Source organism: Allotamlana fucoidanivorans, assembly GCF_006265225.1.
GTDB lineage: Bacteria > Bacteroidota > Bacteroidia > Flavobacteriales > Flavobacteriaceae > Allotamlana > Allotamlana fucoidanivorans.
The window spans coordinates 173,015-288,357 of sequence record NZ_VDCS01000004.1 but is presented as its reverse complement, the minus strand read 5'-3'; the positions used below and the strand labels follow the sequence as shown (position 1 = coordinate 288,357).

Annotated in this window: 92 protein-coding genes and 1 pseudogene (2 of these 93 running past the window's edge); 65 read left to right on the top strand and 28 right to left on the bottom strand. The window is 34.0% G+C overall.

From position 1 onward, the window contains the following. On the bottom strand, window positions 1–3,328 hold the 5' portion of the coding sequence (locus FGF67_RS05580) for a hybrid sensor histidine kinase/response regulator transcription factor (protein WP_139695544.1). It extends 761 nt beyond the left edge of the window; the window shows 3,328 of its 4,089 coding nt (coding positions 1–3,328); it begins with the start codon at window positions 3,326–3,328; its stop codon lies off the left edge, out of view. Window positions 3,329–3,712: 384 nt separating this feature from the next. Here FGF67_RS05580 and FGF67_RS05575 point away from each other — a divergent pair, with 384 nt between their 5' ends. From FGF67_RS05575 to FGF67_RS05560, 4 genes are all read left to right on the top strand, one after another. Then, window positions 3,713–6,169: a glycoside hydrolase family 3 N-terminal domain-containing protein gene (locus FGF67_RS05575; protein ID WP_139695543.1), complete on the top strand. Its 2,457-nt coding sequence runs from the start codon at window positions 3,713–3,715 to the stop codon at window positions 6,167–6,169. Between the two features lie 138 nt (window positions 6,170–6,307). Then, the gene (locus FGF67_RS05570) at window positions 6,308–7,780 is read left to right on the top strand and encodes an alpha-L-fucosidase (protein WP_139695540.1); all 1,473 of its coding nucleotides are present in this window, start codon (window positions 6,308–6,310) and stop codon (window positions 7,778–7,780) included. Window positions 7,781–7,798: 18 nt separating this feature from the next. Beyond that, window positions 7,799–8,893, top strand: a complete 1,095-nt coding sequence (locus FGF67_RS05565; protein ID WP_139695538.1) for a glycoside hydrolase family 88/105 protein — start codon at window positions 7,799–7,801, stop codon at window positions 8,891–8,893. Window positions 8,894–8,905: 12 nt separating this feature from the next. After that, the gene (locus FGF67_RS05560) at window positions 8,906–10,927 is read left to right on the top strand and encodes a DUF2264 domain-containing protein (RefSeq protein WP_139695536.1); all 2,022 of its coding nucleotides are present in this window, start codon (window positions 8,906–8,908) and stop codon (window positions 10,925–10,927) included. Window positions 10,928–10,945: 18 nt separating this feature from the next. Here FGF67_RS05560 and FGF67_RS05555 read toward each other — a convergent pair whose 3' ends face one another. Continuing rightward, window positions 10,946–11,842: an AraC family transcriptional regulator gene (locus FGF67_RS05555; protein WP_139695534.1), complete on the bottom strand. Its 897-nt coding sequence runs from the start codon at window positions 11,840–11,842 to the stop codon at window positions 10,946–10,948. 944 nt (window positions 11,843–12,786) lie between these two features. On the opposite strand from FGF67_RS05555, the gene FGF67_RS05550 reads away from it, so the two are divergent. The 6 genes from FGF67_RS05550 (at window position 12,787) to FGF67_RS17215 (ending at window position 26,423) form a co-directional block, all read left to right on the top strand. After that, window positions 12,787–15,903: a T9SS type A sorting domain-containing protein gene (locus tag FGF67_RS05550; protein ID WP_139695532.1), complete on the top strand. Its 3,117-nt coding sequence runs from the start codon at window positions 12,787–12,789 to the stop codon at window positions 15,901–15,903. 401 nt (window positions 15,904–16,304) lie between these two features. After that, window positions 16,305–19,601 carry a DUF5107 domain-containing protein gene (locus FGF67_RS05545; protein ID WP_139695530.1) on the top strand — a complete coding sequence of 1,099 codons (3,297 nt, stop codon included), beginning with the start codon at window positions 16,305–16,307 and terminating at the stop codon, window positions 19,599–19,601. Window positions 19,602–19,612: 11 nt separating this feature from the next. Continuing rightward, on the top strand, window positions 19,613–21,001 hold the full coding sequence (locus FGF67_RS05540) for a sugar porter family MFS transporter (RefSeq protein WP_139695528.1): 1,389 nt from the start codon (window positions 19,613–19,615) through the stop codon (window positions 20,999–21,001). A 523-nt stretch (window positions 21,002–21,524) separates the two neighbouring features. Continuing rightward, entirely contained in the window at window positions 21,525–22,973 is a 1,449-nt protein-coding gene (locus FGF67_RS05535; RefSeq protein ID WP_139695526.1) for a sulfatase, read from the top strand. Window positions 22,974–23,295: 322 nt separating this feature from the next. Beyond that, window positions 23,296–25,971: a glycoside hydrolase family 2 protein gene (locus FGF67_RS05530; protein WP_139695524.1), complete on the top strand. Its 2,676-nt coding sequence runs from the start codon at window positions 23,296–23,298 to the stop codon at window positions 25,969–25,971. A 281-nt stretch (window positions 25,972–26,252) separates the two neighbouring features. After that, the gene (locus tag FGF67_RS17215) at window positions 26,253–26,423 is read left to right on the top strand and encodes a hypothetical protein (protein ID WP_158293178.1); all 171 of its coding nucleotides are present in this window, start codon (window positions 26,253–26,255) and stop codon (window positions 26,421–26,423) included. A gap of 79 nt (window positions 26,424–26,502) precedes the next feature. Here FGF67_RS17215 and FGF67_RS05525 read toward each other — a convergent pair whose 3' ends face one another. Further along, window positions 26,503–27,534 (bottom strand): LacI family DNA-binding transcriptional regulator, encoded by a 1,032-nt coding sequence (locus FGF67_RS05525; protein WP_139695522.1) that lies wholly within the window; start codon window positions 27,532–27,534, stop codon window positions 26,503–26,505. 163 nt (window positions 27,535–27,697) lie between these two features. Between FGF67_RS05525 and FGF67_RS05520 the strand changes: the two genes are divergently transcribed. From FGF67_RS05520 to FGF67_RS05490, 7 genes are all read left to right on the top strand, one after another. Then, window positions 27,698–28,744: a sugar kinase gene (locus tag FGF67_RS05520; protein ID WP_139695520.1), complete on the top strand. Its 1,047-nt coding sequence runs from the start codon at window positions 27,698–27,700 to the stop codon at window positions 28,742–28,744. 88 nt (window positions 28,745–28,832) lie between these two features. Further along, window positions 28,833–29,498 carry a bifunctional 4-hydroxy-2-oxoglutarate aldolase/2-dehydro-3-deoxy-phosphogluconate aldolase gene (locus FGF67_RS05515; RefSeq protein WP_139695518.1) on the top strand — a complete coding sequence of 222 codons (666 nt, stop codon included), beginning with the start codon at window positions 28,833–28,835 and terminating at the stop codon, window positions 29,496–29,498. Window positions 29,499–29,765: 267 nt separating this feature from the next. Further along, entirely contained in the window at window positions 29,766–33,836 is a 4,071-nt protein-coding gene (locus FGF67_RS05510; RefSeq protein ID WP_139695516.1) for a hybrid sensor histidine kinase/response regulator transcription factor, read from the top strand. Between the two features lie 212 nt (window positions 33,837–34,048). After that, complete coding sequence (locus FGF67_RS05505; protein ID WP_139695515.1) at window positions 34,049–37,060, top strand: SusC/RagA family TonB-linked outer membrane protein; 3,012 nt, start codon at window positions 34,049–34,051, stop codon at window positions 37,058–37,060. A 42-nt stretch (window positions 37,061–37,102) separates the two neighbouring features. Next, window positions 37,103–38,623: a RagB/SusD family nutrient uptake outer membrane protein gene (locus FGF67_RS05500; protein WP_139695513.1), complete on the top strand. Its 1,521-nt coding sequence runs from the start codon at window positions 37,103–37,105 to the stop codon at window positions 38,621–38,623. Between the two features lie 9 nt (window positions 38,624–38,632). After that, on the top strand, window positions 38,633–39,829 hold the full coding sequence (locus FGF67_RS05495; RefSeq protein ID WP_139695511.1) for a glycoside hydrolase family 88 protein: 1,197 nt from the start codon (window positions 38,633–38,635) through the stop codon (window positions 39,827–39,829). Between the two features lie 105 nt (window positions 39,830–39,934). Then, on the top strand, window positions 39,935–42,346 hold the full coding sequence (locus FGF67_RS05490) for a glycoside hydrolase family 2 protein (protein ID WP_139695509.1): 2,412 nt from the start codon (window positions 39,935–39,937) through the stop codon (window positions 42,344–42,346). Between the two features lie 108 nt (window positions 42,347–42,454). On the opposite strand, the gene FGF67_RS05485 is transcribed toward FGF67_RS05490, so the two are convergent. From FGF67_RS05485 to FGF67_RS05465, 5 genes are all read right to left on the bottom strand, one after another. Further along, entirely contained in the window at window positions 42,455–43,291 is an 837-nt protein-coding gene (locus FGF67_RS05485) for a GIN domain-containing protein (RefSeq protein WP_233244014.1), read from the bottom strand. 104 nt (window positions 43,292–43,395) lie between these two features. Continuing rightward, window positions 43,396–44,124 carry a head GIN domain-containing protein gene (locus FGF67_RS05480; RefSeq protein ID WP_139695507.1) on the bottom strand — a complete coding sequence of 243 codons (729 nt, stop codon included), beginning with the start codon at window positions 44,122–44,124 and terminating at the stop codon, window positions 43,396–43,398. Window positions 44,125–44,224: 100 nt separating this feature from the next. Beyond that, the gene (locus tag FGF67_RS05475) at window positions 44,225–46,012 is read right to left on the bottom strand and encodes a PspC domain-containing protein (protein WP_139695505.1); all 1,788 of its coding nucleotides are present in this window, start codon (window positions 46,010–46,012) and stop codon (window positions 44,225–44,227) included. Next, the gene (locus tag FGF67_RS05470; protein WP_139695503.1) at window positions 46,005–46,349 is read right to left on the bottom strand and encodes a PadR family transcriptional regulator; all 345 of its coding nucleotides are present in this window, start codon (window positions 46,347–46,349) and stop codon (window positions 46,005–46,007) included. The genes FGF67_RS05475 and FGF67_RS05470 overlap by 8 nt, the downstream gene beginning before the upstream one ends. A 120-nt stretch (window positions 46,350–46,469) precedes the next feature. Further along, a complete protein-coding gene (locus tag FGF67_RS05465) occupies window positions 46,470–46,916 on the bottom strand; it encodes a DUF4870 domain-containing protein (protein ID WP_139695501.1) in 447 nt (148 codons plus the stop codon). Between the two features lie 160 nt (window positions 46,917–47,076). Here FGF67_RS05465 and FGF67_RS05460 point away from each other — a divergent pair, with 160 nt between their 5' ends. From FGF67_RS05460 to FGF67_RS05450, 3 genes are all read left to right on the top strand, one after another. Continuing rightward, entirely contained in the window at window positions 47,077–47,535 is a 459-nt protein-coding gene (locus tag FGF67_RS05460; protein WP_139695499.1) for a DUF4442 domain-containing protein, read from the top strand. Between the two features lie 67 nt (window positions 47,536–47,602). Continuing rightward, a complete protein-coding gene (locus tag FGF67_RS05455) occupies window positions 47,603–48,403 on the top strand; it encodes a TIGR00266 family protein (RefSeq protein ID WP_139695498.1) in 801 nt (266 codons plus the stop codon). 125 nt (window positions 48,404–48,528) lie between these two features. Further along, window positions 48,529–48,726, top strand: coding sequence for a hypothetical protein (locus tag FGF67_RS05450; protein WP_139695496.1), 198 nt, complete (start codon window positions 48,529–48,531; stop codon window positions 48,724–48,726). Window positions 48,727–48,760: 34 nt separating this feature from the next. Here FGF67_RS05450 and FGF67_RS05445 read toward each other — a convergent pair whose 3' ends face one another. The 6 genes from FGF67_RS05445 to FGF67_RS05420 all read right to left on the bottom strand — a co-directional run bounded on the left by FGF67_RS05445 (window position 48,761) and on the right by FGF67_RS05420 (window position 55,283). After that, window positions 48,761–49,699 (bottom strand): hydrogen peroxide-inducible genes activator, encoded by a 939-nt coding sequence (locus FGF67_RS05445; RefSeq protein WP_139695494.1) that lies wholly within the window; start codon window positions 49,697–49,699, stop codon window positions 48,761–48,763. A 233-nt stretch (window positions 49,700–49,932) separates the two neighbouring features. Further along, the gene (locus FGF67_RS05440) at window positions 49,933–51,264 is read right to left on the bottom strand and encodes a DUF58 domain-containing protein (protein WP_139695492.1); all 1,332 of its coding nucleotides are present in this window, start codon (window positions 51,262–51,264) and stop codon (window positions 49,933–49,935) included. Window positions 51,265–51,293: 29 nt separating this feature from the next. Beyond that, complete coding sequence (locus FGF67_RS05435; protein ID WP_139695580.1) at window positions 51,294–52,325, bottom strand: AAA family ATPase; 1,032 nt, start codon at window positions 52,323–52,325, stop codon at window positions 51,294–51,296. A gap of 41 nt (window positions 52,326–52,366) precedes the next feature. Beyond that, complete coding sequence (locus tag FGF67_RS05430) at window positions 52,367–53,572, bottom strand: DUF4350 domain-containing protein (protein WP_139695490.1); 1,206 nt, start codon at window positions 53,570–53,572, stop codon at window positions 52,367–52,369. Then, window positions 53,569–54,297, bottom strand: coding sequence for a hypothetical protein (locus FGF67_RS05425; protein ID WP_139695487.1), 729 nt, complete (start codon window positions 54,295–54,297; stop codon window positions 53,569–53,571). Before FGF67_RS05425 ends, FGF67_RS05430 begins: the two co-directional genes overlap by 4 nt. Next, window positions 54,294–55,283, bottom strand: a complete 990-nt coding sequence (locus FGF67_RS05420) for a stage II sporulation protein M (RefSeq protein WP_139695485.1) — start codon at window positions 55,281–55,283, stop codon at window positions 54,294–54,296. Before FGF67_RS05420 ends, FGF67_RS05425 begins: the two co-directional genes overlap by 4 nt. 24 nt (window positions 55,284–55,307) lie before the next feature. Here FGF67_RS05420 and FGF67_RS05415 point away from each other — a divergent pair, with 24 nt between their 5' ends. Both FGF67_RS05415 and FGF67_RS05410 read left to right on the top strand, forming a co-directional pair. Continuing rightward, the gene (locus FGF67_RS05415; protein WP_139695482.1) at window positions 55,308–56,027 is read left to right on the top strand and encodes an RDD family protein; all 720 of its coding nucleotides are present in this window, start codon (window positions 55,308–55,310) and stop codon (window positions 56,025–56,027) included. Window positions 56,028–56,054: 27 nt separating this feature from the next. Continuing rightward, a complete protein-coding gene (locus FGF67_RS05410) occupies window positions 56,055–56,657 on the top strand; it encodes a trimeric intracellular cation channel family protein (protein ID WP_139695480.1) in 603 nt (200 codons plus the stop codon). Here the strand turns inward: FGF67_RS05410 and FGF67_RS05405 are convergent, their stop codons facing one another. Next, entirely contained in the window at window positions 56,658–57,365 is a 708-nt protein-coding gene (locus FGF67_RS05405; protein ID WP_139695478.1) for a peptidylprolyl isomerase, read from the bottom strand. A gap of 80 nt (window positions 57,366–57,445) precedes the next feature. Between FGF67_RS05405 and FGF67_RS05400 the strand changes: the two genes are divergently transcribed. The 4 genes from FGF67_RS05400 to FGF67_RS05385 all read left to right on the top strand — a co-directional run bounded on the left by FGF67_RS05400 (window position 57,446) and on the right by FGF67_RS05385 (window position 61,817). Beyond that, window positions 57,446–58,009 (top strand): NUDIX hydrolase, encoded by a 564-nt coding sequence (locus FGF67_RS05400; protein WP_317128502.1) that lies wholly within the window; start codon window positions 57,446–57,448, stop codon window positions 58,007–58,009. A 50-nt stretch (window positions 58,010–58,059) separates the two neighbouring features. Beyond that, window positions 58,060–58,857: a lysophospholipid acyltransferase family protein gene (locus FGF67_RS05395; protein WP_139695475.1), complete on the top strand. Its 798-nt coding sequence runs from the start codon at window positions 58,060–58,062 to the stop codon at window positions 58,855–58,857. Window positions 58,858–58,939: 82 nt separating this feature from the next. After that, entirely contained in the window at window positions 58,940–61,234 is a 2,295-nt protein-coding gene (locus FGF67_RS05390; protein ID WP_139695473.1) for a type IA DNA topoisomerase, read from the top strand. After that, window positions 61,227–61,817 (top strand): pseudouridine synthase, encoded by a 591-nt coding sequence (locus FGF67_RS05385; RefSeq protein WP_139695471.1) that lies wholly within the window; start codon window positions 61,227–61,229, stop codon window positions 61,815–61,817. The genes FGF67_RS05390 and FGF67_RS05385 overlap by 8 nt, the downstream gene beginning before the upstream one ends. Before the next feature lie 99 nt (window positions 61,818–61,916). On the opposite strand, the gene FGF67_RS05380 is transcribed toward FGF67_RS05385, so the two are convergent. The 4 genes from FGF67_RS05380 to htpG all read right to left on the bottom strand — a co-directional run bounded on the left by FGF67_RS05380 (window position 61,917) and on the right by htpG (window position 65,850). Further along, window positions 61,917–62,549 carry a hypothetical protein gene (locus FGF67_RS05380; RefSeq protein ID WP_139695469.1) on the bottom strand — a complete coding sequence of 211 codons (633 nt, stop codon included), beginning with the start codon at window positions 62,547–62,549 and terminating at the stop codon, window positions 61,917–61,919. 4 nt (window positions 62,550–62,553) lie between these two features. Continuing rightward, window positions 62,554–63,048: an RNA polymerase sigma factor gene (locus tag FGF67_RS05375; protein ID WP_139695467.1), complete on the bottom strand. Its 495-nt coding sequence runs from the start codon at window positions 63,046–63,048 to the stop codon at window positions 62,554–62,556. Between the two features lie 285 nt (window positions 63,049–63,333). Further along, the gene (locus tag FGF67_RS05370; protein ID WP_139695577.1) at window positions 63,334–63,798 is read right to left on the bottom strand and encodes an FKBP-type peptidyl-prolyl cis-trans isomerase; all 465 of its coding nucleotides are present in this window, start codon (window positions 63,796–63,798) and stop codon (window positions 63,334–63,336) included. Window positions 63,799–63,939: 141 nt separating this feature from the next. Then, window positions 63,940–65,850, bottom strand: coding sequence for a molecular chaperone HtpG (gene htpG, locus FGF67_RS05365; RefSeq protein ID WP_139695465.1), 1,911 nt, complete (start codon window positions 65,848–65,850; stop codon window positions 63,940–63,942). A gap of 159 nt (window positions 65,851–66,009) precedes the next feature. Here htpG and FGF67_RS05360 point away from each other — a divergent pair, with 159 nt between their 5' ends. Further along, window positions 66,010–67,017: a 3-oxoacyl-ACP synthase III family protein gene (locus tag FGF67_RS05360; protein WP_139695463.1), complete on the top strand. Its 1,008-nt coding sequence runs from the start codon at window positions 66,010–66,012 to the stop codon at window positions 67,015–67,017. Window positions 67,018–67,487: 470 nt separating this feature from the next. On the opposite strand, the gene FGF67_RS05355 is transcribed toward FGF67_RS05360, so the two are convergent. Then, window positions 67,488–69,968: an outer membrane beta-barrel family protein gene (locus FGF67_RS05355; protein WP_139695461.1), complete on the bottom strand. Its 2,481-nt coding sequence runs from the start codon at window positions 69,966–69,968 to the stop codon at window positions 67,488–67,490. A 100-nt stretch (window positions 69,969–70,068) separates the two neighbouring features. Here FGF67_RS05355 and FGF67_RS05350 point away from each other — a divergent pair, with 100 nt between their 5' ends. Then, the gene (locus FGF67_RS05350) at window positions 70,069–70,431 is read left to right on the top strand and encodes a CoA-binding protein (RefSeq protein WP_139695459.1); all 363 of its coding nucleotides are present in this window, start codon (window positions 70,069–70,071) and stop codon (window positions 70,429–70,431) included. Here the strand turns inward: FGF67_RS05350 and FGF67_RS05345 are convergent. Then, complete coding sequence (locus FGF67_RS05345; protein WP_139695457.1) at window positions 70,402–71,850, bottom strand: sodium:solute symporter; 1,449 nt, start codon at window positions 71,848–71,850, stop codon at window positions 70,402–70,404. The genes FGF67_RS05350 and FGF67_RS05345 overlap by 30 nt on opposite strands. A 125-nt stretch (window positions 71,851–71,975) precedes the next feature. Here FGF67_RS05345 and recR point away from each other — a divergent pair, with 125 nt between their 5' ends. From recR to FGF67_RS05280, 13 genes are all read left to right on the top strand, one after another. After that, complete coding sequence (recR, locus tag FGF67_RS05340; RefSeq protein ID WP_139695455.1) at window positions 71,976–72,593, top strand: recombination mediator RecR; 618 nt, start codon at window positions 71,976–71,978, stop codon at window positions 72,591–72,593. 14 nt (window positions 72,594–72,607) lie between these two features. Continuing rightward, window positions 72,608–73,711 (top strand): glycosyltransferase family 2 protein, encoded by a 1,104-nt coding sequence (locus FGF67_RS05335; protein WP_139695453.1) that lies wholly within the window; start codon window positions 72,608–72,610, stop codon window positions 73,709–73,711. 81 nt (window positions 73,712–73,792) lie between these two features. Further along, window positions 73,793–75,118: a dihydrolipoamide acetyltransferase family protein gene (locus FGF67_RS05330; RefSeq protein WP_139695451.1), complete on the top strand. Its 1,326-nt coding sequence runs from the start codon at window positions 73,793–73,795 to the stop codon at window positions 75,116–75,118. A gap of 92 nt (window positions 75,119–75,210) precedes the next feature. Continuing rightward, window positions 75,211–75,987, top strand: coding sequence for a 3'-5' exonuclease (locus tag FGF67_RS05325; RefSeq protein WP_139695449.1), 777 nt, complete (start codon window positions 75,211–75,213; stop codon window positions 75,985–75,987). A 73-nt stretch (window positions 75,988–76,060) separates the two neighbouring features. Further along, window positions 76,061–76,672 (top strand): fumarylacetoacetate hydrolase family protein, encoded by a 612-nt coding sequence (locus FGF67_RS05320; RefSeq protein WP_139695447.1) that lies wholly within the window; start codon window positions 76,061–76,063, stop codon window positions 76,670–76,672. 1 nt (window position 76,673) lies between these two features. Further along, the gene (locus FGF67_RS05315; protein WP_139695445.1) at window positions 76,674–77,015 is read left to right on the top strand and encodes an Hpt domain-containing protein; all 342 of its coding nucleotides are present in this window, start codon (window positions 76,674–76,676) and stop codon (window positions 77,013–77,015) included. Between the two features lie 2 nt (window positions 77,016–77,017). Further along, window positions 77,018–78,268, top strand: coding sequence for a competence/damage-inducible protein A (locus tag FGF67_RS05310; RefSeq protein WP_139695443.1), 1,251 nt, complete (start codon window positions 77,018–77,020; stop codon window positions 78,266–78,268). An 82-nt stretch (window positions 78,269–78,350) separates the two neighbouring features. Continuing rightward, window positions 78,351–78,587, top strand: coding sequence for a 50S ribosomal protein L28 (rpmB, locus tag FGF67_RS05305; RefSeq protein ID WP_072402996.1), 237 nt, complete (start codon window positions 78,351–78,353; stop codon window positions 78,585–78,587). A gap of 25 nt (window positions 78,588–78,612) precedes the next feature. Next, window positions 78,613–78,795 (top strand): 50S ribosomal protein L33, encoded by a 183-nt coding sequence (rpmG, locus tag FGF67_RS05300; protein WP_139695441.1) that lies wholly within the window; start codon window positions 78,613–78,615, stop codon window positions 78,793–78,795. Window positions 78,796–78,805: 10 nt separating this feature from the next. Continuing rightward, the gene (locus FGF67_RS05295; RefSeq protein ID WP_139695439.1) at window positions 78,806–78,955 is read left to right on the top strand and encodes a DUF4295 domain-containing protein; all 150 of its coding nucleotides are present in this window, start codon (window positions 78,806–78,808) and stop codon (window positions 78,953–78,955) included. Window positions 78,956–79,198: 243 nt separating this feature from the next. Then, window positions 79,199–80,173, top strand: a complete 975-nt coding sequence (gene ftsY / locus FGF67_RS05290) for a signal recognition particle-docking protein FtsY (protein ID WP_139695438.1) — start codon at window positions 79,199–79,201, stop codon at window positions 80,171–80,173. A gap of 118 nt (window positions 80,174–80,291) precedes the next feature. Further along, complete coding sequence (gene rimO, locus FGF67_RS05285; protein WP_139695437.1) at window positions 80,292–81,596, top strand: 30S ribosomal protein S12 methylthiotransferase RimO; 1,305 nt, start codon at window positions 80,292–80,294, stop codon at window positions 81,594–81,596. Window positions 81,597–81,656: 60 nt separating this feature from the next. Beyond that, complete coding sequence (locus FGF67_RS05280; protein WP_139695436.1) at window positions 81,657–82,349, top strand: peptidoglycan DD-metalloendopeptidase family protein; 693 nt, start codon at window positions 81,657–81,659, stop codon at window positions 82,347–82,349. A gap of 1 nt (window position 82,350) precedes the next feature. Here the strand turns inward: FGF67_RS05280 and FGF67_RS05275 are convergent, their stop codons facing one another. From FGF67_RS05275 to FGF67_RS05255, 5 genes are all read right to left on the bottom strand, one after another. Next, window positions 82,351–83,469: a BamA/TamA family outer membrane protein gene (locus FGF67_RS05275; RefSeq protein WP_139695435.1), complete on the bottom strand. Its 1,119-nt coding sequence runs from the start codon at window positions 83,467–83,469 to the stop codon at window positions 82,351–82,353. A 136-nt stretch (window positions 83,470–83,605) separates the two neighbouring features. Beyond that, window positions 83,606–86,959, bottom strand: coding sequence for a preprotein translocase subunit SecA (gene secA / locus FGF67_RS05270; protein WP_139695434.1), 3,354 nt, complete (start codon window positions 86,957–86,959; stop codon window positions 83,606–83,608). A gap of 162 nt (window positions 86,960–87,121) precedes the next feature. Further along, window positions 87,122–87,343, bottom strand: a complete 222-nt coding sequence (locus FGF67_RS05265) for a DUF2795 domain-containing protein (protein WP_019387375.1) — start codon at window positions 87,341–87,343, stop codon at window positions 87,122–87,124. Window positions 87,344–87,575: 232 nt separating this feature from the next. Continuing rightward, window positions 87,576–88,148, bottom strand: a complete 573-nt coding sequence (locus tag FGF67_RS05260) for a cob(I)yrinic acid a,c-diamide adenosyltransferase (protein ID WP_139695433.1) — start codon at window positions 88,146–88,148, stop codon at window positions 87,576–87,578. A gap of 112 nt (window positions 88,149–88,260) precedes the next feature. Further along, window positions 88,261–90,159 (bottom strand): hypothetical protein, encoded by a 1,899-nt coding sequence (locus tag FGF67_RS05255; RefSeq protein ID WP_139695432.1) that lies wholly within the window; start codon window positions 90,157–90,159, stop codon window positions 88,261–88,263. A 164-nt stretch (window positions 90,160–90,323) separates the two neighbouring features. On the opposite strand from FGF67_RS05255, the gene FGF67_RS05250 reads away from it, so the two are divergent. The 3 genes and pseudogenes from FGF67_RS05250 (at window position 90,324) to FGF67_RS17510 (ending at window position 92,290) form a co-directional block, all read left to right on the top strand. Beyond that, window positions 90,324–90,533 carry a hypothetical protein gene (locus FGF67_RS05250; RefSeq protein ID WP_139695431.1) on the top strand — a complete coding sequence of 70 codons (210 nt, stop codon included), beginning with the start codon at window positions 90,324–90,326 and terminating at the stop codon, window positions 90,531–90,533. A 26-nt stretch (window positions 90,534–90,559) separates the two neighbouring features. After that, window positions 90,560–91,510, top strand: a pseudogene (locus FGF67_RS17515) (DUF5723 family protein); the annotation flags it as partial. Between the two features lie 396 nt (window positions 91,511–91,906). After that, entirely contained in the window at window positions 91,907–92,290 is a 384-nt protein-coding gene (locus tag FGF67_RS17510; RefSeq protein ID WP_233244016.1) for an OmpA family protein, read from the top strand. A gap of 21 nt (window positions 92,291–92,311) precedes the next feature. Here FGF67_RS17510 and FGF67_RS05235 read toward each other — a convergent pair whose 3' ends face one another. After that, on the bottom strand, window positions 92,312–93,085 hold the full coding sequence (locus FGF67_RS05235) for an O-methyltransferase (protein ID WP_139695428.1): 774 nt from the start codon (window positions 93,083–93,085) through the stop codon (window positions 92,312–92,314). 9 nt (window positions 93,086–93,094) lie between these two features. After that, the gene (locus tag FGF67_RS05230) at window positions 93,095–94,957 is read right to left on the bottom strand and encodes an ABC-F family ATP-binding cassette domain-containing protein (RefSeq protein ID WP_139695427.1); all 1,863 of its coding nucleotides are present in this window, start codon (window positions 94,955–94,957) and stop codon (window positions 93,095–93,097) included. Between the two features lie 106 nt (window positions 94,958–95,063). Between FGF67_RS05230 and FGF67_RS05225 the strand changes: the two genes are divergently transcribed. The 21 genes from FGF67_RS05225 to FGF67_RS05130 form a co-directional block, all read left to right on the top strand. After that, window positions 95,064–95,864 carry a polysaccharide biosynthesis/export family protein gene (locus tag FGF67_RS05225; protein ID WP_139695426.1) on the top strand — a complete coding sequence of 267 codons (801 nt, stop codon included), beginning with the start codon at window positions 95,064–95,066 and terminating at the stop codon, window positions 95,862–95,864. Between the two features lie 11 nt (window positions 95,865–95,875). Further along, window positions 95,876–98,335: an exopolysaccharide transport family protein gene (locus FGF67_RS05220; protein ID WP_139695425.1), complete on the top strand. Its 2,460-nt coding sequence runs from the start codon at window positions 95,876–95,878 to the stop codon at window positions 98,333–98,335. 19 nt (window positions 98,336–98,354) lie between these two features. After that, window positions 98,355–99,149, top strand: coding sequence for a 3'(2'),5'-bisphosphate nucleotidase CysQ (gene cysQ, locus FGF67_RS05215; RefSeq protein ID WP_139695424.1), 795 nt, complete (start codon window positions 98,355–98,357; stop codon window positions 99,147–99,149). A gap of 7 nt (window positions 99,150–99,156) precedes the next feature. Next, entirely contained in the window at window positions 99,157–99,741 is a 585-nt protein-coding gene (gene cysC, locus FGF67_RS05210; protein WP_139695423.1) for an adenylyl-sulfate kinase, read from the top strand. Window positions 99,742–99,884: 143 nt separating this feature from the next. Beyond that, the gene (locus FGF67_RS05205; RefSeq protein WP_139695422.1) at window positions 99,885–100,724 is read left to right on the top strand and encodes an ABC transporter permease; all 840 of its coding nucleotides are present in this window, start codon (window positions 99,885–99,887) and stop codon (window positions 100,722–100,724) included. 75 nt (window positions 100,725–100,799) lie between these two features. Next, window positions 100,800–100,955 (top strand): four helix bundle protein, encoded by a 156-nt coding sequence (locus tag FGF67_RS17505; protein ID WP_233244013.1) that lies wholly within the window; start codon window positions 100,800–100,802, stop codon window positions 100,953–100,955. Beyond that, on the top strand, window positions 100,918–101,178 hold the full coding sequence (locus FGF67_RS05200) for a four helix bundle protein (RefSeq protein WP_233244012.1): 261 nt from the start codon (window positions 100,918–100,920) through the stop codon (window positions 101,176–101,178). Before FGF67_RS17505 ends, FGF67_RS05200 begins: the two co-directional genes overlap by 38 nt. Window positions 101,179–101,239: 61 nt before the next feature. Beyond that, a complete protein-coding gene (locus FGF67_RS05195) occupies window positions 101,240–102,502 on the top strand; it encodes an ABC transporter ATP-binding protein (RefSeq protein ID WP_233244011.1) in 1,263 nt (420 codons plus the stop codon). Continuing rightward, entirely contained in the window at window positions 102,492–103,184 is a 693-nt protein-coding gene (locus FGF67_RS05190; protein ID WP_139695421.1) for a sulfotransferase domain-containing protein, read from the top strand. The genes FGF67_RS05195 and FGF67_RS05190 overlap by 11 nt, the downstream gene beginning before the upstream one ends. Next, window positions 103,174–105,309 (top strand): methyltransferase domain-containing protein, encoded by a 2,136-nt coding sequence (locus FGF67_RS05185; protein WP_139695420.1) that lies wholly within the window; start codon window positions 103,174–103,176, stop codon window positions 105,307–105,309. The genes FGF67_RS05190 and FGF67_RS05185 overlap by 11 nt, the downstream gene beginning before the upstream one ends. Next, a complete protein-coding gene (locus FGF67_RS05180) occupies window positions 105,306–105,986 on the top strand; it encodes a sulfotransferase family 2 domain-containing protein (protein WP_139695419.1) in 681 nt (226 codons plus the stop codon). Before FGF67_RS05185 ends, FGF67_RS05180 begins: the two co-directional genes overlap by 4 nt. 3 nt (window positions 105,987–105,989) lie before the next feature. Beyond that, the gene (locus FGF67_RS05175; RefSeq protein ID WP_139695418.1) at window positions 105,990–106,790 is read left to right on the top strand and encodes a class I SAM-dependent methyltransferase; all 801 of its coding nucleotides are present in this window, start codon (window positions 105,990–105,992) and stop codon (window positions 106,788–106,790) included. Then, on the top strand, window positions 106,769–107,854 hold the full coding sequence (locus FGF67_RS05170) for a glycosyltransferase WbsX family protein (RefSeq protein WP_139695417.1): 1,086 nt from the start codon (window positions 106,769–106,771) through the stop codon (window positions 107,852–107,854). The genes FGF67_RS05175 and FGF67_RS05170 overlap by 22 nt, the downstream gene beginning before the upstream one ends. After that, window positions 107,844–108,722, top strand: a complete 879-nt coding sequence (locus FGF67_RS05165) for a glycosyltransferase family 2 protein (RefSeq protein ID WP_139695416.1) — start codon at window positions 107,844–107,846, stop codon at window positions 108,720–108,722. The genes FGF67_RS05170 and FGF67_RS05165 overlap by 11 nt, the downstream gene beginning before the upstream one ends. Continuing rightward, on the top strand, window positions 108,723–109,691 hold the full coding sequence (locus tag FGF67_RS05160) for a hypothetical protein (RefSeq protein WP_139695415.1): 969 nt from the start codon (window positions 108,723–108,725) through the stop codon (window positions 109,689–109,691). It abuts the gene before it with no gap. Beyond that, entirely contained in the window at window positions 109,688–110,788 is a 1,101-nt protein-coding gene (locus tag FGF67_RS05155) for a glycosyltransferase (RefSeq protein WP_139695414.1), read from the top strand. Before FGF67_RS05160 ends, FGF67_RS05155 begins: the two co-directional genes overlap by 4 nt. A gap of 22 nt (window positions 110,789–110,810) precedes the next feature. After that, window positions 110,811–111,788, top strand: coding sequence for a glycosyltransferase family 2 protein (locus tag FGF67_RS05150; RefSeq protein WP_139695413.1), 978 nt, complete (start codon window positions 110,811–110,813; stop codon window positions 111,786–111,788). Between the two features lie 11 nt (window positions 111,789–111,799). Next, entirely contained in the window at window positions 111,800–112,831 is a 1,032-nt protein-coding gene (locus tag FGF67_RS05145; RefSeq protein WP_139695412.1) for a glycosyltransferase family 2 protein, read from the top strand. Continuing rightward, window positions 112,828–113,844 (top strand): acyltransferase, encoded by a 1,017-nt coding sequence (locus tag FGF67_RS05140; RefSeq protein ID WP_139695411.1) that lies wholly within the window; start codon window positions 112,828–112,830, stop codon window positions 113,842–113,844. The genes FGF67_RS05145 and FGF67_RS05140 overlap by 4 nt, the downstream gene beginning before the upstream one ends. A gap of 8 nt (window positions 113,845–113,852) precedes the next feature. Beyond that, entirely contained in the window at window positions 113,853–115,022 is a 1,170-nt protein-coding gene (locus tag FGF67_RS05135; RefSeq protein WP_139695410.1) for a glycosyltransferase family 4 protein, read from the top strand. Continuing rightward, window positions 115,023–115,343, top strand: the 5' portion of a protein-coding gene (locus FGF67_RS05130) for a glycosyltransferase family 2 protein (RefSeq protein WP_139695409.1). The gene runs 699 nt beyond the window's last position; only the first 321 of its 1,020 coding nucleotides appear in the window; its start codon is at window positions 115,023–115,025; its stop codon lies beyond the right edge, outside the window. It abuts the gene before it with no gap.

The following is a 115,343-nucleotide window of genomic DNA, read 5'->3' as shown; positions in this document are numbered from 1 at the left end:
AATCATCTTCTACTATTAAAACTCTTGGGGTGTCTTTGGTGTGTTTTGATTTTATCTGTATTTTGGGTTCTTCATCTTTGTTAAGATTTGTTGGTTTTAGTGGCGCTCTTTTTGGCACCATATTTTTTATGTTCTCGATATTATAAAATTCTTCTTTGATAGGAAGAGTGAAAGTGAATGTTGATCCAATATCTATTTCGCTTTTTACCGAAATTTCACCTAGGTGAAGTTTAACTAATCTATTCACATAGTCTAAGCCTATACCTGCACCATTAGGGTTTAATTGTTTTGCAGATCTCACTTGATAAAAACCTTCAAATATTTTGGATAATTTATCTTCGGGTATGCCAATACCATTATCTTTAACACTAATCACTATATAATTTTTTGTGTTATCAGAATAATTAAGGTGTATTGAAATAGTACCTTTTTTAGGTGTGAATTTAAAGGCATTAGAAAGCAAATTATAAATTATTTTTTCTACTTTGTCTTCATCAATATATCCGTTTATGATATCATGTTCCCTTACGAATTTAAATGTAATTTCATTTTGAATTGCAAATTCTTGAAAGGCACTTGCAGTATCCTCAATGCATGTAACAATGTTTTGGTCTGCTACTTGTAAACTTAGGGTGTCACCTTCAAGTTTGCTGATGTCTAATATTTGATCTACCAAACGTAATAATCTAAATACATTTTTGTTGATCAGTTTAAGAAAGTGATAATCTTTGTCTGTTTTGTCTTTTTTGTTTTTAATGAGCTGAGATATAGGATCTGAGATTAACGTTAGTGGTGTACGTAATTCATGTGATATGTAAGTAAAAAAACGAAATCGCATTTGATTAAAATCTTCTTCACTCTTAAGTTTTAGTCTTTGAAGTTCATTTTCATTTTTTTGTTTAGTACTTATAATAGTATATTTATTATAATAATAGACGAGAGTAACAAGAGTACACAGTATAAAAAATTTAAACCACCAAGTTGCATAAAAAGGAGGGGCTATAGAGATGTTTAATATTTTCTCACTAGCCTCAGAGGAAGTATTAATAACTTTAAGTTTGAGTGTGTAGTCTCCATGATTTAAGTTGGTAAATCCAACAGATTTAGAGGTTCCTATATTGACCCATTCGCCCATGTAGCCTTCAAGAATATACGCATATTTGTTTCCTCCTAACTTATTGAAATCTAATGCAGCAAATTCTAAGGAAAAGTCATTTTGATTAGATTTTAGAACTAAATTTTCAGTATTAGCTATACTTTTTTTTAGAGGTGATCCTTTAGTTCCCACACTTGCATCTTTATTATCTATTTTTAAAGATGATAGTACTATTCGGGGGTTTCTATGTTTTTTAAAAATACTATCGGGATGGAATATAATCAAACCTTTAGAGCCACCAAAACCAATACGGTTATCAGGTAATATGACCGATGCCTTTGGTTGAAATTGCTTGGTTGGAAGGTTGTGCCAATCTCCAAAGTTTTCAAAAGTTTCATCTTTTTTATTAAATTTCACTAAACCATTAAATGTACTCACCCAAAAGGAATTCATGTCGGTTGATACAATGCTAGAAACAAAATTACTTGATAAACCATTTTCTTCGGTATAAAAGGTAAATTGATTAGTATTCATGTTTAAATAGCCCATGCCAGCACCTTGGGAACCAAACCAGATACGATTATCATTTTCTTCTAAATGTACCTCACTTATTGGAAAGGAAATTAATTTTTCAGAATAAAAACTATCAAACTCTTCAGTTTTTGGGTTGAATATTGATATACCACCTATAGAGCCTAGAATCAAACGACCATCATTTGATAATTTTATATCTCTAATACCAATATTACCAAATCTTTTAAAATCGTTCGTTTTAGGATTATAAAGATTGAGTCCAGTTTGAGTGCCTATCCATAGATTATCAAGTTTGTCCTGAGCAAAGCAATAAATTTTATTATCACTAATACTGTTTTCATGTTTTGAACTATACTTGTAATGAATAAAACCGTTCTTCTGTTTGTTTAACACATTTAAACCACCCGAATAGGTGCCAAACCACATATTACCCTTACTGTCTTCAAATATAGAGGTAACGGTATTAAAGCTAAGCGACTCTGATTTTTTAGGATCATGTGAATAGGATGTATATTGTTTTGTTGTTTTATCATAGTAACTAATACCTCCCCAAGTGCCAAACCAGAGGTTCTCCTTAGAGTCAATAAATAAACTTCTAATTTTACTTTCAACGATACTATTCTTATCATGTACTTGATGACGAATGAGTTTGAATATATTGTTTTTAGAAGCGTTAAAACAAACACCTTCAGCATATGTGCCTACCCATAATATACCGTCTCTATCTTCATAAGCTGAATATATAGAATTGGTTGTCAAACTTTGTGGATGATTTGAATTGTGTTTTATGTTATCAAATGTGAAGTCTTTAGTTTTTAGTTTACTTAAACCACCTCCATTTGTAGCAATCCATAAATCTCCTTCAACGGTTTGATTTATATCAAATATTTCATCATGAGGAAGGTCGCTATTCTTTGTGTTGAATATACGGAATGAATTGTCAGTTTTGTTATATAGAGATATACCACCATCTAATGTTCCAATCCAAAGATTTCCATTTTTCGTCAAGGATAACGCCTTAACATAATTACCTGAGATAGAGTTAGGATTTGTGTCATCATGTTTGAAACTTGTAAAGTGTTCATTATTTTTATTAAGTACGTTTAATCCTCCAGTTGACCCTACAAATAAATAATCTTCACTGTTTGCTAGGGATAAAATATCAGAATTTGTCAATGAATTAATTCTCTTTGGGTTAGATCTATAGTGTTTTTTTATATCACCTTTTGAACTATACAACACTAATCCTTCCGATGTGCCTAGCCAAAATAAGGAGTCATTTTCTTTTTCAATTGAATTAACTCTAATCGGTACATTAAAGTTTTTAAACAAATCATAGCTAGTTACTTGATTTTTTATGGGGTTATACATTTTTAGACCATTATTTGTACCTATCCATAAATTATTATTATCGTCTTCATAGAGCGCTAGTATTTTTTTGCCTGTTAATACTTTTCTTTTCTCTACATTAAGATCTATGTATTTAATGTCGTAGCTATTGTACTTATTTAATCCATTGTCTGTTCCAAACCAAACATAGCCTGTTTTATCTTTTAAAATTGTATTTACTGTGTTTTGAGAAAGACCATCTGATGTAGTAATTGTATAAAAATCTTCAGAGGATGAATCATTGATATATTGAGCATGAAAGTTTAATATACAGAAAAAAGTAAAAAATGTTATAACTCTCTTTAGCATGATGGTTTAGTTTACAATCTAATTTAACAATAATAAGTTCTAAGTATGAATTAATACCAACTAAACAAAACTAACTTAGGGTGTTGTAAAATGAATAGTATAAGGAGTTGTGCCTTTAAGTATTAAATCGGGGTGAAAATTTACAAATTTTTGTTTTTCTGAACATTCTTTCTACTCATATTTATAGAGTTTGAACAATTTATATACCATTTATAGCATTGAGTCTACCTGTCATCCTTATTAAATCCTGTACTTTGATATTTATTTTTATTTGACTATCCGAATAGATGTAAATGTATGTGTGCAACATCTTAAAGTTAGTTAAAGAAATATATCGATAATGGAGTAATAATTAACTGAATTTTGATTTATCAAATGCTTAATATGAGGTTACGTTTATTTTATTTTATTTTAATAGGATTGTGTTGTTCTAATTCTGTTGAAGCTCAAAAAAGTTCTAGAAGGATTACTTCGGCTACATCAAGCACTAGCAGTATATATCACCAAACGTGGGTAGATTTTAATAAAAATGGAAAAAAGGATATATATGAAGATGCTTCACAGCATGTCGACAAGCGAATTGAAGATTTGTTGTCTCAAATGACATTGGAAGAAAAAAGTTGTCAGATGGCAACACTATATGGTTTTGGTAGAGTGTTGAAAGATGAGTTACCAACCCCTCTTTGGGAAAAAGAAATATGGAAAGATGGCATTGGTAATATAGATGAACAGTTAAATAATTTGGCCTATCATCCTAGATCTGTCACAGATAAAGCGTGGCCACCATCTAATCATTTAAAAGCTGTAAATGAAATTCAGCGTTTTTTTGTTGAAAAAACTCGACTTGGAATTCCTGTAGATTTCACAAACGAAGGCATTAGAGGCTTGTGTCATGAGAAGTCAACAAGCTTCCCATCACAAATTGGTGTTGGGTCAACATGGAATAAGGATTTAGTCAGTCAGATAGGTAGAATAACAGGCCAGGAGGCAAAATTGTTAGGATATAACAACGTATATTCTCCTATTTTAGATATAGCAAGAGACCCCCGGTGGGGTAGAACAGTAGAGTGTTATGGTGAAGACCCTTATCTAGTTGGAGAATTGGGTTATAATATGGTTAAGGCCATTCAAAAAGAAGGGGTAGTAGCAACCCCAAAGCATTTTGCAATTTATAGTGCACCAAAAGGTGGTCGTGATGGTCATGCTAGAACAGATGCTCATATTACGGAGCGAGAGTTATTTGCGTTATATCTTCACCCATTTAAACGAGCCATAAAAGATGCTGGAGCTTTGGGTGTTATGAGTTCCTATAATGATTATAATGGTGTTCCAGTGACCTCTTCAAGTTATTTTTTACAAGATATTCTTAGAGATGCTTGGGGGTTTAAAGGATATGTGGTGTCTGATAGTAGGGCAGTTGAGTTTATTGCGGATAAACACCACACTGCCAAGAATAGAAAAGAGGCTGTTCTGCAAGCTGTAAACGCAGGATTAAATATAAGAACAGACTTTACCATGCCAGAAGATTATATTTTACCTATTAGGGAATTGGTAAAAGAAGGTAAACTTTCCATGCAAACTGTTGATGATCGTGTTCGTGATATTTTAAGAGTGAAATTTTGGCAAGGTCTTTTTGATAAACCTTATGGGGATGAATTTGATAAAGCGGATAAGGTTGTATCTAATGATGAGTTTCAAAAGATAGCCTATCAATCGTCTTTAGAATCTATTGTTTTATTAAAAAATTCAGAGAATATGTTGCCTCTGGATTTTAATAAATACAAGTCAGTATTAGTTACGGGGCCAAATGCTAAGGCAATAAATCATTCTGTTAGCAGATACGGGCCATCAAATATCGAAGTGGTTTCTGTTTATGAAGGTATCAAACAAAAATTCCCAAAGCATGTTGAGGTTAAATATACCAAAGGATGTGATTTTTTTGATGCAAATTGGCCAGATAGTGAAATTTTAAAAACAGAGCCAAGTGATTCAGATCAAGAAGAAATAGATAAAGCTGTTGAAATGGCTAAAACGGTTGGCCTTGCCATTGTTGTGGTTGGTGATGATGAGGAAACTGTGGGAGAATCTAGATCTAGAACATCCTTAGAATTACCAGGTAATCAACAGCGGTTAGTTGAAGCAATTTATAGTACAGGTACGCCGGTGGTCATTGTTTTAATAAATGGAAGGCCCTTAACAATAAATTGGATTAATAAGTATGTTCCTGCGGTTGTAGAAGGTTGGTTTCAAGGAAAATTTGGAGGATCGGCAATTGCAGATGTATTAGTAGGTAATTATAATCCTGGAGGGAAATTGCCAATATCGTTCCCTAAAACAGTTGGTCAAATTCCTATGAATTTTCCGTCAAAACCAGGAGCACAGGCAGATCAACCAGCTAATGGGCCTAATGGGTCTGGAAAAACACGTGTCGGTGGGTTTTTGTATCCATTTGGTTATGGACTTAGTTATACAACATTTAAGTATTCAAACTTAAAGGTGAAGTCTCATATTAAAGACAGAAAAGGAGAGATTTTTGTTTCAGTAGATATTACAAATTCAGGTAAAGTTAAGGGAGATGAAATTGTGCAATTATACTTTTCAGATGAAACATCAAGTGTTACCGTATATGAGAAACAGTTACGTGGTTTTGAGCGAGTTTCATTAGGGCCTAGTGAAACAAAAACTGTAAACTTTGTAATAAATCAAGATGATTTATCACTTTACAATAAAAATATGGATTTTGTACTTGAGCCAGGTATATTCGAAATAATGGTTGGCGCGTCGTCTGAAGATATTCGCTTAAGAGAAAGCATTGAAATTAAAGGTTGTTCAGAAAGATAAATAAGGGTAAACGCTTAAGTTTTTTCATCTATATAAAACCCTAAGGCAAACAGTCATGTTAATACTTAAGCATAATTCCTTTTATATGTTGATAATAAAATTGATATAGCGAAGTAAATATTTAAATGATTAAAAAAAATGAAAAAAGTAATATTAATATTTGCAATAATTGTAAGTTTTGGTTCTAAAAGTTTCTCGCAAGAGCAAAAGTATGAGCCTACTTGGAAATCTATTGATAGCCGGCCAATACCTTCTTGGTATACCGATGCTAAATTTGGAATATTTATCCATTGGGGGCCATATTCGGTACCAGCCTTTTCAAAAGTTGGTGCATATTCAGAATGGTATTGGATGAATTTAGTCAATCCAGATAGGGTTAGTAATGGATATAACGAGACTAATGAATTTCATAATCGTGTGTATGGAGAAAACTTCACTTATCCCGATTTTGTGCCGTTGTTTACAGCAGATATGTATGATCCTGAACAATGGGCAGATATTTTTGAAAAGTCAGGAGCAAAATATGTGGTTTTAACCTCTAAGCATCACGATGGTTATACCTTATGGCCAAGTAAAGAGGCAGACAAATCGTGGGGAAGGCCATGGAGTTCAACTAATTCGGGGCCAGGTAGGGATTTGTTAGGAGAATTGACTACAGCAGTGAGAAAAACAAATGTTAAGATGGGAATTTACTATTCCTTATATGAATGGTTTAATCCCCTTTATACAAATGATGTAAACTTGTTTGTAGATAATCATATGATTCCACAGTTCAAGGACGTGGTTGAAAAATATGCACCATCACTTATTTTTACTGACGGAGAATGGGATTATCCTTATACTACCTGGAAGGCAACAGAATTATTGTCATGGTTATATAATGATTCAGCTAGTAAAAATGATGTCGTAATAAACGACCGTTGGGGAAAAGAAACTAGACATAAGCATGGTGGGTATTACACAACTGAATATGGTTCTGGGTTACCTAACGCTGATGTGCCTTGGGAAGAAAATCGCGGTATGGCACACTCATTTGGGTTTAGTAAAACGGAAAACTTTGAGGACTATAATTCAACACAGCAACTCCTTTATATGTTGGTTGATATTGTGAGTAGAGGCGGGAATTTTCTTTTAGATATTGGACCAACAGCCGATGGAAGAATACCTGTTATCATGCAAGAGCGTTTATTAGAAATGGGTGATTGGTTGGCTGTAAACGGAGAGGCAATCTATGGAACTACACTTTGGGAAAATACGTGCCAGTGGACCAAAGGTAAAGTTCAAGATGCTAAACGTGGACGTTATAAAGTAAAATATGACGTCATGAAATTAACTGTTAATCCTGACAAAGGTTTTGCAACAAAAGAAATTTTCTTTACAAAAAAGGATGATGCACTTTACGGCATCTGTCCAGTGTACCCTAAAGGACAATTGGTAGTAAAGGATGTGAGACTAAAATCTGGAGCTAAGGTAGAATTATTGGGTTATGATAAAAAATTAAGCTGGAAGCAAAGAGGAAAAAATATTGTTATTGAGGTGCCTGCGCTAACAGCTTCTGAGGTTCCATGTAATTACGCATGGACGTTTAAAATGTCTGGGTTAGCAAAATAAGTTTAAATAGTAGAATTCATGTATAGCAAAATCTTTGTAATACTATCTTTTTTGGCCTTTCTTATTGGCCAGAACAAAGATGAGCAGCCAGATGCCAAAAACGTTATGTCGGTTATGGAGAAAGTCGCTGATTGGCAGCTAGAAAATCCTACCGATAAAGCCCTTTGGGTTTGGGATTACGGTGCATTTTATTCAGGGCTATCAAGCTTTTATAAAGTAAATAAAGATCCTAAATATCTTAAAGCGATGTTTGAGGTTGGGGAAACTTACAAATGGGGTATTAGACCTCGCCCCTGGGATGCCAATGTTCTAGCTATTGGGCACATGTATCTCGATATGTATGAAATATCAGGTGACAAGGCTATACTTCACGATATTGAGTTTTGCTTAAATGCACATTTTGACAGGCATCCTAAACAACCCGATGTTACTTTTATGAATAATAAATACTGGTGGAGTTGGTGGAGTTGGTGTGATGCCTTGTTTATGGCGCCACCAACTTTCGCGAAATATGCTGAGGTAACAGGAGAAACCAAATACTTAGATAAAATGGACGAATTATGGGAGATAACTCATAATTATTTATTTGACACTACAGAGAATTTATATTATAGAGATGACCGTTTTTTTGAAAAAGAATCAAAAAATAGGAAAAAGGTGTTTTGGTCTCGTGGTAACGGTTGGGTTTTAGGTGGTTTGGTTAAAGTGATGGAAGCAATGCCCAAAGATTATAAAAATAGAGATTTTTACGAAGAAACGTTTAAAAAGATGTGTGCTGCGGTAAAGAATAGTCAGCATAAGAAAGGCTACTGGACAGCAAGTATGTTAGATCAAAAGGATTTTGAAGGTATTGAATCTAGTGGAACCGCTTTTTTTTGTTATGCTATAGCTTGGGGTATTAATAAGGGATACTTAGATGAAAAGGCGTATAAGTTGACTGCCTTAAAAGCTTGGGATGTATTAGTTAAATGTGTGCACCCTACAGGTAAAGTGGGTTATGTACAGCGTGTTGGCTACGGACCAGATTCGGTTTCCTATGATGATAGTGAAGAGTATGGTGCAGGAGCTTTTCTTCTAGCTGGTAGTGAAATCTACAAAATGGTTGCTAAATAGATAATAGATTTCATGAAAAGAAGACATTTTGTTAAAAATTCGCTATTGGCCATAGGAGCTACAGGGCTAGTGCCTTATGAAAGTTTGTTTGCACAAATTCAGAATGGAAATTTTAGGTTTAAAGAATTAACTTCCCAATCAATTTCAGAGTTTTGGTTTTTACTATTGCAATATTATCAGAGAAATTTATCGTCATCTAAAGCTTGGTTTACTGGTGAAGGTCCTCAAAAAAACTGGGGAGGGCAAGAAGATCCAGAAGGACCATTAAGAATGATGTTTGCTTTTGGGGGTTGGTTGTCAAATCCTGAAAGAAAATCTAAAGTTCGATATAACGGTGTTGAGATCGATATTCAAGACCTCTTTTTAGAAGCCGTAATTAATGGTACAGATCCGGGGTTAAAACAAGGTTGGAACCTTGAGGATAAATCAGCATGGATTTACCCCGTTGATGCTCCTAATGTTGGTTGGGCCTTGTGGTTGGCCAAAGATAGATTTAATTCTAAATTAAGTTTGCAACAGAAGAAACAAATTGAATCGTGGCTTAACGGGGTTAATTATAAAAAGCGGTACAACAATTGGGCACTTTTTGATGCTGTAAGATTAACAGCGTTAAAGGCAATGGATATGTCTTATGATGCGTCATTGCTTGAAGAAAGATTGGTTTTTAATGAAACCTTGTATAGAAGCGAAGGCTGGTATTCAGACCAAAACAACGAAAACGTTTTTGATGATTATAATAATTGGGTGTTTCATTCGCACCTGATGTATATTATGCTCATGGAAGGAGAGAACAGTAGACCCGAGTTTGCGGAATGGAAAAAGCGAACAAAAACATTTTTGACCAAGCAGGTTTATTTCTATGGTGCAGATGGCAGTTATCCTCATTATGGTAGAAGTCAATTGTATAAGTTTGCCCGTTTAGTATCTTTTATATTGGGTTATAAACTAGGATTGGTTTCAATACCTACGGGGCAACTCAGACGTTTAATTAGGCTTCATTTTAATTATTATTTAGGTAATGGTGGGGTTAATCCGGAAACAGGAAAAGTTGAACAAAAAATATCTGGAAATGCAAGTCACGCCTCTAGAGAATTTTATAGCGCCCCTGGCTCTGTCTATTGGTGTACAATGTCAATTGGTGCCTTGTTTTTATTAGAAGATGATGACCCTTTATTTGCGGTTAAAGAATCTCCATTGCCCATAGAAATTAATAGTTATGATATTATAGAACAAGTGCCAAATTGGGTGGTTCATGGTAAAAAGAAAACAGGGCATACCATTTTATATAGAACAGGACCTCATAAAAAAAATATACAGAAATTAAGTGAAGATCTTGAATTAAACTACGCAAGTAAGTATAGAAGATTTGCGTATCATAGTCATTTAGGGTATTGTACAGGTAGGAGTTGTGATAATATGCTTTACCTAAAAAATGGTAATGAAACTGGTTCAGAAATTTATCTTCCAATCCACATTACATCAGACGTCTTTAAGGTTAATGGGGTGCCAATTTTAAGAGGTGTTTATAAATATACAATTGAGAATGCAACGGTCATTATAAGTACCATTATTATAGTTAAAAGTGAAATACATTTAAGGTTTCATAAAGTGCTTTCTGGTTCAAATAATGAAAATATTTATATTGATGAAGGTGGGTACGCTTTAGGGAGAACAGAGTTTGATCGTATCAATACGCAATCAAAAAATGATTATGCCTGTATTTCAAATAAAAATGGTATGAGCTTCATTAAAAGCATTAAGGGATATGATCAAATTAAGGTCTCGGACTTTGGGTATGAAGGAAAACAAAAATCACATACCTTATTTCCGTATGGAGCATTACCTTACGTGACCGTAAGTAAACCTGTTAAAGATAATGATGTTTATGGACTTATGGTTAAAGGGTCTGCTAAACATTTTTCACAAAAAAAAGCTACTAAAATCATTAGAGATTTAAGTGTCAATAATTCTAAAATTTCTATTACCCTCAACGATGAAAATGTTATTGAAACTTTATTCTTAGAAGCTCATTAGAATCAATAGCCTCAATTTTTAGTGATTTTCAGTTACACCTTTCTTTCGGAAAGAAGTAGGAGAAACGCCCATAACTTTTTTGAATACCCGCGTAAAATAATATGTGTCTTCATAGCCAACAGACGCAGCAATTTCATAAACCTTTAATGAACTGTAGTCAAGTAAATAACAAGCTCGTTGCATTTTAAGAAAGATAAAATGTTCTATGGGTGTATGTAGCGTTCTTTTTTTAAACAGCAAACAAAAATGAGAAACAGATAACTCGGAATATGAAGCAATAGTTTCTACGTCAAGTTTCTTGTTCAGGTTATCTCTCATATATTTTATGGCTTTAGATATAGGATCTTTGCCTTTAACTAGTTTAGATTTTCTAAAAAGAGAAAAATACTTTAATGACCCCAAGAGAGCGGTAAGTAATACGTTGCTATATTCAATATTGTTTGTAAAATGTCCTTCTTCTAGTGTGTAGAAAATGTCTTCAAATAATTTAACCCTATCACTCATTTTAGAGTTCTCGAGAGTATATAGCTCTCTTGGGTAATTATTTGGATTAACAAAGTGATCTGCATGATTACCATTAAAATGTAACCAGTAAATAGACCACGGATTCAAGTCATTGGCTCCATATTTATGTGGTTCTAACTTTGGAATAATAAAGTATTGATTATTCTTTAAATGGTACTTTTTACCTTTAATTTCAATCCAACCAGATCCATCAATGCAAAATATAAGAATATATTCTAAACAACCTTCCTTTCGTTCGCGATAATGAAATTGCGCTTTAGGAAAATAGCCAATGTCTGTAACATATAAATGCTTAGCAATAGCGTTTTTTTTAATTTTTTTTATTGCTTTTTTATGTAAGACTAGCATCTTTTGCCCCTTAAATGTGTCCTTTTTGTAATGTCGACTCATAGTAACATAAGAATATAATGCATTAAATTATTAAAAATCATCTAAGCTATAATTTAGTAAATCTATTTGATTATAAATTCTAAATGTGTTCAAAATAATGCTGTAAGTTATTTATTGTTTTTAATTATATACAAATGCAGTTGCATTAAATCTAATATGTCTTGGAGGACTTTTATTGAAAGCATTGTATTTATGTTACTTGGTATAAGGCAACAAAGAGGTCAATAAATAGGTTTTCGGAAAAAGAAAATCAACCTCAACTGACCAATATATTATAGATGTTAGTGAAATTAAATGAACTTAAAGGTCTCTGTCTTTTTAAAGATAGTTTTAAAACCCATATATCGAGTATAAAAAAGTATTTCTTTAAAAATTAAAAAATTTTTTATGGTTTAGAGAAATAAAATCTTGCTTTATGCATTAACCGCTAATTATAGAGCTTCGTAAATATATAATATGCATTTGTGATTTAAAGAAAAATTTTATGCTATTTTAAAATGGAGCGTATTTGCATAGTAACCTAGGGAGAGGGCATATCATAACAGGGAAGCTTTAATTGTGTAAAGCATACGTAATATCTTATTGTATAAATCTTTTTGTTAAACTATGCTTGACCAATCTAGGGTTAATAAAAAAATAAGATTAGAAAGAAACAAAATATGAATACAATACAAATGGGTAAACCCATATTCTGAATATCACTGAGATCTACTTTTTTACAAGGGGGAAGGATAAAAAGTTTGTTTGAGGAACAAATTGACTATCTACATAGAGAAATATGTCTACTTGAAAAGTGTGATTTGTATTTAACTTTGAAAGGATAGCTTTGGTCATGCTTTATCAATAGGGTGAGTTAATATAACCATGCTCAGGTTTTGTTGGTAGAGTTTTAGTGAATCTAATTAAATGTATAGGCTAAGGTAATATGATGATGTCATTACAAAATGATTAAATTAATAATGTCTGGCTCTGTGCATCAAGAAGCCATAACTAAACTAAAAATACTAATGCGTAAAAAGAAATACTCATATACAATTTTAATTTTATATTTTATATTATCAAGTTATGCTAGTGCTCAAGTAACAGAAATTTTTGTTTCTGAAGCAGGTAGTGATAGTAATACAGGGAGCGTAGATAGTCCTCTAGCCACAATAATTGGCGCGCGAGATAGAGCCAGGATTACAGGTGCTAAAAGAATATGGATTCGAGGAGGAAGATATAACTATGATGCCACTTGTAACCTTGATAGTCAAGATAGTGGTCTAAAAATTAGCGGCTATAATGATGAATTGGTGATTTTTGATGGAAGCAAGTTTATAGACCCAGAGGGGTTTACCGATGTTGTAGATCCAGTTTTACTTGGTAAACTGCATGCTAGCGCAGCGAGTCCAGGACGTATAAAGTCTACTGTAGTTACTGATAACCAGATTATAGCATTATTAACAAAATCAACTGCTCAAATTTCAATAAATGATAAAATGAAAACCTTAGCTAGGTTTCCAAATCTTGGATATGCTACCTTTAATAATAATACAATCAATACAAGCGGTGAGGTAACATGGAATGCTTCGAAAACACATTTGGGAGATTATTCCAATCCCAAAGGGGGAGCGTTTAGATTGTTAGAAACGTCACCAGACTTTTCTAAATGGAGTGCAGAAGCTGCGAGAACAGAAAGAGTAGGAGTTCGAGGGTATTTTACAGCTGTTTGGTTAAAAGAAACTAACAGGGTTTTTTCGGTAGCATCTGGTAGTGGGGAGATTAAATTAGTAGATGGTTCTAGGTATGGGCTTGCTAGTGGAGGTGCCAATAGTAAGATAAGGCGTGTTTTTATTTATAATATGCTATGTGAATTAGATGAGCCTGGGGAATGGTATTTTGATACTGATGATAACAGGTTATATGTTTGGTTTGATGAAATTTTAGATGCATCTACTAAGATAGGCGTTTGGGCAGGACCTCAACTTTTTCAAATTAATAATGCCAACGACATTACAATAGAGAAAATAACCATTCAAAATGTAGGAAGTGGTAATAATGGTGATGGTGCAATAAACGTGGAGGGTGCAAGTGATAATATTAGAGTGGCTGGAGTACGTTTTAGGTTTATTGCTGAACCAATCACTGCCTTAAATTTTTGGCATGATGTCTCTAATAGTAAGGTTTTAAGCTGTGATTTTTATGATATTCCAAATGCAACAAGGTTGTATGGTGGTGGCAATAAGCCAACTAAATCTAGTCCCCCAGGAAATAATAGTATTGAAAATTGTCACTTTACTCAAGTTTTTTCAAAGGACTTTTACGGTAAAGCATGTGGTGTAAACGGTAAGGGTAATAAGTTTATAAATAATTTAGTGCATAATATGAATGGGCAGCCCATAACCCATAGCGGTTTCAATCATACTTTTGAAAGAAATGAAATTTTCAATGTAGGTATTGAAGAAGGGGATGGTGGGGCTATTTATACAGGTAATGCTGTTTGGACTTATGGAAATACTTTAAAGCATAATTTTGTGCATCATCTTATGAGTGTGCCTTCTTTATTGGGTAGAGCTGCGTTTTTTTCTGATGACGTGGATGGCGGAGAAACAATAGAAGAAAATGTATTTTACAAAGCAGGATGGGAAACTATTAAAACAAATAAAGGAGCTGGTCATGATGTACTTAGAAATGTTGTTTTGGAGTCTTATACAGGCATAAGAAGTGGAACTTCAATCTCAACCTATAACACAGCTATGGATTATTTAACAACTAATCCGGTGTCAAATGATAAGAGTAATTATATAGGACGTATGTTGAAGGACATAGGCTTGTCAAATTGGCAAACTAACCTAACCGTCGATAATTGGAATACGAAAATAGATCCCGATTGGTTTAATTTATACCCTCGATTCCAAAATGTTATGAATGCTTATATTACTAATAAGAAGTTTAGTGACTACAGGTGTTATTACACAGGAAACATGTTTTTTGGTAGCAAAAATGTTGATATTCAAAAAGGCGATGCGGCTAGTGTTTCAGGAAGCCAATCCATTACATTAAGTCTTTTTGAGGACCCGAACAGTTTAAGTTTTAAGTTTAAGGAGCCACGACCAGCTTATGCTCCTAGTATTCCGTTTCAAAATATAGGACTTTATCTAGATGATTATCGATGTGCTGTGCCTAATAAGAATATTTATAGGCGTAATATTAAGTTGCGTTTTGATGGTCAAGATGCTCATAACCCTAGTGCTAGTTATAATTATAATACCATTAATGATCGATTATATTATAATACCGGAGTAATGGTTTATGCAACGATTCCATGTGCTAATATATTACCTGAAATTTCTGAAGCTATTGAATATTTATTTGATTTAGGTACACCGTCATCTGTTGTGTTTACTGACTATACAAGAGTTTCAGATATTACCACTGGAATTAATTTTGGATGGGTAGATTCAACCGGACTGGAGTCTTTAGACAGAGGTGCAGAGCCTGGTGTTAACGCATTAAATAGAGACTTTGTGACTTCTGCCGATGCGAAAGTGTTTGAAGCAAGGGTGGTAGATGGTAATTGGAAGGTTGTAATCACCTTGGGCGACAAGGAGATTGCACGTGATAATATGCAAATAAAGGCCGAAGGTGTTGTTCAGAAAACGGGTATAAATAGAGATGCTAAACAGTTTTTGAATGAAGTTTTTGATGTGGATGTTATAGATGGAAAATTAACACTTGAGTTTTCAGATGAAGGAGGCACTGATCCGAATTGGGTAGTGACAAGAATAAAAGCTACAAGAAATGGCGATGCACTAATGATACCTGAAAATCAAGGAGACTTAAATCTAGTTCAGATTTATCCCAATCCAGCAGAGACATCACTATATATCAATTTAGAAGGGGTGTTCAGAAATGATAAAGTTGATATTGATATTATTGATAATTTGGGAAGAATAATATTATCCCGAAAAAGTATGGATTATGATAGGAGTATTGATGTGAGTAATTTTTCTCGTGGTATTTATTATATCAAGTTAAAATTGGAGAATCAAACAACAATAAAAAGATTTATTAAGCAATAACGTGACACCGTTAGATGTGTTTCTTTGTTATGGAGCGTTCTTTTAAGTTAGTAAAGAAAAGCTTTTTTGGTCTTAGCAGAATTTATACAAGGTTTCTTGGCTGGCTATTGACTATTATTAGCGTTTGGTTTGAGTGTGTTCTGTTCAATCTATTTGTTTTTATAAAACTATATTCATGGAGAAATAAGAATATAATCCATTAAATCCATAATATCATCTATTTTTTGAAGTTGTAAATGTATGTAATTTTACAACAATTCTATTTCATTTTAATTTTGAGTTGCAGATGGTGAGTCTTAATCAAGGTGTAATGTCTTTAGAGGTTTAGTTTTATTTCTTGCATGGTAGTTTAGTTTGAAATAAAGATATCTAAGTAAAATAATCATTTATTAGTAATAAAAATGGAAGTAAAAGTTTGGTCTGAAAAAGTAGTAATACCAACATATGAAGTTGGTTCGCCTGAAAAGAATCCAATTTTTTTAGAAAAAAGAATTTATCAAGGAAGTAGTGGTAAGGTATATCCTTATCCTGTTGTGGAAAAAATAAGCGATGAAAAAATAGATAAAGAATGGATTGCTTGTTATCTAGAAAACGACTACATAAAGATTATGATATTGCCAGAGCTTGGAGGAAGAGTTCAAATGGCTTTTGATAAAATAAAAAACAGGCATTTTGTCTATCATAATGAGGTTATAAAACCCGCTTTGGTTGGTTTAACAGGACCGTGGATTTCAGGAGGTATTGAGTTTAATTGGCCACAACACCATAGACCTAGTACTTATAGTCCAGTAGATTTTTCTATCGAGGAACACGAAGATGGTAGTAAGACCGTTTGGTGTAGTGAAATAGAACGTATGTCTAGAACAAAGGGTATGGCAGGTTTTAGATTATATCCAAACAAAGCTTATTTGGAAATTAACGCAAAATTGTACAATAGAACTTCCCAGCCACAAAGTTTTTTATGGTGGGCAAATCCGGCTGTTGCGGTAAATGATGACTATCAATCTGTGTTTCCCCCTGATGTAAATGCCGTTTTCGATCATGGAAAAAGAGACGTGTCAGAGTTTCCAATTGCTAAAGGTGAGTACTATAAGTTTGATTATTCTCCAGGTACTGATATTTCGCGCTACAAAAACATTCCCGTTCCAACGTCATACATGGCCATAAAATCTAATTACAACTTTGTTGGTGGTTATGAACACGATTCAAGAGGCGGCTTGCTTCATGTAGCAAATCATCATGTGTCCCCTGGGAAAAAACAATGGACATGGGGTAGTGGCGATTTTGGTAAAGCCTGGGATAGAAACCTCACAGATGAGAATGGTCCGTATATTGAATTGATGTGCGGTGTCTATACAGACAATCAACCTGATTTTTCTTGGCTAATGCCGTATGAGGAAAAAACATTTACTCAGTATTTTATGCCTTACCAAGATTTAGGTGTCATAAAAAATGCCTCCAAAGATGCTATGGTTAACTTGGAATTTTTAGGGGAATTGATGGCATTTAAAGTATATAGTACAGGTGTTTTTAAGAATGCGACTGTTAAAATTACTTACAAAGGAAAGGTTTTATTTGAAGAGGTTACCAATTTAAAACCAGCAAGCGTATATAGTAATGAGATTAGATTTGATAAGAATTTAGATAAAAACGGTTATCAAATATCTGTCCGCTCAGAATCTGGGATTACCTTAATTGATTGGAAGGTTGAAACCCAAAATGAGGCTGAAATTCCTGAGGCGGCAAAACCAGCTAAAGATCCAAAAGCGATTGAGACTAATGAGGAGCTATATTTAAACGGTTTGCATTTAGAGCAGTATAGGCATGCAACATATAGTCCAATACCTTATTATAAAGAAGCATTACGCAGAGACCCAGAAGATATTAGATGTAATAATGCTCTGGGATTGTGGTTATTAAGAAATGGTCAATTTGAAGCTTCTAAAAGCTATTTTCAAAAAGCATATGAACGACAGATTTTAAGAAACCCTAACCCTTATGATGGAGAACCTCTATTTAATTTAGGATTGTCATTAAAGTACCAAGGAAAGCTAGAAGAAGCTTATGATGCATTTTACAAATCTGTTTGGAATTCGGCCTATATGGATTCGGGGTATTTTCAAATAGCCTTACTCGATACGAAAAAAGGAGATTATACTTCAGCATTAGATACTGTTGATAGATCCTTAGTGCGGAATTGGCATAATCATAAAGCTAGACATTTAAAAGTCGCCATACTTAGAAACCTGAGTAGAACAAGTGAAGCATTAGCTTTAATAAACGATTCCATAACATTAGATAAGTTTAATTTCGGGATGTATTTTGAATCGTACCTTTTAGGAAATGTAGAAGCAATTGATCCATTAAAAAGTTTAATGCGCATTGATATTCATAATTATATTGAAATTGCATTAGACTATGCTGATGCTGGCCTTTACAGCGAGGCCATCGAGTTACTTGATCTCGGTATCGGTCAACAAGACGTAATATATCCAATGGCGTTATATTACAAATCATGGTTTCTAAATCTGTCTGGTAATATTGAAGAGGCAGTAAAAACCATTGAAGCGGCTGAAAAGTGTGATCCTAGCTATTGCTTTCCCAATAGATTAGAAGCAGTTCTGGCGTTAAATAATGTAATTAAATTAAATCCAAAAGTATCCAAAGCACCTTATTATTTGGGTAACCTGTGGTACAATTTTAGGCAGTATGATGAGGCCATAACTTCTTGGGAGTTATCAGTTACAAATTTTGCTGGTTTTCCAACGGTTCAAAGAAATTTGGCTTTAGCTTATTACAATAAGTTAAAGGATGCAAATAGAGCATTTGAATTTATGGAAAGAGCATTTAATTTAGACCAATCTGATGCTAGAGTTTTTATGGAATTAGATCAATTGTATAAATTGCTTGGCAAAGCTACAGATTTTAGAATAGACATGTATCAAGCCCATAGTGAATTAGTTTACCAAAGAGACGATTTATACATTGAATATGTATATCTACATATTTTGACAAAAGATTATCTAAAAGCCTATAATTTGTTAAAAAATAGAATTTTTCATCCATGGGAAGGAGGCGAAGGCAAAGTTACTACAGCTTATGTTAATAGTTTACTAGGACTTGCGCAGGAGGCCTATAATAAAGAGGATTACAAAACTTCAATTAAATATTTGCAAGAATCTAAAGTGTTTCCACATAATCTTGGAGAAGGCAAACTAACAGGAGCTCAAGAAAATGAAATTGATTATTATTTAGGCTGTGCCTACGAAAAATTAGGTGAGACTGAACAATCAAATTTCTATTGGACTTTGGCTTCTGAAGGTTTAAGTGATCCTGCAATTGCTTGGTTTTATAACGATCAACAACCAGATACAATCTATTACCAAGGGTTGGCATTATTAAAATTGAATAATCCTGAGGCAGCTCATTCTAGATTTGATAAATTAATTAACTTCGGAAAAACACATCTAAATGATGACATAAGAGTCGATTATTTTGCGGTGTCTTTACCAGATTTAATGGTTTGGGAAGAGGACTTGAATAAAAAGAATAAGGTGCATTGTAATTACATGATGGCATTGGGGAGCAAAGGGAAACAAGATTTTGATAGTGCGACCAAATATTTTAGTGCTGTTAAGCAATTAGAAGAGCACCATCTTGGTGTTGCGAAAAACGAAATTCTAGAAAATCAAGACTAAAAATTTAATTTATGGCTAACACAGCATTCAATTATAAATACATAACGGCTATATCTTTAGTGTCAGCCTTAGGAGGGCTTCTATTTGGGTATGATTGGGTTGTTATTGGAGGGGCTAAGCCTTTTTATGAACAGTTTTTTCAAATAGCAAACAATTCTTCGATGCAGGGCTGGGCAATGAGTAGTGCCTTATTAGGCTGTGTTTTAGGTGCTGTTCTTTCTGGTTTTATTTCTGATTTACTGGGTAGAAAAAAATCACTCATTATAGCATCGGTTCTATTTACCATTTCAGCCTTAGGGACGGGTTTAGCGGATAACTTTAGTTTTTTTATTATCTATAGAGTTATAGGTGGTATTGGTATTGGGTTGGCTTCAACTATATCTCCCATGTATATTGCCGAGGTTGCTCCAGCTAAATTTAGAGGAAGATTTGTATCTATAAATCAGCTTTCTATTGTTATTGGTATTTTGGCGGCTCAAATTGTAAACTGGTTAATAGCAGAGCCCATTCCTGAATCTGTTTTACCTGAAGAATTGCTGCACTCATGGAATGGACAAACCGGTTGGAGGATTATGTTTTTAGCCGAATTGGTTCCTGCCATTTTATTTTTTGTTTTGATGTTTTTAATACCTATGAGCCCGAGGTTTTTAATTAAGTTTAATAAGGAAGAAAAGGCACTAGCGGTTTTAAAAAAGATTGGCGGTAATAATTATGCTTTTGAAGAACTAAATAGTATCAAATCCACATTTCAAAACTCAGGTGCTGAAAAGCCTTCGTTATCTGATTTTAAAAGTTCTAAGGTTAAGCGAATACTAATTATAGGTCTGGTACTTGCTGTTTTTCAACAATGGTGTGGTATTAATATTATTTTTAATTATGCACAAGAAATTTTTACGGCGGCCGGTTATAGTGTTGGTGATATGTTGTTTAATATTGTAATTACGGGAAGTGTAAACTTAATATTCACTTTAGTTGCTATGAAAACTGTAGATAGTTGGGGACGTAGAAAACTAATGCTTTTGGGGTCTTTAGGACTTGCTATTGTTTATTTAGTTTTAGGGACTACATATTATTTTGAATTTAAAGGACTACCAGTACTTATTTTAGTGATTACGGCAATTGGTATATACTCTATGTCTTTGGCTCCAATTACATGGGTGGTTCTGTCTGAGATTTTTCCTAATAAAATAAGAGGAATTGCTATGTCCTTAGCAACATTTGCCTTATGGATAGCTTGTTTTATGTTAACTTTTACATTTCCTCTTTTAAATGAAGCTTTAGGTGCTTATGGAACTTTCTATATATATAGTGGTATATGTGTTTTAGGGTTTCTGTTTATTTTGAAAAAATTACCAGAAACAAAAGGGAAGACTTTAGAAGAAATAGAAAATGAAATCTAAATAATATTGTATTTTCAATAATAGATATGAAATTTTTTTTGCTGTGACTATTATTTAAATTACGAGAGTAAGACCTAGTTTCGATGAGGTTTTTGGTTGAAGAATAATATGAGAACAGGAAAGATATAAATAATAAACAAGGAAATTAAACATTAGTTTTTAAGGTCTTTAAGTCAAATTAAGGTTGATAGAATCGTGTAAAATATAAGACCAGATTACGGTTCAAGGATGTGTTTTTTTTGAAACTTCAATACTATTATTTTTAGCCTCTCTTTTTAGTAAATTTGGATAAAATTGATTCGCTACAGGATAAATTTTGTCTAATCTTAATAGTTAATACCTTCTAACTTTGTAAAACAATTAATGAATATCTATAATGAAGAAAAAGGATTTGGCTCATTTAGAAGAAGTCTCCTTTGCTAATTATGAATTATTTAATTTTAATAAAAGAGAGAGTTTATGGGTAGTAAATCCATAAAATTTAGAACGGTAACATATTTGTTTAATGATTAAAACACATATAATGAAAAAGCTTTTGTTTTTTTTCATAATGATAACTTTATGTAGTTGTCAATTCCCTATCAATGCTCAAGAAAAACCTAACATCATTGTATTATTTGCTGATGATGCAGGTTATGGTGATTTCGGATTTCAAGGTAGCACTGTAATGAAAACACCTAATTTAGATAAGCTTGCTGCTTCGGGAATTAAATTTACTCAAGGTTATGTTACCGATGCTACCTGTGGCCCTTCAAGAGCAGGGTTGATAACAGGTAAATACCAACAGCGATTTGGTTATGGAGAGATAAATGTTCCTGGTTATATGAGTCCTAGTTCTAAATTCTTAGGGGATGATATGGGCTTGCCTTTAGATCAAAAAACAATAGCAGATTATTTAAAAACCTTGGGGTATACCAATGCAGCTTATGGCAAATGGCACTTAGGTGACGCTGATAGGTTTCATCCTTTAAAAAGAGGTTTTGATGAGTTTTATGGTTTTAGGGGAGGAGCCAGAAGTTATTTCGGTTATGAGAATTTGGAAAAGGTTCATAAGGACAATAAAATGGAGCGTAATTTTGAAAACTATGAAGAGCCAGATGGATACGCAACAGATGTTTTTGCTGATGAAGCTGTTGCTTTTATTGAGCGTAATAAAAATAATCCTTTTTTCATTTATTTAGCCTTTAATGCGGTTCATACGCCTATGGAGGCTACTGAAGAAGATTTGGCCAAGTTTCCTAATTTAAAAGGTAAACGAAAGGAAGTTGCCGCCATGACCTTGGCTTTAGATAGAGCTTGTGGTAGAGTAATGGCTAAGCTTGAAGAGTTAGGTCTAGACGAGAATACAATTGTTGTGTTTTCAAATGATAATGGCGGACCTACAGATAAAAATGCGTCATTAAATTTGCCTTTAAGTGGAACAAAATCTAATCACTTAGAGGGCGGAATTAGAGTGCCTTATCTTATAAAATGGCCTAAAAAGTTAGATCCAGGAACTGTTTATAACTATCCTGTAAGTACCTTAGATTGGTTGCCTACTTTTTATGCTGCTGCTGGAGGAAATATGTCAGAACTTGAAGATATTGATGGCGTTGATTTGGTTCCTTATGTTAATGGGGAAAAGGAAGGCAGACCTCATGAAGATATGTTTTGGAAAAAGGAAGCACGAGCCGTTTATAGACACAATGATTGGAAATTAATTCGTTTTGCTGATAGACCGGCTGAACTTTACGATTTAACAAAAGATAGTACGGAACAGAAAGATTTAGCGTCACAAGAACCCGAAAGGCTAAGAGCCATGTTCAAAAAACTTTTTGCGTGGGAATTAACTTTAGAACGTCCACTCTGGATGCTTCAACAGCAATTTGAAAAATACGATACCGACAGAATGGATCGCTTTAGAACACCTATACTTGTTAAGAAAGAAATGCAGCAGTATCAAAATATTGAAAATGATAATTTAAAAGATTAAGTTTTTTTGGTCAATGTTTAATAGGTTATATTGTTTTACTAAGCTATATCCCGTCGGTTAGGTTGAGAGTTTTTCTAGTAGTTATCTGAATTCAAATTCAGTAAGAAAAATTTAAATATGGTTACAACTGAAAAGGAGTATTAATAAAACAGAGGGTTATTCTAAAGGTATTGGCAACACGGTAAACAGAGGGTATTAATATGTCTGATATTTATGGAGATAATAACAACATTTCTGTCAAATAATTTATAAAGGAAATAACCGCCCCCCTTTTTTTTCATTACTCTATTGATTAATTTCATCAATAAGTATATTCTAATCAATGTTAACCGAAAACGATTTAAAGAGATTATCTTCTATGGCACATGAGAAAACACTTTTTTGTTTCTATATTTTACTTATAACTTTTAATATAAGCTTTACTCAAAACCCGCAGTTTTCCACGGCAGGTTTTTATCCAGTAGAAGGTAGCAACCGCAAAGTTTATAATTTCAATCCTGGATGGCGATTTTACAAAGGAGATATAGAAAATGCCTATTCAATAGGTTTTGATGATTCCAATTGGTTGGCTGCCAATTTACCACACGGGCTAGAGATATTGCCCGAAAACGCTAGTGGAGGCAGAAATTATCAAGGCATTGCGTGGTATCGCAAAGAGTTCCAAGTAAAAAAGGATGATCTTCAAGACAAGATGTATATCTATTTTGAAGCTGTCATGGGTGTGGCCAAAGTTTGGGTTAACGGTCAACAAGTTGCAGAACATTATGGAGGTTATCTGCCTTTTGTAGTAGATATTTCGGAAATAGTGACCACAGGTAAAAATGTCATAGCTGTCATGGCTGATAATAGTGATAGTAAGCTCTATCCACCAGGAAAAAATCAATCGGGACTTGACTTTAGCTATTTTGGAGGTATTTATAGAGATGTTTATTTCATTAAAACAAATCCTACTCATGTAACTTTTAAAGAACTTAGCCATACAGAAGCTGGAGGTGGTGTTTTTGTTGGGGTTTTAGATATTAAAGACAACAGTGCTAAAATAGAGGTGCGAACCGAAATTGTAAACGCATCCAAAAGGTCACAAGATATTATTGTAAAAACCATTCTTGAAAATCAGGAGCAAAAGAAACTAAAAACCATAACCCAAAAAATAAAGTTAAAACCCAATGAAACCAAGCAGTTAGTAGAAGAACTTGTTGCAAAAAATGTGCGACTCTGGCATCCAGAAGATCCCTATTTACATTTTATAAAAACAGAGATCATTGTTGATGGAAAGCAAGTAGATCAGTTACGCACCCGTTTTGGCATTCGGCTTTATGAGATGAAAGGAGCTGAAGGCTTATTTATAAATAAAAAGCCCATAGGGAAAAAGCTTATTGGTGTAAATAGACATCAAGATTATATGTATGTGGGTAATGCGTTGCCAAATTCAGCACATTACAGAGATGTAAAATTGTTAAGGGAGGGTGGAAGCCACATCGTTCGCGTAGGACACTATCCTCAAGATGATGCGTTTTATGATGCGTGTGATGAGCTAGGAATGATTACCACAACGGCCAATCCTGGTTGGCATTTCTTTAATTTCAAGGAACAAATTTTTGAAGAGCGCCTCTACGAAGATTCCCGAAACCTGGTGAGAAAGGATAGAAACAGACCCTCCATTTTGCTTTGGGAAACAGCACTCAATGAAACCCCTTCACAGCCAGGCCATGTCATGAATAATATGCATAAGGCAGCCCATGCGGAATATCCATTCCCAGGCATGTATACGGTAACTGATTATGAAGAAGCTAAAAAAGGAGGCTTGGATGTGTATTATCACGGTTATGATACAAACATAAACTCATTCAACAGGGAGTTTGGTGATGGTAATGAAGTAGATGACTGGTATTCCCAAAATTCCATAGTAAGGGTTAAGCGTGAATGGGGTGAGAAGGCTATGTTAGATCAATCTTTAAGGCAAGCCGAGCGATTGGCAGAACGTTACCTAACAGGTAAAGTTAGAATTGGTGCCGCCATGTGGGCGGGTATTGACCACCAAAGAGGCTACCATCCCGATCCCTTTTGGGGAGGTCATTTGAATGTGGCACGCTTACCACGTTATACCTATTACCTGTACCAAAGTCAAAATGATCCTAACTATAAAATAAAAGGGACAGATAAGGTTACCACGGGACCAATGATATACATAACAAATGAATTAACACAATTATCACCTTCAGATGTGGTCATTTTTAGCAATTGTGATGAAGTTCAATTAACATGGTTAGGTAAGGACTATGGTATGCAAAAGCCTAGTAGAGATGATAAATACAAAGGATTACCACATCCACCATTTATTTTTAAAAACGTTTTTAGTTTGATGCAAGTCACAACCAGAGGCCCTCAAGGTAAAAAAGAGCTTCCCAAAATGATTGTAAAAGGTTTTATAGAAGGAAAGGAGATAACTGAAGAAGTGAAGGTGTACGCCCAACGTTCAGAAAAGTTGAAATTGTGTATTGATGCTGAGGGCTTGGATTTAGTCGCTAATGGTTCTGATTTTATTCCTGTTAGAGCAACTATTGTAGATAAAAATGGAACAAAAAAAGTATTGGCAGAAGATTATGTGTATTTTGAAGTTGAAGGACCAGCAGAAGTTATTGGAGGAATAAGTAATATGGCGAACCCAGCAAAATCATCCTTTGGAATTGCTACAGCGTTAATCAAAACTACTCTGAAATCAGGTTCCATTAAAGTAAGGGCTTATGTTGATGGCCTAGAGTCTGACGAAATTACTTTGGAGTCCAAGCCTACAAATTTGCCTTTATACTATTATGAGGAGTATATGAACAACTCTAAGAAACAAAACCTCGACATTGTAGTAATTGAACAAAAACAAGAGGAAAATTTACCAACAGACGTCAAAGAATTGCAAGAAGAATTAAAAAAGCTAAAATTAGAATTAGTGGGGAAAACACAGGCTTTAATGGAACTGAGGAATAACCCGAAAGGGGAATAAAAGACTTAACTCTAATTAGTTTAGTGCCGTTAATAAAAGGAGACTCTTTGGCTAATAGAGCTTTATTTTAGCAATATCCACATTATGGAAATCAAGGTGGAGAACCTTCTAGTATTATTAGAAAGGGAAATTGGAAGCTTATTCATTATTACGAAGATGGTCGTGATGAATTATATAACCTATCTACCGATCCGTATGAGCAGCAAGATGTTTTTAAAGACAATATAATTAGGTCAGAAGCTTTAAGACTAGAATTAAATGCTTTTTTAACGGAGACTAATGTGCAAATTCCAACCGTAAACCCAAATTACGATGAGGTTTTGGCTGAAAAACAATATGAAAACAGAAAAACAAACATGCTTCAAAGATTAGAAAAAGAACTTAAACACTTCTTGGATAAAGCGTTTAAACCAAATGAAGATTGGTGGAATAGTAGCCTTACCAAAGATTAATTATTTAAAGTTGTCTTTTTCTGTTAAGGCTTCAAACACTAGTTTTAATACCCATTTGTTTAGACTGTAAATCTTCAAGTTACTGTTCTTTAGAAGTAGAAGACTCTCTTACAATGAGTTCGGCATCCAGAATTATCTTATTTAGAGCCTGTTTTACTGTTTTTTTCTTGGTGTAATTTAAAAATGTTTTTGCCGCTTGCTTACCAATTTCGGTACTATGTTGGTTAATACTTGTTATAGAAGGTGAAAGCATGGCTGTAAAAGGTTCATTGCCAAAACCAACCAAAGCAATATCTTGAGGAACTCTTATATTATTTTCTTTAAGCACCTGAAGCGCTCCGAGAGCTGCGTAATCACTGGCCACATAAACAGCATCGGGTTTGTTCTTTAAACGGAGTAATTGTAGCATTTTATCTCGGCCGTCATCGGTGGTCAGGCTACATTCAATAAGAAGTTCGCTGTCAAGAGGCAAATCGTGTTTTTTTAAGGCATCAATATATCCCTTAATACGGTTATTGAAAATTCTAGTATGTCTATACCCACCAATATGTGCAATGCGTTTACAGCCTTGGTTTACAAGATGTTCTACAATAACATGGCTGCTTTTGTAGTCGTCAATACCTATATAGTCTACATTTAAATCATTTTCTCCTCTATCAAATAGAATTAAAGGAATACCCTTAGATTTTATTTTTTCGTAGTATGATAGGTCAATAGTTTCATTGGCCATAGATGCTATAATACCATCTACTTGGGTAAACAGCAAGGTGTCTATATTATTACATTCTTTTTGGTAAGATTCATTAGACTGGGTAATAATAATATTATAACCTTCTTTGTTTAAAACTTCCTCAATATTTTGAATGACTGAAGAAAAGAAGTTACTGTTAGTACGGGGTACAATAACACCCACTAAATGACTTTTACCTTTTCGTAACGCACTGGCTAGGTGATTGGGCTGATAGTTTAAATTTTTGGCTACCTGCTTAACAGCTTTTTTGGTTTTCTCGCTAATTCTAGGATCATTGTGTAGCGCCTTTGAAACCGCTGCGGGAGATATGTTTAAGACGTTAGCAATATCTTTTATTGTAGTTTTCTTTTTGATATTCAATTTTTTTATATATTTGCTTAAACGTTTAAGCAAATATACTCTTAAAGTTTGTGTAATCAAAACCTTATTGTAAAATAATAAACTAAGTGGGTTTTGATTTATTTACGGTAGAATGGTTAAACGTTTAACCAAAGTTTAAATAAATTAAAATAAGACTATTAAAATGAGTAAAGTAGTAACATTTGGAGAAATCATGTTAAGATTAGCTCCTCAAGGATTTTTAAGATTTTCACAAGCAAATAGTTTTGATGTGATTTACGGGGGCGGTGAGTCTAACGTAGCAGTTTCTTTAGCTAATTATGGTGTTGATGTTGATTTTGTAACACGTTTACCAAAAAATGATATTGGTGAATGTGCCATGATGGAAATGCGTAAACGTGGTGTTGGTGTAGATAAGATTGTTTGGGGTGGAGACCGTTTAGGGATTTATTTCTTAGAAACTGGAGCTGTATCTAGAGGATCTAAAGTAGTTTATGACCGTGCTCATTCTGCAATGTCTGAAATTGAATCTGGAATGATTGATTGGGATGCTGTTTTTGAAGGTGTAGAATGGTTTCACTGGACGGGTATTACGCCTGCTATTTCTCAAGGTTCTGCTGATGTTTGTTTAGAGGCTGTTAAGGTGGCTAGCGCAAAAGGAATTACTATTTCAACCGACTTAAATTATAGAGCTAAATTATGGAAATATTGTGATGCGGCTCATAGAGAAAAGGTAATGACAGAATTGACTTCTTATTGCGATATCGTATTAGGAAATGAAGAAGATGCTGAAATGCATTTTGGTATTAAGCCAGAAGGGATTACAGTACAAACACAAGGGCATGATGTAAAAGCTGAGGCATTCTTGTCTGTATGTCAACAAATGATGGAGAAATTCCCAAGAGCTAAAAAGGTAATTACTACACTAAGAGGTTCTATTTCTGCATCTCACAATACTTGGGCTGGTGTACTATATGATGGTAAGAAAATGTATGAAACACGTCAGTATCAAATTACTGATATTGTTGATAGAGTAGGTGGAGGTGACTCATTTATGGGAGGTTTAATTTACGGATTATTAAAATACCCTGAAGATGATCAAAATGCATTAGATTTTGCTGTAGCTGCTTCTTGTTTAAAACATACTATTAAAGGTGATGCAAACCTAGTATCTGTGGCTGAAGTAGAAAAATTAATGGGAGGTGACGCTTCGGGTCGTGTAGCAAGATAATACATGGATTTCATTATTAACCTGTTGCATACTGTAGCTATGTAACAGGTTAATAGTTTCTATTAACAATAAGAAATATTAAAGAAAAATGGCACAATATTCAAGATTAGAAGTAGCTCAAGCTATGAAAGACACAGGGATGATTCCTTTATTTTTCAATAGTGATATTGAGTTAAGTAAAAAAGTTTTAAAAGCGTGTTACGATGGTGGCGCTAGATTATTAGAGTTTACTGCACGTGGTGATTTCGCTCACGAAGTTTTTGGAGAGTTAACCAAGTATGCTATTAAAGAACTTCCAGGAATGATTATGGGAGTTGGCTCTGTGACCGATGCAGCTGCAGCTTCATTATATATGGCTTTAGGCGCAAACTTTATCGTTACACCCGTATTAAGAGAAGATATTGCTATCGCTTGTAACCGTAAAAAAGTATTATGGTCGCCTGGTTGTGGAAGTTTAACTGAAATCGCTAGAGCTGAAGAGCTTGGATGTGAAATAGTGAAATTATTCCCTGGTGATTTATACGGACCAAAATTCGTAAAAGGTATTAAAGGACCTCAGCCTTGGACAAGCATTATGCCAACAGGAGGTGTTTCTCCAACCGAAGAAAACCTTAAAGGTTGGTTCGATGCAGGAGTAACTTGTGTGGGTATGGGATCTCAATTAATTTCAAAAGAAATTATAGCCAATAAAGATTATGCTAAGCTAGAGCAAGATGTAAAAGCTGCTTTAGATATCATTAAAGCCGTTAGATAGGTATTGAATCATATCAATTAGTTAGTTAAAGAGAGTCGCTTTTAAGTGGCTCTTTTTTTTGTCATAATATTGACTAAAATGAGCAAATTAACCGATTTAATTTATTGTTCGTACAAAAGTATTCTTTTTTTGAACGATTCATTTTTTTATTATTGTTACATTTAATTTATGTATCAATTTAAAAGTAACCAAGCTTAAGGGTGTTTGATTGAGTAGAGGCTTTAATTTTATGCTCACCTATATTTACTTAATGTCAATAAAAAAATAATGCGCCTAATACTAAATATTTTTTTTCTCACTTTTTTTCTGTTCAACGGTTTTTCTCAACATAAAACATATCAATTTACACATTTATCAACAGCCGAGGGTTTATCGCAAAGTTCAGCAATTACCATAGAACAAGATAATTTAGGTCAAATATGGATTGGTACTAGAGATGGCCTTAATAAATATGATGGGAGTAAATTTAAGATTTATAGAAATGATATTGACAACGAGAATTCTATCAGCAACAATGATGTATTATCCATTACCCAAGATAGTCAAGGCTACATTTGGATTGGTACGTATAACGGTTTAAATAAATATAATCCTAAAACAGATAGGTTTACACGCTATTTTCATGAGCAAAACAGCAGCTCCCTAAGTAATAATACCGTATGGGCTATTAAAGAATTGTCTAATGGCGATATTTTAATAGGTACTTCAAATGGGCTCTCTGTATATGATAAAAAAAGTAATCGTTTTTCTTCATACGTTCAAAATGAGTTGTATAGCGGTTTGGCTGGAAACCATATACTTTGTATTAAAGAAACAAGGAAAGGACGGGTTTTTATTGGCACAGCAACGGGTTTATGTGAGGTGGTCAGTCTGGAACCGGCGCATTATCGTTTTAGGTATGTTGAAGAAAGTCAGGCACTTTATATTCAAGATTTAGTTGAGTCACAAGAGGGACATATCTTAATAGCAACAAAGGCAAAAGGCGTGCTAAGTTATGATCCTGTTAATCATAGTGTTGAGTCCTATTTAAAAACAGATAAATTACATGAAGATGAAAATAATGTAAGACGCCTCTTATTTGATAAAAAAAATCAGTTATGGATAGGTACTTATAATGGCATAAGAATTATAGGGAGCAATAATGAGATAACCTACTTGAAGTCAAATATTAGTGACCCCAAAAGTTTAAGTAAAAACTCAATAAAATCTTTGTTTTTAGATAGAAAAGGATCGGTTTGGATTGGTACTTATTATGGGGGGGTAAATATATGGGATGATGCCAATGTGAATTTTTCCAATTTAACCCAGAGTGCAGGTGTACTTGGTTTGAATTATAATGTAGTGAGTTCAATGGCTCATTTCAAAAATCGTATTTTTTTAGGTACAGAAGGAGGAGGTATTAATGTCTATAATAAGACCAATAAATTGTTTTCCTATATAGATCAGAAAAATTCTAAGTTGTTACCCGATAATAATATAAAAGCGGTCAGTGTAATTGAAAAAAATGAGTTATGGATAGGAACCTTTAATAAGGGGATAGCAATTTACAACTTAGAATTAGGAAAGTTGGAAAATCATAAAGTCCCGGTAGCGCTCATAAATGTTTTGAAAGATGTCGGAGTTTATAGCATAAAGCAAGACTCAAAAAGAAATGTTTGGCTGGGTACTTTTGGTAAGGGAATAGTAACCTATAATTTAGATACAAAGAATATTTCGACTATTACAACCTCAAATGATTTTTCACAGTCACTTTCTAGTAATTTGGTGAGAGTTATATGGTGTGATTCTAAGGGCAACATTTGGGCTGGAACCGAACGTGGATTGAACAAAATTGATCAAAACGGTCTTGTTACCTCATATTTTTATGATATGAACAGACAATTCGGTGAAGATATCTTATCGGTTTTTGAAGATAGTATTGGAGATATTTGGGTAGGAACGAAAGCCAGGGGCCTATTTAAACTAGAAGGAACTACCTTTAAGTCTATTGAACTTATTGAAAATAATATTGAAGTTTCAGCGGTTCATAGTATTCTTGAAGATGATTTGGATAATCTTTGGATTAGTACCAATCATGGCATTGTGAGGTTTGGTAAAAATTCAAATAAAATTGACTTTTTTAATCAAAAGGACGGGCTAGTTGGAAATGAATTTAATAATAACGCATCCTTAAAAGTTAATCGTTCTGAGTTTTATTTTGGAGGGCCATCAGGGGTAACATCTTTTAATACAAATCAGTTAACAAAAAACGCGTATGCCCCTCAAGTTATTTTAACAGATTTTGCAGTAAAAAATGAAGTCATTATTCCGCAAGCAGAAAATGATATTTTAAAAGAAGCGCTTCCCTTTACAAAATCGATAAAACTATCTTATGACCAGGGAAATTTTAGTGTTAGCTTTTCAATGCCCAATTTCATAAATTCAAAAAACAATAGATATAAGTATAGATTAAAGGGACTAGAAGATAGTTGGAATTATACTTTGAGTAATGCGGTGTCATATACAATTCAAAATCCGGGGAATTATGTATTCGAGATAACAGGATCTAATGGTGATGGAGTTTGGAACGAATCAGTAACATCGCTTAGTATTGTTGTTAAGCCAGCGCCTTGGCGTAGTTGGTGGGCGTTCTTAATTTACGGATTACTTATTACTACAGCTCTATATATGTTATTAAGTATACTAAAGTCAAAAACCAAGTTGCGTCATCAATTGGAGTTAGAGTACATAGAAGGAGAAAGAACTAAAGAAATAAATAAAACCAAGCTTGAGTTTTTTACAAATATTTCTCACGAATTTAGAACCCCGTTAGCATTAATACTTGGGCCTCTTCAGCAAATTATTGAAGATTATAGAGGAAGTAATAAAATATATAAGAAACTTTTAGTTGTAGAGAATAGTGCCAATCACTTATTGCAGCTCATTAATAGACTTATGGATTTTAGAAAGTTAGAGAATAACCTTTATAAGTTGGAAGCGGCAGAAGGTAATGTTGTGAAGTTCTTACAAGAAATTTATTTGTCCTTTACAGAGTTTGCAAAGGATGGAGGTTATCAGTATAACTTTACAGTTTCTGAAGAAGAATTACTGGTTTATTATGATCGTAATAAATTAGAACGCGTGTTTTATAATCTCATTTCAAATGCCTTTAGATATACGCCAAAAGGAGGAATTATTAACCTCCGCATCTTTAGAAAGGAAAACGAAGTTGTAATTAAAGTTGAAGATACGGGAGTTGGTGTAGCTAAAGAATATCAAGATAAAATATTTGAACGGTTTTTTGAGGTAGCTGTGAATAACAAACCAGATAACGATTATAATAAAGGTACGGGGATTGGTTTGTCTATTGCTAAAAATATTGTAAATCTTCATAAAGGAGAAATTTCTGTTTCAAGTAATACAGATGATAAGGGGTCTGTATTTACAGTTGTTTTACCAATGGGAATTGATCATCTTTCTGAAGAAGAGATTGTTAAAAATTTTAAGTTTAGTGATGATCTTTCTCAATATGTGGAACAATTAGAAAAAAATGACATTGTTTTAGATGATGCCATTAAAGAAGTTCCTGAACCTGAAAATCAAACTATTTTATTGGTAGAAGATAACAAGCCTTTAAGAAAGTTTATGAAGAGTATCTTAAAAAGTACATACAATATTCTCGAAGCAGAAAATGGAAAAGTAGGGATGGGGTTAGCCCAAAAAGAAAGTCCTGACCTTATTATAAGTGATGTGGTTATGCCCGTTATGGCCGGAACAGAATTATGTGCAGCTATAAAAGAAAATATAAAGACCAGCCATATCCCGATAATCTTACTAACATCCAGAACTTCACTTATATACAAACTGGAAGGATTAGAGCGAGGGGCTGATGATTACATAAGCAAACCTTTTAATGTAGTTGAGTTTAAAGCCCGTATTAAGAATTTATTAGAATCAAATGCAAGATTAAAGCGCAAGTTTACGGAGCAAAGTGTTTTACAACCTAATGAAGTTACAGTTACCTCTATAGACGAGCGACTCTATAAAAAAGCGGTTCAAATAGTTGAAGCGAATATAAGCAATGGCCAGTTTGATGTGCCTTTTTTCTGTTCTGAGTTAGGGGTTAGTAGAACGATGCTTTTTACAAAAATAAAAGCATGGTCTGGTTTCACTCCAAATGAATTTGTGCAACATTTTAGAATGCAGCGAGCAGCTCAACTTTTAGAACAAGGTAAAATCAATGTGTCAGAAGTAAGTTATAAGGTCGGATTTAAAAACCCAAAGTACTTCAGTAGATGTTTTCAAAAGAAATTCGGGAAATCTCCAACCCAATATGCGGATAAATTTGGTGCGATGTAGTTGAATTTTTGTTTGTAAGTAGTTGTTTTTTAGTGTTTTGTATTTTTTTACCCCTTTTTATGGACTTTTAAATCTATGTTTTGTTCTAGTTTTAAAATATGAAAAATCAAGAACCAAAAAGACCTTTTATTGAGATTTTATTAGTCTTAATAATTGTTGTGTTTAGTTTGATTATCATCTATCTAATCTAGAATTAACTAAATTTTAAACTAATGAAAAAAAACAAACGATTAAAGAATGTATTCTTTTTATTGCTAGTGTTTTGTGCTGTACTTTCTACTAGTGCGCAGCAAACCACAGTAAGTGGTATGGTTACATCGACTACAGACGGGATGTCACTTCCGGGAGTTAATGTTATTATTAAGGGTACACAATCAGGAACATCAACCGATTTTGATGGTAATTTTAGCATCGATACAGAAATAGGTTCTGTGCTTGTGTTCACGTATATTGGTTATATGGCACAAGAGGTTACTGTTGGCAATTCTAACACTATTAATGTAGTGTTAACTGAAGATGTAAGTGCTCTAGATGAAGTTGTGGTTGTTGGGTATGGTGCAGCCAAGCGTAGTGACTTAACGGGTTCGGTGTCATCTGTAAAGGCTGAACAACTAAGCGCTTTTCCTGTTTTAGATGCGCAACAGGCTCTACAAGGTCGCGCGGCAGGGGTGTCTGTTCAGTCCAATAATGGTGGTGAGCCAGGAGCGCCTATTAATGTTACCATTAGGGGTAATACATCAATTGGTGCAAGTAGTGCGCCACTAGTTGTTGTTGATGGTTTTGTGGGGGGCACATATCCACAACCACAAGATATTGCTTCTGTTGAAGTGTTAAAAGATGCTTCGGCAACAGCCATTTATGGTTCTCGAGGGGCTAATGGGGTTATTATGGTAACCACCAAAAAAGGTAAAAAAGGGAGAATGACAGTTGAGTTAAATACAAATTACACTGTTCAATCTGTCTCTAATACTATTGAGCTTTTAAATGCCGATGAGTTTGCAGCTTATCAACAGCAAATAAATTCAAACTACCAACAAGGACCTGCAAGAACAGATTGGCAAGATTTAATTTATCAAAATGGTCACACGTCAAATCATCAATTGTCGTTCTCAGGTGGGTCTGATAAAATTAACTATTACATTTCAGGAAACTATTTTGATCAAAAAGGAATTGTTGTTAATTCTGGGTTTGAGCGTTTTTCGTTTTTAAGCAATGTTGACGCTGATATTACCGATAAACTTAAAGTAGGGTTTAATGCCTTTGGAAGTCGCAGTACAAAAGACGGTGTTTCTACACAAGCCAATTCTGGAGGTCGAGGTAGCGGAGATGTTATATCTATTGCTTACCGATTTGCTCCCGATTTAGGAATAACTGATGAAAATGGAAATTACACTTTTAACTCAGTTGGTGATGATGTAGATAATCCTTTTGCTATAGCTACACAAACTCAAGATCGAACAACAACAGATCGCTACAGAGCAAATTTTTACGGACAATATGAAATTATTGAGGGCTTATCCTTTAAAACTACCTTTGGCTGGGCCACTCGTAATGAAGGTAGGGGAAGATTTCAACCATCTACTTTAATTACAACTGCTGGAGCTCAAGGTGGTATTGGCTCTTATCAGACTTTGAAAAATTCAAACATACTTTCCGAGAACTATCTTACCTATACTACCGAACTTGGTAAAGGTAATTTCACAGCTTTATTGGGGTATTCATTCCAAAAAGACAAAACAGAAACTGCATTTGCAGGTGCACAAGGTTTTGTAAGTAATAGTGTCTCGTATTATGATTTAGGTGGTGGTGCAGTGCCTTTGTTTCCTCAGTCTTCATTGTCTGAATTCGAATTACAATCGATTTACGGACGATTAAATTATGATTGGGATGATAAGTATTTAATCACACTCACAGGCCGTCGTGATGGCGCTTCAAATTTCGCTAAAAATGAGAAATATGCTTTTTTCCCGTCAGGAGCTTTAGGCTGGAAAGTGTCCAATGAAAATTTCTTAAAAGAAAATAATACTATCAATAACCTTAAATTAAGATACAGTTACGGGGTTACGGGTAATCCATCTATTGCACCATACCAATCTTTAGCTAGTTACCAGCCCATTTATGCGGTTACTGGTGGTGAAACAGTCAATGCCGTGGTTCCGCTTCAATTGGCTAACCCAGACTTAAAATGGGAATCTTCGTATCAATCTAACTTGGGGGTTGATTTGGGTTTATGGAAAAATAGATTGTCTTTATCTGTGGACGTGTATAATATTAACACCAAAGACTTAATTTTAGGTGACAGTTCGGTACCTGAATACACCGGATTTTTGAGGCTGGAAGCCTTGAAAAATATTGGAGAAATGAATAATAAAGGGGTGGAAATTGTGCTAACAAGTAAAAACATTGCTAATGATAACTTTTCTTGGACAACCGATTTTAATTGGTCAAGAAACCGAAATACAATTAAAACATTAGTAGGAGAACAAGACATATTTTTAAATTCAGCACCCGGACATTTTTTATTAAGTGAAACACATATTTTACGTGAAGGTGAGCCGGTGGGGCAGTTCTTTGGTTATGAGTATAAAGGTGTATACCAAGGTGGTGATTTACCAGCAGGCACCGCAACTTTTGGTGGAGCAGAGTCTGGAGCAGGTAACGAATTGTTTACTGATATTGATGGTGATGGGGCTATTACAACAGCAGACAGAAAAATTATTGGAGATCCTAATAAAGACTGGACGGCTGGTTTTAATAACACCTTAAGATACAAAAACTTCGATCTAAATGTTTTCTTTCAGGGAGCCGCAGGGGGCGATATTTATAGCTATACTTTATCTGAATTGGCCTCGGGTAGTTCTAATGCTACTAAAGAGGCTTTAAATGCTTGGACCCCCGGTAATCCTTCTAACGTTCCATCGGTTGCCGTAAGAGAAAAACGTATATCTTCAAGATTTGTATATGATGGCAGTTATATCAGATTACGAAATCTTGCCTTAGGGTATAACTTTCCAAGTACGCTTGTAAAAAAAATAGGAATGCAAAGTGCACGCGTTTCTGTGAGTGGTCAGAATTTATGGACCATAACCGACTATCCGGGTACAGATCCAGAGGTAAGCTACAGAAGTTCAGGTGGACAAAATAGTAATGTAAATCAAGGGTTTGATTATGGTAATTATCCTAATGTGGAGTCGGTTACTTTTAGTCTTAATCTTAAGTTTTAAAACTGATTGATTATGAATGTTTTAAATGCAAAATATCAAAAAATGAAAAATATAAAATATATATTCATATTGACGCTAGTGTCAATAGTAGGGTGCTCAGATTTAGAGGAAAACCCGATATCTGTACTTTCGCCTGATGGATTCTATCAATCATCCAGAGATGTGCAAACCACCATTAATGGATGCTATGGTAATATGACCGAGGAAGCTTTTTGGGGTAGAAAATTGTCTTTACCACTTATGCTAAGAAGTGATATGGTTGGTATTGGTGATGTAGGTACGGCCTCAAGGCGTATTGATCATGATAATTTTACCGTGAATGCTGATAACGGTATGATTACAGCCTTTTGGCCAAGAACATATCAAATTATAGCAGGAGCTAATGAAGCTATTGCTGGTGCATCTAAAATTTCTGAGTCTGAAGATATTTTAAATCCGATTACAGCTCAGGCGTATTTTGTGAGAGCTTACACCTATTTTCATTTAGTAAGATTGTTTGGTGATATTCCATACATTGACAACCCTGTGGATAATATCGAGGCGGCAAAGAACATATCAAAAACACCAGCTACTGAGGTTTATACCAAGATTATTGCCGATTTAGAATATGCTAAACAATGGTTGCCCGACGTACAATCGTCTAGATCATTACCTTCAAAAGCTACTGCAGCTGGCTATCTGGCATTAGTACATTTAACGATGAATGAGTTTGATAAAGCATACACCGAAGCAAAATTTGTTATTGATAATGAAAGCCGATTTGATTTGGTATTAGCGGATGATTTTCAAGACTTATTTGATGCAACAAAACAAGATGGTTTAAAGGAGTCACTTTTTGAGATTGATTATAATGGGTTTAGAGATGGAAATTACGGTACAGATTATCAGCCTGCTCTAACAGGAATTAGAGCTAATCAACGTGGAGATATTGGTGGCGGATGGTCTGTAGCCGTTCCTAATGTTGAAGTATATAACCGTTGGGACGGAAGAGATTACAGAAAAGCCGTTAGTTTAGATACTACTGCTGTTTTTGCAGGCGTTGAAGAGCCTTTTATGAACTTTCCAAATTTCGATTCAAGAAACATAGCAAGTCCATATATAGCAAAATATACCAGATTAATTGGACTAAGTGCGCAAGGTAATGGAAGAGCATCACAATTAAATTATGCTCAATTAAGATATGCAGAAGTCCTCTTGATAGCGGCTGAGGCATTAAATGAAATCAATCCAGGTTCTGCTGAGGCTGACGGATATATAAACCGTGTAAGAGCTAGAGCCAGAAATCAAGCAGGAACTATTACAGTATTTCCAGCCGATGTAACACCAGGAATGTCTCAAGAAGCCTTTAGAGATATGGTGCTTGAAGAGCGTAAATGGGAGTTGGCTTTTGAGTGCAAGCGTTGGTATGACATTAAAAGACGTCAATTAGGTGATGAGGTGTTTAGTGCCAGTGGTATAGAGCAGCGCCCTAACTTTTCTGCCTCAAGAGATTATTTGTTGCCATTACCAAGTGATGAATTACTGCGTAACTCTAATTTAGAACCCAATAATCCTGGATACTAATTTTGAAATATGAACAGAACTAATTTGATTATTTTCATTCTTGGATTTACATGCATAGTAGCGTGTAAATCCAAGGAAGAAAATAAGGCTTCAGAACCAACTACGGATGTTGAGGCTTTACTAAAAAACCGATATGCAATGCTTGCTGCTTATAAAGCTATTGCGAATGCATTTCCAAGAAGCTACAATCATAAAACCAAAACAATTCATAAAGTGCCTTCTAAAGATTGGACTAGTGGATTTTTTCCAGGAAATCTGTGGCAGATTTATGAGATCACAGGTGACGAAACCTTCATGGAAAAAGCAAAAGTTTGGACGGCTTTGGTAGAAAAAGAAAAGCGCAATGGCGGAACCCACGATATGGGTTTTAAAATTTATTGCAGCTTTGGTAATGGTTTGAAGCACACAGATTCAGTACACTATAAACAAGTAATAATTGAAAGTGCTAAAACCCTAAGCACTCGATATGATGAAAAAATAGGGAGTATACGGTCTTGGGATTTTAATTCAGATACATGGCAGTTTCCAGTAATTATTGACAATATGATGAATTTAGAATTGCTTTTTGAGGCCACTAAATTATCAGGTGATAGTTTGTATCATGACATTGCTTTTAAACACGCTGAAACTACCATGAAAAATCACTTTAGACCAGACAACAGTACCTGGCATGTTTTAGATTATGATACCATTTCTGGTCAAGTAAGAGCGCGGGTAACACATCAAGGTATTCATGACGACTCTGCGTGGGCTCGTGGACAAGCCTGGGCTATAAATGGGTTTGTAATGGTGTATCGATACACGAAAGACGAACGTTTTTTAAACAGAGCAAAAGCAACAGCCAATTATTTTATTAATCATAAACATTTACCAGAAGATGGTATTCCGTATTGGGATTTTGATGCCCCTAACATACCCAATGAATCTCGTGATGTTTCGGCAGCGGTCATTGTGGCTTCTGGTTTGGTAGAGTTGTATCAATACACCCATGATGATGCCTATATAAACTATAGTAGACAGGTGGTTAATAGTTTAAAATCAGAACAATATATACTGCCGGCCGATTTAGATATCCCCTTTATTCTTGATCATAGTTTTGGTGATTGGTCACATAAAATGGAAATGGATGAGCCTATTGTTTATGGTGATTATTATTTTTTACAAACCATACTTCGTTTAAAGAATTTAGAAACTCAGAATCCATGATGGATCAGGATGGTTGAAAAACTTAATTAGAATATTTTTGATGCACAACAAGGTTTTTGCATCTTGTTAATAAAAGCACTTAATTTTACATCCGTTATTAAAATAATGAAATCAATTTTATATGTCATTACATTGGGATTTAGCATGCTATTGTCTTTGGGTTCTTTCGCTGCGAACAGTAACCCTTTAATTCGAAAAAGGACTAATATAAATTCCGATTGGGAGTATTTGGAGCGTGATGTTAAATCTCCAAAAGAAGCGCTCAGCCATTTCGATTGGGAAGAGATTGATTTACCGCACACGTGGAATGCTCTAGATGCAACCGATGTAACTCCCGGCTACAGACGCAGTGCAAGTTGGTATAAAAAAGACATATTTATTGATAAGGTGAATAATAAACAGATATACCAACTATATTTTGAGGGTGTTAACATTACAAGCGCTGTTTATGTAAACGGTGATTATGTTGGTGGTCATGTAGGTGGATATATTGGTTTTAGCGTGGATATATCAATGGTTGTACATAACGGGTATAATGAAGTGATGGTACGCGTTGATAATGGCTATAATCCTGAAGTTATTCCTTCTCAAAAAAGTGACTTTTTCATTTTTGGAGGTATCACGCGTGATGTTTGGTTGGAAGTATTACCAAAGCAGTATTTATCTGATTTAAAAATTGAGACACCAAAGGTGTCAGATACTATGGCTTTGTTAAGAGCTAATGCTTTCTTAAAGGGTTATAACAAATCCAAAAAACAAGTAATAAAGGCACTGTTAATAGATGCTGAAGGAAATACGGTGTCTGTCACCAAAGGAAAACTGAAAAAAAATAAGGTAGAGGTTCAGTTTAAAGCTATTCGCAACCCTAAGTTATGGGATGTAGAAACCCCTTATTTATATACGCTTAAATTACAGTTGGAAGAGAATAATAAGCTCACCGATGAAGTTGTACAAAAAGTAGGGTTTAGATGGTTTGAATTTAAAGACTATGGTGCGTTTTATTTAAATGGTAAACGTGTGTTGTTAAGAGGAACACACAGGCATGAAGAGCACGCCGGTGTGGGAGCAGCTATGAGTAATGCTCAACATAAAGCAGACATGGAGCTCATTAAGGAAATGGGGGCTAATTTTGTAAGATTAGCACATTATCCGCAAGACCCAGAGGTGTATAAAGCCTGTGATGAATTAGGGTTGTTAGTTTGGGATGAATTGCCCTGGTGTCGTGGTGGAGTTGGTAATGAAGCCTGGAAAAAGAACACCAAGAAAATGCTTCAAGAAATTATAAATCAAAATTATAACCATCCGTCCATTATTCTTTGGTCTTTAGGGAATGAAATTTATTGGTTACCCGATTTTGAAGGAGGAGGAGATATAGGGGCTATGAATGCCTATTTACAGGAATTAAATGATTACGCTCATGAGCTCGATCCTTCAAGAAAGACAGCGATAAGAAAGTATTATGAAGGAGCTCATATTGTTGATGTATTTTCGCCTTCAATATGGTCAGGTTGGTATTCTGGAAGTTATAAAAGCTATCAGAAAGCTATTGATACCTATAAAGCGCAATACCCACACTTTTTACATGCTGAATATGGTGGGTCAAGTCATGTTGGACGTCATACAGAGAATCCCATTACGGGCGAAGGAAAAATTGAATCTGATGGCTGGGAAGAAGCCATTGTGCAAACCGATGTGGCCAATATAGCTCAAATTGGCGATTGGAGTGAAAATTATATTGTTGATTTATTTGATTGGCATTTAAGAATTTCTGAGAATGATTCAACATTTGTAGGGAATGTGCAATGGGCATTTAAAGATTTTGGTACACCCCTAAGGCCTGAAAATGCCATACCTTATATGAATCAAAAAGGATTGGTAGATCGCGCGGGAAACCCCAAAGATGCCTTTTATGTATTTAAAAGTTATTGGAGTACGTCACCATTCGTGTATATAGAATCGCATACCTGGACAGAGCGTCAAGGGCCTAAAGGAAAAAAGCGGTCGGTTAGTGTTTATAGTAATTGTCCCGAGGTTGAACTATTTCTTAATGGCGAAAGTTTGGGGGTAAAACAACGTGATATAAAACAATTTCCTGCTGCTGGACTGAGCTGGGATATAAATTTTAAGGAAGGCGATAATACGTTAAGGGCTATTGGTGTTACTGAAACAAGTAATCCTGAGGATGAGTTAACTGTAAACTACAGATATGTTAAAAGTGGGAAAGCTCGTGCCTTGACTTTAGGTTATGAGCAACTTGAAAATGGAAATTATTTAGTAACAGCTACGGCTGTTGATGCTGACGGATTACGCTGTTTAGACTATGAGAAGCGGGTTTATTTTCAATGCTTAAATGGAGGAGAAGTCATGAAAAGTTTAGGAACACCAACTGGTAGCGAAGTTATTGAAATGGCCAATGGGAGAGCATCTATTGAAGTTAAAAGAGTGTCAAAAAGTAAACCTTTAAAAATGATGGTGCTAAACCAAAGTTTTAAAGGGACTTATTTAAACATTGAATAAATTTTGAGTTTGTTTTTATAGTTGTTTAACCAAGGTTCAATAGAATATTGGTTGATTTTCGAGTAGTTTGGTTTTAGTTGTTACATAGCATATCTAATTTTAGATATGCTATTTCTCTTTCTTTTGAAGCTTAGAAGTACCAGTGAGTTTATTAATAGTAATTTTTGGGTTTTCGTACAGGTAAATACCGCTGGTACCAGATGCTTCAATGGTAATGTTTTCTAGTACTTCAAGATAGGCATCACTATTCATATCACAAATAATATTACACGTGTTTATAGTAAAGTTTTTACCATCAAATTCAGTGGTATTGTCTAAGTCTATAATAGCCATATCGCATGCACCTTCAATGGTGCTAGTAGCACGCTGAAATTGCGTAACAGCGCATTGTGCACTATTAACTAAGGCTTCTAATTTTGAATAGCCGTTTAAAAGGGCTGTGAAATTTTTACTGGTTACGTTGAGTTTTACAGTGCTTTTATCGTCACTCTCTAAATTAAATTGATCAGATTTAACGGTTAGTCCTACTTTTGAAGTTCCTTTAACTTTCAGATTAAAATGCTTCGCATCCAATGTGACTAATGATAACACTTCAGCTTTATCATTGGTTTCAATACTTTTTAAGGCTTCATTGTATTTTACCTTTATATTCAGCCTTTTTTTTGAAGTGATTTTTGCTGCTTTTCTAAAACTAAGCACGCTATCAATAACCTCAAAAACAATAATATCATGAAGGTTTTCATCGGTTTCTATTTCAACCTCGGGTGTTCTACTATAAATTATTTCTACATTGAAATCGTCATCTAGTATGAGGGTGTGAAACGGACTTAACTCGGTATTTTGAGTGCTAACCATTCTATTACCTTTTACTTTTTCTGTTTTTTGTGCCTGCATATTTAAATGGCAAATAGAAAAGAAGGCCAGAAGTAAAGAAATTTTTCTCATACTATAATTGGATTAATTATAAGGTCAATATACAAAAAAGCCATTTCAAACCTTCTAATTGATTGAAATGACTTATATGATTAGTTGACAGCTAGAACTTTTTGTTATTTTTGAGTAACGCTCCCAGAGGGACCATCACTTTTTTCAACTTTTTCTGGATTTCCATAGTATTTAACATCGCCCCCGCTACTGGCCTTAGCAATTAATTCTTTCGAGGTGTTAACGGTTATATCGGCACCGCTTGTGGCTTTTACCTGACTTGATTCGGCAAATAGATCAGCAGCCTTTATGTCGCTACCGCTTGTTGCTTCGGCAGTTAAACGTATTGTGGACCCAGAAATTTTCATGTCGCTTCCGCTAGTAGATTTACAACTTAAGGATTGTGTTTTTACATTAAGCTTCATATCACTACCGCTGGTGGATTTCAAAGTCAGGTAATCTGTAGTAATGGTATTTGTAGTGTACACGTCACTTCCGCTAGTAGAAACAATGCTTTCTATGTCTTTGAAGCTCACTATAACTTTTTTTGAATGTGCTTTGCCAATATTTTCTTTGGTATGAATTTTTAAAACACCATCATTTATGTCTGTTAGTATGAGTTCATGAAGGTTTTCATCAGCCTCTACAACAATTTCTTCAATATTTGATTGTGTTAAATATACATCTAAACCTTCAGAAGCTTTGATGGTTGTAAAGGATTGGGTAACGGGCCGCGCTTTAGTTTTAATTTTACCATTACCGGTAACACCAGTTCCTAAATTGATATCAAAGTTGCAGGAAAAGACCGTTAAACTTAAAATAGTGGCTACAATGATTTTGATTAGCGTTGTCATAATTGTTCGTTTTTTGATTGATGAGTTGTTCAAATATCAAGACTTTGGTAATTGTTTTTTAATCTGAATATCTGAATTGTTGATTTTTATTGATGAATTGTTACTCTTCGGCTTTTATTTCTATACCGTTTGAATCTATTTTAACTTTTACGTCTTCAGCTTCTGCTTTAACCCCAGAGCGGTCTATTTTTACATGTGTTTCGTCTGCATGAATTTCAATACCATCATCATTTATTTTTAAACCAGGTGTATCTACTTTAATGGTTTTTTCTTCAATGGGGCAGTCTAAGCATTCTGAATTATTTTCAAGTATTTTTAAATAATGACTGGTGGTTTTACTAGATACAATGTTGCCATCATATTTTCTGTAATTTAAAAAGGATTTAGTGTTATTATTAAAAAAAACTACCATATCTTCAGGAAGATATAAGGTGATATTAATATCTTGATCACTAAACTTGTTTACTGGATCGGTACTGAAAAAAGAGTCTAGAAATAAGGTGTTATTATTGAAACTGAAATTATAGTCAATATTTTTGGCACGTTCAATGGCGCGTTCATAATTTCTGCCATCGGCACTTTTTTCTATGGCTATAGATGCCACAGAATCAGTGGTTGATTTTACTATAATATCTATGTCTGCAGAGTATATTAGCTTGTTTCCTTCGGCATCATGCGCCACTTTTAAATTGTTATGACGGTAGAAATTTCGATTGAATTTATCATCATTTACCATTTTTACAATTAATGTATCTGTTGCGGTAATGGCCAGCTCAGTTTTTGTAATATGTGATTCTTCAAAAGCATGTTCACTAGCCTGTCTTATACCTACAACAATGAGAGCTATGATAGACATAAGCCACAAGCCTAGAAGGGTGAATTTGGCGATGTTACCAATAGATTTTAAATTGTTGATAAGAATCTTTAAACCCAAATAGAATAGGAAAAAGAAAGGAATACCAGCGGTGAAAAATACAAGTAAAGAAACAAGCCATAACGGGGTGTTGCCAGCATTGGCAATTTCAACCATATCTAGTCCAGGGATGTGTACAATATCTGCTATACCTAATGAAAATAAACCAATGATTAATGCTATAATGGTTGTTGCCCCAACAATAATGAGTATCACACCAATGAATTTTGCAATCACCTTGAAGAAAAACATAATAACATCTGCTAAGGTGTCAAAAAAAGTTCTTGATGATGATTTTATAGAATTAGCATGTTTTTTTACATCTACATTTTTGGCTGCATTTGATACCGAGTCACTGACATTTTTAGCAACGTCGCCAACAGTATCGGTCACGGTATCAAAGCCATCTTTTATTTTTTTTTCAATATTGCTAATGTTTACAGGTTCACCTGTCATAATCAGTTTTTCAGCCGTTGTTTTAGCTTCAGGGACTAATATCCAAAGTAGAATGTATAAAAGAATACCTGTGCCAGCACCAAATATGAGTAGAATCCAAGCGAGTCTAATCCAAATAGCATCAATGCCAAAATAGTGACCTAAACCAGATGATACACCACCAATATAGGAGTTTTCAGTGTCTCTAAACAGACGTCTAGACGGTGAAGATTTTTGCTTATAGTTTACCTTTGGCTCATCTTCAAATATTTCATCATCTACCAGATAGTCTTCAGGTTGCCCCATTATGGCAATAATCTCGTCAACTTCTTTCAATCCAATAACTTGTTTGTCATTTTGTACACGTTCACTAAACAATTCAGAAATACGTGCTTCAATATCTGCTATAATTTCAGAACGACCTTGAGAGTCGGTAAATGAACGTTTTATAGCCTCCAGGTAGCGTTGTAGTTTTAAGTACGCATCTTCATCAATATGAAAAAATATACCTGCTAAATTTATGTTGACAGTTTTATTCATTTGTAGTATTTTTTTTGGCGGTTACTATGTTAACGGCATTTTGTAATTCATTCCAAGTGGTATCCAATTCTTTTAAAAACAGCTTACCTGTTTCGGTTAGGCCATAATATTTTCTTGGAGGACCAGAGGTGGACTCTTCCCAACGATAGTTTAGAAGTCCGGCGTTTTTTAATCGGGTAAGCAAAGGGTAAATAGTACCCTCTACTACGAGCAACTTGGCGTCTTTCAGCGTTTCTAAAATTTCTGCTACATAGGCGTCTTGATCTTTCAAAACAGAGAGTATGCAGAATTCTAAAACGCCTTTACGCATTTGTGCTTTTGTGTTTTCTATCTTCATGTTGTCATGCGTTTAATGTGGTGAAACTGTTCATTTTTTGATGGATTTGATGATGATTATTTTGATGAAATGTTTTATTCTTTTTAGTCTGTGTTTCTACTAGTAATCATTTGATTAAACTTATTTTAAAAACTGAATGGTCAATGGGTAGTTAAAGCGTTTTCCATCTCTAGCTTTAAGGCTGGCAATAACAATGAATACCAGTTCTATAATAAATCCTAATATAGCAATGGCTCCCAAAAATCCTCCTAAGTATAATAGTGGTGATGGTTTGCCTATATTAAAGCTAAAGTTTTCAAAGCCATGAAATTCAATAAAGTCTATACCGTTAAATATTTTGAATACAAAAAACGGAATGGTTAGTGTCCCCAAAATAATAGCATATAGTAGAATACTCATTTGGAAATTAATTGTCTGTTTGCCATGGTTGTCTATAAAATCAGATTTCTCTTTGTTAGTAATCCATAATATAATGGGGCCAATAAAGTTTCCGAAAGGAATAAAAAACCGACTAAAAGTAGAAAGGTGAATGAAGGTGGCGATGTTTTTGTGATGATTGTTTAACATGATTTTTTGATGAATGATTAAAACATATAATAGTTTCTTATGCAAATATATGTCTAAAAACAAGTATTATGTTACGCATAGTACTTAAAATTAACAAAATATTAACATTTACTAATAGGCATTAATTTCATAACTTACTGCAAATTAAAGTTGTGTTATTATGCGTTTAACAGCCAGAAAACTAAATAGTTTCATGTTATTTAAGCTGCCTGCAGCGTTTATTTGTGGGGTAAGAGCAAAAGAATTAAATGATTCAAAATGTGAAGTCACTGTAAAGTACCGTTGGATTAATCAAAACCCATTTAAATCTATGTTTTGGGCGGTGCAAGGTATGGCTGCAGAGTTTTCAACAGGCGCGTTAATGATGCTTAAAATTCAAAATACAGGAAGGCGCATGTCTATGTTGGTCACTTCAAATCAGGCTTCATTTACAAAAAAGGCAATAGGGAGAATCAACTTTACTTGTAACGACGGGCATAACATTGATGCTGTTTTAAAACACGCTATTGAAACAGGTGAGGGGCAGGTTGTCACATTAACATCAACAGGTGTAGATGGTTCAGGAGATATCGTTTCTAGCTTTTCTTTTGAATGGAGTGTTAAGCTTAAAAAGGAATAATCGCTTTTTTGTAACAAAATTCAAGGAACATTAACAAATAGTCTAATAACAATTAAAATAAAGTTTTATGACAGCACATGAAATAGATTATAAAATTTATGGTGAAGAAATGCAATATGTGGAGATTGAGTTAGATCCGCAAGAAGGTGTGGTAGCCGAAGCAGGAAGTTTTATGATGATGGATGATGGTATAAAAATGGAAACTATTTTTGGTGATGGCTCACAGAAAGATTCTGGGTTTTTAGGGAAAATACTTGGTGCAGGAAAGCGTATATTAACAGGAGAGAGTTTATTCATGACAGCGTTTTATAACACCTTATCGGGAAAACGGCATGTGTCTTTTGCATCACCTTACCCTGGAAAAATAATTCCTATTGATTTAACACGTTTTGGCGGTAAGTTTATTTGTCAAAAAGATGCCTTTTTATGCGCGGCAAAAGGAGTGAGTATTGGTATTGAATTTTCAAAAAGACTGGGGCGTGGGCTATTTGGTGGTGAAGGCTTTATTATGCAAAAACTTGAAGGTGATGGTATGGCGTTTGTTCATGCTGGAGGTACCACCGCCGTTAAAGAATTAGGAGTTGGTGAAATATTAAGGGTTGATACAGGGTGTATTATTGGTTTTGATCAAACGATTGACTACGATGTTGAATTTATTGGAGGTATAAAAAACTCCATTTTTGGTGGTGAAGGTTTGTTTTTTGCCAAGTTACAGGGGCCAGGAACCGTTTATATTCAGTCTTTACCTTTTAGTAGGTTAGCCGGACGTGTATGGGCCGCTGCGCCAAAAGGAGGCGGTAAAGATAAGGGAGAAGGGAGTATATTAGGAGGTCTTGGCGATTTACTGGATGGTGATAACAAATTTTAATGTGTTAATTTTCTACTAAAATAAATGCGTTAACGTTTTTTTTAGTAAATTTAAGCGTTAATAAAAATAACAAGCCTATTACCAAATCTACTATACAAACAACATCAAAAAACCTTAACAAAAAAATGGCGAGAGCAATGCTTGAGTACACTAAAACTATACTAAATAAAGTTAGTTTTGATACAACACTGTTTTGCAAAGAAGTACAAAAGGCACTTGAAAGATTGTTGCCTTATGAAATTGAAGAACTTAAAATATTTATTTATTCTTTAGTACGGCAAAACCCAGATTTAAATCAATGTTTAATTTATTTAAAAGAATAAAAACAGCGACCCATTGTGGTCGCTGTTTTGTTTCCTATTTAGGTAATGGACTTATTATTTTTACATTTTGAAATGCAATCGCACCGCGTATAATACCAGATATTACATCTTGAAGTGCTTCAATAATTTGCATTTTTAATTCGCTTTTGTGGTAAATAATGCTAACCTCACGGGCAGGTGAAGGCTCTTTAAAGTAGTGTAGATTCTCTTTTTCACTATCATTAATATCTAAAGTGTGTAAAAAGGGTAAGAGGGTCATACCCAAACCTTCATTTGATAATTTTATTAACGTTTCAATACTACCACTCTCAAGTTGAAATTTATCGTCTGTATGATTTTTTAAGCCTTTGCATAAGTGAAGTACGCTGTCTTTAAAACAGTGCCCGTCTTCAAGTAATAGCATGTCATTGATGTCTAATTCGGTAATATCTATGGTTTTGTTTTTGTGAAGCTTGTGCCCTTTTGGAATGTAACTTACAAAGGGTTCAAAATAAAGTACACGCTCTTTTATATTTTCATCTTCAAGAGGAGTGGCCGCAATAGCAGCGTCTAGGTGCCCTTCTTTAATTCGAGTTATAATTTCTTCAGTCGTTAATTCTTCTATTTTTAGTTTGACCTTAGGATGCTTTTTTATAAAGGTTTTAAGAAACATAGGAAGCAATGTAGGCATAATAGTAGGAATAATTCCTAACTTAAATTCGCCTCCTATAAATCCTTTTTGTTGATCTACAATATCCTGAATTCGGTAAGATTCGTTAACAATATTTCTGGCTTGTGTTACAATCTTTTTACCTACTTCAGTAAGTTCAATGGGTTTTTTGCTTCTATCAAAAATTTGAACATCCAGTTGATCCTCCAATTTTTGTATTTGCATACTTAAGGTAGGTTGCGTTACAAAACATTTTTCAGCCGCTTTGGTGAAATTTTGGTTTTCGGCCACAGCCAAAACATAGTATAATTGTGTTATTGTCATATCGTACAAATTCAGGTTATAAAAATATAAAAACTATCAATAAAATTTATAGTTTTGATAGTTAATTATAAATTAAATATGTTGAATAATAAGTAGTATATATGATATTGAATGGTGTTAAAAAGAAAAAACTAATTTTGATGATGAGGTCTTGGTTAAATGAAACCGCGTAATGGTTAGTAAAATAAATTCATTTGAAAGACCAATTTTCATGTAAAAATCACCTTGACCATTTATAACAAGCCTCTTGCTTTTAGTTCAAGGTATTTATTGATGGTATTAATGGTTAAATGTTCGGGTGATGTAAGGATAGCATGTATGCCATATTTTTTGAGCTCATTTACAATAAGACGTTTTTCAAAAGCAAACTTTTCGGCTATTACTTTGTTATACACGTCTTTAACTGTATTAGCCTTGGTTTGTATTATTTTATTGAGCTCAGTGTTTTTGAAAAAAATGACCACAAGTAAATGACTCTTGTTAATGGCTTTTAAATACGGAAGTTGCCTTTCTAAACCATCAAGAGTTTCAAAGTTGGTGTACATTAACAGCAAACTACGTTGGGTTATATGTCTTTTTATGTTTCCGTAGAGTCTGCTAAAATCGGTTTCAAAAAAATCTGTTTTAACATTGTAAAGGGATTCTAATATGAGTTGCATTTGAGCATTTCTGCGCTCAGCAGCTACAATATTTTCAATACGTTTTGAAAAAGAGAGCATACCTGCTTTATCATGTTTTTTTAATACAACATTACTAATAACAAGCGCCGAATTAATGGCATAATCAAGAAGACTTAAGCCTTCAAAAGGCATTTTCATAACACGCCCTTTGTCTATTAAGGTATAGACGGGTTGTGATTTTTCGTCCTGAAACTGATTCACCATAAGCTGATTTTTTTTGGCTGTAGCTTTCCAGTTTATGGTTCTTAAATCGTCTCCAGTTACATAGTCTTTAATTTGCTCAAATTCCATGGAATGCCCTAGGCGTCTCGTTTTTTTTAATCCGTATTCTAATGCATTTTTATTGATATTTAAAAGTTCAAATGCTTTTAGCTGCAAGAAACTAGGATAGGTAGGTACCATAGTATGATGGCAAAACATGTAACGTTTGGCTACTAATTTTAGCACGGAACAGGTGTATATATTTAATTTTCCAAAGTGATATTCTCCACGTTCTGTTGGTTTTAATTGGTATGAAATCTCTTTTGCTTTTCCTGATGACACACACGTATTTATTTTGAAATCTCTAATCTGAAATTGAACAGGGATTTCGTCAATAATTTCTAAATGTGTTGAAAATGAATACTGGTTGGTTAGTTTTAGTACTACCGTATTTTTGTCGCCGTTTGAGAATTTATCTGGTAAAATACGTGTTGCTACAATTTTATTTTTTCCTATAAAAATGATTAAAAAATCAAATAAAAACAGAAGTGCCAGAATAAAAAGAAGAAGTTGAGCTACATTAAACAGCACCGAAACAAAATAGCTTAAAGCAAATAGAACAACAATGCTTATACCTACATAAAAAAAACGGGGTTGTATGTAAAATGACTTTAAAAGTGTCAAGGTTATATCTTTTTCTGGTATATTATTTACTATCTAGGAATTTCAGTCGATTCAATAATTTGTTTTATAATCTGCTTACTATTCACGCCTTCCATTTCGCGTTCTGGTGTTACAATGACTCTATGATGAAGCACAGGAATAGCAGCACGTTTTATGTCTTCAGGCGTAACAAAATCTCTGCCAGCCATAGCAGCAAAAGCTTTGCTTGCTTTTAAAATGGCTATAGAAGCTCTGGGTGATGCCCCCAAATATAAAAACGGATTATTTCTTGTGGACACAATGAGTTGTGCAATATATTTTAAAAGGTGTTCTTCAACTAAAACTTGAGTAACTAAACTTTGATAATGTGTTATTTGATTGGCTTGTAAAAAAGAAGAGACCTCATTGGTTTTTATTTTGTCTTGCCATTGATGTTCTCTGTTTAATATTTCAACTTCTTCGTCTAAATTAGGGTAGTTCACATCAATTTTAAATAAAAACCGGTCCAATTGCGCTTCAGGTAATCTATAGGTGCCTTCTTGTTCAATGGGGTTTTGTGTAGCTAAAACCATAAAAGGAGCGTTAAGTGTAAACCTATTACCATCAATGGTAATTTGTTGTTCTTCCATCACTTCAAAAAGAGCCGCCTGTGTTTTTGCTGGAGCGCGGTTAATCTCATCAATTAGAATCATATTTGAAAAAATAGGCCCCTTTTTAAATTCAAACTCAGAATCTTTAAGGTTGAATACAGAAGTACCTAGAATGTCGCTAGGCATTAGGTCTGGCGTAAATTGTATTCTGCTAAACCCAACGTTCAATGCTTTTGCCAGTAATTTGGCCGTAACTGTTTTTGCTACACCAGGAACACCTTCAATTAGGGCGTGGCCTTTCGCTAAAAGTGAGGCAATAAGCATATCAACCATGTCTTTTTGGCCAACAATAACTTTGCCAATTTCGTTCCTTATGATTTGAACATTTTGTTGTAATTCGGATAAGTCGAGTCTGTTTTGAAATGTCAATTCACTTTCAGATTCCACGGTTGGTTGGTTTTCTGAACTAGTATGTGGGTCTTGCTTTGGCATGAAATCTGAATGATCTTGGGGCATGTTGTTGTCGTCCATAATTATTTCGCATAAAATGATTCAATATGTCTATTAAGCTTGATGAGGTTTTCTTCAAAAAACTCATTTTTACTGTTAAGCCAATTGATGTAATCTACTATTTTTTTTACATCTTCAATGTTCTTATCTGATTTTGAAGCCAGTTTTTTAATAAAGGACTCATCTAAAGTAGACGTATCCATATTGTAATCTGTTCTTATTTTTTCAAGAAAGTAAGTTACTTTTTTTTGTACTAAGTTTTTATGATTTTGAGTTTCAAAATATAAGTTTGATACCGTTTCTACAAAACCAACGGTTGTATTTTGCAAGGGACGGATGGTTTTTACAATACGTTGCCGCCGTTTAGCATTAAAAATCATAAATAATATTCCAAACAGAATGGCGGTATACCAAGCCCATTTAAATGATGTTTGGTCAAGAAACCAACTTAAGTTAGATTGTTTTTCAACATTACCATCATAGCCCGTTTGAATTTTAGAGTAAGAATCAAAATATAAATCGCTATTCGGTAAGTGGGATAATACACCTTCTATATACCTAAAGCGATTCTCTTTTAAGATGTTGTAATTGGTAAAGGCTTTCGGTTCTGTATGAAGAAAAACAGTGCCTTCACCAAAAGGAATTTTAATAAAATTTACATGTTTGTAATTTATTTTAGAATAGCCTAAAGCGTCACATGTCGTTTTGTCAAATCTTGAAAAATAGTTATCACCTACATTTTTATCAATTTTAATATCTGGAATATCGAAATGTTTGAGGCTTAAATAGGACGTACTATCGATTTCATTTTTTATATACTCAATATCAAAATTTAACGTATCGTGAATTTTTTGAGGAAATACATAATCTGAAACAAAGAGCGTGTTTCCCGTATGCACAAAGTTTAAAAGCGCATCAATGGAGCTCGCTTCCAAATAATTTGAGTTTCCAATAATAATAAAACTGCCTTTGGCTTCATGATCTCCAAACCCATCTGCCTTGTGAGCTTTCAAGTAACTGGCAGGTTGATGGTACACTGTTCTTACCTTGTTTGGTGTGAAGAGGTTAGGGAGTTCTTTGTACAACACACTTACCCCGTAAGGCTTGTTACTCGTTTCGTTGAAAGACTCCTCCCAGTCTATAGTTTTTTGAAATTTTACCCCGAGCATAATCGCCGCAGAGACCACCAAAACAATTAGGATGATTAAAACGGGTAAAATCTTTTTCATGAATTTACCTGTTTTAAAAATAGGGTGAAGTGCTGTTTAGCCTTTTCATATTTGGTCATATTTACGGGAAATAGGCCATACCAAATATAATTGTACAGGTATGAAATATAGGTGAATGTTTCACCAAAGGGTGTGCCCGAAACCTCGTTTAAATAGTCGTTATTGGTTTTGTCATCTTCAAATTGTATGTGATTATTAGTACTTAGATTTTGTAATATAAGAAGGTAATAAAATCGGATAGCTAATCTGTAATTGTTATTCTTTTCAGCCTCTAAAATAAGGGATTCAATATTGGTGCTGTTAATATTCTCAGCGTTTATGTCCTCATAAGAAGCTATTGATCTTTTAGCTTTTGAAGAAAATAACCCCGATCCTCCTTCATTTATAAGTATAAACACAAGATAACCAACCGCTAGAGCAATAGCTATATAAAACAGATAGGCCAGTGGGCCTAGATTAAAAATAAGCTGTTTTGAATTATCGTCATCCTTTTGCTTTAGTTTCTCTTGTTTGTAATCTTCATAATGTCCTGAACCGCTAGGGGTAGTTTTAATAACCACTTTTCCTTCATAATTGAATTTGTCACTAGAGTATCTTGATTTGAAGTTATCATCAAAACGTCTGGCATGAATAGGTTCTTGTATTAACGTTATGGCATACACTTGATTCACCTGAAACATTGCAATAAGTGAAAATAATAAGACGTATGTAGGGTTTAATTTCAATTAAAGTTAAAATTTGTTGGTAATGTTTGGGTGATTTTTTTCTGAACTTTTATAGGGTAAATTAAATAATAAAATGAAATAAAGCTTAGAGTAATAGCAATAATGCTCACCGATAACCAATGTGGCATAATGTTGGAGTAACGCGTTATAAAACCTTCAAGGAAACCTGCAACAAAAGTAAAAGGAAACGTACTTATTAGAATTTTTATTCCTGTTTTAGCCCCATGATTCAAAGATGCATACCGTGAGTAAGTACCAGGAAATAAAATACTGGCTCCAAGAATTAAGCCAGCGGCGGCTTCAATCATAATGGCAAAAATTTCCATAGCGCCATGAATCCATATGCCTCGAACACTTTCCCAAAACACCTGTTTTTCATAAAAAAAGTACTGAAAGGAGCCTAGCATAATAGCGTTTTTAAACATAATGTACAGGGTGCCAATACCCAAAAAAATACCAAGTACAAAGGCTATAATGCCTACTTTAAGGTTGTTTATGGTTATTCCAATAAAACTGCCCCAATTACTACCACTCTTATAAACCGCAACTGGATCACCCGCTTCAATATTTTCTAGAGACATATTAACGTAGTCATCACCTAAAACTGAACGCACAAAACCACCATCATTAGCTGCAGAAATAGTACCAATAAACGTAAACGCAAGAAATATAATTATAGCAACATAAATAAAAGTTCTGTATTGATAGCATATAAGCGGAACTTCTGTTTTCCAAAACCCAAAAATACGGTTGGTGTCTTCGCGTTTTGTTTTATATATTTTTTGAAAGGCCTTAGCTGCAAGTTGGTTAAGATATACAATAACTTTACTTTTGGGGTAGTAGGTTTGTGCGTAGGCCAAATCGTTAATAAGGTGAATGTATTGTGAAGCCAATTCATCAGGATTTTCAAAATCATTATTAAACACGGCTTTTTCAAAACTAAGCCATTTTTCTTTATTTTGCTTGATGAATGAAACTTCTCTCATATAGACAATAAATTAAAATATAAAATGTCAGAGATACAAATTAACACGACTCAAAATGTGAAAATAACTTTTAATGCCGCAGGGCCAGGAGAGCGGCTATTGGCATTTATCATTGATATGGTTATAAAAGTAGGTTATTTGTTGGTTTTAAACTGGTTTTTTGGCGCTTTTGAGAGTATGGACAGATGGTCTCAAATAGCTATTAATACGATATTAAGTTTTCCCGTGATGTTTTACACATTGGCATTAGAATCTTTTTTTCAGGGGCAAACCATTGGTAAACGCGTGATGAAAATTCGTGTTGTTAAAATAGATGGGTACCAAGCCGCTTTTTCTGATTATTTAGTACGATGGTTTTTTAGGATTGCCGATGTTTATATTTTTGGGCTCGGTTTTTTTGTGATGTTAATTAATAAAAAAACACAACGTATTGGTGATATGGCTGCTGGTACCGCTGTAATAGCTTTAAAAGATAAGGTGACTATTAATCATACTATTTTGGAGCATTTATCAGAAGACTATAAACCAACATATCCTAATGTGATAAAGTTGTCAGATAACGATGCACGTATCATAAAAGAAACTTTTAATATAGCGAGATCTGCAAAAGATTATAAAACACTTATAAAATTGAGAACAAAGATTATTGAAGTAGCCGATATAAAGAATGTAAAGCATAACACAGATACCGAGTTTATTGCTGTTATTTTAAAAGATTATAATTTTTATACCCAAAATATGTAATTGGTTTTACTTAATATTTAACGCTTTATGTTTTATATAATTGATATTTTAGGGGTTATAGCTTTTGCCATTTCGGGTGTTTTAGTGGCTATTGAAAAGCGTATGGATTTATTTGGAATCCTAATTATTGCGTTTGTAACCTCGGTAGGAGGCGGGACGTTGCGCGATTTGCTTATTGGTGACACCCCCGTGAGTTGGATGCGCGATATGACTTATACCTATGTTATCTTTATATCGGCTGTATTTGCCATTCTTTTTAGAAGTAACATCAATTATTTGAGAACATCCTTGTTTTTGTTTGATACTATTGGTATAGGATTATATACACTAGTAGGTATTGAAAAAGGGATTCATGCCAATTTACACCCTATAATATGTATTGCCTTGGGGACTATTACTGCTAGTTTTGGAGGTGTTATTAGAGATATTTTGTGTAACGAAATCCCCGTTATTTTTAGAAAAGAGATATATGCAACACCATGTATATTAGGGGGTGTTACTTATTTTTTATTGAGAGAATTTCCTATAAAGGAAAATCTGGTTTTTGTAGTAGCAGGTGTTGTTGTAATCGTTACCAGGCTTTTGGCGGTTAAATTCAAGATATCCTTACCGTCTATTTACCCTAAATAATTATTCTATCACTTCTACTTTTCTAATGTAAATGTTTCTTAGAGGCCAATCGGCACTGTCTGTTTCAACTGCTGCAATTTTATCAACCACATCCATTCCTCGTGTTACATGCCCGAAAATGGTATAATCGCCATCAAGAAAATGAGCGCCTCCTTTTTGCTGTACAATGAAAAACTCATAAGGAGAAGCTAGTTTATGAGGATTATCAATTTCACTACTTGGCATTGAAATCACACCTCTGTCATGTGTGAAACCGCGCTTGGTGTCTGGTGGTAAAAGATACTTGCCAATATGCGCCCGTTTTCTAGCTGTTTTTTTGTCGTCACTATTACCCCCTTGAATCATAAAATTATCAATAACCCTATAAAACTGCGTGCCATCAAAATATTTTTGTTTGGCTAACCAAATGAAATTACATCGGTGAAAACGTGTTTCATTATAAAGCAGGATGTCTATTTCTCCAAAATCGGTTGTAATTCGTACTTTATTCTCTTTATGGTGTTTATTATACTCTAAAAAGAAATCCATAGCACTACGAGAGTCTAGTTTAGGAAACTCGCGTTTTGGTGTGGTATTAGAAAGCTCAGGCTCCTCTTCGTTTTTTAGAGGTTTTTCAATAACTTCTTTGTCTGTTGTTTTCTTTTTAGTTTGCTTATCTTCACAATTTAAAAGAAGAAGAAACATACTTAAAAGGAATAGATATCTCATAAATGAATTTTGATTTTTTTTTGCAATCGATTTCAAAAATAAAAAATATCCCGCTTCCAGCCGAAAGCGCGCATTTTAAAATGGTACCTACATTTCGAAAAGCCTTCTTAAGTCAGCAAGAGGAGGCCATTAAAAAAGCAAAGCATGCTGGCGTGTTAGCACTATTTTACCCAAATGAATTACAAGAAACCCAGTTTGTTTTAATTTTAAGAAAAACTTATAAAGGAGTGCATTCTGCTCAAGTAGGCTTTCCAGGAGGCAAGCTAGAAAAGCAGGATAAGTCCCTAATGGAAACGGCACTACGTGAAACCTATGAAGAAGTTGGCGTGCCCACAGATAGTGTTCAAATATTCAAGGCGCTTTCAAAGGTTTATATTCCGCCAAGTAATTTTTATGTATACCCTTTTATTGGAACAAGTATGCATAAACCGCGTTTTGTTAAGCAGGAAGATGAAGTAGAAGATATTATAGAGGTAGACTTAGATGTTTTTTTAGATGAAAAAGCTCTCATAGAAAAAAAAATTAAAACCTCATATAGCGCTGCCACTAATGTACCTGCTTTTCTTCTTAACGGCCATGTGGTTTGGGGAGCAACAGCCATGATGCTTAGTGAGATTAAAGACTTAATAAAAGCGGTGGTTTAGTCTGTAGATTTACTACATTTGCAATACCAACTAAATTTGACGTGTGATTTATGGGATTGTTTAAACGAAATCCATTCGGACATATACTTTTTATTAAAAAATGGTTGATTAGAGTTCTTGGAGCCATGACGCACAGGCGCTTTAGAGGCTTCAATGAGCTTCAAATAGAAGGTTCTGAAATTATCAAAGATCTGCCGGATACTAATGTGTTATTCATATCGAATCATCAAACGTATTTTGCTGATGTAGTAGCCATGTTTCATGTGTTTAATGCCAGTTTAAGTGGTCGGGTAGATTCCATTAAAAATGTGGGTTACTTATGGCATCCAAAACTCAATATTTATTACGTAGCCGCTAAAGAAACTATGAAAGCAGGTTTGTTGCCAAAAATTCTAGCTTATGTGGGGTCTGTAAGCATTGAGCGTACATGGCGATCTGAGGGTAAAGATGTTAATCGTCAGGTAAGAATGAGTGATATTTCTAATATAGGAAAAGCACTAGATGATGGTTGGGTTATTACTTTTCCCCAAGGAACAACAACGCCATTTAAACCTATTAGAAAGGGAACAGCTCATATTATTAAACGTTATAAGCCTGTAGTAGTGCCTATTGTTATAGACGGTTTTAGGAGATCATTTGATAAAAAAGGACTGCGCATTAAGAAAAAAAATATTCTACAATCCATGGAAATTAAAGCCCCATTGGAAATTGATTATGACAATGAATCTACAGAAGATATTGTAAAAAAGATAGAATTTGCCATTGAACAGCACCCTTCCTTCTTAAAAGTTATTCCGCAGAAAGAGCTTGAAGCTCAGGAAGCTCTTAATAAAATGCGTGAATGGTAGTTACGTTAATAACTACTAAGAATTCCTTTTTTTAATATATTCTGAATTTTCTATTTTGCGCTTTCCATTTTAAGACACCCAAATGAAAGTCTGTATTGCAGAGAAACCAAGTGTAGCGCGCGAAATAGCAGCCGTTTTAGGAGCCAATACCAAATGCGATGGCTATTTTGAAGGTAACGGTTATGCGGTTACCTACACTTTTGGGCATTTGTGTACCTTAAAAGAACCTAATGATTATAAACCCTATTGGAAAAGTTGGGATTTAAATAATTTACCCATGCTCCCTGAGAAATTTGAAACCAAGGTGGTAGCTAATTCGGGTATTCAAAAACAATTTAAAATTGTAAAAAGCTTATTTGATAAAGCAGACGTTATTATCAATTGCGGTGATGCTGGACAAGAAGGTGAGCTTATTCAGCGTTGGGTGATGAATGAGGCGCAGTATAAAGGAGAGGTTTTAAGATTATGGATTTCTTCACTCACTACCGAAGCTATTAAAGAAGGTTTTGAGAATTTAAAACCAGCTACAAATTATGATAATTTATATTACGCCGGATTTTCTCGTGCTATAGGCGATTGGTTATTAGGCATGAATGCTACGCGACTTTATACGCTTAAACATGGTGGTTATAAACAAGTTTTGTCGGTTGGTAGGGTGCAAACACCTACGTTAGCTATGGTGGTAAATCGGTTTAAAGAAATAGAAAATTTTAAACCACAGCCCTATTGGGAGCTTCAAACCCTTTATAGAGATGTTTTATTTAGCTATGAAGAAGGGCGTTTCTTTAAAAAAGAAGATGGTGAGGCTTTAGCCACCAAGGTGAAAGAAAGTGATTTTGAAATTGCTTCAATTACTAAGAAAAAAGGGAAGGAGTACGCACCAAAGCTTTTTGATTTAACAGGCTTGCAGGTATATTGTAATACCAAGTTTGGTTTTTCGGCTGAAGATACTTTGAAGATTGTCCAGGCATTATATGAGCGCAAAGTGGTCACTTATCCTAGAGTAGATACCACATTTTTACCTACCGATATTTACCCAAAAGTTTCTGATATTTTACAAAAATTGACCAATTACAGCGCGTTGACGCAGCCTCTTTTGGGTAAAAAAATTAAAAAATCTAGCAGGGTGTTTAATGATAAAAAAGTAACCGATCACCATGCTATAATACCAACGGGGATTCAAACCAATTTACAGTACAATCAGCAACAAGTTTATGATATAATTGTAAAGCGGTTTATTGCTGTTTTTTATGATGATTGTACCGTAGCTAATACTACAGTAATTGGTCATGCTGCGGATGTGAATTTTAAAGCCACAGGAAAGGAGATTTTGGAAAAAGGGTGGCGTATTGTATTTGAAACGTCCGATAGTAAGAAAAAAGAATCAGGTATTTTGCCTGCGTTTAAAAAAGGAGAAAAAGGCCCTCATGAACCCTCGTTTTTAGAGAAAGAAACTAAGCCACCGAACCAGTATACAGAGGCCTCATTGCTTCGGGCAATGGAAACAGCAGGGAAACAGGTTGATGATGAAGAGCTAAGAGATTTAATGAAGGAAAATGGTATTGGCAGGCCGTCTACGCGAGCCAATATTATTGAAACGTTATTTAAGCGTAAGTATATAAAGCGCAACAAGAAACAAGTGTTGCCCACGGTTACAGGAATTCAACTTATTGATACCATACAAAATGAGTTGCTAAAATCGGCCGAACTTACGGGCTTCTGGGAAAAGCAACTGAAGGATATAGAAAAAGGAACTTATAGTGCCAGTGCTTTTATTAGAAACATGAAGCGCATGGTTGATGCTTTGGTTTATGAAGTGCGGAGCGAAACGAAGCGCGCTAATATTTCACATGCCACTACAATTAAAAAACGTCAAGCCAAGGAGGAGGCAAAAAAAAATGCAGGTATCACGGCTGAAACTTGCCCTAAATGTAAAAACGGACAGCTTATAAAAGGTAAGTCGGCCTTTGGTTGTTCAAAATATAAAGAGGGTTGTAATTTCGTTCTTCCGTTTAAATTTCAGGAAAAAAAGATTTCTGACAACCAATTTTTAAGGCTCTTGCAAAAAGGGGAAACCGTTAATTTAAAAGGCTTTAAAACCAAAGCCGGAACGGAGGAAGGAGTGTTAACTTTTGATGAAAATTTTAAATTAAAACTAATCTCAAAAACACCAGTATCAAAGAGTACAAAACCCGAAGAGATGCTTTGCCCTAAGTGTAACACAGGCACCATTTTAAAAGGTAAAACAGCTTATGGGTGCAGTGCTTACAAAACGGGATGTGATTTTAAAATGACTTTTGAGGCTGTGAAGTTAAAATTAGAAGGCCAAACACCAACCAAAGCACTTGTGTATAAAATTTTGAAGTCAAATGTCTGAAAGCATTCATAGGCATTTTTTAATTTTTAAACCGTATGGTTTTTTGAGTCAGTTTAAGAGTAATGATTCTAAACAGCAATCTAAACGATTCTTAGGTCGATTATATGATTTTCCTGAAGAGATAATGGCTATTGGGCGTTTAGATGAAAAGTCGGAAGGCTTATTGTTACTCACAACCGACGGAAAAATGAGTGATTATGTAAATAGTAGTTATGTAGAAAAGGAATATTTTGCTCAGTTGGATGGTGACATAACTGATGAAGCTATTGCGTTGCTACAAACAGGTGTTGCTATAGGCCTACATGGAAAAAAGTACCAAACTAAACCTTGCCAGGTTTATAAGCTAGATCAAGCACCTCAATTGCCTAGTCGCCAAAAAAAAATACGAGATGACAGACACGGACCAACATCATGGGTGTCTGTTACTTTAAAAGAAGGCAAGTTTAGACAAGTTAGAAAAATGACATCGGCTGTTGGTTTTCCTACCTTGAGATTGGTTCGGGTACGGATAGGTGATTTTTATATAAATAACATGTTGCCAGGTGACGTTATTGAATTGCCAGATTGGCGCGTTAGGGATTGAAGCGGTAGCTTTTGGCGAGCTGTGCTTTGAGTCAAAACTTTAGCGTAAAGCCCGACCTTTATCATGAGCACAACTCAGGAAAAAGGAACGCTATAAACATTATAATTCTAGTTTTTGTAATTCATTATAATTTCGGTTAAGGCGCTTTAATAACAAACCGTAAATGAGTTTGTAAAACAACCAGATAATAACCACAAAAACAGCCGTAAAACCAATCATTACAGCATACATGAGTAAGAGTTGCTCATCTGTGGCGTTGGCAAATTTACGAGAGGCCTCTGGGTTGTTTTTTAAGCCAAAATAAATACCAATAACCATAGCAAAAAAGCTAACAACAAGGTTGTAAATAACATAGTATTTTATGATTTTTCTGGTTTTTAAAATACTTTCCATAAGTTTTTTAGCACTATCGGTCACAGAAATGGCTTTATGCGCTTTAAAGAGTAAATAAACAAATAGAAATATAATACCATAGCTTATCATGTTTACTAGGGTAAAAACAGTTTGATTGGTGTAAACCATATCTAACTTGGCACGGTAGCTAGCCGACATAAAATAGGGTGAAACATTAATTAGTGTCCAAAAAACAAGTTCTGCAATACTAATGTAGAACAGTGTTTTTACAATACTGGATGATTTTTTATGTAGCATTGGATAAATATCTTTTGCAGATAGGTTTTTATCCTGAGACGGCTTATTCCAGTCTTTTTTTAATAAATCTAATTCATCCATAATCTTACGGATTTAAAATGGTTTTTAGCTTGGTTTTAATCCGATTCATTTTCACGCGTGCGTTCACCTCACTAATTCCCAACGTTTCACTTATCTCTCTATAGTCTTTGTCTTCTAAATATAAAAATATCAGTGCCTTATCAATATCATTTAATTGGCGTATGGCTTTGTATAATACTTTAAGTTGTTCTTCTTCAGTATTATCATAATCTTCTGATTTTATTTTAAACTCTACACCGCTAAAATCTTGCGTGTTTATGGTACGCTTTGATTTTCTGTATAGAGTAATAGCGGTGTTTAATGCCACTCGATACATCCAAGTGCTAAACTTGGCATCTCCTCTAAATTTTGGATATGCCCGCCATAGTTGAATGGTGATTTCTTGAAATAAATCATTGTGTGCATCATAATTGTTTGTGTACAGACGACATACCTTATGCGCTATATTTTGATGCTTTTCAAGTAATTCAACAAAACTATGTTCTAGTTCTTTATTCAAATGTGATGGTTTAGTTACTCTGTAAGTAGTTTAAATGTTTAGAATGTTACAGCTATTTTGATATTATATGTGATAAAACTATGTAAGTGGTTGTAAATTATATTTTTAATGAAGTTGTTTTTGGTGGTGTTATCATGGTAAAAGTAACAAATATTTGTTGAAACACTTATGCTTTCGTGTTGAAGATAAACTTTAACCTTGTTATTGGATATGTTGGTCATAATCTAGAAAAAACAAAAAGCCACTTCATACAAAAGTGGCTTCTATTAAAAGGGGATACTCATTTTAATTGTTTACTGAAATGAGATTAATATCAAAAATTAAAACAGAACCTCCAGGTATTCCTGAATAATCATAACTTCCGTAAGCGAGGTGTGATGGAATTAATAATTTTCCACTTCCGCCTTCACTAAAATATGTGATGCCTTCGGTCCAGCCAGGAATCACTTGATTCAAATTAAAAGAAATGCCAGCTTCATCACTTTCATCAAACACTTTTCCACTAGTAAAATAACCTTTATAAGCTACAGTAACATTACTACTGTATGAAGGCGTGTCACCGGTTCCTTGTTCTTCTATGATATAGTATAAACCCGTGTCACTTTTTGTGGCCTCTAAATTATTAGCTTCAATATAGGCCTGAATTTCTTCGTCGTTTTTTACTCTGTAGTCTATATACTCATTGTCATTTTTATCTTTTGAGCACGATGCTAAAATAGCGCAGGTAAATAGGAATAAAAATTGTTTCATCATTTAAAATTTAGGCGCTAATATAGCACAGATGTTAAGTATTATTTCCTATAAATATGTTAAATGATGTTCAAAAAAAAACCACTTCTGTTAAGAAGTGGCCTTTATTTATATAGAATGCTGAACACATTAGGGCGTCAACTATTTAATCATGTCATAACTGCGCTTAATAAAGTTGGTTAATTCTTCACCCTTTAATAAACCTTGAGACAGTTTAGCTAAATCTAAACTTTGATTAATTAAACGCTCTTGTTTCTTTTTGGTTTTTGTGTTAATAATTTCACCAACTAATTCAGAGTTTGTATTTACAACAAGGTTGTACATTTCTGGCATATTACCCATACCAAACATGCCGCCACCGCCAGTTTGTTGCATTTCTTTCATTCTGCGCATAAATTCAGGTTGTGTAATGATGAACGGACTTGCGTTGCTATCCATAGCTTCAAGTTGTACCATAAATTTATCAGAAGGAATCACTTCTTTTAACAACTCATCAAGCGCTTTCTTTTGATCTTCATCTAATTTAGAAATTGTGTTTTCGTCTTTCTTGATAAGGTTGTCAATATGATCACCATCAACACGAGCAAATGAAATCTTCTCTTTGGTAGTTTCAAGCTTTTGAATTAAATGTGATACAATAGGAGAATCTAATAGTAACACTTCATAATCTTTGGCTTTAGCAGCTTCAATATAACTATGTTGTGCATCTTTATCAGACGCATAAAGAATCACTAATTTATCATCTTTATCGGTTTGTTTTGCCTTGATTTTGTTATATAACTCGTCATAGGTATAATACTTACCATCAACCGTTGGGTAAAGTGCAAAAGCTTCTGCTTTTTCAAAGAATTTTTCTTCAGAAAGCATACCATACTCAATAACGATTTTGATATCGTTCCATTTAGCTTCAAAATCTTCACGATTGTTGTTGAACAACGATTTTAATTTATCAGCAACTTTTCTGGTTATGTATGATGAAATCTTTTTTACAGCGCCATCAGCTTGCAAGTATGAACGTGATACATTTAACGGAATGTCTGGTGAGTCAATCACACCACGCAACATGGTTAAAAACTCAGGAACAATACCTTCAACATTATCGGTTACAAAAACTTGGTTTTGGTACAGTTGAATTTTGTCCTTTTGTATTTGCATATCATTACTCAACTTAGGGAAATATAAAATTCCTGTCAAGTTGAACGGATAATCAACATTTAAGTGAATGTGGAATAAAGGCTCTTCAAACTGCATGGGGTACAACTCACGGTAAAAGTTGCTGTAATCCTCATCTTTTAAATCGGTAGGTTGTTTTGTCCAAGCCGGATTAGGGTTGTTAATAATATCGTCAACCGTAATTTTTCTATGAGGTTCTTTGGTTTCTTTACCGTCTTTATCTGTTACAGTAGCAGGCTCATGCTCAGGGTCATTGATTTCCTTAGTTCCAAATTTGATTGGAATTGGCATGAATTTATTGTATTTTAATAGCAGTTCACGAATTCTGCCATCTTCTAAGAACTCAGTAGAGTCTTCTGCAATATGAAGAATGATTTCAGTACCTCGTTCTGTTTTGTCGGCAGTTTCTAGTGTGAATTCAGGAGAACCATCACAAGTCCAATGCGCGGCGGGTTCATCTTTGTATGATTTAGAAATGATTTCTACTTTTTCAGCAACCATAAATGCTGAATAAAAACCAAGACCAAAATGACCAATAATTCCTGAATCTTTTGCAGAATCTTTATACTTATCTAAAAATTCTTCAGCTCCAGAAAAAGCAACCTGATTAATGTATTTTTCAACTTCATCAGCGGTCATACCTAAGCCTTGGTCAATAATATGAAGCTTTTTTCCTTCTTTATCAATTTTAACTTCAATTTGAGGGGTTCCGTATTCAACCTTTGCATCACCAATATTAGTAAGGTGCTTTAGTTTTAAAGTAGCATCTGTGGCGTTACTAATAAGCTCACGTAAAAATATTTCGTGATCGCTATACAAGAATTTTTTAATGAGTGGGAAGATGTTTTCAACCGATACATTAATATTTCCTTTTGTCATGATTTATAATGATTTATTTATTGTTTTAATTACTTGTTTAACCAGTCAACAAAAATGCCATTTAAAGAAATATGACAAACTGACACCTGTTTTAGAATTTACATCTATGAAACTGAATAGATTATTTTGTAAATTGGTTATCTTAAAAAGATAATAGCCATGTATAATTCAAAAATAATAGGTTTAGGAAAGTATGTTCCAGATCATGTGGTGACCAATGATGATTTATCTAAAATCATGGATACCAATGATGAATGGATTCAAGAACGAACAGGGATAAAAGAACGACGGTGGATTCCTGAAGGTTCAGAGGATACTTCAGCTGTGATGGGAGCCAAGGCTGCAAGAATAGCTATTGAGCGCTCTGGATTAACAAAAGATGATATAGATTTTATTGTATTTGCTACGCTTAGTCCCGATTATTATTTTCCAGGGTGTGGGGTACAGATTCAAGATATGCTTGATATGCCAACCGTAGGAGCGCTTGATGTGCGTAATCAATGTTCTGGTTTTGTTTATGCCATTTCTGTGGCCGATCAGTTTATCAAAACAGGTATGTATAAAAATGTTTTGGTTATTGGTGCTGAATATCATAGTAATGGCCTTGATAAAACAACCCGAGGAAGAGGAGTAACAGTTATTTTTGGAGATGGTGCAGGGGCTTGTGTGTTATCTAGAGAGGAAGACCAGTCTAAAGGTATTTTGTCTACACACTTACATAGTGAGGGGAAGTATGCCGATAAACTGATAGTAGAATCACCTAGTATTGCACATTGGGTGCCTGAAATATTACAATCAAAAGAAGAGGATATTTCTTATTTTCCTTATATGGATGGCCAATTTGTTTTTAAACATGCTGTAGTACGTTTTAGTGAGGTCATTATGGAAGGGTTAATGCAAAATGGCATGCAAAAAGAAGACATAGATATGTTAATTCCGCATCAAGCCAATTTAAGAATAGCTCAATTCATTCAGAAAAAGTTCGGATTAAATGACAACCAAGTTTTTAATAATATAATGAAGTATGGTAATACTACGGCGGCATCTGTAATTATAGCGTTAACAGAGGCTTGGGAAGAAGGTAAAATAAACGCTGGAGATAATGTGGTTTTGGCAGCTTTTGGCAGTGGCTTTACATGGGCTAGCGCCATTATAAGGTGGGTTTAAATATTTAAAATAAACAAGAGAAAACAAAAAGCCCAAAACTAATTAGTTTTGGGCTTTTCTAGCTATTAATCAACTTCAACTAACACTAATGTGAAGAATCTTGTTATATAAGACGTAATATTGTCTTTTTTATTGCATTGATTATTAAAGTTTTAACTTTTTTTAACATACAAAGAAAAACTCGAAAATAAATTTCGAGTTTTTTATATACTAATCATAAACTACGAATTTTTTGAAATGTGTAGACGACTAACTCTAAATAATTATTTATCCGCTTTGGTTAGATAGTATATAACCTCCTAACGTTAATTGTGACGTTTTATTGTTGATAATCAAAAATTTAACATATAAATGAACGTGTGAGATAAAAAAATCGAACTCCCACGGTAAAATACTATGGGAGTTCTTTTTCAATAGCCTTTTAAATAACACTAACCATCAACTATTATGCACAGGCTATTGCGTTTATATTATAGAAAGCCACCGCTACCTGACTTTTCATTATTATCACGAGATTTTCTTCTTAAAGCCTTATATTTGTTACCTCCAAATCGGTATGAAAGGGCAATATTCCATGTGTTACTTTCCCAATTAAAATCACCTCGTGAAGGGTAAGGCGTTCTGCCTTCAAAGGCAAATTGCATGGTGTTAAAAATATCGTTATAGTTAAAACTGAAAGTAGCTCTGTCATCTTCCATGAAACTATATCTTAGTCCTGTATTTACAAAATACATGGGTTTTCTGGTAAATTGAATACCTTTTTGTTGGCCTCTGTATAACCCAAATAAAGAAAAGCTTAATTTTTTTGAAGCTTTAAAATTATTAAACAATCTTAAGTTCCAAATCACATTATCCACTTCAATTTCTTCTCTTACAATGTCCTCTGGGGTTGCGTTGGGTAAATCGTCTGTATCAAGGTACTCAGTGATGCCTTTTTGAGTTTGTGAGTACAGATCAAAACTACCATTTAGGCTCCACCATTTAGCCACTCTGTAATTAGATGACAGTTCAAAACCGTAAGCCGAAGTGTTTGAGAAATTATCAAAAGATAGAATGACTTTTCCCGAACTAATGTCTGTTCGATCAATATAAACATATCTGCTAATGTTGTCTTCAATAATTCTATAAAATACACCAGCTGTTATGCTTCCCTTTTCAAATTGTCTGGTATAATTGGTTTCAATGGAATTAGTGAACTGGGGTTGTAAATTGGTGTTTCCAAACGAAGAAATAAGTGGTGTGCTCCATTCTCTAATTGGGTTAACTTGTTGTAATCCAGGGCGATCTACACGTCGACTGTAACTTAGTTGATAGGCGTTTTTTTCTGAAGGTGAGTAGGTTAAAAACACCGATGGGTAAATTTGAAAATAATTGTTTTCAAACGGAATGAGTTCAGTTGCATTGTCATCAAAAAGTCTTAACGCTTTGGCATTAACATTTACTTGTTCAGCGCGTATGCCTGCTTGATAACTCCATTTTTCGGTTTTTCTTCCATAGGTGAAATAGATCGAATAAATATCGCGTTTATAATCAAAATCTGTGCTAGGCGTGTTTATAATGTTACCTTCGCCATCAAAAGTTTTACCTGTTGAAAAATAGTCAACGTTTGATTCAAATAACCTCGCCTCTAAACCAGCTTCAATTTTAGCCTTTTCACTAATTGGGTTAACGTAATCTGCATTTATTGTGGTTCTGTTTCTATCAGTGTTAACATGGTCTACGTAATTTTGAGGAAAAATAAAGTTGACAAAATCAAAATTTGCCACTTCTTCTTGCTCGTAGTCGTTGAAGTTAATCTCAATGTCTAACGTTTCATCCTCTTTATCAAAATTGTGTTTATATGCCAAATTATACTGACCCGAGTTGTTTTCTGAAATGTTGTTAAATATTTGTTCTTGAACAGGTTCTCCTGGAAAGGTGATAACGGTATTACCAAACGCTTTTCCTGAAAATATATTTTGGTTGGTGAAAAAAGATATGGTGTTTTTATCATTCATATAAAAATCTACCCCAACTTTATACAGATGGGATTTGTTATTATTTCCGAATGTGAAATCTTGTCTATTAGATTGATCGTCTAAACGATTAATATTTCCAAAATTGTCATATTTACCAATATTATTGCCATAGTTTCCATAAAAATTAAACTTTCCATGTCTATAATTCATATCAATAGAACTATTGAACTTAGCAAAAATCTCTTTGGTCAGGCCTATATTAAGATTGCCGTTGAAACCGACTTGCGTATTTTTATGTAGCTTAATATTAATAATACCACTCATACCTTCAGGATTGTATTTTGCTGAAGGATTGGTAATGAGTTCTATTTGTTTAATTGATGTAGAAGGAATTTGTTTTAATAACTGGGCAATAGGTACGTTGCTTAATTTGCCGTCAACCATAACTCTTACATTTTCGTTTCCTCTAAGACTAATGTTTCCGGTTTGTTGATCAACATTAACAGATGGTAGATTATTCATAATATCACTGGCACTGGCTCCAGCCGTTGTTAAATCTTTGCCTATAGTGATTACCTTTCTGTCTACTTTTTGTTGTATGGTAGATAGTTCAGCTACCACGGTTACCTCATCAAGGTTTTCGGCTTCTTCTTCTAAATAAATTTTGCCCAGATTTACTTTGTAATTACCTTTCTTTATGGTTACTGGTTTGCTGTAAGTTTTGTAACCAATGTATTGAATGCTTACTAAAACATCGCCTTCAATGATATTATCTATATTGAAAGAACCATCGTCAGAGGTAATGCCACCCGTTAAGGTAGCGCCATTGTTGTTTTTTATTATTACGTTTACGTAGGGTAAGGGTTCCTTTAAATTTGCGTCTAAAACAATGCCTGATATCGATCCGTTTTTATCGCCATTTATAATTGGAGGGTTGAGTGCGTGAGTCAAAGTTGTAATGTGTAAAACGCACATGAAAAATAAGTTTTTCATTGAGATAAGTTTGTTGATTGATGATGAATAGTTTAATAGATAGACGTTTGTAGGTAGAGTCTGTTACGGGTTTTGTTTTACTTAACAATAATTTAACATTATGAATAAAAAAACTTTAGTGCTAGGCGCGTCCTTAAAACCTAATAGATACTCAAATTATGCCATTCAAAGATTGGTGGCTAACAATATTGAGGTGGTTGCCATTGGTTTGAAACAAGGAGAGGTTTCTGGTATACAAATTGAAACTACACTTAAATCACATAATAAAATACATACGGTGACCATGTATTTAAACGCAACACGTCAAAAGGCATATTATGACTATATTTTATTATTGAAACCAGAGCGCGTTATTTTTAATCCTGGTACCGAAAACCCAGAACTTTATAAACTGTTACAGCAAAACAATATTTTTTATGAAGAAGCCTGTACTTTAGTTTTGCTTTCTACGAATCAGTATTAATCCAAGAAATGTAAGCAGGCCATTAATGATTAATATTTCAAAGCCTATTTGGTAACCGTTTAAAAGCTCTGCTGAATAGCTGTTGAGTAAATATGAAATTAAAGGCGCAATGAGTGCAACTATCCAAACATAGGTGTCTTTCAGTTTTATTTTAGTGAATATACCAAGGGCAAATAAACCAAGCAATGGGCCGTAGGTGTATCCTGCCGCTTTAAATAATTCCCAAATAACAGAAACATCCTTAAAGATGGCATCAAAAAGAACAATAACTACAACCAAAAGGGCGCTAATGAAAACATGAGTGCGTTTTCTAATACGTTTTTGCGCTTCAATAGGTTTTTTATCTAATTCAATAATATCAATGCAAAAAGATGTAGTTAAACTGGTTAAAGCAGAATCTGCGCTTGAATAGGCTGCGGCAATTAAGCCAAGTAAAAAAAATGCTGAGGTTAAAATTCCTATTTCGGGGAGCATCGCTATAGTAGGGAATAAATCGTCTTTTTTTGCCATAATACCATGCTCATTGGCATATTGGGTTAATAAAAGCCCCAACACTAAAAACAAAATGTTTACAAAAATTAATATGATACTGAAAGAAATCATATTTTTTTGCGCTTCTTTTAAATTTTTGCAGGTTAGATTTTTTTGCATCATATCTTGATCTAATCCAGTCATGGTAATAGTGATGAATATACCTGCTAAAAAGCTTTTTATGAAATACTGAGCGTCATTTACATTATCAAGAAAGAATACCTTGCTCAAGGCACTTTCTTTAACATTTGTGTAAATGGAAGATATGTCGTTAAGGTTAAGGGTCGAAGCCAAAAAAGCAATAGTAATAACTACTGAAACCAGCATAAACAAGGTTTGTAAGGTGTCAGTAAAAATAATAGTTTTAATGCCGCCTTTAAAGGTGTAAAGCCAAATCAGTCCTATGGTAATAATTACGGTTACAGTAAAAGGAATATGATATTGATCAAAAATTAATAATTGTAACACTTTAGCCACTAAAAAAAGTCTAAATGAAGCCCCAACGACTCTAGATATTAAAAAGGCAATGGATCCTGTTTTATAGCTTACTCTGCCGAAGCGATCTCTCAAATAAGTGTAGATTGAAGTGAGGTTGAGTTTATAATAAATAGGAAGTAACACATAAGCTATAACAAGATATCCAAAAAAATAGCCAAACACTACTTGGAGGTAGCCAAACTGTTTTGTTTCAACCGCACCTGGGACCGATATAAAGGTAACGCCAGATAAGGAAGCACCTATCATTCCAAACGCAACCAAATACCAAGGCGCCGATTTATTTGCTTTGAAAAAAGCATCGTTACTGTCTTCTTTTCCAGTGAAATAGGATATTAACATCAAAACGATGAAATAAGAAGCGATAAGAAAAATGATTTGTATTGAGGACATGTATAAAAATTAATGTTTTGAAAAGTACAAATATAAACTTCCAAAAACCAAATGGAATATCACCTATTTTAATGAAGAATCATTAAAATTAGTTAATGTCATTGTGAAATGTTAAATTCGCCGCCATGGAGTTTTCGTCAAAATTATTAGAACGGGCGGTAAATGAAATGTCTCAGTTACCAGGAATAGGAAAGCGGACAGCATTACGTTTGGTTTTGCATATGCTTAAGCAACCTAAAGATCAAACTTTAGGGTTAGCAAATGCTTTACAAAATATGCGCAATGATGTGAAATTTTGCACTTCGTGTCACAACATCAGTGATGTGGCACTTTGTGAAATTTGTTCAAATCCTAATAGGTTGACTGACGTTATTTGTGTAGTAGAAGATATACGAGATGTTATGGCTATTGAGAATACAAGCTCTTTTAAAGGCTTGTATCATGTTCTAGGAGGTAAAATTTCTCCAATGGATGGCGTTGGGCCTCACGACCTAAATATTGAGTCTTTAGTAACAAAAGTGGCCAAAGGCCAAGTGAAAGAACTTATTTTTGCATTAAGTTCTACCATGGAAGGTGACACTACTAATTTTTATATTTACAAACAAATTCAGCAGTTTAATATAACAACGTCAACCATTGCCCGAGGGATATCAGTTGGTGATGAATTGGAGTATGCTGACGAAATTACGTTGGGAAGAAGTATAGTAAACAGAATCCCGTTTGAATCTTCGTTAAAACATTAAAAAGAAGTTTAAGTTTGAAGTTATCTGTAGTTATTTTAAATTACAATGTTCGGTATTTTTTAGAACTCTGCATTAAGAGTGTACAGGCGGCATTAAAGGATATTGATTCTGAAATTATTGTTGTTGATAATAACTCTGAAGATGATAGCTGCAACATGGTAAGAGAACTGTTTTCAGAAGTTATCTTAATCGAGAACAGAGAAAACTACGGCTTTTCAAAAGGGAATAATATTGGTGTTAAAAAAGCTCAAGGAGAGTACGTGTGCATTTTAAATCCTGATACCGTAGTAGGCGAGGATACCTTTGAAGTTTTATTAAAATTTGCAGAGTCAAAAGAGGATTTAGGAATAGTAGGGTGCAGGCTGATTAATGGCAAGGGAGGTTTTTTACCAGAAAGTAAGCGTAATATACCATATGTTCAAGCGGCTTTTAAGAAATTGCTAGGAGATTCAAAAGCGTATTATGCACATAATGTACCAAAGGAATCAATATCAAAAGTAGATATTCTGGTAGGAGCTTTTATGTTACTGAGAAAGAACGTATACAATGAATTAGGAGGTTTTGATGAAGATTATTTTATGTACGGTGAAGATATTGATATCTCTTATAAGTCCTTGCAACAAGGATATCATAATTATTATTATGGCGGTATAACAGTCATTCACTTTAAGGGAGAAAGTACATTACGAGATAAAAACTATGCGAAACGTTTTTATGGCGCTATGCAAATTTTTTATAAAAAACATTTCAGGAAAAACATTTTGTATGATCTTATAGTTTGGTTAGGTGTTCAAATAGTCTATACTTTTAGAACAAAACCAGAGTTGAAGAAAAAAAGAGTACAACAGTATGCTTTTATTTCAAATAAGCAGAATGAGTTATTAAATAAAATCTTGGGAAAAAATATTTTTTTAATGCAGAAGTTAAAATATTTTTCTGTACCTACAGAAGTTATTTTTGATGCTAATTTTATGTCATATAAAGAAATCATTTGTAATATTGAAAAACAAAATAACATAGCTAATACGACTTATAAAATATTGCCAAATAATTCAAAATTTATATTAGGTAGTGATAGTACTATAGATAGAGGAGAAGTTTTTGTTTTTGATGAGTAATTTGAGTATTATCTACTATTCAGCTTTTATTTTTATTATTTTTGCAAAATTAAATTAAAAAACAAGGAATACGTTACTAATATGGCAAGGGTTGAACTTAAGTTACCAAAAATGGGAGAAAGCGTTGCTGAAGCAACCGTAACTACATGGCTAAAAGATGTTGGTGATTCTATTGAAATGGATGAGCCCGTTTTAGAAATTGCTACAGATAAAGTAGATAGTGAGGTGCCTAGTGAGGTAGATGGTGTTTTGGTAGAACGACGTTTTAATATAGATGATGTGGTTCAAGTAGGTCAAGTTTTGGCTATTATAGAGACTGATGGAGACGAAGATACTGAGGGGTCAAATTTAAGTAAAACCGAAGAATCCGCAGAGCCTGAAATTCAAGAGGCTGTAGAGCAGGTGATTCAAACTATTTCGGTTGCGGAGCATGCGGTAACGTCTGTAATATCTAGTGAAGAACGTTTTTATTCGCCTCTGGTAAAAAATATAGCAAAAGAAGAAGGGATTTCGCAAGAAGAGTTAGACGCTATTCAAGGTACAGGAAAAGATGGCAGAGTTACCAAAAATGATATTTTAAAATTCATTGAAAATAAGGGTGGTGGTGAACTTCAAGTATCAAAACCACAAGAGGTTAAAAAAGAGGTTACTCCCAGAGAGGCTGTCAAACCAGAAAAGCCTAGAGTTCTATCAAGCGGAGAAGACGAGATTATAGAAATGACTAGAATGGGTAAGCTTATTGCTAACCATATGGTAGAATCTATTCAAACTTCAGCACACGTGCAAAGTTTTATTGAAGCTGATGTGACGAATGTTTGGAATTGGAGAAAAAAGGTGAAAGAAGGTTTTATGAAGCGTGAAGGAGAAAATTTAACCTTTACTCCAATCTTTATGGAAGTGATTGCTAAGGCGCTTCGTGATTACCCTATGATGAATATTTCGGTACAGAATGATAAAATCATAAAAAAGAAAAATATCAATATAGGAATGGCAGCGGCGTTACCCGATGGTAATTTAATAGTTCCTGTTATAAAAAATGCGGATCAACTAAATTTAGTAGGCATGACCAAACAAGTTAATGATTTGGCCAATCGTGCCAGAATGAATAAGTTAAAACCAGATGAAATTCAGGGTGGCACTTATACCGTTACTAATGTTGGGTCTTTTGGAAGCATCATGGGAACGCCTATAATTAATCAACCTCAAGTAGGTATTTTGGCCTTAGGCGCTATTAGAAAAGTGCCCGCAGTTATTGAAACACCAGAGGGTGATTTTATAGGGATTCGTTATAAAATGTTCCTGTCTCATTCCTATGATCACCGTGTAGTCAATGGGGCTTTAGGTGGTATGTTTGTAAAGTCTGTAAAAGATTATTTAGAGGCTTGGGATGTAAACAGGGAATTATAAAGTATAGAATTAAAGCACTTATAAACCTAATCATTTATACGGTTAGGTTTTTTTATTTTTGCACAAAGCGCAGTATAATTAATTAAGAACTAATGCAGTTACACTTAACAAAACCCATTTGTTTCTTTGATTTAGAAACAACAGGTGTCAACATTACAACAGATAGAATTGTAGAAATATCAGTTTTAAAGATATATCCTAATGGTACGGAAGAAAGTAAAACCTGGTTAGTTAATCCTGAAATGCCTATACCAAAGGAAGTGACAAAAATTCATGGTATTACTGATGAGAAAGTGGCCAATGAACCAACGTTTAAAGAGTTGGCTAGAGACATTTACAACATGATAAAGGATTCAGATTTAGGAGGGTTTAATTCTAATCGATTTGATATCCCATTACTAGCAGAAGAAATGTTACGTGCCGATGTTGACTTTGATATGAAGAATAGGTTAGCTGTTGATGTGCAAACTATTTTTCATAAAATGGAGCAACGTACCTTGAGTGCCGCCTATAAGTTTTATTGTAATGAAAGTTTAGAAGATGCGCATAGTGCTGAAGCAGATACCAAAGCGACTTATGAGGTGTTAAAAGCGCAAATAGACAAGTATGAAGAGTTGGAAAATAGCACAAAATTTTTAGCCGAGTTTAGCGCCAGAAAGAAGTTTGCAGACTTTGCAGGATTTATTACTTATAATAAAAAAGGAGAGGAATGTTTTTCTTTTGGGAAACACAAAGGAAAATTAGTAACAGAAGTTCTTGAAAAAGAACCAGGGTATTTTGGTTGGTTGCTTAATGCTGATTTTCCATTATATACCAAAAAAGTACTTACAGCCATTAAATTAAGAAGTTTTAATAATAAACTAGGCTAAAATAAGAGGTTTACTTTTTTTAGGTGGTGTTACACAAGAATCCTTACTTCAAAACCAATGATAAAAATAGATTATGAAGCTGATTTGTATAGGAAGAAATTATGCAGAGCATATTGAAGAATTGCAAAATGAAAGGCCAGAACATCCAGTGGTGTTTTTAAAACCAGATACCGCTATTTTACTGAAAAAGCAGCCTTTTTTTATTCCTGATTTTTCTGATGATGTACATTATGAAGTTGAGGTTCTTGTTAAAATTAATCGCGTAGGAAAGTATATAGATAAAAAGTTTGCGCATAAATATTACAAGGAGATAGGGTTAGGGATAGATTTTACAGCCCGCGATATGCAGAGTCAATTAAAAGCAAAAGGGCTGCCTTGGGAAAAAGCTAAAGCATTTGATGGAGCCGCTGTAGTAGGTAAGTGGATGGATAAAAATGCTTTTTTAGATATAAACAACATTGAGTTTTCTTTAAAAAAGAACGATAATATTGTGCAAAATGGAAATACAAGCCATATGCTTTGGAAAATTGATGAATTAATAGAATATGTCTCAAAATATTTCACTTTAAAGATAGGAGATATTATATTTACAGGTACTCCAGCAGGAGTTGGTAAAGTAAATGCTCATGATAAATTAAAGGGGTTTATAGAGAACAATGAGATGTTTTCAATACATGTAAAATAAAATGGAACAGCATTATAAATTATTTAGAGTAAAGGAATTAGCAGATAATGATACCGACTTTATAGCGGCGTTGGCTGCAGCTTTTTTAGAAGAAGTGCCCGTAGATGCAGAACGTTTAAAGAAAGCCGTAGCAGAAGAAGATTATTTTAACGCTTATCAAGCCGCTCATAAAATGAAGCCAACGGTTGATTTGTTTGAATTAGGCGTGCTCGATACTTTAATAGAGGTACAGGATTGGGGAAAGTTTGAGAAAAGAGGTGAAGATATATCCTCTCAATTGGCTATTGTAATTTCAGCGGTTGATAATGCTACTGCCGAAATAAAATCTGATTTTAATTTGTAATTATGTTAGCCGAAATTATAACCATCGGCGATGAACTTCTTATAGGGCAAGTTGTTGATACAAATTCTGCCTTTATAGCTAAACAACTTAATAAAATTGGGGTTTCTGTATATCAAATAACCTCAATACAAGATGATAAACTACATATTTTACAAGCATTAAAAAATGCAGAAAGCCGTGTAGATATAATTATTTGTACAGGTGGGTTGGGACCCACAAAAGATGATATTACAAAAAAGACAATAGCAGAATATTTTGAAGACACCTTGGAAAGAAACGATGCGGTTCTTGAAAATATTGAAACTATTTGGAAGCAGCATGTGCGGACTACCATGCTACAAGTTAATAGAGACCAGGCGCTTATTCCTTCAAAATCAAAACCTTTAATGAACCGATTAGGAACGGCACCAGGTATGTGGATTGAAAAGCAGGACAAGGTATTTATTTCATTGCCTGGGGTACCTTATGAAATGACCGAATTGGTTGATAATGAGGTTATTCCTAAGTTGAAAGAAAAATTTAATTGTCCGTTTATACTTCACAAAACTATGATTGTATATGGTTTAGGTGAAAGTGCTTTAGCCGACAGAATAGCCTCTTGGGAAGATGCTTTACCTAGTCATATTAAACTTGCGTATTTGCCAAACTTAGGAAAAATGCGATTGCGGTTATCTACTAAAGGTTCTGATGAAGCACAATTAAAAAAAGACATTCAAGATCAAATCAACAAGGTCATTCCGTTAATAAGAGAAGAGTATGCAGGTTTAGAAGATGAAGATGGTTCAGTAGAAGTAGTAATTGCCAAGCAGTTAACAAAATTGGGCGATACTTTAGCTATAGCAGAGAGTTGTACAGGAGGTGCGGTAGCAGAACGGTTTACTGTGCATTCAGGAGCTTCAGCCTTTTTCAAGGGAGGTTTAGTTACCTATTCGACACAATCAAAGATAAAGGTGTTGCAAGTTCCTGAATCAGATATTAATACATATTCGGTAGTAAGTGCTCAAGTGGCAGAATCTATGGCTCGGAATGCAAAGGCCTTATTTCAGTCAGATTACGCAATTGCAACCACAGGAAATGCAGGGCCCACAAAAGGAGATTCTGATGCCGAAGTTGGTACAGTACATATTGCTATTGCAACCAATACAGAGGTGTATTCCCAAGCCTTTAACTTCGGAAATTCAAGAATAAAAGTCATTAATAAAGCGGTTAATAAAGCTTTAGAAATGCTCTTGAAAGAAATTTTTAAAAATTGACAACATTTTAATTGTCATAATATAAAGAATTTGTATATTTGCACCTCGAATTTAAGCAACAAAGAATTTAAAGTTATATAGAATGTCAAGAGTTTGTGAACTTACAGGGAAGAAGGCAATGGTTGGAAACAACGTGTCTCATGCATTAAATAGAACTAAGCGCAAATTTAACGCGAACTTAGTGAAGAAACGTTTCTACATTCCAGAGGAAGATAAATGGGTAACTTTAAAAGTTTCTACATCTGCTTTAAAAACTATTAATAAAATAGGTATATCTGCAGCAATTAAAGAAGCAAAATCTAAAGGATTTTTAAAATAATAGCTGTATTTAATAAGTAAAAGACATGGCAAAGAAAGGTAACAGAATACAAGTAATCTTAGAGTGTACTGAGCACAAAGAATCTGGTCAACCAGGAACTTCAAGATATATTACTACAAAAAATAAAAAAAATACGCCAGGAAGAATGGAGATTAAAAAATTTAATCCTATCCTAAAGCGTATGACAGTTCATAAAGAAATTAAATAAGACATAGATCATGGCAAAGAAATCAGTAGCATCATTACAAACAGGATCTAAAAGATTAACAAAAGCAATAAAAATGGTTAAGTCTCCAAAAACAGGAGCTTACATGTTTGTTGAGTCTATAATGAGTCCAGAAGAAGTTAACGACTTTTTAAAGAAATAAAAGGTTTCGTTTCAAGATATTATAAGCTGCTTTCATATAGAAAGCAGCTTTTTTATTTTTATATTTGAATGCTTTTCTGTCAAAATAGCAGAAAAGTAAATATGGTAAGAAAATTGACTACCATGTTTTAAGGTGTTATCTGATTGTATATGTAGAATGCGTTTCTGGCAACTTTATAAGGAAGCGTTTTTAACAGATATTTCAATCGTTAATACTATAGCGTTTAACCAACCAAAAGAGACCATGAGTTTTTTTAAAAAAATATTTTCTTCCGAGAAAAAGGAAACTTTAGATAAAGGCTTAGAGAAATCAAAAACTAGTTTTTTTGGAAAGCTAAGTAAAGCCGTTGCAGGAAAATCAAAAGTTGATGATGAAGTATTAGATAATCTTGAAGAAGTTTTAGTGTCAAGTGATGTTGGCGTAAATACTACACTTAAAGTGATTGAGCGCATTGAAGAACGTGTGTCTAAAGATAAATACTTGGGAACCGATGAACTCAATCAGATTCTTAGAGAAGAAATTGCAGCGCTGTTAAGTGAAACAAATTCTGGTGAAGCAACAGATTATACCATTCCTGAATTACCTAAACAAGATGGTGGCCATAAAACACCTTATGTTTTAATGGTAGTGGGGGTTAATGGTGTTGGTAAAACCACTACTATTGGTAAATTGGCCTATCAATTTAAAAAGAAAGGATTAAAAGTCGTCTTAGGAGCTGCTGATACGTTTAGAGCTGCTGCTATAGATCAACTGCAAGTATGGGCAGATCGTGTAGAAGTACCAATGGTACGTCAAAATATGGGAAGTGATCCTGCTTCTGTGGCTTTTGATGCTGTAAAATCTGGTGTACACCAAGATGCAGATGTAATAATTATTGACACCGCAGGGAGACTCCATAATAAGGTAAACCTTATGAATGAGTTGACAAAAGTAAAACGCGTTATGCAAAAGGTTGTGAGTGATGCCCCGCATGATGTTCTTTTGGTGTTAGATGGTTCTACAGGGCAAAATGCTTTTGAACAAGCTAAACAATTTACGGCAGCCACTGAAGTTACGTCATTAGCGGTTACCAAACTTGATGGAACAGCCAAAGGCGGTGTTGTTATCGGTATTTCAGATCAGTTTCAAATTCCTGTAAAGTATATTGGCGTAGGTGAAGGTATTGAAGATTTACAAGTATTTAATAAATATGAATTTGTGGATTCGTTTTTTAAATAAAAATTAAGAATTCAAGATATTTAAAAGAGACATGATGCGTTATGTCTCTTTTTTGTTTTTAGAATGAATTCTATATCCATCATCATTACGTATCTTTGCAGCCTGATTTATAGAAATTATGCGTACAAAATCTCTAAAGAAAAATAAGATCAATGTAGTTACACTAGGTTGTAGCAAGAATGTTTATGACAGTGAGGTCTTAATGGGGCAATTAAAGGCCAGTGGTAAAGATGTAGTTCATGAAGAAGAGGGTAATATAGTTGTAATAAACACTTGCGGGTTTATAAACAATGCCAAAGAAGAGAGTGTAAACACCATTTTGGAGTATATGCAAAAAAAAGAAGAAGGGGAGGTAGATAAGGTATTTGTTACGGGCTGTTTAAGCGAGCGCTATAAACCCGATTTGGAGAAGGAAATTCCTAATGTAGATCAGTATTTTGGTACAACAGAATTACCAGGTTTATTAAAAGCCTTGGGGGCAGACTATAGGCATGAGCTGATAGGAGAGCGTTTAACCACCACGCCTAAAAATTATGCTTATTTAAAGATTGCTGAAGGGTGTGACAGACCTTGCTCGTTTTGCGCTATTCCAATTATGAGAGGTAGGCACAAAAGTACTCCTATAGAAGATTTAGTTATTGAGGCAGAGAAATTGGCAGCAAATGGGGTTAAAGAATTGATTTTAATAGCTCAGGACTTAACCTATTACGGGTTAGATTTATACAAAAAAAGAAATCTGGCAGAATTACTTGAAGCCTTAGTTAAGGTTGAGGGTATAATGTGGATTCGTTTGCATTATGCTTTTCCAACGGGATTTCCGATGGATGTACTCGATTTAATGAAAAAAGAACCGAAGATTTGTAATTATTTAGATATTCCGTTACAGCATATTTCTGATGATCTATTAAAAAGTATGCGCCGTGGTACTACTAAGGAGAAAACAACAAAACTGATTGAAACTTTTAGAGAGAAAGTTCCAGAAATGACTATCAGAACAACGCTTATAGTAGGATATCCCGGAGAAACTGAAGCGCATTTTGAAGAGTTAAAAGCATGGGTGAAGACCATGCGTTTTGAACGTTTGGGGTGTTTTACGTATAGCCATGAAGAGAATACACATGCCTATAATCTTGAGGATGATGTACCTGAGGAAGTTAAAACTGATCGTGCCAATCAAATCATGGAAGTGCAATCTCAAATTTCTTGGGAACTTAATCAGGAAAAAATTGGTCAAGAGTTTAATGTGGTAATAGACAGGAAAGAAGGAAACTATTTTGTTGGAAGAACAGAGTTTGATTCTCCTGATGTAGATAATGAGGTGCTTATTGATGCTACAACTACGTATTTAAAAACAGGCGAATTTGCTAAGGTTAAGGTTGTTGAGGCTGAAGATTTTGATTTATACGCTGAGGTGGTTATCTAATTTTCAGGTTTATTATTTTAAATAATATTGCGTTACTTTTGGATATTTAGCATAGTATGTATGGGATCTAGTCTATTTTCAGAAGTTATTAAATCGGCGTGTTTTGAAACGTTACAGGTTTTGGATATTCCCAATACTGGAGATAACTATATTGCGATTGATTTATCTGAATCGAATACGGACTTAAATGATATAGACCTGACTTCTTCTGAAAACTTCAGTGTTTATATAAATAATTATCTCAAAAATTATAAGGCTCAGGTAGCCTATGGTGGTTATTTAGAAATTCGAAACATTTATAAGCGTAGCTCCCATTTTAATGAAAACACAGAAACAGAACGTAATATCCATTTAGGGTTAGATTTATGGTGTGATGCTGGAACTAAAGTGTTGGCAGTGTTTGCTGGTACAGTACATAGTTTTAATAACAATACCAATTATGGAGATTATGGCCCTACTATTATATTAAAGCATCAAATTGATGAGGATGTGTTCTATACGCTTTATGGTCATTTAAGTTTAGAATCGCTGCATGATTTAGAGGTAGGACTAACAATTGAACAAGGACAACGCATAGGTTCTTTAGGAACTTCGAATGTTAATGGAGACTATCCGCCACATTTACATTTTCAAGTCATTAAAGATATTGAGAGTTTTTGGGGAGATTATCCTGGAGTTTGTAGTCAAGAAAATCTAGCTTTTTATAAAACCAATTGTCCAGATCCTAATATTTTACTGGGGTTAAATCAATGATTTAAAAAGCTTCCATTACTCCAAAGTAAAGTCCTTGATTTCCATCTACACCATAGGCATAGTCTAATCTTAAATTAATTTTTTTCGCAGGAGAAACCATAAATCTTAATCCTGCCCCGGCGCTTGGAAGCCATTGGCGTTCAAATTCTTCTTCGCCATTATTCTCATTGCCCCAAACACTCCCGGTTCCAGCAAAAAATACGGCACCCCATTTTCTATAAAAGCGCCATCTTAATTCAGACTGGAGAGTGATTAAATGTTTTCCTCTATATTTTCCTGCTTCATACCCTCTAAGACTACTTCTTGAACCATAGGTTTGATAGCCGTCAAAAGGAACATCTCCAAAAGCAGAACCTCCCGAAAGTCTCGTTGCTAAAACCTTATCTTTTGCTAATGCGTAATAATAGGTGAAATTATAATCGGTGTCTACATAATTATTATCACTTCCCAGCCAACCATTAAAGAGTTTTGGCCTGATACTAAAAACAAATCCTTTGGTTGGATAGTACACATAATCCCTACTATCATAAGAAAAATTTAGCCCAATACTTGAAATAAAATTATCTTCAATACCATTTTCTTTAAAAAACTCCTCCGTTAATTCGTTTTCTTCTTTGGTGCCTTGGTCAAATTTATAAAGTGTTTTGGTGCCCCAATAAAGAAAGCCTAAATAGAAGTCACTAATTATTTTTCTACTGTATTCAAGAGTTATAAAGTTACGAATTTCCGAGTATACTAAACGTAAATCATTACCAAGTTCATTGTATATGAAATCATTATTAACACGATAAGTTCCTAGGGCTACAGAGGCTCTGTTTCTATCTTCGTTCCAAAAAAAACGACCTGCAGGAACAGCAACATAGCTTTTATTGGTTGAATAAATAGCGTATAAAGCAGCTAGAGAAGGCGGGGAAATTGTGTCTTTTTTATTAAGACTAAAAAGGTACATACCTAAGCCGCCAAAGCCAGTTTTCATTGCAGGATTATTAGTAATTAATGGCACTGCTACAAAAGTTTTTGATGCAGCATTAAAAATAGTATCTTTTTGGGGCTCTTGAGCTTGCATTAAGGTAACATGTAATACAAGAATAAAAGCTGTTAATAATCTGTTTGGTTGCATAACGTGAAATAATGGTCAGTTTAAAAATACAATAAACATTTGAAATTTAAAGATTAAAATGGGACTCAGTGAAAGCATAAAAAACCCAATAGATTTTCTATTGGGTTTTTTATGCTTTTTATAAAATGAGGCAGAATTAATCTTCAATCAAAACCCATTCTCCTTTGGTGATTAAAGGCTCAGCTTGCTTATATTTTAATGTTTTGCTTTCACCGTTCAATACATTTTTAATGGTAACACGGTCGTTACGTCCAATTTTAGGTTTATCACGTACAATAGTTTCAACAACTTCTGGCTGACGTTGGGTGTTTCCTGCAGCGCGATTTTGTGCCGAACGCTCATCCAAATTGGGAATTTCTTCTTTTTGGGTATTCAATTTTTCTTGCTTTCTTGCTCTAGCCTCTTGAATAGTATCTTGTGTTTCCTGAGGTAATTCACCTTTAAAAAGGAAAGAAATCACATCTTTATTTACCTGATCAATCATACTTTTAAACAATTCAAAGGCTTCAAATTTGTATATAAGAAGCGGGTCTTTTTGTTCATGCACAGCTAACTGTACTGATTGTTTCAGCTCATCCATTTTGCGTAAATGCGTTTTCCAGGCATCATCAATAATGGCTAAAGTAATGTTCTTTTCAAAATCGGTAATCAACTGTTTACCGTTAGTTTCATAGGCTTTTTCAAGATCCGTAACTACATTTAAACTTTTTGCCCCATCGGTAAATGGTACTACAATACGTTTAAATTTATCACGCTGATTTTCGTAAACATTCTTTATTACAGGGAAAGCAATATCAGCATTACGGGTCATTTTCTCTCTGTAATGCTCAAAGGCGGTTTTATAAATTTTTGAGGTGATTTCTTGAGCCGATAATGTTCCGAATTCTTGCTCAGAAATAGGAGAACTCATTGAGAAATACCGAATCAATTCAAACTCAAAGTTTTTAAAGTCGTTAGCTCCTTTGTTGGTCTCGGCTATACCTTCAGAAGTATCAAAAATCATATTGGCCAAATCTACACGAAGACGTTCTCCATGTAAGGCATGATGACGACGTTTGTAAACAACTTCACGTTGAGCATTCATGACATCATCATATTCTAACAAGCGCTTACGAACACCAAAGTTATTTTCCTCTACTTTTTTCTGTGCACGCTCAATAGATTTTGAAATCATAGAATGCTGAATCACTTCGCCTTCTTTTAATCCCATGCGATCCATCATTTTGGCAATACGTTCACTACCAAATAAGCGCATCAAGTTATCTTCAAGTGAGACGTAGAATTGCGAACTTCCTGGGTCTCCTTGACGTCCAGCACGACCACGTAACTGGCGGTCTACACGTCGAGAATCATGGCGCTCTGTACCAATAATAGCTAAACCACCAGCTTTTTTAACCTCATCAGATAGTTTAATATCTGTACCACGACCTGCCATATTGGTTGCAATGGTAACTTGACCTGCATGACCTGCTTGTGCTACAATATCAGCTTCTTTTTTATGTTGTTTTGCGTTTAATACATTGTGAGGAATCTTGCGGATACTAAGCATTTTTCCAAGTAACTCTGAAATTTCAACCGAAGTTGTACCAATCAGCACTGGGCGACCTGCCTGTGATAATTTGGTGACTTCATCAATTACTGCATTGTATTTTTCACGTTTTGTTTTATATACTAAATCGTCTCTATCATCACGTGCAATTGGACGGTTGGTAGGAATTTCAACCACATCTAATTTATAGATTTCCCAAAACTCACCGGCTTCAGTAACGGCAGTACCTGTCATACCAGAAAGTTTGCGGTACATTCTAAAGTAATTTTGAAGGGTTACGGTAGCAAAGGTTTGGGTGGCATCTTCAATTTTCACATTTTCTTTAGCCTCAATAGCCTGATGTAAACCATCTGAATAACGACGACCATCCATGATACGGCCTGTTTGCTCATCAACAATCATAACTTTGTTGTCCATCACCACATATTGTGTGTCTTTTTCAAACAAAGCATAGGCTTTTAATAGCTGATTTAAGGTATGAATACGTTCTGATTTTACACCAAAATCTTTAAATAAGTCTTCTTTTAAGGTCGCTTCTTTTTCAGGATCTAGACCTTGTTCTTCAATTTTGGCAATTTCAACACCTATTTCGGGTAATACGAAAAAATTAGGGTTATCTTTTCCAGAAATATAGTCAACACCTTTATCCGTTAATTCTACTTGATTGTTCTTTTCTTCAATAACATAGTACAATTCGGCATCAACCTTTGGCATTTCACGGTTATTATCCTGCATGTAAAAGTTTTCTGTTTTTTGAAGTAGCTGCTTTACACCTTCCTCAGATAAAAACTTAATTAAAGCTTTGTTTTTAGGCATACCACGATAGACGCGTAGTAATTGAAAACCACCTTCTTTGGTGTCACCTTCCTTAATTAACTTTTTAGCTTCAGCCAGAACGCCAGTTAAATATTTACGTTGTACCCCAACAATATCGTCAACTTTTGGTTTTAGCTCATTAAATTCATGGTGATCCCCTTTTGGAATAGGACCAGAAATGATTAATGGTGTACGTGCATCATCAACTAAAACAGAATCTACCTCATCAACAATCGCATAGTGATGCGGACGTTGTACCAAGTCTTCGGGTGCGTGAGACATGTTATCACGCAGATAATCAAAACCAAACTCGTTATTGGTTCCGTAAGTAATATCAGCATTATAGGCTTTTCTTCGTGCTGGTGAGTTGGGCTGATGATGATCTATACAGTCTACACTTAACCCATGGAATTCAAAAATTGGTGCCATCCAAGCGCTATCACGCTTAGCAAGGTAATCATTCACCGTTACTAAATGCACGCCTTTACCAGCAAGAGCGTTAAGATAAACAGGAAGTGTGGCTACCAAGGTTTTACCTTCACCCGTTTGCATTTCGGCAATTTTTCCTTGGTGCATGGCAATACCGCCAATTAATTGAACATCATAATGAATCATGTCCCAGGTAACCGGTTTTCCAGCAGCATCCCAAGAATTGGCCCAAACGGCTTTATCGCCCTCTAAAGTCACATAGGCTTTATCGCCCGAAATCAATCGGTCAAATTCATTGGCGGTTACGGAAATGGATGTGTTATTTACAAAACGCTTTGCTGTTTCTTTCACAACGGCAAAAGCTTCAGGAAGTATTTCATTTAAAACATCTTCGGTGATTTTATAAGCCTCGTCGTTTAGTTTATCAATTTCTTGATAAATATCTTCACGTTTGTCAATGTCTTCGGTGGTTTCAGCTTCTTTATTTAAACTAGCTATTTTAGCATCTATCTCTTTATTGGCTTCAGCTATTTTAGTTTTAAATTCAGATGTTTTAGCTCTTAGTTCATCGTGACCCAAGGTTTCTAAAGCAGCTTCAAAACTTTTAACTTTATCTACAATAGGCATTATGGCTTTTACGTCTTGTTTAGATTTATCGCCAACAAATATTTTTAATACAGAATTTAAAAAACTCATGGTGTAATGTTATATGTTTTTACTAGGTTAATCTAGTTTTTTTTGATGTCAATTTTGCGCTTTCAAAAGCATTCAAAGATACATCTTGTTGCGCTTTTATGTGTGATTTAAAACAAAAAAAAAGCCTCAAATCGAGACTTTTTTGTTATTCTTTATGCTTTTTTAATATTCATCTTCATTCCAGAGGTAATCTTCGTCTGTTGGATAATCAGACCAGATTTCTTCAATAGAATCATAAGAGTCCCCTTCATCTTCAATAGATTGTAAATTCTCAACAACCTCTAATGGCGCACCAGTTCTAATAGCGTAATCTATTAACTCGTCTTTTGTTGCCGGCCAAGGTGCATCACTTAAATATGATGCTAATTCTAATGTCCAATACATTTCTTACGTGTTTAATTTTTGTGCAAAAATAATTTTTTACTTCAAACAAGCAAGAAAAAAATGAAATATTTACTTATTAATTTTAAGAACGTATGTTTTTGTTGACTAAACCGTTGCAAGTTATTTCAATATGGTGTCTTTTAACTTGGATTGAAACGTCCTTTTTTGCCTTCATTTATTAATTTGGGAAGGATTTCTCAATACCATTCAGAGCCATGTAGCAAAAATTAAATTATCGCTTTTCAGGCATCCATTTAATCTCATCAGCTTGCAAATCAAAAGTCAATTTTCGTGCCAACACAAAAAGGTAGTCAGAAAGACGGTTTAGGTACATTAAGGTATGCGGTTCTATGGGTTCAATTTCATCAAGTGCAGTAGCTAAACGCTCAGCTCTACGGCAAACACAACGGGCTATATGACAGAATGACACGGTTTGATGACCGCCAGGAAGTACAAAATGCGTCATAGGAGGCAAAGCCTCGTTCATGGTATCCATTTCCTTTTCTAATCGTTCTATGTTTTCTGGACTTATTTTGGGAATGTTTAAGCGTTCTTTTCCATTTTTTAATAGGGCTTTTTCAGGATCTGTAGCTAAGATGGCACCAATAGTAAACAGGCGGTCTTGAATATGTGTAATTACATCTTTATAATTTTGATTGATGTCTTGGTCTCTAATTAGACCCATGTGTGAATTGAGTTCGTCAATGGTTCCGTAGCTTTCAATGCGTATATGGTGTTTTGGTACACGTGTGCCACCGAATAGTGCGGTGGTACCTTTGTCTCCTGTTTTGGTGTAGATTTTCATATAATGTGTCTCGCAATGACGTAAAAAGCGTCAAGTTTTTTCAAAAGTAATAGAAACCAGACGACTTAACAACTATACGTTTAAACTCAATTGAGAAATGGACTTTAGTATTCTAGTTATTATCAATATGAAATACAAACTTTTTATTATGAAACCCAGTAGGTAAGTCTTTATGTGGCTTGGTAAAATTAGGCATCTCGGAAATAATAGATTTAAGTTTTTCAACAGCCCAATTACCGTTTCCTGAAATACTATTAGATGTGTCTTTAATATGAATGGCGATAGGACTTATAGAACCATTTTTGGCGATTGAAATATAAATTAAAATTTCATTGGTATTATCACTTTTTGCTTTTTGCTTTAGTTTAAATGAATAGTTAGAGGATTTTACCTTGCTCTTTATGTGGTTGCTAATTTCTTCGTTATTGTGTTTTTTAATGTCGTTTAAATTTTTGCAATCTTCACAAGGAGTATATTCCCCAATAATAGAGCATTGAACTTTTTCATCGCATAAAACATATTTCTTATTCGCTATATCCCTAATAACAACTAATGAGTATAGTTTATTGATTGATTTATCGAGTTGTAAACTATCCAGAGGATATTTTTTAAAAGCACTCACAATGTCTTTATTCAAATCTACATTGAGTGCATTGGCCCAAACTTGGTCTAATTTTCCCTTATGGTTAAAATAAAAAAAGACCTTAACTTGAGCACTTTGCTTTAAGAAATTTGGCATAAAGCGAGGATACTGCTTGGGTTTATCACAGGCTGTAACTAAGTTTTGGTCCAATTTATCATTAAAGAATTTGGTGAAGGCACATTGTTCTAAAGTCTCAATTTCATTTTCATCTAGAATCTCTGGGATAAAAAGGTCGAATAGACCTGAAAACATAGAGGCCACTGCTACATTATTCCTTTTAGAAGGTGCTACAACATTGGGTTCAAATAATTTCATAAGTCTAACAACTTCTTTGTTTATTGGATTTAGTTGCTCATACGCAACACCAACAGTGTCTGAGATTTTTTCAAAGCTATCTAGCATTAAAGAGTTAGAATCATACGTGTCATTTATAGGGCGTAAATAGGTTTCATTGGATGTGGTTGTTTTTGGGTTAGCCTTAATATTAGTTTTGAAAGTTTTGGTGCTATCTTTTTTTTGAACTATATTTTCTGGTGATTTGGCATTTAAAATAACTGCACCAAAAGCTCTCGCGTTAGCATTCCATGCACTTTGGGATTTTGTTAGTGTTGAAGTAAAAATGGAATTTGAATTTGTGGAGGGAATAAAATGAAGTTTACCCTTTTTGTCAATTTCAAACTTAACAGGAAGTTTATAGAAACCTATGATGTTTTCTTCTTTAAAAATCCTTTTGTTAAAATTGGCAATAATAAATTTTTCGAAATTTCTTGAGAAACAGCCATAAGCATCAGTATAGCGAGGAGCACTTTGACAGTCTTCAATAGCGTGATAATTAAAAACATCTGAAATAGAAGAGTTAGCGTTAGGCTTCGTTTTATTTAATTTTATTGCCGTTTTTTTGTTCCTTTTGTAGATGTCAAATTTTGGTGGATAATCACTAACTATAACCGTGCTTGCATTAATAAAGGTGGTGTCATTCTCTCTAGTGAATAATTGTATTTTATGTCTTGCTTGATAAAGGTCTGCCAAATTTGGTATTTCGTTAGTTAAAAAGAAAGTCACAAGTTGGTATAATTTTTGATTTAGCTGTTTATTACCAGTATAACCTCTAAAATTCCATGGTCTTCCATTTTTATTTATATCAAATACTATTCTTAAACTATTAATATTTTTGGTCTTGAGTGAATTATTAATTATTTGGAGCTCTTCAGCTGTTATGTGAGATTTTAAATACTGTGAAAGTTTATTGTTAGGAGAAGGTCGGTGCAACATTCTGAAGGATTTTTCCTCAAGACTTTCATCTGTTAATTTGAACTGAGAAAAACTATTTAAGCTAACAAGGAGGAATAAGATTAATAATTTATTCATTTTAATTTGTAAGGTAAGTTGTAAAAGTATAAAATATTGAAAGAATTTCTATCAAAAATAGCGAGAAGGAAGTTATTTTACTAATTATTATATATTGATAAAATCATGAGTGGTTTTTCTGTTAGAAAAAATTATTTTTGTTAACTCATGATTCAAACCAGCTTATGAAAAGAATACCTTTACTCCTTATTTTACTAATAGTTTCAACAGTCAGATCTCAATCTTATATAGGATTTATGGGTGATAATTATAACGGAGTACATAACGTTATTAACAACCCCGCAAACATTGTAAGCACACCATTTAAATTAGATATTAATTTAATGGGTTTTAATGCCTTTGGAACGATGATTATTATGGTGTTGATTTATTAGATGCGCTGAAAGATGATTATAGTTTGATGAGGGCTAATAAATATCCAAAATCTGGGAATCATGCAGCTGCAAATGTTGATGTTCTAGGACCATCTGTGTTGTTTAATTTAGGGGAAACCACATCGATTGCGCTCTTTACTCGAGGAAGATCATTTGGAAATATAAATGATTTAGATGGCGCTTCAATTCAAGCGATTGAAGATGATACAACCGATGATTTTATGATTCAAGAAGACCACGTCAATGTACTTGCACATGCTTGGGCCGAATTAGGTATATCTTATGCCCAGATTTTACTTCATAAAAAGCAGCACGTTTTGAAGACCGGAGTTAGTTTGAAATATTTACAAGGATTAGGAGGTTCTTATGCGGTTGGGGAAAACTGAGGTGTAACTTATGATGCTGATGGAACCGATTTAGGAGGCGGTGAAACCACAGGGAGTATATCATCTACTGGGTTTTTAAATTTTGCACGATTTGATGATTTTGATAGTGATGATTATGAATATGAACTTCCTAAAAAAGCCAAAGGTTTTGGTGCTGATTTTGGATTTACTTATGAGTGGCGTCCCAATCAAAATGAACAAAATCAGGCTGGAGGTTATGAGTTGAAAATAGGCTTATCAGTCACAGACATTGGATTTGTTAATTATAAAGAAGGTATTTGAGAGGGCTACATTGTGACTAATTCAAATATTAGTGAAGAAGATTTTGATAATGCAGAGGACTTTGGTTCTTTTTTAAGGAATTTTTACACCTTGCAAGATTCTGGTAGGGGGGTTAAACTGGATTTACCAACGGCCGTTCATGTAAATGCCGATTGGAACATAAATAATGCATTTTATATAAATCTCAATACAGACGTTTCTTTAATATCTAAATCAAGAAAAACTGCCAATTATATATGGAATACAGTATCCTTAACACCACGTTATGAAAGTAAATGGTTTGGGTTTTACTTGCCATTCAGTGTGATTGAAAAAAGTGGGTTTAGAATAGGGGCAGGTTTAAGGGCAGGCCCGTTGTACATAGGTTCTGGCTCTGTGATTTCTGCAGTTTTGAGTGATAATAATAAAGAGGCTGATGTATATGCTGGTTTAAAAATTAGTTTGTTCAAAAATGAAGCAAAAGATAAGGATGGTGATGGTGTTATTGATAAAGACGATGAATGCCCAAAAACACTCGGCCCTGTTGAAAATAAAGGATGCCCTTGGGGAGATCAAGATGGTGATGGGGTTTTAGATAATGAAGATGAATGTCCGAGTGAAGTAGGACCAGTAGAAAATAATGGTTGCCCTTGGAAAGATACTGATGGCGATGGTGTTCTTGATAAAGACGATAAGTGTAAGTATGACGCTGGCACTGTGGCTAATATGGGATGTCCTGAGGTAGAGATTACCGAAGAGGTTCAAAAAGCGTTAAATGATTTTGCAAAAGTTATTTTATTCAATCATGGTAAGTCTGAAATAAAAGAAGAGTCGCATGAGGTTCTTAATGAAATTGTGAAAATATTAAATGCTTATCCAAGTGCAAAGTTTTCCATTGAAGGACATACCGATAGTATTGGTAGCTATGCGTTTAATCAGAAGCTGTCTGAAGAACGTGCACAATCAGTTTTGGACTTTTTAGTTGAAAATGGTGTAGATGCGAGCAGGTTGAAGGCTGTTGGGTATGGTGAAAGAAGACCAATAGCAACCAATATGTATAAACCTGGTAGAGCCCAAAATAGAAGGGTTGAAATTAACTTGGTTAAGTAAATACTAGAGGAACTCTTTGTTTTAGGTTCTTATTGTAAAATGCTCTTTAGCTTGCTCTTTCCTAAAAAAAACAAACCCCCAGAAAAAGGTGTCAATAGTTACCGTTACTTTGGGGTGTTTTTTTATGATATCCCAAGCTTGTGTCATTTCTTTTGACCAATGGATATCATCAAAAATAAAAACCGTGTCATTATTTACGGTTGGTAAAAGGGTTTTAAAATAGTTTAAGGTAGCTTCCTTTTGGTGATTGCCGTCAAAGAAAATAAGATTGTATTGATTTTGGCTACGCTTAGTAATCGCTTTATAAAAATCTTGATTAATAATCTCAACAGAACTATTGTTGAGATTACCTAATTGGAGTCTGGCAAATGTAGCAGTATTGGGGCAACCTTCAATAGAGGTGATTTTAGCTTTTGGATTACCTAACGCCATAGCATGTGTTGCAATACCTAAAGAACTGCCTAATTCTAAAATTTCTTTCGGCTGAAGGTATTGTACCAAGCGATATAAAAGTTTTGCTCTTTTTAGCGGAGTTCCAGCATGCTTGGCCATATCACATATTAGGCGTTCATGTTGGTTCATGCGTTGTGAGCCTGCACCCAAATCAGTAATTTTTATTGTTGATTTGTTGTTGCGCAATGTGTTTTTGTACTGCTCAATAAGGTGGTAATTGGTATAGCTTTTCTTGTCATAAAAACACTGGGTAACCAAATTAAATACAAAAGGCGAGTGTACCCCGTGTTGATTGGTAGAGGCTATTAGGAATTTTAGGTACTGCTTAACCTGGTAAAGCATGATATGTGATTAATCTTCTAGTTTTGATGAGAGTTCAAACCAACGTTCTTCTTTAGCTTCAATGAGATTAAGAAGTGCTTGAAGCTCTTGAGAGAGTGTGTTAATCTCATCTTGTGACAGGTCTGGATTATTAAACTTGTTCTCCAGTTCCTTTTTATCGAAAGCCAGCGCATTGAGTTTACTCTCAATATTTCTTAATTCCTTTTCTTCGTTAAAAGATAGTTTAGAGGCTTCATTTTGTTTCCAGGATTGTTTTTCTTTTTTGTCTTCGGCTATAGTGGGTGTGTCGGGTTGGCTGTCTTCATAAACTCTATAGTCTGTATAGTTGCCAGGAAAGTCTTCAATGACGCCTTCGCCTTTAAATACAAAAAGGTGATCAATAATCTTATCCATGAAATAGCGGTCATGAGATACTACAATAATACATCCAGGGAAGTCTAAAAGAAAACTTTCTAAAACGTTTAAAGTGACTATATCTAAATCGTTTGTTGGCTCATCCAGAATTAAAAAGTTAGGGTTCTGAATTAAAACAGTGCATAAGTATAAGTGTTTACGTTCGCCGCCACTTAATTTTTCAACAAAGTCATATTGCTTTTTTCTGCTGAATAAAAAGCGTTCTAATAACTGTTGTGCACTTATTTGTCTGCCTTTTTTAAGCGGAATATAATCACCAAATTCACGAATAACATCAATGACCTTTTGTTCGGGTTTTATGGTAATACCATTTTGGGTGTAGTAGCCAAACTTAACAGTGTCGCCTTTTACCACTTTACCTGAGTCAGGTTGAGCTGATTGGGTTAAAATATTCAAAAAGGTTGTTTTACCTGTACCATTCTTACCTATAATACCAACTCGTTCGCCCTTTTTAAAGGTGTAATCAAAACTATTAAGAATCGTTTTGTCTTTGAAGGCTTTAGATACTTTATGGAATTCTAAGATTTTGCTTCCTAGCCGTTCCATATTGAGTTCTAACTGAATTTCGTGATCTTTTCTACGCTGGTGTGCCTTGTGTTTTATTTCAAAAAAATCATCTATTCTTGACTTCGACTTTGTAGTTCGTGCCTTGGGTTGCCTACGCATCCATTCCAATTCTTTCTTAAATAATTGTTTGGTTTTTCCAGTTTCGGCAGCTTCACGCTCTTTACGTTCGGCTCTTTTTTCTAGGTAATAGGAGTAATTTCCTTTGTAATTGTACAGTTCACCTTCGTCTAATTCAATAATTTCGTTACAAACGCGTTCTAAAAAATAACGGTCATGAGTGACCATAAAAAGCGTTATGTTTTCTTTGGCAAAAAAGGCTTCCAGCCATTCAATCATTTCAAGATCTAAATGATTGGTAGGCTCATCCAGGATAAGTAAATCAGGTTTATTTATCAAGGCATTAGCCAAGGCTAAGCGCTTAATTTGTCCGCCTGAAAGCGTGCTGACTTTTTCGTTGAGATTCTCTAGTTTTAATTTAAAGAGAATCTGTTTGTAAAGGGTTTCAAAATCCCAGGCCTGATGCCGTTCCATAGCGTCAAACGCGGCTTGATAAGTATCTGTGTCTTCTGGGTTTAATAGGGATTTTTCGTAGTTAGAAATAACTTTTAAAATGGGGTTATCACTTGCTAAAATGGTTTCTTCAACCGTACGCGTTTTATCAAACTTAGGGTCTTGTGATAAGAAAGATACTTTGATGTCTTTTCTGTAAATAATATGTCCAGAATCGGGTTGGTCATCTCCAGAAAGAATATTTAAGATAGACGTTTTTCCTGTGCCATTTTTGGCTACAAAAGCAATTTTTTGATCCTTATGTACGCTGAACGAAAGGTCTTCAAATAACACCAGTTCACCGTAAGATTTGGATATATTTTCTACGTTTAAATAATTCAAAAGCTAAAGTTTTTTGCAAATAACGGACAAAAAACCAAAAAATACCGCATAAGTTTTATTGTTCCCCCCTAAAACTTATATTTGTGAGAAATCAAACAGCCTCATAATGAAGAGAAGTATTCTTCTGCTAGTCATAATACTACATGTTGTTTTTGTATCCTGTATCACGAATAAAGATACGGTTTACCTTCAGAATAAAGGAACAACCACCGATAGTACTTTGGTAATTAATGAAATACCCAAACCTTATAGAGTTCAGGTCAATGATATACTAAGTATTAATGTAAAGGCTTTAGATGAGGAATTGGTAGGTATTTTTAATCCCGTTCAAAGTGCTACTTCAAGCGGCAATATTTCACAAGGAGGGGCAGGTTTGTACTTTAATGGCTTTACGGTTGATCTGCATGGCAATATAAAGTTTCCTGTTTTAGGAGAGATTAATGTGTTAGGATTTACCATTGAAGAAATAGAAAATAAGGTTAAGGATGAATTGTTAAGTCAGTATTTTAAAGAAAGTGCCGAGATTTTTGTACGTGTAAAACTAGCGGGGTTGCGGTATACGGTAACTGGAGATGCCAAATCGGGGGTGTATACCTTATATCAAGATCGAGTGAATATTATTGAAGCGCTTGCCAATGCAGGCGATGTAGCACTGACAGCGAATAGATCTGATATACTAGTAATAAGGCAATATCCTGATGGGCAAAAAATACACCACATAGATTTATTGGATATAAAGGCCATGGAATCACCTTATTATTTCATTCAACCCAATGATATTATTTTGGTAAAACCTTTAAAACGTAAGGCCTTAGGATTAGGTACTACAGCTACGCAGACTTTACTCACGGTAGCGTCTATATTTTCGTTAGCGGTTTCAACGTATTTTTTAGCAAAATCTCTTTAAATAGTTAAGGCATGGAAGAGGAATTTGAAGTTTTAGAGTCAAGTACTACATTCGATATAAAGAAGTTTCTATTTAGAGCCTTAAGCTATTGGAAGCTTTTTGTGGTATTACTTGCTATTGGTGTTTTTATAGTCTACCAAAAAAATATTAGAGAAGAGTTTTCTTATCGGTTGGGTACTAAAATCTCAATTGAGGATGATACGAATCCTTTATTTACATCTAATGCCAGTTTAACTTTTAAATGGGGTGGTGTTACCGCAAAGTTGCAAACCATAATAGTTACTTTATCGTCTAGAACACACCATGAGAAAGTGGTGGATAGGTTGGAGTTTTATAAGAGTTATTTAAAACAAGGACGCTTTAGAAAACAAGATATTTATAAGGCTGCACCATTTCGGTTTTATCATGATTACAATACCGCGCAGCTCATCAATATACCTATACAGGTTACTTTTCTTGATGCAGCTACGTATGAGCTGGAGATTAACTTTGAAAGTGCTGTAGTTAGTGCTCAAAATTACATCACTAAGCAGATATCTCGGGTTGATGTACCAGTTGGACTTTTTAAGAGACGCTATACCATAGGAGAGGCTATAGATTTACCTTTTTTAAAGGGTGAATTGAAACTTGCAGAAGGTAGAACCCCTAATATTAACACTCCTTTGTTTATTCAGTTTAGTCATTTTGATGGGGTTGTAGCGAGTTATAAAGGGCGGTTGAACGTTAATAATATGAAATCTTCCCCTATTTTAGATATTTCATTGATAGATAAAAATACGCATAAAATTGTTGATTATTTAAATACCGTTGTGGCGGTGTTGAGTGAAGATCAATTGGAACGTAAAAATCAGTATGCTACCAATGCCATTACTTTTATTGAAGAACAAATAGCACGCGTTAAAGATGAACTTTCAGAAAATGCCAGTGCCTTAAATAGTTACCGAAAGAAAAATAAAATATTCAGTTTAGATAGTGAAAGTGAGCTGCTCAATGATAAGTTCTCTAAGTTGGATGCTAGTAAAGAAAGTATAAACAGACAGTTAGATTATTATTCGCAGTTAAAACATTATTTGTTATCAAGTAGCAGTTTTACGGATATACCAGCCCCAAGTATAGCAGGAATTGGAGATCCTAATATATTATCTAACGTTGCAAAAATAAATGAACTTTCAGTTCAAAAGTCTAAACTTCAATATTCTGTACGGAAAGACGCTACTATTTTTGATGATTTAAATAGACAGATTGAAGGATTGAAGAATGTTTTATTAGAAAATATTAGTTCGGTAACCAATGGTTTAAAGCGCGAGTTGGATGTTGTAAACCAAGATTTAAAGCTTGTAGAATTACAGTTTAGTAAATTGCCAGAAGATCAGCAAGAGCTTATTGGTATGGAACGGCAATACACTTTGAGTCAGCAAACTTATAATGTGTTTTTGGCCAAGCGTGGTGAGGCTGAAATTATTAAGGCGTCCAATGTTTCAGATATATTGGTAATTGACCCTGCAAAAAATACTGGAGCGACAGTGTTGGGAAGAAATTTAAATCAACGTTATGTGTTTGCAGGCTTTATAGCGCTTTTAATCCCATTGCTTATAGCGCTAGTGTTAACATTTTTAGATCATAATATTCACAGTCCGCTAGATGTTGAAAAACTAACGTCTATTCCTATTCTTGGGGTGGTTGGTAAAAACCTTTTAGACAATAATTTGATTGTACATAGAAAACCAAAATCGGCTGTGGCAGAATCTTTCAGAGCCATTCGTTCGGGATTACAGTATTTTTATAAAGGGTTGAATCTAGACGGGGCACGTACCGTGATGATAACCTCGTCAGTGAGTGGTGAAGGGAAAACCTTTTGTTCTATCAATATCGCTACCGTTTTTGCGTTAAGTGGTAAAAAAACGATTTTATTAGGGTTGGATTTAAGAAAGCCTAAGATTTTTGATGATTTTAATATTAAAAATGATTTAGGTATTGTCAATTATTTAATAGGAGACGCATCGCTAAACACTGTTATTCAATCTACAGATATTGCAGGGTTAGATCTTATAACCTCGGGACCTATTCCTCCTAATCCTTCTGAGTTGTTGATGCATGATAAGCTTGAGGAAATGATTGAGGAGCTTAAGAGAACCTATGATTACATCGTATTAGATACACCACCAGTAGGGTTGGTTGCGGATGCTTTAGAACTTAATGAACATGTAGACGCTTCTATTTATGTTGTCAGACAAGACTATACCAAACGTGAAATGCTTAATTTTATTAATGAAAAGTATCGAACCAAACAGGTGAAAAACATCAGCATAGTTTATAATGGCTATGATCAAAAGGCGAAATATGGTTATGGCTATGGTTACGGTTATGGTTATGGCTATGGTTATGGGAATTATGCTAATGGGTATCATGAAAGTGGTGGGAAAAAAGGAGGTGTAGTGCGTAAATTGAAGACTTTGTTAAAAAGAAGGTAGTTCCTTATATTCGTTTAACATGGAAAAGGATACACTTTTAGCTATAGCGGTTGAGGCTGCCATAAAAGCAGGGGCTGAAATTATGATGGTTTATGAAACCTCTTTTGAGGTGCAATTCAAATCAGACCATTCGCCGTTAACCGTGGCAGATGAACGTGCTCATCAGATTATTCATTCTTATTTAAAATCAACTCATATTCCTGTTATCAGTGAAGAGCATAAACAAGCTCCATATGAAGAACGTAAGCATTGGCGTACTTGTTGGATGGTTGATCCTTTAGATGGCACTAAAGAATTTATAAAGAGAAATGGGGAGTTTACTGTTAATATTGCTTTGATAGAAAACGGACAACCTGTTATGGGGGTTATTTATGTACCTGTTTTAAAGACCTTGTATTATGGTGTGGTATCAGATGGAGTAGCTTATAAGATTTCATTAGATAAGGCGGTATATTCAACCGCTATATTTAAAGATAAGATAAGCATATACCCGAAGCATGAGGACGGTAAACCTCTTCGTGTGATAGGGAGCCGTTCGCATAAAAGTAGAGAAACCGATGCTTTTATTGCAGGGTTAGAACAAGAAGGGAAGTCGGTACAAATAGTTTCAAAAGGCAGTTCATTAAAGTTTTGTTTAATGGCGGAAGGTGACGCCGATATGTATCCTAGATTTGTGCCTACCATGGAATGGGATACGGCTGCCGGACATGGCATTTGCTCGGCTGTTGGTCTTACAGTGCAACGCATAGATACAGGAGAACCCTTGCAGTACAATAAGGAAGATTTATTAAACCCGTATTTTTTAGTACAATAGAATCTATATGGAGCAGGTAAAAAAACAAAAGTATACCATAACCAAGCAAGATAGAGGCGCTTTAAAAGGACATATGCCTTGCTTAATATGGTTTACAGGACTATCAGGATCGGGGAAATCTACTATTGCTGATCTTTTAGAGCGAACCTTGCATAAGCAAGGAATACATACCTATAGTTTAGATGGTGATAATTTAAGACGAGGATTAAATCAAGATTTAAAATTCACTAAAGCAGATCGGTTTGAAAACTTAAGGCGTACGGCTGAAGTGGGTAAGTTATTTATTGATGCTGGTTTAGTGGTTATCGCAGCGTTTATAACCCCGTATACTAAAATACGGGCCGATATTAAGACCATTGTAGGTGAAGAAAACTATATTGAAGTGTTTGTCAACACGCCCTTGGAGGTTTGTGAACAACGTGATGTAAAAGGGTTGTATAAGAAAGCACGTTCTGGCGCTATTAAAAATTTTACAGGTATAAGTGCGCCCTTTGAAACACCAGTAGATCCTACTATTGAAATTAGAACGACGGAAGAAACGCCAGAAGCAGCTGTGGCTAAGATTTTAACTTATTTGGAATCTAGGTTGTAACTGGTTATGCTGTATATGGTATGTGATTTATGTTATATAAGTCAATTTTAAAAGGGATTCATTTTTTTGAATGCCTTGAGCAACTTATATTTACTGCATAGTTGGGTTTGTTTTTATAAATAGGCTTGATTTTAGTATAGCATATGGCATTAGAAACTCGAATTTACCAAAAGGATAATCATTTAAAATTTGGCAGATTATTAAAGGCATCGGTCCAAGATGTTTTAGGCTCCCATTTTTTAGCCAAGCAATTAGCACTTAGAGATATTAAGGCGCAGTATCGGCAATCGTATTTTGGTATTTTGTGGGCTTTTGTGATGCCTTTAACCACCGCCTTTGTCTGGATTTTTTTAAGTAGTTCGGGTACAGTAAAACTGTCTGATACAGGAATTCCTTATCCTGTGTATGTGTTTTCAGGAACCTTAATCTGGTCTGTTTTAAAAGAAGCGATAAATACCCCTACAGCCAGTACGAATAGCGCCCGAGGGATATTGAGTAAAATTAATTTTCCTAAGGAAGCCCTTGTGGTATCTGGATTATATAAATTATTGTTCAGCAGTAGTATTAAAATGGTGTTGTTGCTTATATTGATGCTGGTGTATCACATGTCATTGAGCTGGTATATCTTGTTTTTTCCTTTGGCCTTATTAGCTGCTATTTTTATTGGTACTATGATAGGACTATTTATAACTCCGGTAAGTATGTTGTATGGAGATGTTAACAAGTTTATAAGCTTAGGATTATCGTTTGTGATGTATATTACTCCCGTAGTGTATGCTATTCCCGATTCAGGTATTATGAAAACCTTGATGCTGTACAATCCGCTTACTCCAATTATTGAAGTTACCAGGAATGTACTAACGGGCGGCTCGTTAGAATTTGTCAATTATTATATGATGTTGTTACTAGGAAGTATTCCTTTAATGTGCGTGGCTTTGGTATGGTATCGGTTGTCTATTCCTATTATTGTTGAACGGGTTTGAAACGTGTGAGAGGAGAGCAGTGGGATGAGAAACGTGAAGGGTGAGACGTGAGATGTTTTTCGAATAACAAAAAATATGGATCATAAGGATTTAGAGGTTTGGAAATCGAGTATGGATTTGATTGAACTGATTTATAAAATTACTTCGGTTTTTCCTGATGCTGAGCGTTATGTGTTGACCAGTAAGATGCAGCGTGCCGAGGTTTCTATTCCTTCTAAAATATCGGACTAATATATCGGAGGGATGCGGTAGAAAAAGTGATAAGGAACTGATACAGTTTTTGTCTATTGCTTTAGGGGCTTTAGCTGAAGTGGAGACTCAGTATTTAATTGCAGTTCGCTTACAGTTTGTTAATGATAATCAAGATACTGTTGATATGTGTTTAAAAGTAAAACAGTTGTTATTTAGGATTAAGAAATTATTTGAAACGGAAGGGGTAAAGTGTGAGGGGTGAGACGTTTCACCATAAACGTTTCACATTTCACAAAAGACGTTTCACGAACAAAAACAATAAATTGAATAAAAAAGACCAACATATAGATACAACTAACGAAGTTCTCGTTAAGGTAGAAGGCCTAAGTAAGAAGTTTTGTAAGGATCTTAAAACGAGCTTGTGGTATGGTGTTAAAGATTTGATTTCAAATGTTCAGGGGCAGTCCCATACACGTCTGTTACGCCCTAAAGAATTCTGGGCGGTAAAAGATATAAGTTTTGAGCTACGCCGCGGCGAGTGTCTGGGACTTATAGGGCATAATGGGGCGGGTAAAAGTACTTTGCTTAAAATATTAAATGGCTTAATAAACCCTGACGCCGGTAAAGTCACTATTAAGGGGCGCGTAGGAGCGCTTATTGAACTTGGCGCGGGTTTTAACCCCATACTTACCGGACGAGAAAATATCTACAACAATGGTGCTATATTAGGTTTTACTAAAAAAGAAATAGACGCTAAAGTAGAAGCCATTATCGATTTTGCTGAAATACGCGAGTTTATCGATATGCCTGTACAAAATTATAGTTCTGGTATGAAGGTACGCTTAGGCTTTGCCGTAGCTGCTCAAATGGAACCTGATGTGTTGCTTATTGATGAGGTATTGGCGGTTGGGGATGTAGGATTTAGAATGAAATGCTTAACTAGGATAGGTGAGTTGTTGCAAAATACAGCAGTTATTTTTGTATCTCATACCATGCCGCAGGTAGCGAGGATAGCTAATAAAATATTGTTAATGGACCATGGAAAAGAGCTTGTATGCGGTGATGACGTCTCGGACGGAATCCAGCGGTATTATCAATCTTTTCAAAATACCGATAAAATTGTTGGAGGTAATGGTTTGGTTAAGTTAAAAAGCATCAAAATATTGAATAATGAAAGCAAAGAGATTGTAAACACTACTGGTTTTGTTGAATTAATACATAATGAAGCGTATAGTTTTGAAATTAACTTAGATATAGATGATAAAGTGAGCAAGTATTGGGTTAACTATTCCTTTATTGATAAAGATGCTAAACAGGTTGCTAATTTCTTTTCTTTGTTTTCCAAGAGTATTTTTGAAGATAAAGGGCAAGTCTCTATAAAAAGTAAAATAGAAAATATGATATTAGGGCAAGGTATTTATACGGTAGGAGTATCTATTAACGAAGTAAGGACAGATAAATCCAGAGGTGATATTTATTGTTTTGATTCAAATATAGCCTCTATAAGTATAACAGGTATCTCAACTGGTCATGCACCAATTCAATTTGTTGGTGAATGGAATTTAATGGAAGCAAATGAAGCATAATTATATTAAGATATATTCTCACCCTAGAAGTGGTACTCATTTTTTAGAGGCGTTTTTGGCTAAGAATTTTTATCCAAGTCAAGATTTGTCTTCCAAAGGAAGTATTTATTTTGGGCATTGGTCAAACAAAATCTTACTGGAAGAAGGGGAGCCTTATCATAGATTGTTCGGGTCGCATTTATTTCCTGAACAAAACAAGAAGTTTTCAAATGCCATTTATATTTATAGAGATGGGAGAGATGTGATAGCATCACTTTGGAATTCTAAGTTTTATCAAATGGATTGGTTTGGTATTTCTTTCTCTGAGTTTCTGAGAAAGGAGATAGATTGGTATGGAGGCACGGGGCAAAAAGCATTACCAAAAGTAAATATAGTGCAGCATTGGTTTAATCATGTAGACTCCTGGGTTAATTATGATGAAGAGGATATTTTTATATTGAGATTTGAGGATATGAAAAATAATCCTAAAAAGGCTTATCAGGATATAGCCAAAAAATTCTTTCCTTTTAAGTATTATAAGGGTAGATTATTTGGAGTTAAAAGGTTTGATCCTATTAAAAATAAAGTAGGATTAAAACCAAATGCTGCAAAAATAAATAGCTGGGAGAAGCTTTTTTCTGAAGATGATTTAGATTTTTTTTACTCTCAGATACCGCATAAAAAATACCTTTATGAAGAATAGTCTGAATATGAAGTTGTTTTTTTCCTGCGTATTAGATTATTCATCTGTTATGGCTGTTCAGGTTTATATATGGCTATCAAACTTATTAGCGAACAATGTTAATCCTAATCTAATATATGTCCATCTAGTAAGTGAAGTGCCAGGTGATTTTCTTGATCTGCTAAACGGCTATGGTATAAACCTTATTAAAAAGACTCCTTTTGATTTTAGAAACAAATACTGTAGCAAGTTGGTTCAACTAGATACTTTTAGTCAACTGGAAGATTTTGAGTATGTGTTTTTAATGGATTGCGATACAGCTATTGTAGATTTGGAAGGACTTGATTTGGAAGCTGAGGTTTATGCTAAAATAGTTGATTTTCCTAACCCTCCATTAACTATTCTTAAAACGATTTTTGAAGCTCACCAATTACAGGTTTTTGAGACCCTGACCACATTTTCAAACAATAATGAACAAGTAACAGATTGGAATAATTGTAATGGTGGAGTCTATATTATTTCCAAAGACTTTCTAAAAGAGTTAAAGCCTTTGTGGGAGAAATATGCTTTATGGAGTATTGATAATGCTGAGCTTTTTGGAAAAGAGTATGACAAACATGCCGACCAAGTAGGGTTTGCTTTGGCTATGGGTAAACTGAATAAAAAAGTAACGCATTTAAGTGTAGAATGGAATTATCCTATACATGTATCTAATTCAATAAAGGTGTCTCCAAGAATTGTTCATTTTCATAATCAAGTAAATGAGCATATGCAGCTAAAGAGACATACAGATGTCATTTCAAATGAAGCAATAGATGTAATAAATGCTAGGATAAATTTTAGTTTAAAAAAGCATTTAAATAATTCTCTGTTTTGGGATTATAGATATCGAACATGTCCTAGTTTGGGAAGTGGCGTCGGGTCACGCGGTACTGTACTTGAATTAAAAAAAACGTTAGTAAAGCGATTGACTTATGGAAGGGAGGAGGATTCAATTATAGATGTAGGTTGTGGCGATTTGGAATTAATGAAAAATATGCCGTTTAAAAAATATTTAGGACTTGATGTTTCTATAGAGGCGTTGGTATTAGCTAAGAAAAAGCGTTCCGATTGGGAATTTAAAACATACTCTATAAATCATGAACAGGTTTCGGAAGCAGATATAACCATGTGTTTTGATGTTTTAATACATCAAAGTAACTCAAATAGTTTTAAAAATATAGTTAGAGGTTTGGTTGAGAAAGCAAATTCAAGGATTGTAATAGGAGCTTACAACGATAAACCTTCATTAAATTCAACTATAACTCATTTTCATAATTCTATTTTTGATGAAGTAGCTGCCTATGGTAAATTTGATGAATTAGCCATAGTAAAAAAGTATAGAGACGTATCTGTTTTGGTGGGAACGGTTCATAATAAAACACATCAAAGAGACTTGTCTTCTCAAAATTTAAATAAAGCGTTTAAGGAAGTGACAAGGCCTGATTTATTACAATATGTAGTAGATGTGTCAAGATGTAATTTGGGGTTTTATACGTCTCATTATCCTCGAGTATTTGAGTATACTTGGATTTTAGAGCAGCTAGAAAACAAGTCTAATTTAAGTGTTTTAGACATAGGTGCAGGTGTTTGTCCAATACCTTTATGTCTTAGTGATACGGGGATGAAAGTTACTACTGTAGACTTACATTCAACAATTAGAAAACTCAAAGACAAAGAAAAGTGGAATGAATGGGGGTATTTAGATTATAGTATGTTTGACAAATCTATTGAGTCAAAACATCAAGATTTTACAAAAGTTAAAACCTTTAAAAAGTTTGATTGTCTATATTCTATTTCAGTAGTAGAACACATGCCTGTTAACATTCGTTTAAGGATGCTAAAGAAAGCATCCAAATTATTAAAAAAAAATGGTGAGTTGCTTTTGACAATCGATATTGTTCCTAATTCTAACTATATATGGAATTATTCGGAAGGAAAAGAAGTTGAAAATCAAGGGACACACGGGACTATTGATAGTTTTAAAATGGAACTCACTAAATATGGTTTCAAGATTATATCAGAACATATTAAGAGAGATATTTTCGAATCTAAAACTGATGTGTGGTTCGTTAAAAGTAGATTAGTTAAAAAAAGTTTTTTATGATAAGTCATAAACATAAATGTATTTTTATTCATATACCCAAAACAGCAGGGACAAGTATTAATAGTTTTTTTCATCCTGGGGTTAAATTTCATTTTGATAATGCAGACTATGAACGATTGTTTGGATGGTGTTCAAAGCGCCAATTGCATATGCAGCATGCAACTGCCAAACAGCTTTTAGAGACAGAGCTTGTAACTCAAGAGCAATGGGATTCTTATTTTAAATTTACCTTTGTGAGAAATCCTTGGGATAGGTCATATTCTGATTATCAATGGATTCAGGAATTTACTAAAATAAAAGGCTCCTTTAAAGATTATATTAGAGGAAAAGGAGTCTTTAAAGACATTTTTAACAATAAATCAAAGAGCTCTTATCTTGGAGATCATTTGTTAACACAAACTAGTTTTTTTGATTTTGAAGGAAAATTTAAACCTAATTTTGTGGGTAGATTTGAAGATTTTCAGAGTGATATAAAAACTGTTTTAAAAGAACTACATATAGAAGAGGATTTTAACATATTTACCAATAAAAGTAAGCGAAAAAATGATTACTCAATTTTTTACACTAAAACAAAAAAAAAAATGGTTGATGATAGATATGAAAAAGATATTAAGTTGTTGGATTATGATTTTATCGATGGGAAAAGCGGTCTTCAAAAATTAAAAAATTTTGTTTAATTGATGTTAAAACGTTTAAAAAAATATTTAAAATATAAAATAGTTAATTTATATGAGCTAAGGTACGGAACTTTTTATTTTAGGCATACTGGCTTTTGTCCGTGCTGCGAAAAGAATACGGTTTTCATCGCCAACCACCATTGGCTTAGAGATCATTTTAAATGTAATAATTGTGGGTGTATTCCAAGGGAACGCGCTTTAATGCAAGTCATAAAAAAACAATATCCAAACTGGGAATATTTGACTATTCATGAATCGTCACCAGGTAATCGTGGTCATAGTGTATTGTTAAGGCAAAAAGTTGATAATTATATACAAACCCACTATTTCCCAAATAAAAAGTTAGGAGGGCTAGTTAATGGATATCGTAATGAAAACTTAGAGCAGCAAACTTTTGAAGAAGAGTGTTTTGATTTGGTAGTTACTAGTGATGTCATGGAGCATATATATCATCCAGACCAAGCATTTAAAGAGATTCATAGAACTTTAAAACAAGGAGGTGCTCATGTATTTTCGGTGCCTCTTGTTAATAAGCATAAAACTAGTGAACGTTGGGCTAATTTAGGAGATAACGGAGTGCTAGAATTTTTACAGGAACCTGACTGGCATGATAATCCAATAGATAAAAAAGGATCGCCAGTAACTTTTCATTGGGGTTATGATATTAAAGAATATATAGAAAAGCATACTGACGCTGAGTGTGAAATTATTTATTTGGATAATTTAGATTTAGGCATTCGAGCTGAGTATATTGAGATTATAGTTGCTAAAAAAAGTGTTAAATGCATAAATTACGACCAATAGCCTTTGTGCTGCCTCAATTTCATCCCATTCCTGAAAATGATGAATGGTGGGGAAGAGGATTTACCGAGTGGACGAATGTAACTAAGGCGAAACCATTATTTGAAGGGCATTATCAACCGCATTTGCCAGCCGATTTAGGGTTTTATGATTTACGCTTACCAGAGGCTAGAAAAGCACAAGCAGATTTGGCTAAGGAGTATGGTATACATGGTTTTTGTTATTATCATTATTGGTTTAATGGGAAACGCTTATTAGATCAACCTGTAGATGGTATGTTGGATCAACCTGATTTAGACATGCCGTTTATGCTATGTTGGGCAAACGAAAATTGGACAAGACGTTGGGACGGTAAAGAAGAGGAGGTTTTAATGAAACAAAGTTATAGTTTTGAAGATGATAAAGCCCATATTCGTTGGTTATGTGAAAAAGTGTTTTCGGATTCGAGATATATAAAAATAGATGGTAAGCCTATTTTTGTTATTTACAGACCAAGTTTGTTGCCTAATATTAAAGAAACTGTATTGATTTGGAGGACGATTGCGAAAGACGAGTTTGGTTTTCCTGATTTATATTTAATGTGTACTGAAAGCTTCCATGAAATAATAAAACCTTCGTATATAGGTTTTGATGCTGCCATTGAATTTTCCCCGCATGCAGTAATAAAGCATAAAATAAATAATGAGTCTAAGAAGAAAAGGTTTAGTATTTTTAAAAAAAAGCAAAATCCTATAATAGTAGATTATAGAGATTTTAAACAAGGTGTAAAAGATTGTTTGAATAGGCAGTGTGTTGAATATAAATTGTATAGGAGTGTGACACCTTCATGGGATAATACAGCACGTAAAAAAGAAGGAGGAATTGTAGGAAAAGGTAGTAGTCCGAAATTATATGGTAAATGGCTTAGAGCTATCATAGAGGAGTTTAAACCTTACTCAAAAGAAGAAAATTTTGTATTTATAAACGCAATGAATGAATGGGCAGAAGGCAATCATTTAGAACCCTGTGTTAAATATGGTAAGGCTTATTTAGAAGCTACTCAAAAGGCGTTACAAAATGAATCCTAAAGTTTCTGTAATTATACCAAATTACAATCATGCGCCGTTTTTACAGCAGCGTTTTGATACGGTATTTAATCAAACCTTTCAGGATTTTGAGGTGATTTTACTGGATGATGCCTCTACTGATGGAAGTTTAGAGTTATTACAGCGGTATGCTCAACACCCTAAAGTATCTCAATTAGTTTTAAATACAAAAAATTCAGGGAGTCCGTTTAAGCAGTGGAAAAAAGGGATAGATTTAGCGCAAGGAGCGTATATTTGGATAGCAGAGAGTGATGATTATTGTGAGCTTAATTTTTTAGAAACTCTGTTAAAGTTATTTGAAAAAAATACAGTTTTAGTCTATTGCGCTTCAGAAATAATAAATTTTTTAGGAGAGCAAGAAGGACGACATGTCTGGGCTGATGCATTGGATAAAAAACGTTGGACTAAAAGCTATACTAATACAGGAGAAAATGAAATACTTGAGTATTTACGATTTAGAAATACCATAACCAACGCTAGTGCCGTAGTATTTAAGAAAAAAGCTGTTGATGATATAGCGTTTCCAGTACATATGACATTTTGTGGTGATTGGTATATTTGGATAGAACTATTGAAACAAGGCGAAATAGCCTATACTTGTCAACGGTTAAACTACTTTAGAAGACATAGAGACACAACAAAATCAGTTAAACCATTGCCTCTTGAGCAAAAGCGAGTTCATGAATATATAGAAATAGTAATGAAGCATAGCAATGGTTTTAGTCGGTTTATTAATAGATCTAAATATTATTGGATATTTGACGAATGGAGAGATAAGTTTAAATCTAATCACAAAATAAAAAATTTACCATTGGACTTTTTAATTTATAACACATTTAGAAAATTTTAAATGAAAGATGCCGTTTGTACTATTATTACTAATGATTATGGGCATTATGCCTTGGCATTGCATGATACATTGCAGGCTTATGGAGATAATGAATTTTTCTATGTTTTTGTAACTAATGGCAGGCTGCCAGAGTATGTCAATGAACAATTAAATACTAGAGAGCGCGTTTTTATTTTGGACGAAAGTAATTTTAAGAATTCTGAATTAGCTGTTCAATTAAAAATAAAATACAGCTCAACATATCATGATGCTTATCGTTGGGGCATGAAACCTGTTTTAATGACATATTTATTAGAGCATAATCTGGATAGGGTTATTTATGTAGACAGTGATGTGCTTTTTTTTAGCAAATTTAGGTTTCTATTTGATACCTTGAATTCACATTCTATATTGCTATCTCCGCATTGGCGATCAAGTTATCCAGAACAGGATTTAGATAATTTTAAATTGAACTTTTTAGATGGTATTTATAACGGCGGCTTTTTAGGAGCTTCTAAAAGAGGAATTTCTGCATTAACCTATTGGGCAAAACTGTGCTTGCATGAATGTAAAGTAGATCGATCCGAGGGATATTATGTAGATCAACGCTATCTTGATTTATTGCCTACCCGATTTGATGGTGTAGGACATCTAACTCATAAAGGGTGTAATGTAGCCAATTGGAATCAAATAGATTGTCAGCGTACTTTGCAAGATAATGGAGAGGTGATGATTAATGATACATGGCCTATTGTATTTATTCATTTTACTAACAGTATGTTAAGAGGTGTTTTGCTGGGGGAAGATGTCTTGTTAAAACCATTTTTAGAAAAGTATAAACAAACATTGTTAAAATATAATGATATTGATATTGTTAAAATGTTTTATGAAAAAGGACGTTTTGAGTCAGCAAGAAAGGATGTTTCTGAATTGGATAATAAAAAGAACAGAAATACTTTCTTGAAAAGAATTTTAAAAAGAATTAAATGAATATAGCCATATTTACCCCCTGTCAGAATCCATATTCTGAAACCTTTATACAGGCTCATAAAAAAGGGTTGAAGGGTACGGTGTTTTATTATTATGGCTACGGAACACAATTAAAATTAGAAGGAGTAGATAGGTTAATGCCCTTGTATCTATATAAATTACATAGGATAAGAGCAATGTTTAAAAAAAGAGGAAGTGCTGATTTATGGAAGCAATGTGTACTTTATAGTTTGAGCAATAATAAGATAGATGTTGTGCTTGTGGAGTATGGTAATCATGCTCATTATTTATATAGCGTACTTAAGGAGGCTAAAATTCCTGTAGTGGTACATTTTCATGGTTATGATGCTAGTGTTGCTACTGTTATTGAATCCTGCAAGGGCTACAAAGCTGTTTTTCAATTTTCAAGAAAAATAATAGCGGTTTCTAAAGTCATGGAAAGTCGTTTACTCGCTATGGGGTGCCCAAAAGAGAAAATGGTTTATAATGTATATGGGCCCAATAGAATATTTGAGAGTGTAATGCCTAAATTTTCTAAGAAACAATTTTTATCAGTTGGTAGATTTACCGATAAAAAGGCACCTTATTATTCTATTATGGCATTTCAAAAAGTTTTACAAAAATATCCTGAAGCCACATTATTAATGGCAGGAAATGGTGTCTTACTTAATGTTTGTAAAAATTTGGTAAAACATTTAAAGTTAGAGAATAATGTGTTTTTTTTAGGGATTATAACACCAGACAAGTATGTGGATTTGTTAAGCGAATCATTGGCGTTCGTACAACACTCTATCACTGCAGATAATGGTGATATGGAAGGAACGCCCCTTTCTGTTTTAGAAGCAAGTGCTGCTGGTTTACCTGTAATATCAACTTGTCATGCTGGTATACCTGATGTTGTTGAACATGAAAAAACAGGGTTATTATGCCAAGAGCATGATGTTGATGGTATGGCAGAAAATATGTTACGTGTTTTGGAGGATTTAAGTTATGCAAAATACTTAGGGAAAGCAGGAAAAGAATATATTACATGCAGCTTTAGTTTAGAAAGACATTTAAACCAACTAGAACGTATTTTAAAGAATGAAGTTAAATAGTTGAAAATCTTATTAGTATACAGTGACTCCATTAATATCCATAATAATACCTACCTATAATAGGGGATACCTTATAGGAGAGACCTTGGATTCGATCATAGCTCAAACTTATATTTATTGGGAATGCATTGTTGTAGATGATGGAAGTACTGATAATACCTTTGAAGTATTAAATAAATACAGAGAAAAAGATTCGAGAATACAGTATTACAGTAGACCAAAAAACAAACCTAAAGGGGCTAATGCTTGTAGGAATTATGGTTTTGAAATTAGTAAGGGTGATTATGTAAACTGGTTTGATAGTGATGATATTATGCTGCCCAAGAAATTGGAAACTCAAATTAAAGAATTGCATTTATCTACTTTTGACTTCGCTATTTGTCAAACCCAAGTTTTTGATGTAGAGAAGAAATTAAATATCGGATTAAGAGCAGAGAAATTAAAGTCTGATAACATTTTTGAAGACTATATTACCTATAAAATATTTTGGTTAACAGGTGCGCCACTATGGAAAAAGAGCTTTTTAAAAAAACACCGTGTAAAGTTTGATGAAAAGTTACAGCAAGCTCAAGATTACGATTTTCATATGCGTATTTTAAGCATTTCACAAAATTATTTTGCAAATGAAACCCATCTTGTAATGTTTAATATTCATGCAGAAAACATGTCTAAAACTATTCTTGATACCCCACCAAAAACATTTTCAAACATTCAAGTAAAATATAATATACTTAATAATTATAGGGAATTACTAAATGAAGATGTTAGAAAAAATATTTTAAACGAAGTAGGACAGTTATATAGTTTCATTGTTAGAAAACGATATAAAAAAATAGCATTTAAAACCTCATTATTGTTGTTGTTATTATATAAAAGTAATGGAGAGTTATTTCAATCAAATGCATTGAAAATGTTATATAGAACATTAGCACCTTTATTTTATACGTTTTTGGGGAAAGGGTTTAAGTTGACTAAATTAGCGAACAAAATTGTTTCTTAATAAATCAAGTTATGCCTTTAATATCTGTTGTGCTTCCTGTTTATAATGTAGCAGAATATGTGGATGAAGCCATAACTTCAATATTAAATCAAACCATACAAGACTTTGAAATTTTAGTAATTGATGATTGTTCTACAGATGAGACTTTACCAGTTGTTAAATCGTTTAAAGATAGTAGAATTAGAATTATTGAAAAGTCTGTAAACAAAGGACTTATTGATAGTTTAAATATTGGTTTTAAAGAAGCAAAAGGAACATACATTGCCCGGATGGATGGAGATGATATAAGTCTACCTAGTCGATTTGAAAAACAATTAAAAGTCCTTCAAAACAACCCCGAAATTAAAGCATGTGGTTGTTGGTTACAGTGCTTTGGAGTTAGTTCTAAAGTATTAAAATATAAAGAACTTCATGAAGAAATTAAAACTCAAATGTTATTGGCTAACTCCATGAGTTTGTGTTCTTCAATGTTAGAAAGAAAGACGTATGTACATTTTAATTTTGATGAGACCAAAACCCATGCGGAAGATTACGATTTTTGGGCAAAGTCGGCGTGGACATGTAAAATGTACAATATTCAAGAAACTTTGTATTATTACCGAACTCATAAAGAACAGGTGTCCATCTTGTATAACGATATACAAAAGGTACAGGATGTTAAAATTAAATTGAGCCTTTTACATAAAATAGATTATGACAAAGAGAGGTATGAAGATGTGTTTATTAAACGGGTGTTATTTTCAAAAGAAGCAATAACTGTTGAAGATTGCAAACATTTTTTTAAATGGCTTAACCAATTAAAAAAGATAAATAAAGTACAACAAGTTTTTGATCATAAAGAGTTTATTGAGGTGCTTAATGTTTTTAAACAGCAATTTGTTTTCTATTTATTTTTCACAAATTGCAGAAAAGGAATAAATTACAGTATAAGGATAAGTATTCTAAATATTTTACCTTTTAAGCAAAAATGGTTTGTTATTAAAAAAAAGATAAATGAGATTATGCGTATAAAAACAAACAAAGTCTTTAAGAAATCAATATGAATCAAAACCATTTAGGCTTATCTATTTTAAGGGTGCAAGCAACTTTTTCGGTAATCATAATTCATGTTTCAGCGCCAATTTTAGGGGAGTATGGAAAAATACCACTTTTTTATTGGCACGTAGGTAATTTTTTCGATGGTGTAAGCAGATACTCTGTTCCAGTTTTTTTTATGATAAGTGGCGCTTTATTGTTGAATCAGAACTACCCTTTAAAAAAGTTTTTAAAAAAAAGGTTTGTCAAAGTACTACCACCGTTTATATTTTGGTCATTAGTTTATAGTGCGGTAAAGCGATTTGTAAAAGGAAATGAACAATTTGATTTTTTATTGACCACTGATAAGGTTATAAGAGATGTTTTTTATGGGAGTGAATATCATCTGTGGTTTGTTTTTGTGCTTATGGGAATTTATTTGATAACACCAGTAATCAGCAGATGGGTGAAAAATGTTCCTTCAAGCGAGGTTTTATTTTTTTTATTAGTTTGGTTGTTTACTTTGATTATTAAAATACCAGGTATTGGTATATATTTTCCCAAAATAGATTTAATATATTTTTCAGGCTACATAGGGTATTTTGTTTTAGGATATTACCTACTGAATTTAAATTTAAAAATAAAATGGCACATCGTTTTGTTATATGTATTTGGCGTTTTTGTTACAGTTTATGGAATGTTTTATTTTACAGAAAGGAACGGAAAACTTTTTAATTATTTTTATGATTTTTTAAGCGTTAATACATTATTGGTTGCAACAACATTATTTTTATTGGTAAAAGATTGTTCTATTCAGAATAAAAAAATAAAGCGTTTAATAATAAATATTAGTAATTGCTGTTTTGGTGTTTACCTTATGCATGTTCTAGTTTTAGAACTTTTTAATATGTTGAGGTATGATTGGAGGATAATAACACCTATAATTAGTGTTCCTGTAGTTTCAATATCTTGTTTTTTTGTTAGCATTTTTATAGTTTATTCGATAAGAAAAATTAAATATGGAACACTAGTAACTGGGTGAATTAATTGATGAATTTTAACAATAAAAATATTTTATTGGTTTTTCAAGGTGGTAATCTTGGAGGTGCAGAGCGTCAGGGTTTTGGGTTGGCACGATTTCTGGCTCAGAAAAAAAACTGTAAAGTAGATTTGTTATTTGTTTATTCCAATAAGCAATCTCAAGAATTTAAAGAAGTTCTCGAAACCTCTCCTATAAACAGAACGTTTTTTTTTGGAGAACCTTATGTTTTTTTTAAACGTGAAATCTCCATAAAGAACTTAAAAAGACTCAAATGGTCTGCTCAATATTTGTTAAACTTAAGAAAGGAGTTGATTCAATATAAATATCACACCATTATACCTTTCCAAAATACACCATCAAAAGTAGCCTACTATTTATATAAATTGTTACCAACAGTAAAGTTTGCGTTTTGGCATCAATTAGGGCTGGATATTTTAAAGTATGATATATTTGAGCATATTGCAGTAAATAATATACCTTGTATTATTGGGAATGCTGAAAATTGTTTGGAGGTATTTAGAAGTGATTATAAAATAAAAGACAATAGATTAAATCTTTTGCCTCAATACTTAAGTTTAGAAAAGGAAATAAAAGATAAAGAGGCTATTAGACAAAGTCTTAAAATACCCCAAAACAGCTTCGTATTTGGTATGGTGGCACATTTTACAAGTTTTAAATACCATATGTTGCTTTTGAATGTTTTTAAATTAATACAACATCAATATCCAAACGCTCATTTGGTATTAATGGGTAACAAACGTCATGGAACTAAAGCAATGGAGATTTACAATAGCTTAAGCAAAGAAATTAAAAAAGATAGTTTACAACAAAAGGTAACCCTACTGAGTAATAAAAGTGTTGTTGATGTGTTAAATATTCTTGATGTCGGGGTGCTATTGTCTTTGATTGAGGGTACTCCAAATGTAGTTATGGAATATATGTTATATGGGTTACCTGTAATTTGCTCAAATCATCCTGGGTGTGTCAGTTTGCTAAAAGACTCTGAGCTTTTGGTAGAAAATAATGAACAAGACATATTTAGAGCTATGAAAATGGTATTGACCTCTAAATCATTACGCGAAAAAGAATCTCGAAATAATTTGGAGAATATTAAGAATTATAACGTAGAATCATACGTGGACAAACTTGAAATAATTCTAAACAAATGCTTTAGTTAGATGTTGCATAACAATAATCCTCATATAAGTATTGTTTTGCCATGTTACAATGGAGAACGTTTTTTGTCAGATGCAATTAAAAGTTGTTTAAACCAATCCTATACAAATTTTGAACTCATCATTATAAATGATTGTTCAACAGACAAAACCGCTGATATTGCAAACCAATTTGCTAAAAAGGACCATAGAATTAATATCATAACAAATAAGACAAATAAAAAATTACCTGCAAGTTTAAACATCGGGCATCGCCGTGCTAAAGGAGATTTTATCACTTGGACGTCAGATGATAATGTTTTGAAGCCTAATTTTTTAGAAAAA

Excerpts from the sequence above, each read along its gene's own strand:
- FGF67_RS05530 (WP_139695524.1), top strand. The coding sequence starts at position 23,296 with ATGTTAACCGAAAACGATTTAAAGAGATTATCTTCTATGGCACATGAG.
- FGF67_RS05275 (WP_139695435.1), bottom strand. The coding sequence starts at position 83,469 with ATGCAACCAAACAGATTATTAACAGCTTTTATTCTTGTATTACATGTT.
- FGF67_RS05490 (WP_139695509.1), top strand. The coding sequence starts at position 39,935 with ATGAAATCAATTTTATATGTCATTACATTGGGATTTAGCATGCTATTG.
- secA (WP_139695434.1), bottom strand. The coding sequence starts at position 86,959 with ATGAGTTTTTTAAATTCTGTATTAAAAATATTTGTTGGCGATAAATCT.
- FGF67_RS05180 (WP_139695419.1), top strand. The coding sequence starts at position 105,306 with ATGATAAGTCATAAACATAAATGTATTTTTATTCATATACCCAAAACA.
- FGF67_RS05225 (WP_139695426.1), top strand. The coding sequence starts at position 95,064 with ATGAAGAGAAGTATTCTTCTGCTAGTCATAATACTACATGTTGTTTTT.
- FGF67_RS05465 (WP_139695501.1), bottom strand. The coding sequence starts at position 46,916 with ATGTTAAACAATCATCACAAAAACATCGCCACCTTCATTCACCTTTCT.
- FGF67_RS05250 (WP_139695431.1), top strand. The coding sequence starts at position 90,324 with ATGAAAAGAATACCTTTACTCCTTATTTTACTAATAGTTTCAACAGTC.
- FGF67_RS05220 (WP_139695425.1), top strand. The coding sequence starts at position 95,876 with ATGGAAGAGGAATTTGAAGTTTTAGAGTCAAGTACTACATTCGATATA.
- FGF67_RS05510 (WP_139695516.1), top strand. The coding sequence starts at position 29,766 with ATGCGCCTAATACTAAATATTTTTTTTCTCACTTTTTTTCTGTTCAAC.
- rpmB (WP_072402996.1), top strand. The coding sequence starts at position 78,351 with ATGTCAAGAGTTTGTGAACTTACAGGGAAGAAGGCAATGGTTGGAAAC.
- FGF67_RS05535 (WP_139695526.1), top strand. The coding sequence starts at position 21,525 with ATGAAAAAGCTTTTGTTTTTTTTCATAATGATAACTTTATGTAGTTGT.
- FGF67_RS05435 (WP_139695580.1), bottom strand. The coding sequence starts at position 52,325 with ATGCCAAAGCAAGACCCACATACTAGTTCAGAAAACCAACCAACCGTG.
- FGF67_RS05520 (WP_139695520.1), top strand. The coding sequence starts at position 27,698 with ATGAGTAAAGTAGTAACATTTGGAGAAATCATGTTAAGATTAGCTCCT.
- FGF67_RS05555 (WP_139695534.1), bottom strand. The coding sequence starts at position 11,842 with ATGAGTCGACATTACAAAAAGGACACATTTAAGGGGCAAAAGATGCTA.
- FGF67_RS05495 (WP_139695511.1), top strand. The coding sequence starts at position 38,633 with ATGAACAGAACTAATTTGATTATTTTCATTCTTGGATTTACATGCATA.
- FGF67_RS05330 (WP_139695451.1), top strand. The coding sequence starts at position 73,793 with ATGGCAAGGGTTGAACTTAAGTTACCAAAAATGGGAGAAAGCGTTGCT.
- FGF67_RS05390 (WP_139695473.1), top strand. The coding sequence starts at position 58,940 with ATGAAAGTCTGTATTGCAGAGAAACCAAGTGTAGCGCGCGAAATAGCA.
- FGF67_RS05255 (WP_139695432.1), bottom strand. The coding sequence starts at position 90,159 with ATGAATAAATTATTAATCTTATTCCTCCTTGTTAGCTTAAATAGTTTT.
- FGF67_RS05505 (WP_139695515.1), top strand. The coding sequence starts at position 34,049 with ATGAAAAAAAACAAACGATTAAAGAATGTATTCTTTTTATTGCTAGTG.
- FGF67_RS05155 (WP_139695414.1), top strand. The coding sequence starts at position 109,688 with ATGAATATAGCCATATTTACCCCCTGTCAGAATCCATATTCTGAAACC.
- FGF67_RS05385 (WP_139695471.1), top strand. The coding sequence starts at position 61,227 with ATGTCTGAAAGCATTCATAGGCATTTTTTAATTTTTAAACCGTATGGT.
- FGF67_RS05190 (WP_139695421.1), top strand. The coding sequence starts at position 102,492 with ATGAAGCATAATTATATTAAGATATATTCTCACCCTAGAAGTGGTACT.
- cysQ (WP_139695424.1), top strand. The coding sequence starts at position 98,355 with ATGGAAAAGGATACACTTTTAGCTATAGCGGTTGAGGCTGCCATAAAA.
- FGF67_RS05380 (WP_139695469.1), bottom strand. The coding sequence starts at position 62,549 with ATGGATGAATTAGATTTATTAAAAAAAGACTGGAATAAGCCGTCTCAG.
- rpmG (WP_139695441.1), top strand. The coding sequence starts at position 78,613 with ATGGCAAAGAAAGGTAACAGAATACAAGTAATCTTAGAGTGTACTGAG.
- FGF67_RS05430 (WP_139695490.1), bottom strand. The coding sequence starts at position 53,572 with ATGAAAAAGATTTTACCCGTTTTAATCATCCTAATTGTTTTGGTGGTC.
- FGF67_RS05485 (WP_233244014.1), bottom strand. The coding sequence starts at position 43,291 with ATGAGAAAAATTTCTTTACTTCTGGCCTTCTTTTCTATTTGCCATTTA.
- FGF67_RS05470 (WP_139695503.1), bottom strand. The coding sequence starts at position 46,349 with ATGAAGATAGAAAACACAAAAGCACAAATGCGTAAAGGCGTTTTAGAA.
- FGF67_RS05565 (WP_139695538.1), top strand. The coding sequence starts at position 7,799 with ATGTATAGCAAAATCTTTGTAATACTATCTTTTTTGGCCTTTCTTATT.
- FGF67_RS05280 (WP_139695436.1), top strand. The coding sequence starts at position 81,657 with ATGGGATCTAGTCTATTTTCAGAAGTTATTAAATCGGCGTGTTTTGAA.
- FGF67_RS05260 (WP_139695433.1), bottom strand. The coding sequence starts at position 88,148 with ATGAAAATCTACACCAAAACAGGAGACAAAGGTACCACCGCACTATTC.
- FGF67_RS05185 (WP_139695420.1), top strand. The coding sequence starts at position 103,174 with ATGAAGAATAGTCTGAATATGAAGTTGTTTTTTTCCTGCGTATTAGAT.
- FGF67_RS05360 (WP_139695463.1), top strand. The coding sequence starts at position 66,010 with ATGTATAATTCAAAAATAATAGGTTTAGGAAAGTATGTTCCAGATCAT.
- FGF67_RS17505 (WP_233244013.1), top strand. The coding sequence starts at position 100,800 with ATGGATCATAAGGATTTAGAGGTTTGGAAATCGAGTATGGATTTGATT.
- FGF67_RS05410 (WP_139695480.1), top strand. The coding sequence starts at position 56,055 with ATGTTTTATATAATTGATATTTTAGGGGTTATAGCTTTTGCCATTTCG.
- FGF67_RS05570 (WP_139695540.1), top strand. The coding sequence starts at position 6,308 with ATGAAAAAAGTAATATTAATATTTGCAATAATTGTAAGTTTTGGTTCT.
- FGF67_RS05265 (WP_019387375.1), bottom strand. The coding sequence starts at position 87,343 with ATGTATTGGACATTAGAATTAGCATCATATTTAAGTGATGCACCTTGG.
- FGF67_RS05145 (WP_139695412.1), top strand. The coding sequence starts at position 111,800 with ATGCCTTTAATATCTGTTGTGCTTCCTGTTTATAATGTAGCAGAATAT.
- FGF67_RS05135 (WP_139695410.1), top strand. The coding sequence starts at position 113,853 with ATGAATTTTAACAATAAAAATATTTTATTGGTTTTTCAAGGTGGTAAT.
- FGF67_RS05560 (WP_139695536.1), top strand. The coding sequence starts at position 8,906 with ATGAAAAGAAGACATTTTGTTAAAAATTCGCTATTGGCCATAGGAGCT.
- FGF67_RS05160 (WP_139695415.1), top strand. The coding sequence starts at position 108,723 with ATGAAAGATGCCGTTTGTACTATTATTACTAATGATTATGGGCATTAT.
- FGF67_RS05545 (WP_139695530.1), top strand. The coding sequence starts at position 16,305 with ATGGAAGTAAAAGTTTGGTCTGAAAAAGTAGTAATACCAACATATGAA.
- FGF67_RS05355 (WP_139695461.1), bottom strand. The coding sequence starts at position 69,968 with ATGAAAAACTTATTTTTCATGTGCGTTTTACACATTACAACTTTGACT.
- FGF67_RS05450 (WP_139695496.1), top strand. The coding sequence starts at position 48,529 with ATGGCGAGAGCAATGCTTGAGTACACTAAAACTATACTAAATAAAGTT.
- FGF67_RS05345 (WP_139695457.1), bottom strand. The coding sequence starts at position 71,850 with ATGTCCTCAATACAAATCATTTTTCTTATCGCTTCTTATTTCATCGTT.
- FGF67_RS05315 (WP_139695445.1), top strand. The coding sequence starts at position 76,674 with ATGGAACAGCATTATAAATTATTTAGAGTAAAGGAATTAGCAGATAAT.
- FGF67_RS17510 (WP_233244016.1), top strand. The coding sequence starts at position 91,907 with ATGGGATGTCCTGAGGTAGAGATTACCGAAGAGGTTCAAAAAGCGTTA.
- FGF67_RS05325 (WP_139695449.1), top strand. The coding sequence starts at position 75,211 with ATGCAGTTACACTTAACAAAACCCATTTGTTTCTTTGATTTAGAAACA.
- FGF67_RS05405 (WP_139695478.1), bottom strand. The coding sequence starts at position 57,365 with ATGAGATATCTATTCCTTTTAAGTATGTTTCTTCTTCTTTTAAATTGT.
- FGF67_RS05165 (WP_139695416.1), top strand. The coding sequence starts at position 107,844 with ATGAATCCTAAAGTTTCTGTAATTATACCAAATTACAATCATGCGCCG.
- FGF67_RS05140 (WP_139695411.1), top strand. The coding sequence starts at position 112,828 with ATGAATCAAAACCATTTAGGCTTATCTATTTTAAGGGTGCAAGCAACT.
- FGF67_RS05295 (WP_139695439.1), top strand. The coding sequence starts at position 78,806 with ATGGCAAAGAAATCAGTAGCATCATTACAAACAGGATCTAAAAGATTA.
- FGF67_RS05445 (WP_139695494.1), bottom strand. The coding sequence starts at position 49,699 with ATGACAATAACACAATTATACTATGTTTTGGCTGTGGCCGAAAACCAA.
- FGF67_RS05170 (WP_139695417.1), top strand. The coding sequence starts at position 106,769 with ATGCATAAATTACGACCAATAGCCTTTGTGCTGCCTCAATTTCATCCC.
- FGF67_RS05415 (WP_139695482.1), top strand. The coding sequence starts at position 55,308 with ATGTCAGAGATACAAATTAACACGACTCAAAATGTGAAAATAACTTTT.
- recR (WP_139695455.1), top strand. The coding sequence starts at position 71,976 with ATGGAGTTTTCGTCAAAATTATTAGAACGGGCGGTAAATGAAATGTCT.
- ftsY (WP_139695438.1), top strand. The coding sequence starts at position 79,199 with ATGAGTTTTTTTAAAAAAATATTTTCTTCCGAGAAAAAGGAAACTTTA.
- FGF67_RS05420 (WP_139695485.1), bottom strand. The coding sequence starts at position 55,283 with ATGAGAGAAGTTTCATTCATCAAGCAAAATAAAGAAAAATGGCTTAGT.
- FGF67_RS05455 (WP_139695498.1), top strand. The coding sequence starts at position 47,603 with ATGACAGCACATGAAATAGATTATAAAATTTATGGTGAAGAAATGCAA.
- FGF67_RS05575 (WP_139695543.1), top strand. The coding sequence starts at position 3,713 with ATGAGGTTACGTTTATTTTATTTTATTTTAATAGGATTGTGTTGTTCT.
- FGF67_RS05310 (WP_139695443.1), top strand. The coding sequence starts at position 77,018 with ATGTTAGCCGAAATTATAACCATCGGCGATGAACTTCTTATAGGGCAA.
- FGF67_RS05550 (WP_139695532.1), top strand. The coding sequence starts at position 12,787 with ATGATTAAATTAATAATGTCTGGCTCTGTGCATCAAGAAGCCATAACT.
- htpG (WP_139695465.1), bottom strand. The coding sequence starts at position 65,850 with ATGACAAAAGGAAATATTAATGTATCGGTTGAAAACATCTTCCCACTC.
- FGF67_RS05475 (WP_139695505.1), bottom strand. The coding sequence starts at position 46,012 with ATGAATAAAACTGTCAACATAAATTTAGCAGGTATATTTTTTCATATT.
- FGF67_RS05205 (WP_139695422.1), top strand. The coding sequence starts at position 99,885 with ATGGCATTAGAAACTCGAATTTACCAAAAGGATAATCATTTAAAATTT.
- rimO (WP_139695437.1), top strand. The coding sequence starts at position 80,292 with ATGCGTACAAAATCTCTAAAGAAAAATAAGATCAATGTAGTTACACTA.
- FGF67_RS05175 (WP_139695418.1), top strand. The coding sequence starts at position 105,990 with ATGTTAAAACGTTTAAAAAAATATTTAAAATATAAAATAGTTAATTTA.
- FGF67_RS05350 (WP_139695459.1), top strand. The coding sequence starts at position 70,069 with ATGAATAAAAAAACTTTAGTGCTAGGCGCGTCCTTAAAACCTAATAGA.
- FGF67_RS05460 (WP_139695499.1), top strand. The coding sequence starts at position 47,077 with ATGCGTTTAACAGCCAGAAAACTAAATAGTTTCATGTTATTTAAGCTG.
- FGF67_RS05400 (WP_317128502.1), top strand. The coding sequence starts at position 57,446 with ATGGTACCTACATTTCGAAAAGCCTTCTTAAGTCAGCAAGAGGAGGCC.
- FGF67_RS05515 (WP_139695518.1), top strand. The coding sequence starts at position 28,833 with ATGGCACAATATTCAAGATTAGAAGTAGCTCAAGCTATGAAAGACACA.
- FGF67_RS05370 (WP_139695577.1), bottom strand. The coding sequence starts at position 63,798 with ATGAAACAATTTTTATTCCTATTTACCTGCGCTATTTTAGCATCGTGC.
- FGF67_RS05500 (WP_139695513.1), top strand. The coding sequence starts at position 37,103 with ATGAAAAATATAAAATATATATTCATATTGACGCTAGTGTCAATAGTA.
- FGF67_RS05540 (WP_139695528.1), top strand. The coding sequence starts at position 19,613 with ATGGCTAACACAGCATTCAATTATAAATACATAACGGCTATATCTTTA.
- FGF67_RS05235 (WP_139695428.1), bottom strand. The coding sequence starts at position 93,085 with ATGCTTTACCAGGTTAAGCAGTACCTAAAATTCCTAATAGCCTCTACC.
- FGF67_RS05480 (WP_139695507.1), bottom strand. The coding sequence starts at position 44,124 with ATGACAACGCTAATCAAAATCATTGTAGCCACTATTTTAAGTTTAACG.
- cysC (WP_139695423.1), top strand. The coding sequence starts at position 99,157 with ATGGAGCAGGTAAAAAAACAAAAGTATACCATAACCAAGCAAGATAGA.
- FGF67_RS05320 (WP_139695447.1), top strand. The coding sequence starts at position 76,061 with ATGAAGCTGATTTGTATAGGAAGAAATTATGCAGAGCATATTGAAGAA.
- FGF67_RS05395 (WP_139695475.1), top strand. The coding sequence starts at position 58,060 with ATGGGATTGTTTAAACGAAATCCATTCGGACATATACTTTTTATTAAA.